This is a genomic window from Pseudochryseolinea flava, from assembly GCF_003286915.1.
In the GTDB taxonomy this organism is placed as follows: Bacteria; Bacteroidota; Bacteroidia; order Cytophagales; family Cyclobacteriaceae; genus Ohtaekwangia; species Ohtaekwangia flava.
The window spans coordinates 115,344-230,686 of the sequence record NZ_QMFY01000004.1 but is presented as its reverse complement, the minus strand read 5'-3'; the positions used below and the strand labels follow the sequence as shown (position 1 = coordinate 230,686).

The following is a 115,343-nucleotide window of genomic DNA, read 5'->3' as shown; positions in this document are numbered from 1 at the left end:
TGAGAAAGGCCCTCTGCTGCATAAGCGGCGAGGTGATATACGTAATCGAACTTGTATTTCGCAAATAACTCAGAGATCAACTGATGATCCGTTACAGAACCTTTTACAAATACAGCACCTGCGGGAATGTGGTCTTCAAAACCGCCACTAAGATCATCTAAAACGATTACGTTGTGTCCGAGCGCTAAACAATGACGCGCTACGTGTGATCCAATAAAACCAGCACCGCCGGTAACAAGAGAGTTAATTTTGCTCATGAATGATAAGTGATAAGAAGGTTGTTATAGGTTGCTATATTTTGTCTTGCTGATATTCCACAGCACGCCTTTGAAGAAATTTTTCAAATGTGTAGTCTGTCCCTTGGCGATGTATTTCAATACGCTCTTTGGAACAATCAGAAAAGTATAAAATAAACTGAAGAGGAAGAAATTGAAGCTGCTCGAGTTACGCTTCATAAATAGAATACGATTTCTGTTGTGATAATATGCTTTGATCGCGCTTTCTTTTCCCATCGTAATCGATTCCTTGTGGTAGATTACGGCCTCAGGCTGGTAGTAAATTTTGTATCCAGCACGACGGATGTGTGCAGACCAATCCAATTCCTCATAATAAATGAAAAACATTTCAGGAAGCATGCCCACTTTCTGAATGACCTCTTTCTTTACAAGCATAGCCGCGCCATGAGCGTACGCAGTGTAGCGTCCTTCATTGTACTGACCACGATCTTCTTCCTTGCCGCCAATAACAGCGTTGCGCCCAGTGATCGGATTGATCTCTGTAAAGCCAGCATACTGAATGATCGTTGGATTTGAGTGATAATAAATTTTTGGACTAACCACGCCAATAGATGAATCGCGATCGAATGGCTCAAGAAGTTTTTCTAATAAGTTCGGCGTTACTTCCGTGTCGTTATTGACGATGAAGAAATAATCACCTTTGCCGGCCACAATACCTACATTGTTACCGCCTGTAAAACCTAAATTTTTATCGTTCACAATAAGCTTTACATGCGGGTAATTTGCTTTGATGTGCTCGGTAGGGTTTTCTTTCGAGGCGTTGTCGACCATGATGATCTCGTAATTTTTGTACGTGAGCAATTTGGTAGACTCGATGAATTCGCAAGTAACTTTGAGTTGGTTATAATTCAGAATGACAATGGAGATCAGTGGCTGCTGTTGTGACATAGAGAGACTCATTTGTTAGGTTTATCAATATTGACCTCGATATTATAATGCGGAGTATGAATGAATTTTTTGTTTGCACCTTTCAACCTGAAAAGCAGCAAGAACATTCTAAAAAATATGCCAGGTACTTTCAGAAATGCTTTGAGTAAATCCAGGGTGTAATATTCGCGTGGAATAGAGATGGCAATCGATAGGAACATCAATGCAGAGAAGGTTAACCATATTTCGTAGCCGAAATAGAGATACGCTCTGACGAAGAATAAGGCAATAGTAAGAATGCCTAACAATCCGATGTTCACCAATCGCGGTAATTGGATGTTACGCAGCACGGCACTGTTAAAGAAAGTGAAGTTTCCTTCGAAGAAGGCCTTCATTCCCTTTCCAAAATATTTAGCGAGGTAGTGATATTGACTCGAGATCCAGCGCTTGCGTTGATTTTCAAACACCTGATCCTTTTGCACTTTTTCGTCAAGTACGCCTGCTGATTTTAGATACGCGACCTTTAAGCCTCGTTGGAGCAGTAGCAATTCCATTTCACGATCGAATCCACCAACGGATGTCATCCCGAGAAGGATATCCTTAAACGTATGGTAATTCACCGAAATCGCCGAGCCACTGATGGAGCAAGAGAGCCCCAATGCAACCGTCCCCTGGCGATATACATGGTTATTGATGGCTTCACTAAGGCCATCCAAAAAGGATAGTTCGTTTCCGGTATTCTTCGCGAGGCGTTGACCTTGCACAGCTTCATAGCCAAGTTGATGCGCTTCGTTTATTTTCGTCAGGAAGTCGGCGTACATCACGTTGTCCGCATCGAGAATGACAGCGTAGTCATAACCCTCACGACGCTTAAGTGCCTCTATTAACGATTTTACTTTTGTGCTGACGTCGAATTTAACTTCCTCGACTTCGATGGGAAGTTGTCTCAGTTTTTGAAGTGTTTCAGGTTGCAGAGAGTCCGCAATGACGACGACCTTGTAATGTTCTTGCGGGTAGTGCTGCTGTAGTGATTTTTCGGCTACACTTACAATAACACTATCATCCTTATACGAAGGTATAAAGACCACGAACTTGAAAAAGTTGTCGGATTTCGTGGAGCGCGGTTCTCGGTAAAAGAGGCCCGCTACAGAGAAAACAAAGGTGTACGCTACTACATAGAAGAAATAGAGAAGCAATAGCGATTCCAAAATCGTTATAAATACCACAATTTGAGGACTTTAGAGATTATACCTTTTCTTTTTGTAAAAGTGCAGGAAAGGTAGAGAACAAAATCTTAATATCCAGCCAAAAGGAGTTTTTCATCGCGTATTCCATGTCGAGTGCGATACGTTCCTCTGGGGACATTTCGCCTTTTCCTCGCTTGGTAACTTGCCAAAGACCTGTGATACCTGCAGGAGCCAAAAATCTCCAAGCAATCTGATCTTTCGTTAATTGCTCTGCTTCATATAACGGAAGCGGACGATTGCCAACAAGTGACATGTCGCCTTTGAGCACGTTAATCAATTGCGGAATTTCATCAAGGGATGTATTTCTAAGGATGTTTCCGATGCGTGTGATGCGTGGATCATTCTTGATTTTAAAGAATACGCCGTTCCCTGAGCCTTCTGCATACTGGTTGAGGTGCTCGAGTTTTTTTAATTCGGCATCTGCACCAACGCGCATGGATCTGAATTTATAAAAATCGAAGATCTTATAGCCTGCACCAGCACGTTTGCTGATGTACCAGATTGGTCCCTTCGATTCTAATTTGATCAAAATCGCGATTAAAATTAGGAGTGGAGAAAGCAATAGAAGACCGGTAGCCGACACCATGATGTCGAACGTTCTCTTGAGAGCCCAAAGCTTGATCTTAGGAACTTCATCGAGTGATTGAACGACTGCGTATGGCTTGTTGCCACGCTGATTCTTATAATTCTTAAGTTTTTTGATGAATTCAATACGCTTCAGAAAAGCATATGTAATAGAACCGTAATGATATTCGTCAGCACCAATTTTAAATGCTAGATCCTTAACGGCTTGATCAAACTTAGGCGTATAGAGAATAAAAGGAATAGCTTTCTGACGCGCTAGTTCTTTCAAACCGTAGATATCTGTCGAAAGATTGGCGGGATTGACGAGCACAGCGTCGTGCGTCATGCCTTCAACCTTGATCTCATCAATAGCTTGGCGGATTGTAGAGTTTGTAAAGAATATCTTTTCCTGTATGTATTCGTGCTCTGGAGTATAATCAGTCGAATCAATACGGATGATATGTTTGGTAAATACGGGCACTTGGGTCTTTGATTCTGAGACCAAAGATAACGGAGATTCGTGAACTTCGAATTTTACAGCTACATCCATATGAAATTAATTTGCCATTACTTTTTGTCCTTGAAATGCTAGTGCGCGGTCAACTTCAGCCACAAGCGACTGAGGTTCAAAGGGCTTTACCAAGTAGGTAAAAGCGCCCAACTCCAAGCATTGCTTACGTTTGCTAGCATCCTCATACCCCGACAGGATGATTACCGGGATATTTTTGAACAGTCCACTGTTGCTGAGATTTTCCAGAAGTTCAAGTCCGTCAAGCGATGGCATCTTTAAGTCGGAGATGATAAGATTAGGCAGGTTTCCATCGGATAACCATGACCAAGCCTCCATTCCGTCATTCATGATGACTACTTCGTAACTGTTCTTAAGAATTTTCTCTAAAAGCCAGCATAGAGGAACGTCGTCCTCAATAACCAATACCTTCTTCATGGTATTATCAATTTAAATACCTTTCAAAAATGCTGCTTTAAAGTCCAGGGATTAAAATAAGGGCAGGATCTTTAAAGCCAACTAAAAAACTAGACAAGTCAAAGCTAAATAATTTTTTTCAATCAGATGTAACCTTTTAGTTCAATTTAATTTAAAAGTCACCTCCCTTAGCACTGATTTCATCTAAAATTCATGTCTAAACACATCTTGATACCTAAATTTTAAGGCCAGCCTTTTATTTTTTAAGTGTAAACTTTTGTAAGGTTTTGTCAATATTTTGAACACTTCTCAAACGATTGATTTTGCCTGTTTGCGTCGTTTCAAATGTATCGAGCACAATGACTTCCTTCGGAATGGCGTAAGCCGGAAGTGACTTTCGTAGTTTTTCGCTTAATGTTTTTTGATCTTCGTTCGAAAAAATATGTCCCTCCACAAAAAGTACCACCTTCTCACCCAATCTTTCGTCGGGTTCTCCTGCAATGAAGTAACGTTCTGGGTAATGTAATTCACTAAAAAAGTCGCCGACTACATCTTCAACCTCTTCCGGCATGATCTTAACGCCACCACTATTGATTACATGATCGTAGCGACCCAACCATCGGAAGGTGTCTTGGTCAAGAATTTCCACGATATCATTGGTGATAATCTGTTCTGTCAAATACGGCGCATCAATGACTAAACATTGCCGGCTATCAGCCTCGATTTTTATTCCTGGTAACACGTTGAAATTTGTGCTGACGTCTTTCCCGTTCAGCTTTCTCAGGGCTATATGCGAAAGTGTTTCCGTCATTCCGTAAGTAGCATAAAACGTTGTTGATAACGGTTGTAGCGCTTTGATAGTAGCAGGATCTAAAGGCGCACCACCAACTATACATATAGCTGTTGCGGGAAAAGTATGAGGCGAAGATGCCAACACAGCGGTGACTTGGTAGGGAACAAGTGCAACAAAATCGAAGTCGGGGTGATTTTGCAACGGATTGGCTACTGGCGTCGTCGCATAAATCTCCATTTGTGTTACGAAGCATCTGACCAGCATCATTTGACCTGCGACGTAACGCGTGTCGAGACAAACGAGTGCACGGAACCCTTTACGTAATCCCAATGCCTCTTGCGTCATGGTCGCGCTGGCAATCATTTGATCACGCGTAACGGTTATCTTTTTCGGTGTCCCCGTTGATCCACTGGTTTGGAGCGTAAACGTGTTGTCGGTCGAAAACCACCGTCGGATAAAAGCAAAAGTATGATCTTCAAAACTATCATGGGCAACAGCGTCCCTTTCGAGGATGTGTTTTATTGAGACCTTCCGGCCGTTAACGGTAATGAACGTCGGGACGTGTTCCATGATCATTGTAGGGTAATTGAAGGTAGCCCTACCGTTGTGTTCAATATAATATGTTAATGACTAAGGGAATTTAGGATATTTTGACCAGTCCGGCGCACGTTTTTCAAGGAAGGCATTCTTTCCTTCTTTGGCTTCATCACTCAAGTAGTAGAGTAGTGTAGCGTTTCCAGCAAGTTCCTGGATACCTGCTTGTCCATCCAATTCGGCGTTAAAGGATGATTTCAGCATGCGAATAGCCAATGGACTTTTTGCAATGATCTTTCTAGCCCAATCAACGGTTGTTTCTTCAAGCATGTCGAGCGGAACTACTTTGTTCACTAATCCCATGTCGAGCGCGTCCTTAGCATCATACTGATCGCAGAGGTACCAAATCTCGCGCGCTTTTTTCTGTCCGACAATACGGGCCAGGTAAGATGCACCGAAACCACCGTCGAAGCTGCCGACTTTCGGACCAGTCTGACCAAAGCGAGCATTCTCTGCCGCGATGGTAAGGTCACACACAACGTGCAGCACATGTCCACCACCGATGGCCCAGCCTGCAACAGATGCAATCACAGGTTTAGGGATGGTTCGAATGATGCGTTGTAAGTCTAGTACGTTAAGACGAGGAACGGTATCTGTACCGACGTAGCCGCCGTGACCACGAACGCTTTGATCACCGCCACTGCAAAATGCATTACCTCCTTCGCCTGTGAGAATAATTACCCGAACATCAGAATCGTCACGACAGATGTTCATCGCGTCAATCATTTCTTTTACCGTGAGTGGCGTGAACGCATTGTGAACATGCGGCCTGTTGATACTGATCCGTGCAATCGAATCGAATTTTTGGAAAAGTATTTCCTGATATTCTTTTACCGGTTTCCAATCAAATTTGGCTTTCATAACTGTCCTTTATTTTCTGTTTAAAATTCTCAAATATGTTTTTGTTCGACATCAAATCGGTTTCTACCTCCAACACTTTCGTACGGCCATCGTGATAGAGAAAGTCATTCAAAAGATTTTTCAGTTTTCTTGGGTGGTCAAGTTTTAAATGGTCGAAGTCGAATTCTTCCGTTAGTTTTTTTGCCGTGAGTCTCTGACGCGTTATGAAAAATTCTTCCGCCTCTGGTTGCGCCCCTGGGCCGTCGATGATACCAAAAATAATTCCGCCATGATTATTCAGAAGCACAATGCGGAGGTTGGGTAACGCGTAGTTATGCCAGAACGCATTTCGGTCGTAAAAGAAAGCCACATCACCCGTGATCAATACGTTCATTGTCTTGTTGCAGAGCGCGTGTCCAACCGCTGTACTTGTACATCCATCAATGCCACTGGTGCCGCGGTTAGAAAATACCTGTATATCTTTTTGTTCTGCTTGAAGACCAATGAAGTTTGCATACCGCACGCTCATGCTATTGGCGAGATGTACATTGCATGATTGCGGGAGACGATACATGATCTCTTGAACTAATTCAAATTCGCCAAACTCTTTCTGTGGAAAATACTCTTGAATACTTCTTCCTGCACGACGCTCTTCGACTTCCCATAACTGCTGGTAGTTGCTTTGTTTTTGACTGTCAAAATTTTCAGTTCGGGCTAGTGTCGATGCGAAAGAAAAGAATGCACTTGGCATTGCGTCAATCCTATGTGTAAGCGTTTGATAAGTGTCCGTTGAAATGCCTGCGGGTTGAATGTGCCAATGTGCTTTTGGTTTATGCTGACGAAGAAAGACTTTAAGATTTTTTGAAATCACAGACTTGCCAAAAGTGATTAACAGGTCTGGTTTAAGTCGCTGCTTTATTTCATTCGGCGCATGCCCTAAGAAAGCATCACTATATCGCACCGTTGATGACATGCCGTGCAAGTTTGAAAGAATATCACCAACCACTGGTACGTGGTGTTGTTGAATGAATTCTTCCATTGACGTTTGCAATGAAAGGTCAAGCTCATGCTGACCCGCAACCACTAATATATTGGTAAACTGCGACCATTGATTTTGAATAAAATCTCGCTGCGCCGATGAAAGGTTGAATTGCTGCGGGATGTCTTCGATAACGCGCACATTTTCGGTAAATCCAATGCTTTCTCCTTTCGGGTAGAGCGGTTCCTGGAAGGGGGCATTGATGTGTACCGGACCTTTTGGTTCCTGCATGGCGAGATTGATCGCTTCATTGACGATACGATTGATGGCCCATAGGCTGTCATCGTGATCGTACCGCTGTGGGAGTTGGTACGAATGCTTCACATGTTGCCCGAATATTCCTGGTTGGAATATGGTTTGCCCGTCGTGCTGCGCGATCCATTCGGCGGGTCGATCTGCTGTGAAAATGACAAGGGGCGTATGGCTGAAGAATGCTTCGGCTACGGCAGGCGCGAAATTATAAGCTGCGGTCCCTGACGTGCACAGTAATGCCACCGGATGTTTCAGTTGTTGAGCAATTCCAAGTGCTACAAAGGCAGCGCTTCTTTCATCGCTGAAAGTTCGGGTTTCTACTTCTGGGTGTCTGGCAAACGCTAGCGTGAGTGGAGCACATCGAGAACCTGGACAAAGCACAACTTGCTTCACGTTCTTTTCTGCGCAAAGCGCTGCAATATCATAAATGGGTTGAAAACGATTCATGTTGATTTGCGGCCACAAGCCGGTGCGAATATGCAGAGGAGGGAAGGAAAATCAAAGGTGCGTATCGTCCAATACTACGATTGATTTTTAAGTACATTCAGCAGGGTGTTGAATTTGATCTCCGTTTCCGTCCATTCATGCTCTGGAATCGAATCCTCTGTCACACCAGCGCCAGCATAAAGCAGGGCGCCATTATCGAGCAGCTTCAAGCAACGGATATTGACAAATAGGTTTATGTCCTGATTGATATTTACGGGCCCTAAATATCCTGCGTAGAACTCTCGGTCGTAACCTTCATGATCTTTCAAGAACGCTTGAGCGGACTCTAATGGCATACCACAAACCGCAGACGTAGGGTGCAACAATTCAAGCATCACTGAGCCTAATTGAGGGAAATTGATGGCATTCATATCCACAGTAAATTCCGATTTAAGATGCATCAGATTTCCAGCAATAACAGTCTTTGGCCCGTGTTCATCGTACTCTCGTACACGGATTTTTTTGAAGCAGCTAATGACATAACGTTCTACCAGTGCTTGCTCTTCAATTTCTTTTTGTGTCCAAGCGACTGATTTAAGATTGATACCTTCTTGGAAAGGTTTAGTGCCGGCAAGTGCTACGGTACGGAAAATGCTTTTGGTTTCGACACTCACCAATGCCTCAGGAGATGCGCCTAGCCAGCTTCCCGTCTCAGGTGAACTTACAAATGATACTAACGCCGATGGGTAGGCTGTACATAGTTTTTGAAAGGTGTTGACGATGTCAAAATCTTGCGGCAAAGAAATTTCTTTTGTGCGAGAGGGCACGATTTTTTGGAGTTTGCCTTCTTCTATGTCAGCGATTCCTTTTTTAACTAATGTCGTGAAATCGGTCTGCGTAGCGGGTGAGTTATTCTTACGCGGCGTAGCGAAAGGTTTGCTTTTCGTCGTTTGTGGCGTAGCTTTTAAAAACTCCTCAAGCCAAGTGAGTGATGTAATTTCTTGCGGCGTTTGAGGAGGTTGTAATTGTCCGTCGGTAAACCTGAAAATATGATCAGCTTCGAGATAAATTCTTTCTTTTGATCGGTCGAAAGGCGCGAATAAAAAGCCAGCGGATAAGTCTTCTAATAACGCGTCGGGTTTTAGAATTTGATGCTTGCGAGAGAGTACAAGATATCTCGTTTTGTCATTGGGAAGTTTCCATACCGCAATAGCGAAATTGCTTTGGAAGGCGTGGTTGAGAAAAAGCGACAGATATTCAGTTTCAGAGCGGGTTGAAAGGGAAACCGAAAGGGTCGTATTCATTAGTGATGCTGCTATGTTTTAAAATATTATTTATCGAGCACGGCTAACGTTATTCTGCTAACGCATACGAGTTCATTTAGTTCGTTCGAAATGCGAATTTCCCAAACTTGTGTTTTTTTACCAACGTGGATAGGTTTGGTAACGCCCTTTACGTACCCATGACGTACGCCTTTCAAGTGATTTGCATTAATTTCAAGTCCAACGCAAAATTGTTTTGCTCTGTCAACACATAGCATCGCGGCAACGCTCCCCATGGTTTCGGCGAGGGCCACGGATGCGCCGCCGTGGAGTAGACCCATGGGCTGATGTGTTCGGGCGTCAACCGGCATACGTGCTTCTAAGAAGTCGTCACCGACGGCTACGAACTCAATCCCCAAATGTTCAGTAAGCGTGTTTTTAGACCAAGCGTTGAGTGCTTCTATTGTCGCTACTTCCTTAAAGATCCCCATGACACAGTTCTGTATAATCGTTTGGCCTAAGATGGTAATTTACTGGCCTTGATTAACTATTATTGCGCCCAAAATAGCGCAAAATTGAGCAGTAAAAAAATCTATTTGATCCGTCACGGCCAGACGGATTACAATCTTAAGAACATCGTGCAGGGGAGTGGGGTGGATACGGATTTAAATGACAGAGGAATGGCGCAAGCACGCGCTTTCTACGAGGCATATAAGCTTGTACCCTTCGATAAGATATACACATCGGCGCTAAAACGGAGTCAACAATCTGTTGCTTCCTTTATTGACTCAGGAATACCACACGAAGCTTTGGCCGGTCTTAATGAGATAAGCTGGGGAACAAAGGAGGGGCATAAGATCACGCCTTCGGAGGATGAATACTATCATTATATGCTCAAGCAATGGCAGTTGGGTAATACGACGTTGAAAATCGATAAGGGAGAAAGTCCTGACGACGTTGTAGCGCGAATGAAACCTGCCATGGAACACATCATGGGCAAGGAGCATGAGAACACCGTGCTGATCTGCATGCACGGCCGCGCCATCAGAATATTGCTTTGTTATTTGCTGCGTTATCCATTAAAAAGCATGGACATGTTCGAGCATGAAAATCTTTGTCTATACGTGTTGAATTACACCGGGTCCATGTTTTCGGTGGAACGTTATAACGACCGAGATCACTTGCGTTCTTTGAGGTGATCGAGCGCAAATTTAGCTTTGCTATCAATGCTGTTCTTGTACTCGTGATTTTTATAGCCAATAGCTTTCTTGAAATAGATTTTCGCGTTGGCTTTATCGTTGGCTGCGACGGCCATGTAGCCTAGTTGTAAATAGGCGTTGGGCGCATAATACCAAGGCTCTTCCTCTGCAGTGATGGCTGTTTGCAAGTAAAGTTGTTGTGCGTTTGTAAGGTCTCCCGTTTTATGGGCTAGCCTTGCCTTACGGTAAAAATATTCGACCTGATCTCGCTTTGTTTTTAATTCATCGCCTCTTATTGAGGCCATAAGATTAGTTGCATCCTCGTAGTATCCACCGTCGATGGCATATCGGATCTTTGTAAGTTTGACGTGTGGAAGGTCAGCTGTTAAAGCACGTTCGGCATAGCGATCGGCTTCGGCAGATGCTTTTCCTACTGTTTTGGCTTGCTTAAACATTGCCTTCGCATCATTTTCATTTCCGTTCAGGAGGTAGCAAAGCCCGATCTTGTAGTGAGCATCCTTGATGTAGTTTTGACCATCGTAGTGGTTGATGAACCATCGGAAAGAAGCGATCGCGTCAATATAGTCTCCCTTCTGCAGGTATACTTCTCCTTTGAGATAATCAGCATAATATATCGGCTCTTCACTATGTTGCTTTTGAAGCGTATTTAAGTATGTCAACGCGATCTCACTTTGTGCATTTTTAATTGCAAGAGAGGCGCCGATGAAAAGTGCGAGCTTGTTGTTCGGTTTTTCATTCAGCAATTCATGAATGGTATGCAAGCCCACCTCGGGATGTTGTAATATGAAGCCTTGAACGACTGCAAACAGAAGATCAGATTCGAAAGCCAGTGCGTGATCCGATTTACGGATATCTTCTAGTTCCTTGATGCCATCTTCTGTTGACGCTTCAATGTTCATCATTCCCAAAATCCAGTTGTATTTTTCTGGAATCGAGCCGATGATGATTTGCATTAACCCCGAGGTCTTATTGATGGCTGTGTATTTTGGAAACCTAGTTCTGATTTCTTGTGAGGTGTGATACGCTTGTCGCAGGTTGAGGGCCGCTTCAAACTCATGTCCATATTTTAAGTGAACGAAACTCCAGTGTAGGGCAATTTCGGCTTGGAGGAATAAATCATGTGGCGACCGGAGTTTTGTTTTCCGATCGAGCAATGCCTCGAAGTGGTTCTCATATTCCGGGTAACGTACGGCATCTTCGGTGATCAATAATTCAAGCGCTTCCGCCAAGGACGTCACGTAATGCTCTTCGACAGTCTTGGGATTTGGAATAAGGGTAAGCGCTTCTTGTGTTTGGAAGTTGAGGACTAGGTCGTACGCCTTTTGCGTATTGGCATCGAACGACCATTCTTGTGCTGCTGCAGAGAGGGAAGCACATAAAAAAAGGCAAGCGAGAAAGCCTGCCTTTCGATAAAAATGACCTGTGATGTTATTCAACTTTCTTTCTTCTTGTTGGAGCCACAACCGGAGTTTTGGCAGTTTTAGGTTTGTCGCCTTCATCGAGGGTATCCATGTCTACGTCCGCTAAGATACGACCTGAATGTTCATCAATCACAATTTTCTTTTTCTCGCGAATCTCGGCAATTTTTTGCGGCGGGATCACGATGTTACAGCCTTCAGCAGCACCGCGCACAACACGCACAACAGCTAAACCATTGGTAAGGCTGCCGCGAAGTCTTTCGTAATATTTGAGGAGTTTGTCTTCGATCTTCTTCGTTGCTTTCTCACGCTCAGCCAACAGCTTCTTCTCTTCTTCCTGGCTTTCTGCAAGGATATCGTTCAATTCTTTCTTCTTGTTGTCGAGGTGGTCACCGCGTTCCTTGATCAAGGAGTTGGTTTTTTCGATCTCGTCTTTCTTCTGCTGGATACTGTCTTTTCCTTCTTTGATCTTCTTCTCGCAAAGTTGAATTTCGAGTTCCTGAAGTTCTATTTCTTTGGTGATGGCATCGAACTCGCGATTGTTTCTAACGTTCTTTTGCTGTTCGGTGTATTTCTTGATAAGCTTTTCAGCTTCTTTGATTCCTTCTTTGTACTTCTTGTTACCTTCTTCGATATCCTTCAGCTCGGCCTCGAAACGGGTGTAGCGAACTTTGTACCCTTCAATTTCGTCTTCTAGATCTTGCACTTCATCGGGAAGGTCGCCGCGGAGTTTTTTGAGTTCGTCTAGTTTGCTGTCAATGGACTGGAGTTTTACAAGCGCTTCAAGCTTCTGAGCAACTGATTGATTTTCCATCATTTATAGGTAGCTTATTGGATTCGTGACGGTATTTGAAAAATTGATCGCAAAATTAGAAAAATTTTTCATTAAAACGTCTTTTAATAGTTCTTTGGTAAAAACCTCGCTTTCATAATGGCCAATGTCGGCGATAATGATCTTTCCATCGGCATCAAAAAACTCGTGATACTTAAAATCAGCGGTTATAAATGCTTGAGCACCAGCGCGAATGGCATCCGCCAAAAGAAAACTGCCAGCTCCTCCGCAAACCGCTACTTTGCTAATTTTTCCAGTGGTTAACGGTGTATGGCGGATTATCTGTAGGTTCATACTGTGTTTTAAACCTTTAAGAAAGTCGATTGGTTCAACTGGTTTTTCGAGTTCCCCAATCATCCCTGCGCCAACTTCTTGATTTTCATTCTCTAAAGCGCTTAAATAATAAGCAACTTCCTCATACGGATGTGACGCACGGAGTGCTGTCAAAATTTTGCCAGACAGGTGCGCTGGAAAAATAACCTCTAGGCGACTTTCTGATACAAACTCCTGCTCGCCAACGGTTCCAAGGTGTGGGTTTGCTCCAGCAACGGGTTTGAAGGTGCCCGTTCCATCTACCCGAAAGCTGCAGTTTTTGTAGTTTCCGATCTGTCCTGCTCCAGCCGCGTGAAGCGCCGCCGCAACAGCCTCTGTTTTTTCTTTCGGAACAAAAGTGACCAATTTGCTTAAAATCCCTTTTTTCGGCTGAAGTATTGTTGGATTGACTAGCCCTATTTTCTCGCATATTTTGCGATTCACACCTTGAGAAACATGGTCGAGGTTTGTATGGCACGCGTAGATCGCAATGTCGTTTCGGATAGCGGAAATAACAGTTCGCTCAACGTAAGTGGCACCCGTAAGTCGCTTAAGTCCTTTGAAAACGATGGGGTGATGAGCGACAATCAAATTACAACCCTTCTCGATAGCTTCGCGCACGACAGCCTCCGTGCAATCGAGGCTGACCAAAATGCCTTTTACCGATGCGGCCGGATCGCCTGTGATCAATCCGGAGTTGTCGTATGATTCTTGATAACTTCTTGGTGCGAGTGCTTCTAGATAATCTGTTACGTCTTTTATCCTTATACTTGTGCTCATAATTTTTTGAGGATCCAGGTCACTCGACAGCCAAAGTTAAGAGAGTAAACCTGAGATCATAAAATAGAATGAACTTTTGATGCTTCGTGTTTTACTTTTTCCATTCGCGCTCTTGTTTGATCTCATCACGAGGATTAGAAATTACGCGTACGACCGTGGCCTAAAACCAGCGGTAAGGTTCGACATACCGGTGATATGCGTTGGTAATCTGGCGGTTGGCGGCACAGGAAAGACGCCGATGATCGAGCACCTGATTAGGATGCTTAGGCCGCAACATCGCATCGCCACACTCAGTAGGGGGTATGGTCGTAACACAAAAGGTTTTCGTCTCGCGAGCAGTGCCGATAATGCGTCGACGCTTGGTGACGAGCCGTTTCAGATGTATCTCAAGTTTGGTGACCAAGTCTCTGTCGCGGTCGGTGAAGATCGCGCATTTGCTATTCCGCATATTATACAGGCACAGGAGGAGGCTCCTACGGTGGTGCTACTGGACGATGCCTTCCAACATCGCCGTGTCGTTCCGAAGTTCAGTATCATCCTCACAGATTTTACAAAACCCTTCTACAACGACTATGTGTTGCCCGCAGGAAGACTCCGTGAAGCAGCACGTGGTGCTCGTCGCGCAGACGCAATCGTGATCACGAAATGCCCGTCGGATCTAACCGAGGAAACCATGATCGAGATGGAACATGAAGTTCGCCGCTACGCAGATAAACCCGTATTCTTTACCAAAATTCATTACGGTGAGGTAGTTCCGTTTGCCGGTGGGATAGGGAAGTCCATTAATCCCGATGTCATCCTTGTGACTGGAATTGCAAATGCGCAACCGATGAAGCAATACGTTCAACAGCAATATAGGTTGATCGAGCACGTTGAGCGTCCTGATCATTATGATTACAATACAAAAGATTTTGAAGAACTTGAGTCCCTGCTTAAGAAACATCCGAAGGCAAGTATCCTGACGACGGAAAAAGATATGGTAAAATTAAGGAGTGCAAGTTTTTCGGGCAAGAATACTCAGCTGCCCATGTTTTATTTGCCGATCGAGACGGAATTCATAAAAAATGGAGAGGATTTTGATGCGATGATCATGAATGCGGTTGGTAGGGATGAGTAGATCAGTAGTAATTAGATTTCATTTATTTTTGAGCGTGCAATTTTTTAGATACATCATTTTGTTTGTTGCGCTGGTTCAGGCTGCCAGCGTTTTCGGTCAGAACCCAACGGAAGGCAGACGACGCTCGCAGATCATCAACGATAGTACGAAGCAGGTTTATGGTCCGAAAACTTCCAAATTTTTCTATGAGGAAGATGTCTTCCTGAATTTGCCAACAACACACTTCATCGATACCGCTATTCGGAATTTTCATCGTTTCAATTACGTACAGCGATTTGAAAATCGTTATCAAGATCTCGGAAATATTGGTACGGCGATGAGGCCTATCTACTACAGTGCTCCCGAAGCGATCGGCGTCACGTCAGGTTTTAATGCTTATGACTTGTATTGGGATGAGGAAAGGATCAAGTACTATGATACGAAGTCGCCATACTCAAACATGAAAGTAATTCTTGGTGGAAAAGGAAGGTCGATCACGCGTGTTACCTACAGTAGGAATATAAATCAGCAATGGAATTTTGGGTTTAACTTCCGCGGATTGTTTATCGATAAACAAATTGGCAGATCGTCCAAAGGTGATCGAAACGTGAGGAGCAATTACTACGATTTCTACACCACGTATCATACAAAACGTGATAGTACGTACATGATCTTCGTTAATTTTCAGCGTGCGAATCATCAAGCGGATGAGTCGGGCGGCGTGAACTATTTGGTGAATAACTTTGACTACGACTTAGATTACTTTGCGAAAGATGTTAGTAACCTTTTAACCGAAGCATCAAGTAATGAAAAACGGATCAATGTCCATTTGTTCCATCAATACAAAATTGGAAAGGCATTACAAGTCTATCATAAATTTGATCGCTATCGTCAAGGAGAAAGATTCAATGAGCGCCCAAGTTTAGAGGGTACCTATGAATACGACTACTATGAACTACCTACGGATACAATCTCTGATCGCACGAAGTTTAAAACAGTTCGTAATGAAGTGGGGATAAAGGGGAATTTGCTCAAGCTATTCTACAACGGTTATTATGCAATCAGGGATTATTCGATGGACTACAGCAATATTGCAGAAAGCGATTCACTGTCGTTGAAGACTCAGGGGCTTGAGCATTATCTCGGTGGTCGCATGGCGTTACGCCTGGATTCTATTGGAGAAGTGTCGGCAAGGGCTGAATTGCTGCAAACCGGTAACTACCGGCTTGAAGGGAAAATCGAAAGCAAATGGTTTGAGGCATCCATCAAACAAATGCAGTATGAACCTTCATTTGTGCAACAGGCCTATCGCGGTGGTTTTGATGTATGGTATCCGAACAGGCGAAATAATTCATTTGTATTCGACGATATTAACGTTACCGAATTTAAAGGGGCGATTCATTATCGATCTAAAGTGTTTAGCATTTCACCTGGCGCTACGTTTACACGCATTGGCAATTATGTGTTTTTCAAAGAGGATAATTATCCTCGTCAGCCGCAATCGGTTCTTCCTGTTCAAGTCTCAGGGGAACAAGTTTTCCTCTTGCCAGAGTTGCGCCTTGAGTTGGTGTTAGCAAAACATATCTTTATTCGTGGCCATGGGATCTATGGAAAAGTGCTGAAGAGCTCATCAGATGCCATTCAGATACCGGAGTTTTTTGCCAATGGACAACTGGCCTATGAGAACATTTTCTTCAATGGTAATTTGGATATGCATGCTGGCGTTGACGTTCATTTTAAATCCACCTACGCACCACTCCAGTATGACGTTCCCACGCAGCAGTTTTATGTACAGTCTACCGGAAACCAGTTCTTAGCTTACGACTATGCCGTGGTGGATGTATTCTTTAATGCGAGAATCAAACGCGGAAGAATTTTTGTAAAATACAATAACATCGTGCAGGCCATTACCCAACGTGGATACTTTCCAACGCCGAATTATCCAGGTCAACGCAGCATACTCGACTTTGGTTTTGATTGGTCGTTCTATGATTAAAGCCTTGTGGCGTCTTGAGTAACCAGTTAATCTTACTCCGTCCGGTCTAGATTTCATTGAAAGCGTTGTATATAAATCATTACCATTTCGTAGTTTATAATACTCACTGAACGACTTTTTAAAAATTCATTATGCCACAAAGTCGAAGACTAAGGTCGCCAAGAAAAGTACAGCTTTAGGAAACTTTGAGATTTCTTTGTGGCAAGAGAATCTTAAAAAAAACAGTTTGCTACCGCGCATTTCAATCCAAAGTGATTTTACCGAAGAGAGTCTTTTCACAAATCACTAATCAACAAAAAAGCCACTCGAAGTTGAGTGGCTTTTGTATGAGCAATTGATCGACGCTTTTACTCGATCACTACATTCTCTTTCACGTCTTCTTCTGATAGCTTGAATATGCAAATCCGAGGGAAACGTCCTGCGAGGTAGGTTACACCGCAGATTGCAAGTCCACCGTCAGCGGTGCGTGTCATACTTGAGAACTCGTACGGATTAGAGAATCCTAGATATCGGCTGGTATGGAACGCGCGTGTTGTCTGATCATAGAAGTAAAGTCCAATTTGTTTAGACTTCGTGCTGCTTCCGAATACGATTATTTTTTTCTCGCTAATTTCAGTAGGCAGAATTTTTATGGTCGCGTGTGGCGTTAGCTCTGGGTAAGGATTATATCCAATCTCAGTTGGGTCGATAGCACCAGGGGAGAGCGATGCATTAGGATCTAAATAGGTGTCAGTGTGGTCGAAGCGTGCAATAGCATAGCTAGCGTTGCCAAGACTCGTAACGGCACTGAAACCGACATCGTCATTTTCACCAAACATAAATGTTCCCTCATCATCTTCCGAAAGATTCGTTAACCCCATCGAGAAGTTGTAGTTGACAAATGCGTTGAAGTAGTAGATATCTTGTCCTTTAACTTTTCCTACCGAGAACGGGTATTGGCGGCCTGTATGTAAGAAATGTTCGATCATAATTTTGTCGATGATAATTTCGCCACCGCCTAATCCGGTAATGAACGTTTTTAATGGCTTGATGAGCTGTCCACTCAGATTGGCGACAGTAATCTGAGTTTGCTTGTCTTCACTGTTGTATCCGAGTAACGCAAATGCTTTGCTTTCTGGGATATAATTCGCGGCGCTCGGGTAAGTAAGGCCCTCGACCATTTTCGCAGTGATGTTTCCTAGCGATGCGTCAAAGCTTACGATGCGGGCACCGGTAGATTGGCTGTTCATACAAATGAAATGGAGTTTTTCGCCATCTAGCGTAAGACTAGAAACGGCGTGAACGAGACTATCGCCTAGCGTGATGTCGCTAACGTAGTTTCCGTTTTCATCTGCTTTCAGGAGGTGAATTCCGCTGTAGCTAAAGTTCGATTCCTCTAATGGGCGTGCGCTAAGTACAACGTAACCACCATCAGAAGTTTGAACGATATCTAGTGGTGTGTAGCTTATGTTAAAATCTCGTACATCGAAGATTGAGGTGAATTTTTCTTTGCCAATCGCTGAATCCGTTTCTTCAGCACAAGACCATAGCAATAGAACACAAATGGAGGTTGAAAATATGGTGTATAATTTTTTCACAGGTGCAGCGGTTATTTTTTGCGGTCAGAAGATTTAAAGCCCGTGCCAAGGAAACGCATCGGGAAGAGACATCCTAAAGAGACGGAGACGCTCTGTAAACTAAGATCGTCCATGACCTCGCCTGCACCAACGAGCATATCGTTTTCGTAGCGGTTCTTGTTTGATATAATACTACTCATGCCGTGGCGATATTGTATATCGAGGTTGAGTCGAACATTGCCTTGATTGTAGTACACACCAGCGCCACCGATAAGTCCCCAATGGTTTTTGGCGAAGAGGTTTGTTGCGTCGATCGCGATAGATTCTTTTTCAAATTCATTATCACCACCGCTGGCATGATCAACACCACGAATGGTGATGTCCTTATTGGCGCTAACGCGAAGACCTTGGTAGAATCCAGCTTGTAGGTAAGGGCGCAGTTTGTTTCCTGCAACCTCGTACTTTACCAATAGGGGAAAAAGTAAATGATCTACCTTGTGTTTGTGATCGTACGTCATTTCAAGACTTAATGCACCTTCTTCCGTGCCGCCCCAAAAATATTCTTTGGAGTAGGAGAAGAGTGCGTGTTGATAGGTTGGCTGAAAGCTGATAGAGAATCCCTTGAACGAGAAACTTAATTCAAGCGCGATCTGCGTGCCGAGGCCCTTGTATCGATCGTACTTTTTAGGTGTTTCAAAGCCATCAATCGGTGAGAAGATCGCATAACGGTTCTCGATGGTTACCGACGAGAGGTTTGTGCCCGCTTTTAATCCAAGCCAAAACTGCTTCTGTAAAAATTGATCGTTCTCTTTATTTTGTTTGTTATAGGCCGAGGGTTGTCGCTTCTTTTTGGACAACGACGATTGCGCAGATAACTGTAACGTCGCGAAAAGGCACAACAAAACGTAGAGGTAATGTTTTTTCATAGGGTGAGGTTCTACTTTTTAATAACCAATTTCTTGGCTTCCGTATAAAATCCGGATTTCAGTTGGTAAATATAATTTCCTGCCGGTATTCCTGTAAGGTCTACTTCTACTTTATGTGTACCTGGCGTAAAGAAACCCTTTACCATTTCTTTCACCTTGATGCCTTTCACATCGTAGAGATCAACGTTCACATCGTACGCGCTGTTGATTTTGAAATGTATCGTCGTTTTCGTTACCGCTGGATTAGGGTAGCAATCTTCCAGTGAGAAACGATCTCCAACGAATCCTTCCTTGTCGGTGATGCTTGTGGTGACGATCGGCATCTCCACAAACTTAGTTCCGTCGGCAGTTCCGCCATCCGAAGCTTGATTCATGATACCCTTCTGCTCGTTGTTAGGGTCTCTGCTATCAGGGAAGATCTTGTTCATTATTTTATCATCGGTAACGCCCATCCACGTTCTAAGAATGTTTGCATAGACGTTTCGATAATCTACCTGCATGGCAAGGTTTCCGTAAGGCGCCGTGGCGTCTGCCGTTTTAAAGGCTTCACCAACAACACCACCTGATGCACCCGCACCGAATATGAATAACGGCCCTGCAGTACCATGGTCAGTTCCATAGCTTCCGTTAGAATCGACACGACGACCAAATTCAGAAGTCGTGATCGTCAACACCTCATTCTCAAGGCCGCGACCTTTCAAGTCTTTTAAGAATGCGTTCATCGCCGTGGAGATGTGATACATCAACGCCGCGTGTCCACCCATGGTGCTGTCATACTTTTCTACTTGATCGGCATGGGTATCGAAGCCGCCGATTTTAACCAAGAACACTCTTGTCTTACAGCCACCACCAAGAAGTCGTGCTACCATCTTTAGTTGATGTGAAAGCGGATTGTGCAGACTGCCTTGCGGAGCGTTGAAAGGATAAAGCTCAGGGTACACAATGTTCGACGCTTTCCCGGCTACATAGCGCTCATATAAAATCTCTGAGTAGTCTCTTGATTTGTCCTCCAAACCGAGGATCCATTCCATTTCTTTCTGATAGGGAGATCCGTCCAATCCAACTGGTGGTACACCTCTGTTGTCAAGGATCTCCGCGATTTCATCTTCAAATCCTTCAAGATCTTTTGAGATCAGATCATAGAACCCTGGAACACTGGATAAAGAAATTGATGTTGGAATAGAATCACTTTGGTGGAATATCAACGACGTGTCGTTACCAAGTTCCAGCGCCAATGGGTCTCTCATCTGGTTGCCAGGAACCGTGGGATTTAAAAAGTCTTCAGGATACTTGTAAGGGGCATAGGTCTCGTTGAGATATCTGCCTAACCAACCTGAATCAAAATAGTCATTGAATCCACCGCCCATGAAGCTGATGTCACGTCCACGAAAATGCGAACCATTATTTTGTTTGTATGAAACACCTTGTACGACAGTCATCTTACCCGCATCGTACATGTGCTTCATCGCTTGCATGTCAGGATGGAGCCCAACTTGTGTTTCAATAGGAAGTGTACTATCTAAATTGACGTATCCACGCTTTTTGTTTGGTGTGGGGATAGCGATATTTTGTCTTACGGAAAAGTAATCCGAATAGCGTTCAACAGGAATCAAACAATTCAATCCGTCGTTACCACCATGCATTTGCAGGATCACGAGAACTTTATCGGTAGCACTTGCTTCAGCAATTTTCGCAAGCAGGCCTTGACCTAATGCTTTGAAAGGAATACCGCCCAGCGTAAAGGGAATACTCATTGCCAATGGCAACTTCTTTAAGAAATCTCTTCTTGACTTTTTCATAGCGGTAAATTATGACAATTGATATTCTGGGGTTTGAAGCATGATGTTGATGAGTGCATCGGTAAATTCGCGTGCTGCGCCGGGTTGCGTAATCCAATAATCTTCCGGCATGCCGTTTAAGAATTTTGCTTTGAAGTAAGCAGCTCTTTTTTCTGTCAGTGTAGATGATCCATCATCGGCTACAATAGCGTAAATGTATCTTGCGATATTACTGATCAACAGATCGGCATCGGGCTCTTCTCCAAAATTGTCGACAATGAAATTGTAAGTATCAATCCATAACGGACTATCAGGATTGCTTACCATTGTGCGAATGAGATTGTAACGGTTGGCCAGGTAGTTCGGTGTAATCCAGAAACGATGGTAAACCGGGTACTGGTGATACGCTTCGTAGCCAGCGACGTCATATGGTTCGTAGAACTTAAGCCCTTGTTCTTCGAACGAATCAAGAATATCTTGGGTGACGCTATAAAAATCCTCAGGAGCGGCTATCATGTCAGGCAATGAAATGTTGAAGAAACGCATCGTGCCTAGTGTGAGGTCTAAAGGCGATTTGATGAGCGCACCAATGTTGTTGTCCTCAATGATATTAGGATCCGGGTCAGCGTCTTCGCGATAAAAATGCTTGCTGCTAAGTAATTCTTTGATGACAGGAAGGATTTTGTATTCCTGCTTCATGGTTTGCACCATGCCACTAATGATATTCGTATCGATCCACTCAATGTTGTCCGTGGCTTTACTATGAGGTCCCCACACATAGAAGCGATAGATCTTCCAGCAGATATTTCGAAGTGTGGCATCGTTGCTGTAAATGAGTTCGATCAACTGCCGAATTTCGTCTAGCGCACTTTCCTCTGTAGGGTTTCCGCCGTTAAGCAAAGTAGGATCGGGTTGGATCGTAGCACCACCAAAGCGCGCGCTAAATACCTTTGGATCATTGTCGTGTGCTGAGGCATTGAGCGTGTTACCTCTCACTTTTCCTCTCGGGAGATTTGTGTCGGGATCGATATTGACGAAGTCCTCATCGAGTGTCCAGCCCGACAGAACTCTTGCTGCAGCTTCAACATCTTGCTCTGTGAAATAGAAGTAATCGCCTTCCTCAGTTGGTGTACCGGGGATAAGTCCTTCGATGCCGCGACCGATGGTATATAATTCAAGCAGTTCTCTTGCGTAGTTTTCATTCACCGCGCCTTTTACATTGAGATCACCGTCGAGCAGACGGAGCATGGCGTTGTCGACACTCACTTTTACGGTGAGCTCTTTGAAATTCATATACGCTTGTGCTGAATATTCATCACGTGCATACAGCCTGAATAGCTCATTTTGAAAATACAAAGAACGGCTATTACTGATCTTCGAAGTGATGGCGGTGAAATGTGTATGGAGGAACCAGACTGTTTTTTCGCGCGCACTCAAGGCAAGGTTGTCGGTAGCCATCTGCCCGAGGAACCATCCGTGGAAGTACGCAATAAGGTCTGCATTTTCACTGTTGGCGTCGGTAACACCTGTGGTAAACCATTCGGTTCCTGTTTTTGGGTCGATCGGAAGCTCTGGTGCAGGGAGTGTGCCGCCTGGAAAAAGTGCATTGATTGCGCCATTCATGCCTAATCCAACAAAATCGTCGATCTGAGCTTTAGTGGCACCAAAAGTTGCTCTTCTGAGGAGATGGGCAGCCTGTTTGAGGCCCCACGGTCCGCCGTAGAGAGGTAATGACATAGCGTAAGAGTTAGTAAATTCTAGGTTCTGATACCTATATATGATTGTATTTGAAATAATGAATTAAAATGAAGACGAAGCGCATTAGCCGACGACCATTGTCATAATTTTTCCGTCACCCTGAGTTACCGAAGGACAAAATGCGATCAACGTTGTAACATCGCATGATGTAAGATTAATAGCGTCGTTTTTCTTTTCTGAGTGATGCGCCTGCAACTGCAGCACAACCGGCAACGAGTGCGCCGATCAAAGCAGTAACCAGCATCAGTACTACATCGCTGTTAACCGTAAGAATTCCGGCAACGCGTGCGGCGAGACCGCTAGAAGAACTTCCGTTAATCATCCATACCGCTGCAAACCACAAAATTCCAACGCCCAAAAATCCGGCAAAAAAATTGGATCGCGATTGAAAGAACACACTCACTGCAAATGCAGCAATAGCAATCGAGTACCACGGCAAAAAAAGGTCAAGGAGATACGCCAAGATGGCAATCAATATTATCTGTGCGATGAATTTCATTTTCCGGTAGGGTTAAGCTTTAGTATCTGAAGTTTTGGATCAGGTTGTTGTAAGTAGCGCAAAGAAAAATGTTTTCCTTCAGTCCAATAATCGATCATGTCACCATAATGTTTACTGCCCGGATTTCCTGATTGCCCTCCCGGATAAACACCCCAAGCTTTAACACCCGTTTTTTCTAACGACACCACCATGCGCCACGATGGTCCGTTGGTTCTCGAATGGGCGTTCACGATGCCACTGTTTCCGCCAGCGTTCACGTGGATGTTAAGTGGCTCGATGCGCAACAGATGGCGCATGAAACTATCTTTGTAAAGTCCCCACTTTAACTCCATTGCTGGGTGATCTTTTTTCCATTTCTCGATAGACTTCACGCCGAGAGAGAATGACGTTCTAATAATATCTTGTGCATTTTCTTTTTCAGGTGTTCCCTGTCGATCGAAGAAGATAAAGTCGGGCTTTTCTTGCAGTAGTTTGATGGTGACGAAACTCGTCGGCCGTTGCAGCGATATATCACTCTTGTCCATCTCATCCCAAAGCATGGGCATAAAGTTATTCCACCATGCTTCAAAGTAGGATGCGCCGATCGAAGCCTTGTCGTTATAGTGATTCCAATCTTTTAAGGCTTTCCAAGCGACTTGTTCAGCAGCATTCAGGTTCAGCGTATCAAGTGATTTTAACATGATGGGTAATGCTTCCGCCGCCTTCAGGTTAAAGTTATCAAGTTGCATGTTCATCATGTCTTGAACAGTGATATTCTTATAGTCCGTTAGTAGTTTATTGATTCGCCGGTTGCGATATGCCTCGAAACTTTTACCAGTAACATAGTACGGATAGGTTGCGTCGACGGGATATTGGTTAGCGGAGCTCACAAAGCCGCGCGCAGGATTTTTGTATTGAACATTTTGTTCGTTGGGAATAAAAGCATTCCAGCCATTCGATGATTTGCTGCCGTCGAGAACAAAGCGTCCTTCGTTTTGTCTGCGCACAGGATATTTGCCCTGTATACGCATCGCGATATCGCCTGATACGGATGCGAACACAAAATTCTGCGCCGGTAGTCCAAAATGATTTAAGGCATCGAGATAATCGTTATGACTTTTTCCGCGATTGAGCTTGTAAAACGCAACGACTTCATCAGAACCGTCATGTGCAATCCAGCGAAAAGCATAGTCGTTGAGATTTTGTCTATCAGCTCTGAAATTTTCGTCGTACGTAATCGGTCCCCAATGTGTATATACAATTGTATCATAGAATACATTTTGATTCCTTACCTTAAATTCTTCCACAACTTTTTTTGTGTCTACATACTTACCGTCGAGTAAATATTTTGATCGCGTTTCATCTTGATAAGTAATCTTAAACCAGTCGACGAGATCACGTTGTGCATTGGTAACGCTCCAAGCAATAGAGTCATTGAACCCAATGATCACACCCGGCGCACCTGGTAGTGACGCACCCATCACGTTGATACCCGGCGCGTGCAACTGAATGGCATACCAGATAGAAGGAAGCGAAAGATCCAAATGGGGATCGCCACAAAGAATGGGAGAGCCGGTTGCCGTTTTACTTCCACTCACAGCCCAGTTGTTACTACCGTTGTTCGGATCTGCACCGGGCATCTTATCGATCTTGATATATTCTTCGGGTATCGCCAACGGGAACGAATCGATCTTAACGGGTTCGAATTTCCATTCACCCGCGTTGTCAACGATCGGGTCGCCTACGGGCTCCATGTCGGGGTAAAGTATTTCCAGCGTTTGCTTTCCAAGAAGCTTAAGCGCATTGGTCATTTCAATGTCTTTGTCGCTCATGTTCAACGTCTGCGCCATTTGCTTAAGTAGCAGTGCACACTTCAGCGTTGTCCATGACTCAGGCTTGTAAGCAAGGAGTTTGTATTCGAAGGGCAACGAGGCATAGTCAAGCGATTCGATATAAGCGTTAATTCCCTTGGTGTATTGATCGACAACCATCTTTGAAATCGGATCGGTTTGCATGGCATCCAGCGCATGTTGTGCACCGTACACCATGCCCGACCGACGCTGCATTCTGTCGAATGAAAGAATGGCTTCATTGTCGCCAGCGCCGATAATTTCCGAGACGCGTCCCGAGGCAGCATGTGTTTGAAATTCCATTTGCCACAGACGATGCATGGCCGTCACGTAACCTTGTGCCAGGTAGAGATCTTCGTCATTTTGTGCGAACACGTGAGGAATCATCAAACTGTCGTAGAAGATCGTAACGCTATCTTTCAGGCCTGGAATATCAAGCGGTTTATCGGCTAGGTATCCGTCGCGTGACTCCATGTTTTGCCAAAAGCCTTCGTATGGGGCGAGAAATTTTCCGAGCGGCGGAATAGGTTTGCCGCCAACGACCCAACGATTGTCAAGTAAATAGATCAATGCTACCGTGAGGGTCGTGAAGGCCAGGAATCTGAAAACTTTCATCCAGTCAATAGATTTAGTGCATTAAAGTAAAAAGCTTTTCCTAATTTTCGGGGATATTTTCGATTAATATCCTAAACACATTCGATTGAAACAGATCCTTAGCCGATATACAAAAGACCAGGTAAAGAAAGCCGGTGCAATCAAAGCGATTTTTTTTGACATAGACGGCGTTCTCTCTGATGGGCGAATCATTTACGATGAGACTGGTAAAGAGCTGAAAAACTTTAATGTTAAAGACGGTCAGATCATCAGCTATCTGAAACGAGAGGGAATTATTGTTGGCGCCATCTCAGGGCGTGAATCCGCCACCACCACAAAGCGTTGCGCAGAGTTGAAGATTGATTTCTGTCATCAAGGAATTGTCGACAAAGCGCAGGCTTTTGAAAAGCTGGCAAAGCATTATCAACTGAAGAATAAAGAAATTGCGTTCATCGGTGACGATATTAATGATTTGCCCGTGTTCAAATTGGCCGGCCTAAGTGCATGCCCTGCTGATACATTTGACTACATCAAAGAAAAAGCAGTGCTCGTAACGGCGGTAAAAGGTGGAAAAGGCGTGCTTCGCGAAGTCGCAGATTTGGTGTTAGCAGCGCGTGGTGCGATGGAGAAAATTATTGAAGGATAGACCGTTTAATACAGGTTGTCGCTCCCAATAACCGGTAACCGATAACAGATAACTAAATAGCATGGAGAAATTCAAAGAGATAGTCAACGTTACAGATAAGATCAAACTTGGCGCTGACAAAATGGTGTTGTTCTCAGGGCCTTGTGCAGCAGAGAGCTATGACATCTGCATGGAAACAGGAACAAAAGTGAAAGCGATTTGTGCATCACTGGGTATCGAATATGTTTTTAAGTCATCGTTCGACAAAGCGAACCGTACATCTAGTGGTTCTTACCGTGGTACAGGTATCGAAGGTGGTTTGGAAATTCTCTCACGTGTAAAGAAAGATTTGAATGTTCCGATTGTTACAGACGTGCATGAATCATATCAATGCGCGGAAGTAGCGACCGTTGTTGATGTCCTGCAGATTCCGGCATTCCTATGTCGTCAAACGGATTTATTGAGAGCGGCGGCGAAAACTGGCAAAGCCGTAAAGATTAAGAAGGGCCAATTTATGGCACCGGAAGATATGAAGTACGCCGTCGATAAAGTGAGGGGAGAGGGAAACAACAACGTGTTCTTAACAGAGCGCGGTGCTAGCTTCGGCTACCATACCCTCGTGGTTGATATGCGTTCTCTTCCTGTGATGCGTCAATATACACCGGTAATATTTGATGTTACCCACTCGGTGCAACAACCCGGCGGTAAAGGTGGCTCATCCGGAGGGCAGCGTGAGTTTGCGCCATTCTTAGCCCGTGCTGCCGCTGCTACAGGCGTTGATGGCTTCTTCATTGAAACACATCCATTTCCAGAAAAGGCTCTAAGCGACGGCCCTAACATGATTCCCCTTCACGAGATGGAAAGCTTTTTAAAAATGCTGAAAGCGCACTGGGAACTTGGCAAGAGCAGCCTGTTGCAAGGGTAAACAAGCTTGAGGCTCATGCAACGGGCTACACGCTTGCAGTAGTGTTTTTCTTGGTTCACTTTCTTGAAATGAACAGATTTTCACCGCAGCGTCGCGGTGACGCCAAGCTGCGCGGAGATGTTTAGTGGAATTCCTCGCAGATGCCAGCGACGCCGCTTAGAGCATGGTGCTCGAAGCCTCGTGAGCCAACAACTGTTCGTACTCAATCATTTTAAATTTCAGCGTGTTACGCAAATTCTTTTGGCAGATCGTACCAATCGTGATACCTTTGTGACCCTGAATATCTATGGATTTAGTGGTTATATTTTTGAAAAGCAGCGTTTCTAGTGATTTAGTCAAGGAAAACGGATTGCTTTTAGATAACCGACCTGCCCGAACCGAACTTCCGTCGTACATTGCAGACTAATTTTTACCGTGAGTTCCACCAACAATAACATATACCCGATTAAGACAAAAGTGAGCCAAGCACAACGTCAGAAGTTGCTTAACCAGCATGCGACGGTCATTTGGTTTACAGGGTTGTCAGGGTCTGGGAAATCCACGCTAGCCGTACAACTCGAGGCGCAGCTTCACGCGTTAGGATTCAAAACGTATTTGCTCGATGGCGATAACATTCGCGCCGGTCTCAACAAAGACCTGACGTTTACCGACGATGGCCGCATCGAAAACATCCGCCGCATCGGTGAGGTGTCAAAGCTGATGTTAGACGCGGGGGTAATTGTTTTATCCGCATTCATATCGCCATTCCAATCGGACCGTACGCAGGTAAAAAATATTGTAGGTGAGCATAACTACATCGAAGTGTTTGTCGATGCGCCGCTATCCGTTTGTGAAGCACGCGATGTAAAAGGATTATACAAGAAAGCACGGGCAGGAGAGGTGAAGAACTTTACAGGAATAGATTCTCCCTATGAAGCACCGGTGCGACCAGATATTCATATTCCCACACATGAGCTGTCACTTGATGAGTCGATCGCGAAGCTGATGGGATACATTCTCGAAAAAATTAAGTTGAAAGATTGATGCAAGACAAGTTGAATCAAGACGTAACCATTGAACCAGGAGTTGAAATGAGCCAATATTACTTAAGTCATTTGAAAGAGCTGGAATCGGAAGCGATTTATGTAATCCGTGAAGTTGTTGCGCAGTTCGAGAATCCGGCGCTGTTATTCTCCGGTGGTAAAGACTCGATCGTGCTTGCGTACTTATCGCGCAAAGCTTTTCACCCTGCGAAAATTCCTTTTCCATTAGTGCACATCGATACAGGACACAACTTTCCGGAGACGATGGAGTATCGCGACTGGCTCGTGAATGAACTCGGCGTTCGCTTAGTGGTAGGATCTGTTCAAGAGAGCATCGACAAAGGTCGTGCGAAAGAAGAAACAGGATGGAATGCAAGCCGAAATGCACTTCAAACCGTTACACTTTTAGATACGATCGAGAAGAACAAGTTCGACGCCGCCATGGGTGGTGCACGTCGTGATGAAGAGAAAGCGCGTGCGAAGGAACGCTTCTTCTCCCACCGCGATGAATTCGGACAATGGGATCCCAAAAACCAACGTCCCGAACTTTGGAATCTCTTCAATGGTAAGAAACATCAAGGTGAACATTTCCGCGTATTTCCAATTTCGAATTGGACCGAGATGGATGTATGGCAATACATTCACATGGAGAATATTCCAATTCCTAAACTATACTACTCACACGAGCGTGAAGTGATCGTTCGTGATGGCGCGATTTTGTCCACATCACCGTGGCTGAAGTTGAAGCCAGATGAAGTGCCGACGAAAAAGATCGTACGGTTTAGAACGTGTGGCGATATGCCGATTACAGGTGCCGTAGAATCTGATGCGGATACTATCGAAAAGATCATCGCCGAAGTTGCTGCATCACGTAAAACAGAACGGGGTACACGCGCAGATGATAAGCGTTCTGAAACAGCGATGGAGGATCGGAAGAAGTCGGGGTACTTTTAAGGACCGGGTATTGAGTACTAGGATTGCGTACTAGGTATTGGGCATTTGGGACTGGCTATGGGAGACTTTGTAATGCATTGCTATATAATAAAACAACATGTGGATAGCGTTCCAAACTTGAACACTTGAACACCTGAACACTTGAACACGACAATGACAAACCAACTATTACGATTTACAACCGCAGGAAGCGTTGACGACGGAAAAAGTACTTTGATCGGTAGATTGTTATACGATAGTAAATCTATTTTCGAAGACCAACTCGAAGCAGTAGAGGCTTCAAGTGCTAAGAAAGGCTTTGATTATGTTGACCTTTCTTTGTTAACCGATGGTTTAAAGTCTGAAAGAGAACAAGGGATCACGATCGATGTTGCGTATCGTTACTTTGCTACGCCGAAGCGCAAGTTCATCATCGCCGATACGCCTGGGCATATTCAATATACGCGTAACATGGTGACCGGTGCTTCAACGGCAAACCTCGCGTTGATTTTGATCGATGCGCGTAAAGGTCTGGTTGAGCAGACGTTTCGCCACTCGTTTATTGCTTCGTTACTGAAGATTCCTCACATTATTGTTTGTGTGAACAAGATGGATCTTGTTGACTACGACGAGGCGGTATATGAAAAAATCGTTGAGGAGTATAAAGGGTTTTCTTCGAGACTAGAAGTGTCCGACATTCAGTTCGTTCCGATCAGTGCACTTGCCGGTGACAACGTCGTGAATCGTTCTGAGAATATGACTTGGTATGAAGGTGCTACGTTGCTTCATATGTTAGAGAGTGTTCATATTGAGAGCGACCACAATCACATCGATAGTCGTTTCCCTGTACAATACGTAGTACGTCCTCACTCAAAGGAATATCATGACTTCAGGGGATATGCTGGCCGCGTTGCCGGTGGTATATTTCGTCCTGGCGATGACGTTGTGGTGATGCCTTCGGGTTTTAGTTCGAAGATTAAAACGATTGAATTTGGCAATGAGAAATTAGAAGAGGCATTCGCACCGATGTCGGTGACCATTACACTTGAAGATGAAATCGACATTAGCAGAGGTGATATTATCGCGAAGCCGAACAATCACCCAAAAGCAGATCAGGATATCGACTTGATGATTTGCTGGATGAATCAACGTCCGGTGAATCTGAATACAAAGTTCTACCTCAGACATACGACACGAGAAGTGAAGGCTGTCTTGAAAGAAATTCAATACAAGTTGGATATCAATAGTCTCGAAAAGCTTGATAATGCTGAACAACTTCAAATGAACGATATTGCGCGCATTAAACTGCGTACAGCCCAGCCGTTGCTTTTTGATTCTTATCGTAAGAATCGCATCACCGGGAGTGTAATCCTTGTGGATGAAGGCACAAACGAGACCGTCGCTGCGGGTATGATCGTCTAACGCCATGTCGACGGTTGATCTTTCTTCGCTGTTAACATTGGCCATAGAGGCTTCAAAGGCTGCGAGTGTTGAGATTATGACAGTATATGAAAGTGGAGACTTTCAAACTGAAACGAAGGGCGATCAGTCGCCGCTCACACAGGCAGATAGGCGTGCTCACCAGGCAATCACTTCTATTTTAGAAAAGGCGCAACTTCCCATTCTCAGTGAAGAAGGGAAGACAATTCCCTATGAAGAACGAAAGAACTGGCCATACTTTTGGATGGTTGACCCGCTTGATGGGACCAAGGAGTTTGTAAAGCGTAATGGAGAGTTTACGGTGAATATCGCGTTGATTCAGGATCAACATCCAGTGCTCGGTGTTGTTGCTGTGCCAGTGTCCGGCGATATTTTTTACGCGATAGCCAACAAAGATGCGTATGTCGTTAGAAACGCGGAAACCCATCTGCTTCCAAAACGAAGACGTGTTGATTTTGCGCAGCCTGCGCTTCGTGTTGTAGCATCTCGCTCACACCGTGATGAACAGACGGAAGATTTTATATCGAAGCTCGTCGATCCTACTCTATTGTCGAAAGGAAGTAGCTTGAAGTTTATGCTACTGGCCGAGGGCAGTGCAGATGTATACCCCCGATTTGCACCCACTATGGAATGGGATACAGCTGCGGCGCATGCCATTATCAATGCGGTTGGTATGCGTATTAATCAACAAGGAAAATCGGAACAACTTTCTTACAATAAGCCTTCACTGTTGAATCCGTTTTTCCTTGCGTTCTAGATATCTACTTGCTATTACTTTACTTTACTTTATAATAATCGACATACCAGTTCACGAAATTTCCGATACCCGTTTCGATCGAAGTAGAAGGCTTGAAGCCAACGGCTTGCTCGAGATCCGACACATCGGCAAAAGTTGCGGGCACATCACCGTCTTGGATGGGTAATAAATTTAAGATCGCTTTCTTACCTAGTTTTTGTTCCAATACGTTGATGTAGTCCAATAATTCCACTGGAGAATTATTCCCGATGTTAAAAATTTTGTAAGGTGCAAAACTTGTGGCAGGGTCGGGGCTCATACCGTCCCAATCTTTATTGGGTTCTGCAACCTTTGGTACAAGTCTTGAAATACTTTCGACTATATCGTCGACGTAAGTGAAGTCGCGCTTCATTTTTCCATGATTGAAAACATCCATGGGTTTACCTTCGATGATCGCTTTCGTGAAAATAAATAGCGCCATGTCCGGACGTCCATAAGGTCCGTACACAGTGAAGAAGCGTAGGCCAGTGGTTGGTAAGTTATATAGCGCAGAGTAGGTGTGCGCCATCAGCTCATTTGACTTCTTAGATGCGGCGTATAGTGACAATGGATGGTCAACATTATTGTGCACTGAGAACGGCATTTTTTTATTGGCACCGTATACCGAGCTCGACGACGCATAGATAAGGTGCTTGATCTTGTGATGACGACTAGCCTCAAGGATGTTGAGGAAACCGTGCATATTACTTTCGAGGTAGGCGTAGGGATGTGTAATCGAATAACGCACACCAGCTTGTGCAGCCAAGTTTACAACATAGTCAAAAGCATTGGCGTGAAATAAATCGTCAATCCCAGGTTTGTCAGTCAGATTCAATTCAGCAAAAGAAAAATTCTGATGTTTCTTCAGTGCCTGAAGTCTGGATAGTTTAAGATTTACATCATAGTAGTCATTGAGGTTGTCTAATCCGATGACCTCATACCCTTGACTACAAAGCTTCTCCGAAAGATGGTATCCAATAAACCCCGCTGCTCCAGTTACTAAAATCCGTTTCGATGACATTATATAATTATTGTCGTTTGTTTAAATCGAGTGCAAATCTATTATAATTTAGAATGCTTCACACCCACATCTTTGTAAATGGTCAGCTTTTCCATCGCATTGGACGACCAAATACAAAACATGGCCCGTAAAAGCCTTTAAATTCATGTTTGGCATATGATGGTAACGTGTCAGATCTATTCTATTAGTGTATATTTGTCGGCATTTTAGCGAATAAAGAAAAGTTAGCTCTCAATGAGTAAGCGTATAATGGTAACTGGAGGTGCAGGGTTTATCGGATCGAACCTTGTAGCAGCGTTGATCGATGACCCCCGTGTATCGTTGGTTCGTGTTGTTGACGATTTGTCGACAGGGCGGTATGATAACATCGCAAAATTTGAAGGACATACGAAATTCGAATTTTTCGAAAGAGATATCTGTGATTATCCAACCATGTTGGAACTTACCAAGGGTATTGACTTGATTACGCATCAAGCGGCACTAGGTTCAGTGCCGCGATCCATCAAGGATCCAATCCGTAGTAACGAGGTGAATGTGACCGGTACATTGAACGTACTTTTTGCAGCCGTTCAAAACAACGTGAACAGGATTGTACTTGCGTGCTCCTCGAGTACTTATGGCGATAGTCCAGCACTTCCGAAAAAAGAAGCCGTTATTGGACGTCCTTTAAGTCCATACGCGATTACCAAATTTGCCGTCGAATTGTATGCGGATGTATTCCAGAAGACATACAGCCTTGATTATGTGGGGCTCCGTTACTTTAACATCTTCGGGCCAAATCAAAGTCCCGACAACGCTTATGCGGCCGTGATTCCTTTATTTTGCAAGGCATTAATTGAAGATCGTGCGCCAAAGATCAACGGTGACGGCTTGACATCACGAGATTTTACGTACGTTGACAATGCAGTTCATGCGAATTTGTTGGCGTTGTTCACCGATAAGAAAGAAGCATTAAACGAAGTCTATAATGTTGCATGCGGAGAGCAAACAACATTGCTGGAGATGGTAGAGGCATTGAAGCGGATCTCCGGTAAGCAAATTGATCCGGAATTTGGTCCAGAGCGAATGGGTGATGTAAAACATTCTCGTGCCGATATTTCTAAGATTCAATCGTTACTGGGGTATCAGCCTCAGGTGCTCTTTAGCGAAGGACTCCAAGAAATTTATCATTGGTATGCTACCCGAATGCAGGTGCACGGATGATCGAATTTTTACGATTTAAACGGAATTTAATGTGGGAGACCGCTTTAATGGTTACTCCAAAGACTTCTGTATATTTGCAATCTCTCAAAAAATGAAACCTTTAAAATGACGCGTATTTTGGTTTTTTTTGGGTGTGCAGCACTCTTTCTGAGTTCCTGCGTGCCTGCCAAAAAGTTGGTGTATCTACAGAAAGACGATCTTAAAAAAAGAAACGAAATTCCAAAGGACACAATTCTCCGAAGCCATACTTTGGATATTCAAGAGTATCGGATTCAGCCATTAGATATTTTGAGCATCAATTTTGAAACGTTGAGTGAAGAAAATGATGCATTTGATTTTCTTAGCAAGTTGACACCCCAAACCCGAGCGAGTGGGGGGAGTTCTGCCGTAAATGCAGCACAGAATGGTATCCTTGTCAATACCGAGGGTGAGATCGAATATGCTGTGTTAGGTAAAATTAATTTGTCGGGGTTAACGCTTTTTCAGGCGCAGGATACGATTAAGAAACATGCGTCGCGATACTTGCCAGATGTAATCGTTCGGGTAAGAATGCTTAATTTTCGCTATACTTTACTTGGTGAAGTTAACTCAGAACAGACTGTAATCTCAGCAAATACAAGGCTAACGTTTATGGAAGCGATTGCCCAAGCGGGTGGACTAGGTGAGCTTGCCGATCGTAGTCATGTAAAGGTAGTGAGGCAGAATGGAAATCAAGCGGATATTTTTTACGTTAATCTTTTAAAAGAGGATTACATCGAGTCTAAGTACTTCTACATTCAACAAAACGATGTAATTATCGTGCCGCCATTAAAGCAACGCACGTTTCGTCGATATTTCACCGGCAACTTAGCGATGATTACATCTGCAATTTCTTTTGGAGTACTAATTTTTGCCTTGTCTAAATAGATCGCTTTGAACACAGCAATTCAACCCATACCTGAAGGAAACGAAGGATTACCTTCGAAAGAGAAGCCATCTATCTTTCAAATTAACTTTAAGCGTGTCGCTGACCGTGCTGTTAGGCTTTGGTATGTGACGGTGCTTTCGTTGGCCATCGCCATTACGCTCGCTCATTTGATCAATCGCTATAGCACGCCGATCTATCCTGTCAAGGCGTCGATCATCATTAAGGAAGGTGATGAAAATGCCGGCGCAAAATTCTTGTACGACAACGAACTCCTCAATCCTTATCGGAACTTCTATAATGAAGTTTACATCATGCGGTCTTATCCGCTTCTCCAGGGCGTGATGGAAGAGCTGGGGTTCGACGTAGCGTTATATGTCGAAGGTGATATAAAAACGTCTGAATACTACGATCCACATTTTCCTGTTAAATTTAAAGTAATCCCGACCGCGCATAAGCCAACGGGGCGATCATTCTATTTTACTGTCCAAGATTCCTCTTCGTACTCATTCCAGTACATGACTGATGACGATGATGATGGTACAGGTAAAGAATTTCCAAAGCTTGCATTTAATGATACGGTCAAGATTAACGGCTTTTCTATTTACGTTGAAAAGCGAGGTTCCGTGTCTTCGATCATGGGCAAGCGGTTCATTGTTCGATTCAAAGATTCATGGTCACTTGCAAAATCTTATTCGAGCAGACTTACAGCAAACTATGCGCAAGCAGGAGCCTCTGTGGTCAACCTCGATATCAGTGGAGAAGTCATTCAAAAAGAAATAGACTTCTTGAATAAATTCATCGAGCGGTACCAGCAATACGACGTCGAAAAGAAAAATAAAATGGCCACAATGGCGATTAAATTTTTGGATGAACAATTACTGGTGATTGGTGATTCATTGAATCGATATGAAGACGAAGTTGAATCATTTAAACATCGGAATATCATCACGAGACTTGACGAAGAAACAAGTCGGTTGTACCAGAAATATACAGATCTAGAGCAGCAGAAATTCGACTATAACTTATTGAATAATTACTTCAAGTATGTAGATGGGTTATTGAAGAATGATCAGTTTGATGGGATTTTTACACCGAATAGTGTAGGGATTCGCGACAACGTGGTGGCAGATCTTGTTCAAGAGTTGATCGAAGAGCAATCAAAAGTGACTCTTTACAAGAGAAGTATTCCTGATCAATCCGGAATGGATAGTAACCCAGCTTTACAAGGTAAGCTTCGTAAAATTGAGATTATTAAATCAGACATCCTTAAGACAATAGAAAATACGCGCAATACGAATGTGATCAACATTCGTTTTATCGATGATCAAATTGGTTTAATAAAGCGACAACTTTCTAAACTCCCTAGTACGGAGCGTGAACTTGTAAGTATTCAACGGAACTATGCGTTAAAGGAGCAGTTGTATTTATACCTCTTACAAAAGCGTACCGAAGCGGGATTGTCACGTGCTTCAACAACGTCTGACATTGTCGTCGTGAATCCACCGATCGCATCAAGCGCAATCTTTCCCAACAAGGGGCAGAACTACGGTATCGCCGCGGGTGCCGGACTATTCTTACCATTGTTAATCTTCGTGATCATTGAGATGTTCAATGGTAAAATTCAATCGAAAGATGATATCGAGAAATTAACGGCAATGCCTGTTATCGCGGGCATTGGGCATAATCCAGGCAACGATCAACTGATTGTTTATACAAAGCCACGCTCGGCAATGGCGGAATCGTTTAGGGCGCTACGCTCGAATCTAAATTACTTTACCGGAAACCGGGAACACATTGTGTTTATGGTTACATCGTCGGTGCCTGGTGAAGGAAAGTCATTTACGAGCTTGAACCTTGCGTCGGTCTTTGCGATGGCCGGGAAGCGCACCGTGATTGTTGGTGCCGATTTACGCAAACCTAAGTTATTTGAAGAACTCGGGCTTGAAAATAAAATCGGGTTAAGTCAATATTTGTCGGGAATGGTTGGTGTGGAAGAAGTGATTCAAACGACAAGCGTTGAGAATTTGTATTTGATTTCAGGTGGACCTACGCCGCCAAACCCAAGTGAATTGTTGATGCGTCCGGCAATGGAAAAGTTGATGGCCAATCTCCGCGATCAATTTGATTACATCATCGTTGATACGCCACCACTCAGTTATGTTTCAGATGCGTTCGTGCTTTCGAAATATGCCGATCATAGCTTATTCCTTGTGCGGCAGGACTTCACACCGAAAACTGCTTTGTTATCGCTAGACGATTTCTTTGTCGCAGGCAAGCTGTCTAAAATCAGTATTTTATTCAATGACTTGCGTAAGACAGGCCTCGGTTATGGCTATGGCAATTATGGCTATGGCTACGGTTATGGCTACGGTGGTGGTTATGGCTATGGTTATGGAATTAACCTTGGTAAGAAAAAGAAAGACGACGGCGAAGGATATTATAGTTAAGAGATCATGTTGCTAAAAGGTAAGCGTGTTTTAGTTACGGGCGCAGACGGTTTTATTGGAAGCCATCTAACGGAGAGGCTATTGGAAGAAGAGTGCCATGTAAGAGCATTTGTCTATTACAATTCTTTCAATTCATGGGGATGGTTGGATAGCCTGCCAAAAGAAAAGAAAAATAAGCTTGAGATCTTCTCCGGCGATATCCGTGATCCTAATGGTGTACGTACAGCCATGAAAGATATCGATGTGGTATTTCACCTGGCAGCCTTAATCGCTATTCCTTTCAGCTATCATTCGCCCGATAGCTATGTCGACACGAATGTAAAGGGTACATTAAATGTCGTGCAGGCTGCGAAAGATCTCAATGTATCGCGGGTGTTGGTAACGTCGACGTCGGAGGTGTATGGTACCGCTAACTACGTTCCGATGGACGAAAAACATCCGCGTCAGCCTCAGTCACCGTATTCGGCATCAAAGATCGGCGCCGATTGTATCGCAGAGTCATTCTATAGAAGTTTCAACCAGCCGATTACAATCGTAAGACCTTTCAATACATTTGGCCCGCGTCAATCGGCGCGTGCTGTGATTCCTACTATCATTACGCAATTGCTCAATGGCGCGAAGTTGTTAAAGCTGGGCGACGTGCGACCAACACGAGACCTCTTGTTCGTTAAGGATACCGTAAACGGATTTGTTGAGATTGCAAAAGCGGATCAACTGATCGGCCACGATGTAAATATTGCCACGCAATCCGAAATTTCTGTAAAAGAATTGGCGACCGAACTCATTCGTCAGCTCAATCCAGGCGCAGAAATCGAGCAAGATGATCAACGACTGCGCCCCGAAAAAAGCGAGGTCTTTCGTTTATATGGCAACAGCGAGAAGCTTCAATCCATGACCAACTGGAAACCACAGTATACTTTAGCGGAAGGATTGAAGGAAACGATTGCTTGGTTCAAAGAACCAAGTAATCTTGAGCGATACAAAGCAGATATCTACAATTTGTAAAATGGGAAAAGCAACCGCACTTTTTTCGGTTATTTTTCCAGCGAATGTTTTATATCTGACTTCGTTTCTAGACTCGCTTTCAAAACAGACGGATCAGGATTTCGATGTGCTTCTGGTCGTGGATGGCGTTGATGACATTGATGTACGCTTAAAAAAACATGCGTTAAGTTTTTCTGTCAAAACTTTCCATTGCACAGGATCGATCGCCGAGATCAGACGACAAGGGCTGAAGTGGCTAGGTACATTGTCCTACACGAATGTAATTTTTCAGGATGCTGACGACCTTTTGCACGACGATAGAGTATTTGTTTGTAAGAAGTATCTGGCTCAATACAATGTGGTGGTGAATGATCTTGTGCCATTTACTGATCAAGGTCTGATGGGTGGAAGTGGATTCTGGGAGAATCGATTACAACATGAAACTGAGTTTTCACAAACGGATATTCAGACCTGCAACTTTGTAGGTCTAGGGAATACAGCGGTGAGAACAAGTGTTATTAACGAAATACATATTCCCGATCAAATTAAGGTAGTCGACTGGTTTTTGTTTTACCATTGGCTCGATGAATCGCCAGGAATATTTATACACGATGGCAAAGTTTTATACCGTCAGCATGATCATAATCTAGCCGGCCTTCAGGTTGTGAGCGTAGAACGTTTAAGAAATATTGTGGATGTGAAATTGGTGCATTATGCATCATTGGTTCAAAGATTTTCTGAATTGATGCCGATGCTTCAGGAAAGTGAACACTTGAAATTAAAATTGAAAGACGCGCGTTTTGCACAAAAAAGCGTTGACTATTTAAATACAAAACGTATAAATTATTTTTGGTGGGAAGAAACAGAATATTTGCATGAGTAAAATACAATTAACACCGAAGCGCACAGTGGCGGACTTCGACAAGCCATACATCATTGCCGAACTCGGTTCAAATCACAATGGCGACATGGAGCTAGCAAGGAAACTCATCAAGGAAGCAAAAGATGCAGGTGCTGATTGCGTAAAATTTCAGAGTTGGTCCAAGGATTCGATATTTTCGAAGAAGACGTATGAAGACAATTACTTCATTGCCGATGACTACCGGAATCGTACGGACTTTACCCTAGAGTCTATTGTAGATGCCTATTCAATTTCTGAAGAGGAGTTGATACAGATGAAAAGTTATGCTGATTCATTGGGGATTGATTGTACCTCAACTCCATTTTCAAAGAAGGAAGTTGATTTTCTTGTCGATAAAATTCAGGCGCCTTTTATCAAGATTGCGTCAATGGATCTAAATAACTACCCGTTCTTAGATTATATCGCGCGTAAAGGAAAGCCAATTGTGATCTCAACTGGTCTCAGTGAGCTATATGAGATCGATAAGGCCATTCGCACGATAGAAGAGGCTGGCAATAATCAAATTGTTATTCTTCATTGCGTTTCCATTTATCCACCGAAGGACAGCCAGGTGAACTTAAATAACATCGACACGCTTCGTATTTTATATCCACAATATCCGATCGGCTTCAGCGATCATACCTTGGGTATCACCGTACCGATTGCATCAGTTGTTAAAGGTGTTTGTCTAATAGAAAAACACTTCACGCTTGATAAGAATATGGAAGGTTGGGATCACAAAGTGTCGGCGAACCCAGAGGACTTGAAATTGATTTGCAGCGAGACCAAGCGCGTATACGAAGCATTGGGAAGCACGCGCATCTCTGTTCAGGAAAAGGCAGATCGTATTGAGTCGTTCAGGCGCAGTATCGTGACTACGCGGACAATCAAAGCAGGAGATATTATTAAGCTTGAGGATTTAGATTTCAAGCGTCCAGGGACAGGTATTTCGCCTGAATATCTTAAGCAAGTTGTTGGTCGAACGGCGAAAGTGGAACTCGCATTGGACAAACCGTTTTCCTTTGGGGATCTAGTGTAATGATTACCGGAAATCTGAGAGACATAGATTACTATCGAAGTGTAATTCCCTATACGGCGGAGATCAGTGCCTTCGTTCAACGCAATGAACTCCCTGCTGTCGGAGAATGGTTGCAAATATCCGATTCACTGCGGGTGATTCGATTGCAGGATTACAATCGCACGAGTGATCTTCTAGAAACACATCGGAAGAACTATGACCTTCATGTGACGTTAAAAGGCGTTGATGTGATGCGGTCATGCCAGGGTTTTGACCGTACCACTCAGACAATGAACTACGACGCGGACAAAGATTATGCTTTGTATGCGGGAGTACCGGATGCCGTTACAAAGCTGCACGCAAATGAATTTGCATTTATTCTTCCCCATGAACCGCACCGTAATGAATTTGGAGAAGAAGGCACGGAGAAACTTGTTTTTAAAATTTTGGTATGATGGCAAAGACTGTAGCCTGTATCATAGCGCGAACGGTGTCGACAAGACTTCCACTGAAAGTACTCCGAAATATTTCAGATCAGTACACCATGCTGGAATTCATGATCCAGCGACTTAAGAAAACACGTGCTATTGATGAAGTATTTATTTGCACTTCTTACGAGCCTATGGATGAGATCATGGAAGACATTGCGAAACGTAATAATGTTAGCATTTACCGTGGATCGCCAGAAAATGTAATTGAGCGTATGTTGGCCGTGGGTGAGCTGACCAACGCTGATATATTAATGCGAATCACAGGCGATAACCCCTTTACCAGCACGGAATATATTGATAAACAAGTAGCATTGTTAAGAGAAAAGGAATTGGACTACGTTCGACTTGTCGATGTGCCAATCGGTGCGACAGCGGAGGTTATGACGCGAAAAGCCCTTATCAAGTGTTCGGAACTTATGGATCCCTCTGTGAGTGAGTACTTGATGTTATTTATGTTTGAACCGATGAATTTTAAATGCGGTGTAATCAAACCTTTTGAAGAAGATCATTCATCGATAACAATTACGGTTGATACGCCAGAAGACCTCATCAGAACGAAGCTTATCACCTCGGCTTATGAAGGTGATCCATTAGAGATCACACTTCAGCAAATAGTCAAAATTATTATTGATAAAGAATTGCCGCATTCCCGGATAAAGGGAGGCGGACAAATCAAATTGCCTTTTGGTAAAACTGTTGCTTTCGAAGATTTTTCAAATGACATGAAGCGCAGAGTATCACAGTCCGAAATGTTGACAATGTATGCGTAATACTTATATCTATGCGGAGACAGCTTTCCACCACGAGGGGGACATGTCGTTTTTATTGAAACTCATTGATAATGCTGCGCGTGCGGGTGTTCACGGTGTGAAATTTCAAGTGCTGGTTGATTTTGATGAACTCATATCGAAGCAAAATCCTGCCTACGATAAGTTAAAAGCCTATACGTTTTCGCGTGAGCAATGGGTGGATATTTTTAACTACACACTGGCGGCAAAGCTAGATATTATAGCCATGCCATTAGATCCTGGCGCGCTTAGCCTAATGGATTTCTTCCAAGGTAAAATTAGATTCGTCGAATTACATTCAGTTTCGTATTACGATACAGCCGTAAAGGAAGGTATTAAAAAATCAGGTATTGACTTGCTATTGGGGGTAGGCGGGAGAACTCAAGATGAGATGAAGGATGCGCACGCATATTTCGGGGCGCAACTAAAAGTATTGATGGTAGGATTTCAAGCCTTTCCTTCTAAGATTGAAGACATTCGTTTGCGCAAGATATCTGAGCTAAAAACTCAATTTCCCACAGTTGAAATCGGGTATGCCGACCATAGTAGCTTTGACGACGCATGGGCTGTTGAAAGCAATCTAGTTGCACGCGCATTAGGAGCAACAATTTTCGAAAAGCATTTAACACTCAACGAAGGGGAGAAACGTGTTGATTTCGAATCTGCGATTGGGGTAGAGAAATTAAAGGAGATTAAGCAGAAACTTGATGCTTTAGATGTCATTGTGAATGGTTACGATGATGCATTTCAAATGACAGCATCCGAGTTAAATTATCGCAATCGTCAGAAAATGGCCGTTGCCGTTGGCGATCTTCCTGCAGGACATACGCTTCGGGCAGACGATGTTGCTTTAAAGATGACAGGAGAATTTAATGGATTTTCAGCAAAGGAAAGTTTGATTGGCAAGGTTCTTAATAAAGGCATTCAGTCTGATTACATAATCACACAAGGAGATGTTCACAACTAAACTGGTTCTTGACGAAAGTACTACCGTAAATTCTGCGATAGAATTGCTTGATAAATCGGGCATTGGCATTTTGCCTGTGGTGGATAAGGAAAATAACCTGATTGGTATTATTACCGATGGCGATGTGCGACGCGCACTATTGGCTAACAAACTTGACTTACAAAGTATAATTAATCGCAATCCAAAGAAAGTAACTACAGGAATTTCAAAGGCGGAAACACTTGAACTTTTGAAGCAAAAACATTTGCGTCACATGCCAGTCGTTGATGGAAGTGGCAAACTAATCGATATTATTTGCCTTGAGAATTTGGTCAGTGCGCCGAAATCTAACGTCGTGATTATTATGGCAGGCGGATTGGGATCGCGATTAGGTAATCTTACGCAAGAGACGCCCAAACCGATGTTATTGGTTAGTGGTAAACCTATATTAGAACGCATCGTTGAAAATCTTAAAGCGCAGGGATTCTCCAAGTTTATTTTTTGCTTGAATTATAAATCGGAGGTCATCCAAGAATACTTTAAGGATGGCGCGCGCTTGGGCGTGAACATACATTATACAATTGAAGAAAAACGTATGGGAACAGCGGGTGCGCTGAGTCTTATTGATCGACATTTATTAACGGAACCATTTTTGGTTTTGAACGCCGACGTTATCACCAATATTGATCTAGACGAAGTGCTTAAGTTTCATCAAACAAGTTCGTCTATTGCTACGATGTGTGTAAAACAACAATCGTATGAGATACCTTTTGCGTGTGTTGAGTTTGGTGAGCAGATGGACTTATTGTCTCTGGTGGAGAAACCAAATGTGAACAATTACATTAATGCAGGCATATACGTGTTGGATCCGGAAGCCATTGATTTTGTCCCGTCAAATGAATTTTATGATATGCCGTCGTTGTTCTTAGAGATTTTGAAAAGAAGGCGCACGACGAAGGTGTTCAAATTTGATGATTATTGGATTGATATCGGAAGGCCAGTAGATTATAACAAAGCCAATACCGAGGTTAGCTGATGAAGAAAGTGTTGATTTTGGGTGACTCGCTAACGTTGCCACGATTTAAACCGGAATCGTGTAAGCATGAAGACACTTGGCCGGTCTTGTTGCAAGATTATTTCGACGTACACGCGATTTCAATTGGTGGCGGAACAATAAAGGATTTGCATCGGCAACTCGAATACCATATTGCATACAAACCTGACTATGTTATTATTCAAAGCGGCATTGTTGATTGTGCTCCGCGAGCGTTAGGGTTATTGGAATTAGAAGTGATGCAACAATTTTGGGTTACCAAAAGGCTCGTATTGCCCATTGTAAGAAAACAGAGTAAATACCTCCGTGGTTTCAGAAATAAGACCTACACCACGCCGCGCGACTTTGCGTCATATCTTCAAAAAATTAGGATGCAACTGGGCGCTGTAGAGATGTTCTCGATCGGCATTTTACCCTCTTGTCCCGAATATGAAATTATTGTACCAGGCGTAACAAAGCGTGTAAAGCAGTTTAACGAAATCCTTAAAAATCTTTTCCAAGAGAATTTTATTCCCACTGATACCATTGACAGAGCCGGGATAATGAGTGACCATATTCACTTAAATAAAGACGGGCATCAATTTATTTTTAACAGCGTACGCTCATTTTTAGGAAATAAGGCATGCTAAGGAAATTAGCAACACATACCGCCATCTATGGATTAGCTCCTCATATTTCGAAGATTGCAAGTATTTTTGTTCTGCCAATTGTAACACAGTTTCTAACTCCAGTCGACTATGGCGTCTATGGTGTTATTACAGCCACAGTCGGTTCAATCTCGGTTTTGTCTAGCCTTGGATTAAGAGTTGTTCTCGTCAATAGCTTTTATAAATCTCCTCATCGTTACAAATGGGTATGGCGGCAGATCTACGGTTTTCTAAGCATCTGGGTCATCCCTTATGCGGTCCTCTCTGGTACGCTGGTCTATTTTATAATTCCTGAAGAAGCAAAGCATCACGTATGGGAGATTATTGCGATCAATGTTCTTCCTCTTGTTTTTTTTGGACAGACAAGCACACTGGCAACTACCTACTATCAAATCAATAAAAAACCTTTTCCAATTGCTATTCGAACAGCGCTCTTCGGCACGCTTACAGTGTTGTTGAATCTTTATATGATCGCTGTTTTGAAGATGGGATATATGGGTTGGTTTTGGTCTACGTTTATTGTCAATGCGTTGAACAATATTAGTTATTGGATTCCGCTAAACTACAGTCTTGGCATTAGGCCAATCTTTAAATTTAAATGGCGGCTGATGAAAAATAGTCTTCGAATATCATTGCCAACAGTTCCACATTATTATTCAACTTACTTGCTGAATGCATCAGATAAAATGGTAATGGAATTTTTGAAAGTGCCTACTGAAAACATTGGGAAGTATAATGTTGCATATACGTTTGGAAACTACTTTAACAACTTAGGCGTGGCAGCAGGATTTGCTGTGGGACCAATATTAAATGAATGTTATAAGAGGGGAGAGGAGCTTAAGGCGCGTAATCTCATTTTTATTTTACAGGTAGTTTTCTTTGCAATGACATTCCTGATTTCGATTTGGATGCGTGAACTACTATCTTTCTTCATTCAAAATGATGCCTTAAACCAGGTTTATAATTTGTCGGTGATCATTGTTATGGGCTATAATTATAGGCCGATGTATTTCGGAAGTAATGCAAAGCTATTGTATACGGAAAAAACGAAAGTATTATGGCGAGTGAGTTTTATTGCGGGAGCTACCAATGTATTGCTAAACATAATTTTTGTGTCGTGGATTGGTTACGAAGCCGCTGCGTTTACAACTTTTGCTTCGTTAATGTATATGGGATATGCAGGATTCTTTCTGAATGATTTCAGGTCCGACAACCGTGTAAACTATTATCCAATGCTATGGTTGGCTGCCACGGTTATCCTCACGGCGATTGCTTATGTCATCGTCTATACATCAGTGTGGAACAAGGTCATCATCACAGCGATTGTATCGCCTATATTTGGATATCTATTGTTAAGAATCAGAAAGATGCTACATGAGTCGAAAAGAAATCGTTGATTTTATTCATAACCTTGAGCAAAAGTATCCAGTCGACACATGGCGAGTTGCTGACGTTGATGTATGGCCTATTCTTAAAATTCAAACTTTCTTTTTTTGGTTTGAACGGAATGAACAAGAGAAAAGGAATTCACCAAAGAAGGAAAAACAAATAAAGACATCTTCCATTCGCGCATTGGTGTCGTCATTTTTGGCTTGGATAACATTCCTTTTTGTTCAAGCAAAGCGAACGAAGTATGTTTTTTCAGGCGCGCATTCATATCGCGTTAATTTTTCGGATATGTCCATGAATAGGTATTTCGATCCCATGATGGATTATCTGGAGAGCGAATACGACGCTAGCTGTCTTCAATTCGAGCAAGATAGTCTTCGGGATCTTAACTATTATAAGCGAGATCGAATTGTGCCCCTGCGCAAGTTATTTCCATTGGCAAACGCCTGGGTAAAGGCAACTACGAGGGGGGCTGTGAGTAAACAATTTTCTAGTTTGAATCGATTTAATGACTGCCTTATCGAAATAGAACATGAGCTACCCACCTTGTCAAGACAATTTGTTAAGAAACAGGTCGTTTACATGACGCAAACAATACTCGTGTGGGCATTTGTATTTGATAGGATCTTTAAACGAACAAAGCCTGATTACGCGTTTGGTCTTTGCTATTACACTTTACAAATGCTAGGCATGAATCTAAGTGCCCGACGAAACGAAGTCGTCAGTATCGACATGCAGCATGGTACGCAGGGCGATCTTCATGTGGCGTATGCGCATTTCACAAAAATGCCTACGCATGGTTTTAGTATATTGCCGAAAGTCTTTTGGTGCTGGGACCAACCTTCGGCAAACGTTATTCAATCATGGACAAGTAAACAGTTAAACCACAACGTCATCGTAGGTGGTAATCCGTGGATTAACTTCCTTGCGGACCAACATGAGGTTCCGATTATTCGCACATCAAAAAAAATCATATTGTATACGTTACAACCGGTGGAGCCCATGCTCGATGATTACATTTTGGAGGCGATCAAAAAGACGGTGTCTTCATATGAATGGTGGATTAGGTTACACCCCCGCCAGTTGAAAGAAAAAGATAGGTTGATAGGGATCCTAAAGAAGTCAGGTATAGAACGGGCTGTTAATATAGACGATGCGTGCCAGCTCCCTTTGCCAACTATTTTGCAGCATTCGGCAGTGCATTTATCGAAATTTTCTGGTTCAATCATAGAGGCGGGGTTACTCGGTGTGAATAACATCGTAATCGATGAAATCGGTGTGGCGGCTTTTAAGCATGAGCTCTCAAACGGATCAGCGGTGGCCTACTTGGAAAAAGATGCTGATGGATTGATAGCATTGATAACAAAGCTCGCCAACATGAAAGGAAGAGGAATGGAAAATATTAAATTTGCGGACATCTTGCGCGCAAATTTCATTGCGTAAAAAATAGTCATGAGTATCGAGATCTCCGTTGTAATTCCAGTGTACAATGCAGAAAAGTTTCTGCGAAATGCTGTTGAGTCTTGCCTTCGACAGCCAGAGGTTTCTGAGGTTGTGTTGGTGGAAGATAAATCGCCTGACGGCAGTTTAGCTGTATGTGAGGCGCTTGTCAAAGAGTATTCCCGCGTGAAATTATTTCGGCATCCTGGAGGTGTTAACAAGGGCGCGGGGCCTACCCGTAATTTGGGCATGCAATCTGCCCGTTGCGAGTATATTGCGTTTCTTGATGCTGACGATTATTTCCTTGAGAACCGATTCACAAGAACGGCAGAGATTTTTGCTCAATTTCCAGATGCTGATGGCGTGTATGAAGCCGTTGGAATTTTCGGTGACGGTATTGATGGATATAAACTGTATACGATTAATCGGCATATTCCACCGCGTCAACTTTTTCACTATTTGCTTCGTGGAACTTACGGTCATTTTAGTACGAATGCACTAACCTTCCGAAAGTCGTTGCTGTCGCGTTCAGGGATGTTTGTGTCGGGGCTTCGCTTGCATCAAGATTCGGAACTGTGGTTACGCATGGCGTTTCATGGTAACTTGTACGGCGGTATACTTGATAAACCCGTTACGTATGTTCGACGCCATCAAGACAATCGTATCATTCATGCTAACCTAACATCGCGACTTGAATTTTGGCAAGTCGTAATCGATTATTTCGTGTCACAACCCATTCGAAAGCGCGACTACTTTTTGATTGTTTGGAAATATTGCAAGACGCGCGCTAGTCATTACAAGAAATCAGCCTTTTCCCAATGGGTGGCGTTGTTCAATGAAGACCGCCGAAAAATATCAAAACTTATTTTTTGAAAGTGATGGATAAAAACTTTGCTGCATTTATCATGACCTATGAGCGTCCGCAGGAAGTTCTCATCATGGTTCAAAAACTTTTTGCCCAAACATTACCACCAGAAAAAATCCTGGTTGTTGATAATAGTGCAACCCATCTCACGGAAGAAGTCGTCGCGAAGCTCGGAGATCCTCGTGTTGCTTACCACAGAGTTGGTTACAATGCAGGGCCAGCGGGTGCCGCGGCAGTGGCGTTGAAAATTTTGGCAAGCGATGGTTATCGCTGGATCTTCTGGGGAGATGATAATGACCCGCCTAAACTGATTGACGATTTCAAGACTTTACTTCCCTTGGCGGAACAGCATCAGCCAGGTATAATTGGAGCTGTTGGGCATTTATTTGATACGCGACGAGGTGTGATCAAACGATTGCCCACGAATCAACTGAAGGGACTACTGTCGGTTGATACCGTAGCCGGTGGCGATTGTATGATCATCAATGCAAAGGTCGTTCACCAAGGCGTTGTGCCGGATGAAAAACTGTTCTTTGGATTTGAAGAATTCGATTTTTGCTACCGCGTAAAGAAGGCGGGTTTCGAGATTTTAGTGAATGGAGATTTATTTTATAAGTATCGAGAGGTAAGTGGGAATCTTAATAAAAAGAGAAAAGTCGTTAATCTTACGAATTCTGCGCCAAGGTTAGCGCGCGATTATTATAGTAAGCGCAACTTGTTTTATATCTTTAAAAAGAACAGGTTGTACTTGCCGATGTTGAGTCTGTTCGTTCGTTCATTTTTGAAAGGGATTGCGGGGTTTGTTCACGGAATGACATTCGGCGCAAAGAATTTTAAAATGATCAGCAAGGCTTTTACGCATGCTGTCATGAATAAGATGGGCAAAACAATAAACCTCCGTTAACATGGGATTCAAATTCGCTCGATTGATACACTCGATTTCATTACGCATTCCGCAAGCTTATGCACTTCGTTCGGGTATGCGTGTTGTTGCCAATACCACGGCGCAGCATTCTCTTTTCTGGTCTACCTTTACGAGCAGAGAGTATATGTCTTTGATGCCTGAGATTATCAAGGCTAACCTTAAACCATCTTTGTTTATTGATTGTGGTGCGGCTACAGGATATGTCACCATGCTTTTTCATCATTTAATGAGTGCGGGTGTGTTGGAATGGGATATTAAGAAAACGTTATGTGTAGAGCCATCGACGTTTAATGCGGGCGTGCTCGAAACAAATCTTTCGACTAACGGCATTGAATCTCAATTGTTTTTTGGTGTCGCCGGGAAACGAGAGGGCAGTGTCGATTTTTTTGAAACTAGCCGGAATCCGTGGAGTTCTTCGATTAACAAAAGATTTCATCAAGGAGCTCCTGCGAAGAGAAATTATATCGATCTCGTGCCGTTTCTAGCAACACCTTGTTTTTTGAAAGTTGATATAGAGGGTTCTGAATTTGATTTCATCACAACATATAAAGATTCACTCGCGAATGTACAAGGCGTTATCATGGAATGGCATTATGAGATGGGTGACGTTGAGAAGTCAGAAAAAGAACTTCTTGATAGCGGTTTTGTGAAAGCTAAGACAAGTCTTGATAAGGATCGGAGACGAGTGAGTTTATATCTTCGAAAATAACCCAAGTTCATGCGGAAAGTAATGTATGTGATTGACTCGCTTCAAACGGGGGGCGCAGAAAAAAGTGTTTTAGATATCGCGTCGCGGCTGAAGGCGTTTGAACCAGTAGTCTGCCATATTTACAAAAATGATTTCTTAAAGCAAGATTTTGAAAAAAGCGGGATTCGAGTCATCTCACTAAATATTGACGGTCCATACAATTTCATCAAAGGCTATAGTGCGCTAAAGAAGGTTCTAAAGGATGAACGGCCCGACCTTGTTGTTGCATCACTACTTCGGTCCGAACTGATTTCGAGATTGGCCTGTCGCGTGCTCCGTATTCCAAACGTTGGAACTTTTGTGAACGACACATATTCGAAGTATGAATGGGAAGCGTTGTCATTTTCGATGAAGATCAAGATCGGATTTTTCTGGGTTCTCAACATGCTTACTGCTAAACTATGTGTCGGTTTTTTGTCAAACTCTACCAGCATAAAGGATAGCAACTGCAAAGCGTTGTTTGTGCCTAAAAATAAAGTAGCAGTCATCTACCGTGGTCGTCGTACAGATATCTTTGAATACATCCCGCGTGCCCATACCACGCCAACTACATTTCTTGCCGTTGGGAGACTTCTTTATCGCAAAGGTTTTGAGGAATTGATTGCCGCTTTTCACGGATTTCAGGCTAACCATCCTGACGTGAAGTTAACCATTGCAGGTGAAGGTCCTCATCGTAAACGCTTAGCGCAATTAATCTCGCATTACAAACTTGAGAAATCAGTAACGCTACCTGGGAATATGAAAGATATTCACAAGGTGATGGCTTCTCATGATGCGTTCGTGTTCCCTTCGCATTACGAAGGGTTCAGCGGAACGTTGGTAGAGGCGATGCTTTCTGGCATTCCGCTACTAGCCTCTGATATCAGCATGAATAAAGAAGCAGTTGTTCATCAGTCAACAGGCTGGCTGTTCAAGACTAAAGATGAGACTGCTATTAGAAATTCACTTGAATGGATGATGTCAAATTATGCGACGTCAAAAGCCTATGCTGAGAAGGCACGTGCCGTAGCCGAAAAGCGATTCGATATTGATTTGATCGCAGAACAACATGATAACTATTATCAGGAAATTGTAAACAAGACGTCGTGAAGATCATGCATGTTATCACGAAGCGACAACTGCGCGGTGCAGAGATTTTCGCTTCCCAGTTGAGTGCGGAGTTTGTTAAGCATGGTCATCAGGTGATCATTGTGGGCTTGCAACCACCCGTAGCTTTTCCAACCGTAGAAGGGGTGAAGTACATTGATCTAAAAATCGACAAATCCAATCGTATACTATCTTACGCAGGTTGGAAGGCGTTTGCTGAACTCGTAAAAAAACATGGGCCAGATATTATCCAGGCCAATGCGTCAGAGACCTTGAAGTTTACCGTTTTGTCGAAACTGTTATTCAGGTGGAAAACTCCCATTGCATACAGAAACGCGAATAAAGTGAGTGACTTTATCAAGTCTGTAGCGTCGAAAATTTTCAATACATTTTTGGCGCGCCGTGTCAATTTTGTGATTTCTGTGAGTGAAAATTGTCGCGTTGATTTCGTAAAGACGTTTGGCGTTCGGAATGAGAATACAGTCACAATTCCGATTGGTACGATTTTGTCGGAAGTAAAGCATGATCGTCCGGTAATACCATCGAATCGAGAATATTGGATTAATGTTGCAAGCCTTGTTCCTGAAAAAAATCACGCAGGACTTCTTCGTGTTTTCAAACGGTACGTGGAGCAGGGCGGTACGCGCGATTTGATAATCGTTGGTGATGGAAAATTAAAAGCGTCTTTACTTTCTGATGTAGCAGCGTTAGGACTTCAAGATCGTGCACATTTTCTTGGCTATCGTCAGGACGTTGATGCGCTTATGCAACATGCATCAGGATTGGTGTTGCCGAGTTTGATCGAGGGACTTCCTGGTGTAATTCTCGAAGCGATGGCGTCTCGGATTCCTGTCATCACGTACGATGTCGGCGGCATTCCGGAAGTAATCTTCCACGAGCGAACAGGGATGCTCATTCGCAAAGGCGAAGAGACGGAATTTGTAGCCGCAATGTACACGGTTGAAAAGGATGCAGCACTGAGGGAATCATTGATAAATGCAGCTTACCTCACTTGCATTCACAACTATGCAATAGGGCCGATAGCGGAACGGTTTCTAATACAATATAAGAAGATTGTTACGGTTTGAGCTTTTTATGCAGTAGCATTAATCCGTTGCGCTTTTTAATTTAAGTTCAGCGGCGAGCTTTTGTGAGTATACGAGCGCGCCTTTTTTATTCAAGTGCCAAAGGTCATAAAACAACGTTTTATCGTCGATGACTTCCGAAAAATCGTGAACCGCTACGTTACTTTTTTGCGCGGCTTCGAGGACGGAGCTTAGCTCAGGACGGACACATTCATACCTTGAGTAACGCGGCGAGATGGTCACAAAAAGTTCTATATTCTTTTCTTTACACAATTTGACAAAATCGTGGAAGCATGTTACTAAGACAGTATCGATTGGAAGACTGGAAGTTCCACAGTTCTTAGAAATTTTTCGCTCGTCTTTGAATGTCCCATCCAGCGGCATAAAACCTCGGATGTCTTTGTCCTTGCCGCGTTTCAGTCCTCTATATAGGGTTGCAAAAACAGAGGAGTTATAAGGCAAGAGATGGGACCATGACCAATATTTGTAGTTGGGATTGGCTCGGAGGTAGATTTCCCGAATGCCTTCATTTGTGTTACAATAAGGGAGCAAGGCACTTAATACTTCGTATTTATAGGGGCTTTTTACGAACTCATCTTCTTTAAGGTCGAGCACCACTGTTTTTGGTGGATGGCGCTCAACAATTCCCTGCAGCAACGCAAGGTGATAGATGATAGATTGATTGGATCTACCGGCGTTATAAACAGATAGGCCCAGTGAGTCGGCAATAACCTTAGAGTGGTAGTGGTAAAGCGCGCGCGAGGATCCAAAGATGACAACAGAAGAGGTGTCGCGACGGATAAAATAATTTGCACGAGCTTTTTCTCCAACATTCATTCTGTTGTAAAGTGTTCCCATGACCTTGCCCAAGCTAAAATCGATCAACAATAAAATGGTGATGGCGATTAAAAAGAAACGGAATAACTTATAGAGATGGACCTTCATAATCAGAATTGAAAATAAATAAATTGCCCGCCATCGAAAACACCTAGCAAGATGATGCAGATGATCAGAAAGATCATGTACGCATTGTTTAATACGGTATAGCGTTTTATTCTTCTTTTAGCGTAGATCATCTCGTAAAACACTTCGTTGGCAATGATCATAAACACGGCAAGAAAACAGTAGATCAGAATTTCGGGATCAGGAGGCGTGAATAATTTGCCGCGTGATGTAAAAATCTTTTTTGTGATCATCAATGCATCGCCGATGGAGTTGCTCCGAAAGAAGATCCATGCAATGCAGATTAACACAAATACATAGATGATCCGAAATACAGTAAAAAACTTGACAGAGGCCAGGAAGGTATGAACGCGGTGAATCATTTGCTCGAAGATGAGATACAAGCCGTTTAGTCCTCCCCAAATAACAAAAGTCCATGATGCGCCATGCCAAAAGCCACTGATCAAGAACGTAACCATAAGGTTGAAATATAGCTTAGACTTCGTTTTTACCCGACTTCCACCCATGGAAATAAAGACATAATCTTTGAACCATGTTGATAACGAAATATGCCAACGTCGCCAGAATTCTGACACGGTTTTAGAAAGGTAGGGTCTTCTAAAATTCGTCATCAGACTGATTCCCATGACACGAGAAGCACCGATGGCGATAGAAGAATATCCTGCGAAGTCGCAGTAAATTTGAAATGCAAAAAAGAACGTGGCGAGCGCTAAAGAAAGTCCTCCGTGTTTGTCAGCATTATTATAGACACTATCCACGTAAATCCCAAGGCGATCGGCCACAACAAGTTTCATAAAAAAGCCCACAATGATCAACCGGATGCCGCGGTGGAAATTTTGAAACTTAAAATTGTTCTCACGCTTGAACTGGTGAAGTAAGTTTTGAGGTCTTTCGATGGGACCGGCGACTAATTGAGGATAGTACATTACATACAGACTATAAATGCCGAAGTTAGTTTCCGCTTTTTGATTTCCACGGTAGACTTCGATAACATAACTCAAGCTTTGAAAAGTGTGGAAGGAAAGGCCAATCGGTAGTATGATTGCGAGTGCGTCTATTGAGTAATTCCACCCAATTAAGTTTGCAATCCCGTTGTAGTTATCGATAAAAAAATTGTAGTACTTAAAAACGAAGAGTACCAACACCGTGCTGATGATACTGATCAATAAATATTGTTTTCGTTTTTTACCCTCCGATCGCTCAATCCATATTCCTGCGAAATAGTCTATCAAGATCGTTATAAATAGGATCAAGATATAGTAGGGGACAAAGAACATGTAAAAAATACAGCTGGCAATGAGTATGTGCAACCATCGCCATTGATGGGGTAACAGAAAATAAATGATTGTTACAATGGGGAAAAACAGCAGAAAGCTTAACGAATTGAATAGCATGAAAGAGTGGTGAAATGGGTAAGCATTGTTATTTTTGCAGCTTTGTTCAAAGATAATAATACAAGTTTGAATTCTAAGATCAGTGTTTTACATGTCATAAAATCCCTTGGTCGCGGCGGCGCAGAAATGCTTTTACCCGAGACGCTGCGCCTACATGACCTGGAGCAATTTGACTTTCACTACATATACTTTCTTCCGTGGAAGGATCAAATGGTTGAAAACATAAAAGCACGTCGAGGAAAGGTAACTTGCCTTCCAGCAAATAACAATCTGCAATTGATGATGAAAGCCCGCCAAGTGGCCAACTACGTGCGGGAAAATAAAATACAACTCATTCACGCTCACTTACCTTGGGCGGGAATTCTTTGTCGGATCGTCGGGAAAATGACGGGAGTTCCTGTCGTTTACACGGAGCACAATAAACAGGAACGCTACCATTTCGCTACGCGTTTGGCAAACCTTGCCACGATGAATTTCTTAACCACCGTAGTGGCGGTGTCTAATGACGTGGCAGAATCCATCAGGAAGCATAAACCGATGCTGAAATCGCCATTAAAGACAATTTTGAATGGTGTCAATATGGATCATTTTAATCGCCAGTCATTTAGCCGTATTGACATTAGAGCGCAATTGCATATTCCTGAATCAGCTGTAGTGATTGGAACAGTAGCGGTTTTTCGTTTTCAAAAACGGTTGGATCTTTGGATGGAAATCGCTTCAAAAATTTTGGAACATCATCCAGAAACACATTTTCTTTTGCTTGGTGACGGCCCGTTGAAATCTCAGTTGTTGGAGAAGCGGAAGACCTTAGGCATGGAAGGACGAATCCATATGCCAGGTCTGCAGACTGAGGTTAGACCTTACGTTGCATCCATGGATGTTTATATGATGTCGTCGATTTTTGAAGGGCTTCCAATCGCATTGCTTGAAGCGATGTCTATGGAGTGTGCCATTATAACGACAGACGCAGGCGGAATAAAAGAAGTCATTCGACATGGAACAGATGGGTTGCTGTGTGAAGTCGATCAACCTAATCGGTTGGTGGAGTACGCATCCGAACTGATCAACGACTCATCAAAGCGCACCCTACTGAGCAGGCAAGCCCGCATTCGTATCCAGGATTGCTTCAGCATGGAGGAGATGGTTAAACAATTAGAAGATCTGTACAAAGGCTTGACTGGCAATAACGACCATTCCTTTTGATTGCCGCACATTGATCACAATTTAACAACCTCGGACAAGACAAAAATAGCTACCTTCGCAACGGTTTTAATCAGTACATGAATATTAGAAAAGCTGTTGTACAGGATGTTCCCGCGATAGTAGCATTGCTTAAGCAGAGTCTCGGCGAAAGTCTGATGCCCAAGTCAGAAGCGTATTGGAAATGGAAACATGTTGATAATCCGTTTGGCATATCACCAGTATTGGTTGCGGAGGAAAATGGCATACTTATCGGCATACGGGCATTCATGCGTTGGCAATGGCACGATAACAAGCAAATTTTCAGTACGTTAAGAGCTGTTGACACGGCGACACACCCAGGTCATCAAGGGAAGGGCATTTTTAAGAAATTGACTTTGCAGCTCGTTAAGCAATGTACAGACGAGGGGGATCATTTTGTTTTTAACACGCCGAATACGCAAAGTAGACCTGGATATTTGAAGATGGGCTGGGTTGTTGCGGGGAAGGTACCCGTGCGTATGAGTGTCAACAGACCTTTATCCATGCTCGCGAAAGGCCTGGCGAAAACCACGACAACAACGGTTTCACCTTCGTCGGATAACTTAACCTTGCTGCTTAAACATGCTGGCTTGTCTGATCTTCTCGACGTAGAAACAAACAAGGGATACGGAATTCAAACTCATTACAGCTCAACATATCTTGATTGGCGATATCGGACGGTGCCTGTCGCGTCATATTTAGCGTTCGGTGAAACACACGGGAACAGTTTGCACGGACTAGTGATCGGACGGATTAAACAAACACGCATTGGAAATGAACTACGTATCACGGACTGCTTTATCGACAATGAAAAGTCATTGAAGCATCTACAGCACCAGCTTAAGCAAGCTGTACAAGATTATCAAATTGATTACACGACGATCGCGGGTACGTCGTCCTCATCGGTCTGGCGATTACTCCCTGGCACGGGTTCGTTTTTGAAATTGCCGATTGGGCCCGTGGCGACGGTGCGTGCGCTTGCATTAGAGGATCTGAGCCAATTTCATAACTTTGCAAATTGGTCGCCTTCATTCGGCGACCTCGAATTGTTCTAAGATGGTCAGTGGTATATTCGTCATTCTGATTATATGCATGTTCGCGTTCATGGTTATTGAACGCGTAGCGGCAAAATATAAGTTTGCAGACGCGAATTTCCTTAGAAGTCTTCTCTTATACCATGCGTTGCTATCTGTCGCCTACTATGGATACGTGGCGTTCAATCCCTCAGATTCGAAATTTTACTATCGTAAAGTCTTGATGAATTTTAGGGGGCCCGAATGGATGGATTTTTACGGCACAAGCACAACGTTTATCGAATTCGTCGGCTATCCTTTCATTAAAATATTTGGTTTCTCTTATGAAGCCGTAATGGTATTGTTTTCCTTCTTTGGCTTTTTGGGATTCATATACTTCTATATTTTTTTCAAAGAGAATATAAAATATAAGCACAAGGTTTTCGGCTTCGACCTAATGACCCTTGTCTTCTTCTTACCCAACTTACATTTTTGGTCTTCGTCATTCGGAAAGGGATCGATTATCTTTCTCGGCATTGGGCTATACTTCTTCGGTATCAGTAAAATTAAATCTCGCATTCCTGCGATCATCATCGGGGGCTTTATTGTCTACCACGTTCGGCCGCACATTCTTTTGGTTATGTTGGTCTCCAGTGCCATCGGTTTCGTCTTTTCTTCGAAAGGCGTATCTGTAGCTTGGCGCGTCTTCTTCTTAATGTGCGCATCAATAGTTTTCTTTTTTATCTACAAAAATGTATTGGCGGCGGTTGGTATCGATGAGAGTGAATTGATGACGGACGGTTTGGATCTTACCCATCGTGCGAATGAACTTTCAAAGGCAGGGTCAGGTGTTAATATTTCGAATTATAGTTTAGGGATGCAGGTGTTCACGTTCTTATACCGACCGCTCTTCTTTGATGCTCCGGGGGCACTGGGCCTAATTGTGTCCGTTGAGAATGTGTTTTATCTTTTTATAACAATGAAATTGCTTGGCAGTTGGAATGGTATCAAGTTCATGTTCACGGGGAGTTTCTATACAAAAAGTGCGCTGCTAAGCTTTATTACGGTCTCTATTGCCTTGGCGCAAATCTCGGGGAACTTAGGGATTGCTATGCGACAAAAAAGTCAAATCATGATCTTGTTGATGTTTGTCGTGCTGGTATTTCTTGATGAGGAACATCAGAAAAAATTGAACAAACAGCAACTGGTCCGACGCCGAATGGCACAAACGCCGATCCAACCAATTGAACAAGCAACGCCTAACGCAATACTTTGAAAGGGATTTTTACAATATCATTAGATTTTGAATTGCATTGGGGAGGCTTTGAGAAGTGGCCCCTAAATCGCGATCCAAATGCCCCGGGAATTGATTACAAAACGTACTTCCACAATACACGAAAAGTGATTCCTGAGATGCTGGAGCTGTTTCAACAGCATGAAGTACATGTTACCTGGGCAACCGTTGGGATGCTTTTTCATCGATCGAAAAATGAGTTGTTGGCAAATGCTCCGTTGCGTAGACCGCAATACAAAGTAGAGCAACTCTCGGCGTATCACTATATCTATACAAAGGGCATTGGCGCTAACGAAAGCGATGATCCTTTTCATTTCGCGCCATCATTGATTCAAAAAATTATTAACACGCCTTATCAAGAAATAGCCACGCATACATTCGCACATTTCTATTGTAACGAAGAAGGGCAGACTGTCGAAGATTTTCGGGAAGATTTAAAAGCAGCGCAGCGCATTGCAAATACCTACGGAAAGCAATTGAAGTCGTTGGTCTTTCCGCGGAATCAATTCAACGATCAATATCTTAAAGTTTGTCTTGAAGAGGGTATAACATCAGTTCGTTCCAATCCACTGGACTGGTTTTGGATTATAAAAAGTACTGAACGTGAATCGATGTGGAAGCGTCTCAATCGCGGTCTCGATGCTTACTTTTCCATCGGTAAAAAGAATACCTATAAACTCGACGCGATAGAGGTTAGACCAGGCTATCCTGCGTGTATTCCAGCGAGCCGGCTTCTACGCCCTTATAGTCCGAAAGAACTCATCTTAAATCAATTTAAGATTGCCAGAATTAAATCTGAAATGACGCGTGCAGCTTCGAATGGCGAAGCGTATCATCTGTGGTGGCATCCTCATAATTTTGGATTGTATCCGACGCAAAGCATCGCAGCACTAAAGGATATTCTAAATCATTATGCATACTGCAAAAAAAATCTAAACATGCAGTCGTTAAGCATGGGCGAGTTAGCGACACTGGTTGGCAATGGAAAATAAAAGGAAACTACTTCGTATCACTACCGTACCAATTTCTTTGAAAGTTTTGATCAAAGGGCAAATGCGGTTTATGCAGCAACAAGGTTTCGATGTGCTCGCGGTAAGTGCTGATGGGAAAGAGCGAACAGATGTAATCCACAACGAGGGCGTGTCGCACGTAGTGGTACCGATGTCAAGAATTATTTCTCCGTTTCAGGATCTAGCTTCATTGTTCGCCCTTTGGAAATTGATGAGAAAGTATCGGCCAGACATTGTTCATACACATACACCGAAGGCAGGGCTTTTAGGAATGATGGCGGCTTTTCTGTGTCGCGTTCCCCTTCGCCTACATACGGTCGCTGGACTTCCGCTTATGGAAACACAAGGGTTCAAAAGAAAATTACTCTTGTTTACGGAATGGTTGACTTACCGTTGTGCGCACAAAGTCTATCCGAATTCGTATGGATTGAAAAAATTCATAGACGAGAATATTTCCGTTTCTGCGTTGAAATTGGAGGTGATTGGTAGGGGAAGTAGCAATGGTATAGATGTAAATTTTTTCTGTCGAAACGAGACTTTAGAATCTAAAGCGGCGATTATTCGTGAGCAGTATGGTATCGATAGTTCGTGGACGACATTTTCTTTTGTTGGTCGAATTGTCAATGATAAAGGTATTGAAGAGTTGTTGATTGCTTTCGATCGCGTGTCGAAGCAAACGAAAGCAAAGCTTATTCTGGTCGGACATTTTGAGCCAGAGCTCGATCCAATCACACAAAAAAGTCAAGAGATTTTGAAGGATAACAAAGATATAATCCACGTGGGATTCCAATCGGATGTTAGACCTTACGTTGTTGCGTCTGATATATTTGTGTTTCCCAGCTATCGCGAAGGCTTTCCAAATGTTGTGATGCAGGCATGTTGTCTCGAAGTAGCGTGCATCGTTTCGGATATCAATGGTTGTAATGAAATAATCGCGCACAACGAAACAGGTTTCATTGTTCCTGTGAAAAAACATGAACCCCTGTTTGACGCGATGAAGCAGCTATCGGATAATCCTGATGTTCGAAAGCAATTTGGAAAAAAAGCACGCGCATTTGTAAAAGAAAATTTTGACCAAAGCTATGTTTGGTCAAAGCTTTTAGAAGCATACAATCAACAGCAATAGATTCAATAGTGCCACAGTTAAAATAATATAGACGTGTATAAAACTATTGTTAAAGTCTTTTTTGATAAACTCGTTGCCATCATTGTGCTCTTGCTGAGTTTACCAGTGACATTGCCGGTAGTCATATTATTATCAATATATAATCGAGGTAAGATTTTCTTTAGACAGGCGCGTCCTGGATACCAGGGGAAAGTTTTCACGGTGTTCAAGTTTAAAACCATGAATGATAAAAAGGATTCACAAGGGAATCTTTTATCAGACGCAGAGCGTCTCACACCAGTGGGAGAATTCATTCGGAAGACATCACTTGATGAAATCCCTCAAATGTTAAATGTGTTGATGGGCGATATGTCAATTGTTGGACCCCGACCGTTGCTGGTTGAGTATCTTCCGCTTTATTCGACGGAACAAAAACGCAGGCACGATGTAAAACCGGGCATTACAGGTTGGGCTCAGGTGCATGGTAGAAATGCACTTTCGTGGCAGCAAAAGTTTGCTTACGACGTTTGGTATGTTGAGCATATATCATTTTTGATCGATATTAAAGTGTTATTTTTAACGGTGATAAAAGTGTTTAAAGCAGAAGGGATAAGCGGTGAAGGTTCTGTAACGATGAGAAAATTCGATGGCAATAACTGAAGTTATACTAGTAGGCGGTGGTGGACATGCCAAAGTTGTCGCGGACTGTTTGCAGTCACAGGGAACTATTGTGAAAGGGTTCTTCGATCCCCATCAAGGTAACTTATTGGGATTAACCTGTCTAGGAAACTATCAATCTGCATTGCATACCGACGTGCCGGTGATTATTGCAATCGGCGATAACGCAGTTCGCGAACGAATTGCACGACATGAAGTGAAACATCGCTATTTCATCGCACAACATCCTTCAGTAATCTGTTCTCAATATGCTACAATTGGTGAAGGGAGTATGCTGTTGCACGGTGCAATTGTTCAAGCGGGCGCGGTAATAGGGAAACATGTTATTCTAAATACGGGAAGTCAAGTAGATCACGACTGCGTGATCGGTGACTATGTTCACATTGCGCCATCCGCAGTACTCTGTGGGGGGGTAGAAATAGGAGAGGGAGCACTTATTGGTGCGAATGCTGTTGTACGACCCAAGATAAAAATCGGTAAGGGCGTGGTTGCAGGAGCAGGGGCTGTCGTTGTACGTGATGTACCTGACTATGCCATCATCGCTGGTAACCCTGCGCGGGTTCTTAAATTCAATGAGCCGAAATGAAAAAATCACTCATTATTTTCGGAGCCGGAGGACTTGGACGCGAAGTTAAAACCATCGTCGATGTTTTGCCAGAATGGAATGTGTCGGGATTTTGCGATGATCACGTGCCTGTCGGTACTACTGTAATGGGGGCTCCAATATTGGGTGATACGAAATATTTAGAAACGCTCAAGGCGGCGTCAGTCGTTGTTGCAATAGGAAATCCGTTAATCAAACGTGATATCGTTAATAAAATTAAACAGAATACAAACATCGAATTTGTTACCATCATTCATCCACGCGCGGTTCTTTGTGATGCAAGTACAATTGATGTTGGGCGAGGAACAATTATTACAGCAGGCAGCATTTTGACTACATCGATTCGGGTGGGCCAGCACGTCCTGATAAATTTAAATGCAACGGTTGGACACGATGCCGTCATCGGAGATTTCACTTCGGTGATGCCGGGTGTGAATATTGCCGGTCAAGTCGAAATTGCATCAGCGGTGATGATTGGAAGTGGTGCAAACATCTTGAATCGCATTCGTATTGGAGATGACGCTGTTGTCGGTTCAGGGGCGGTTGTGCTGGAAAATGTCTTGCCCGGCAAAACAGTTGTTGGTGTTCCAGCGAAAAGCATCTTGAAAAAATGAATTGATTACAAAAGGATTTCGCAATGGCCGCATTTCATTGGAAAGATTTTAAGCCGACGATTTTTTTTATAGGGAAATTCCTGGGTGTTTATCTTCTTGGCAATTTACTCTACGGGACGTTCATTACAACTTACCACCCTGCGGCAGATCCAATCACTGTGTTTGTTACAAATCAAACGACGGCGATCATTGATGTGATCGCTTCTCCCGTGTCATGCTATCCAAGTTCCACTAGCCCCTCCGTTGTGATCCGCCAGGATAGACCGATTGTAAGCGTATTTGAAGGTTGTAACGGGTTTAATGTGATGATCGTATTTCTCGCGTTCACTGTGGCTATCGGAGAATTCAATAGGAAAATGTGGTGGTTCGTACCAGGGGGCATTCTCCTAATCCATGCAATCAATTTATTTCGCATCGGTCTTTTATTCTTTATATCCAGAGACTATCCCCACAATCTTTATTTCTTTCATAAGTACTTACTTACGGCCCTCGTGTATGGTGCTATTTTTTTGCTCTGGTTTATTTGGCTACGTGTCAACAAAAAGCTAAAGCATGAACCCAACTAAATCGTTGCGCGTATTCATTGGCATTCTATGCGTAGCAGGATTGTGTTGTACGTTTCTGTTCCAACACGCCGCATTCCTGAAGATTGCGGGAGGAGGGTCAGACGTGAGAATTTTCTTAGCCAATAAAGCGATCCGCTATATTTTGAATGATCTCCTAATGATCGGATTAATCTATGCACTTTTTGTCAAAAGAAACTTTGTGATTTTCGCTTTTTATGTTCAAGTAATCGGGGTCGTTCTATTCTTACTCCCTTATTTTATTCTGAAACTGAATTTTCCAACCTACAATGGGCCACTGGTTTCGTACCTGCATCGGCTGATTGTAAATCCATTGTTAATGCTGATTCTTATTCCGGCTTTTTTTATTCAAGAGCGTCAAGCCGCTAAATAAACTCTTGGCATTGAAGCAGATTGACCTTGAGATGAATTTCCTGCCTGCACAAAGTTTTTTTTTGATAATGTGAATCCCGTACTTCGCACTCGATTATGGAAAAACCGAAGATATACCTCTCATCGCCACATTTGGGCACGCGTGAAGCAGATTTTGTAAAAGAAGCATTTGATACCAATTGGGTATCTACCGTGGGACCGAACATCACCGCTTTTGAACGCGAATTAGCGATGTATAATAAAATCGACGCATGTGCTGCGCTCGGATCCGGCACTGCCGCCATTCATTTGGCCTTGATCGTATTAGGAGTAGAAGCAGGGGATGAGGTCATTTGTTCTTCATTCACATTTTCGGCATCATGTAATCCGATCCGGTATCAGGGAGCAACACCAATTTTTGTTGACTCCGAAGCGGATACGTACAACATGGATCCAGTGCTTTTAGAGGAAGCTATAGCGGATCGAATCAAGCGCGGTAAAAAGCCGAAAGCCATCATTTTGGTTCACCTTTATGGGATGCCGTCAAAAATCAAAGAGATCTTAGAGGTAGCTCGAAAATACGAAGTTCCGGTCGTGGAGGACGCCGCGGAAGCGTTAGGTTCTAAATACTTCGGGCAGGCACTCGGTACATTTGGCGATCTTGGAATTTACTCTTTCAACGGAAATAAGATCATTACAACTTCTGGGGGCGGCGCTTTAGTATCCAGAAATACAGCTTGGATCGAAAAAGCGCGCTTTTTGGCGACACAAGCAAGAGACGCTGCTCCACACTATCAGCATTCTCATATCGGATATAATTACCGCCTAAGCAACATTCTGGCGGGCATCGGACGTGGTCAATTGCTGGTGCTGGACGAACGCGTTGCCCAGCGACGTAAAAATTATGATTTTTACAGGAATGCGTTTGCGGACCGTCGGGAAATCCAATTTTTATCTGAACCTCAAGGGTTTTATTCAAACCGTTGGCTGACCACGGCTGTAATCAAAGGAAGGATATCACGTGAAGATATGAGGCTAAAATTGGAGCGTGAAAATATCGAAAGTAGACCGCTGTGGAAGCCGATGCATCTCCAGCCAATTTTTGAAGGATGTCCGGCATACACAAATGGCACTTCAGAACGCTTATTTAATGAAGGTATATGCTTACCTTCAGGTTCGAATATGACCACGGAGGAATTGCAGCGCGTTGCGGACGTAATTCATTCACTATTATCCCATTAACGGTTACATTTTCGAATTGGGAAGCATTAAGTTTTGATTCTATTTTTTGGAGTGATTTTGAGAATATACGCATGAAGAAACTATCGCTGGCTTTAATTCTTTTTACCCTCTCTCTGCACCTACATGCCCAAGTAAATACCATCAAGGCGGGTACCTGGGATGATCCCACAGTTTGGAGCACGGGTGTGAGCCCGACTTCGACAGCAGGGGTGATTACATTAAATCATGCAGTAACCATTCCGAACGGTTACGCTGTGACAGTTGACGAGGTGATTGCTAATGCGGCCCTTACAATCGCCAACGGCGGCTCTTTGTCACTGTCCAATGGCGCTGGAACAGATTTGTTAATCAATCCGGGCAATACATTGGTCGTCAATGGCGAATTCATAATGGGGAATTTGGCAACGGTCACTCAGACGGGCGCTACTGTTACTTTTGGTGCAGCATCTACCTATCGTCATCGTTATACGGCAACGGAAGGTATTCCGCTGGTTGCCACGTGGGCGACGACCTCAAACTTTATCATTGAAGGATATACCAACCTCTCCATACTAAACTTTACATCAACAGCTTGGAGTCAGACGTATGGCAATTTTGTTTATAACTGTACCCTTCAGCGCAGCACCGTAAATTTCAATGGATTGATCACTGATGTTAACGGTGATTTTTCTGTTTTAAGCACAGGGACAAGCTTTACGCAACTCACAATCGGTCAAAGTAACGTGGCTTTTGATGTGGATGGTAATTTTTCAATTGCAGGCACGGCACGATTTAACTTTTCGACCACAAGCGCCGGGGGAGTATTGGACATTGGAGGAAATTTTAATTTCACGTCCACCAATGTAAACGGCTCTTTACTTACAAACATCGGAAGTTTTACGATTAACCTTGCCGGTGATTTTAATATGAACGCGCCTGGAGGTCGGATTTTTATGGCGGGATCGAGCGGATCTACGGGCACGTCAACATTCAACCTCAATGGCAATTTTAACCTAACATCAGGACAAATTACCGAGTCTGGTGGCAGTACAGCATCAGGTAACCTTCGATTCCTTCGCGCGGGTGCAACTACATTTGTAAATACGGGGTCTGTTATTAATAGGATAAACTACTATATCAGTGCCGCGACAATTCTTGATGTTTCGATCTATCCCTTATCAAGTTCAGGCGCAAACTTTATTCTTGATGGAACGCTCATTGTTGGGTCTACTGAACCGACAGGAGCGATCCGGAATTCGACCACGCTCGGAAATATAAGAACAACCAATACCTTGCGTGTTTTTTCTCCTGGGTCAATGATAATTTATCGGAGTGCTAGTGCTCAATTTATGGGCGATGGCCAGCCGGCAACCGCTGATGTCACCACCGTTATCGATAATCCCAACGGCGTGTCGTTGTTTCAGGGAACGACCGCACAAATGACCATTGCAGGACATTTAGAGTTGAGAAGCGGTCAGTTGTTCATTGGAAACAGACGACTTAACCTGAATGGCACCATCTCTTCTATAGGTGGCGTGCTTGGAGGCGATGGCAACTCCGTCGTGGTAGTCGGAGGCACATCAGGAGGAAATTTCGGGACACTTCCATTCGGCGTATCAAACAATGTACTAGGCGTCTTAACGCTTAATAGAACTGGCGCAGGCGCTGCGATCGGTATTAACAGCGCGGTGACCATTACATCGCAGTTAAATTTGGTGAACGGAGATGCTAACAACGCATCAGGGTTGACACTCGCTGCGGGTGCTACTGTGTCACGCTGGCCCACAGCTCAACTTTTAGGTGCGCGTGCATTACACGGTCCAACCGATGCTTTTAATGTGATATATCGAACCACAAGTGTTGCAGGAAGTCCAGCCACTTTTAGTACGGGATTAGAACTTCCTTCACCTTCTGAGCTTAATGCGTTGGGAAGTCTGACAATAAATACAAATCAATCAACGGATATACTTCAACTTTCACAAGATCTTACAATTAACGGTGTGGTAACGTTTACACGCGGTGTGTTGCAGGGATCCACGCATGCAATACGGATGCGTGGCGCAAGTTGGATCGATAATGCAGGAAATTTCATACCTGGAACGAGCACCGTGACATTTGATGGAACAACGGCCATTTCCGGGACAAGTACAGCGGTTTTTGCGAACATCGCCGCGACAAACACGGCATCGTTGTCGACCGTTGTCAATTTGAATGTTTCAGGAAATATTGCATTTGCAACTGGAAGTACTTTTGCCCCATCGACAACCACGACAATATTGAACGGTGCTGCACTCCAAACCGTGTCGGCCGGGGGATCGAATTTCTTTAATCTTACAATTTCAAAATCTGGTGGCAACGTTCAACTGACGGGACCAACTGGATTGATCGGTTATTTGAATTTTGTATCGCCTACGGCCAATTGTAATTTTCAATCAAACGGTTTCTTAACGCTCATCTCAACGAGCGACGCAGAAGGGACAGCAACGGCGCCGGGGACCTCTCAAATTTATCGCTTGGGTACAAACACTGTTACAGGAGACGTAACTGTCCAGAGGTTCATGAGTGGAGAAGGAAGGATTTATCGGTATATCAGCTCTCCAGTTACCAATGCAACGGTAGCGTCGTGGCAAGATGACTTTCCAATCACGGGGACATTTTCCAACCCAAGCAACGGCTCTGCTTCTTGTGGTTTTTCATTTATCAAAACTCAGCCATCGTTATATTACTACGATGAAACACCTCCAGGAAATGTGGATCAAGGTTATGTAGCATACCCAACGGTGGGTATTTCGGCAAGTAATCCGTTGGTTGTTGGTAGAGGCTATGCGGCATTTATACGACGTTGTGATAGTCCAACGATTATCGACGTCACAGGACCGATTAACCAAGGTACATTTACGTATTCTTTAACATATACGAACACTGGCGACGCTACGGCCGATGGTTATAACCTTATCGGAAATCCGTATCCATGTACAATCGATTGGGACATGGGCTGGGCGAAGACTAGAATTTCTCCCATCATTTCTGTGCGCGACAACGGCGCCGGGGGAATGATGCGTTATTGGGACGGAACTTCTGGCGATTTGACCAATGGTCGAATTGCTCAGGGACAAGCATTTTGGGTTAGGGCCACGGCTGCAAATCCAGTGCTTCGTATCACAGAAAATGCAAAAGTGATTACAGCGAATACTGCTGGCGAGTTTTACAGGGAAGACACGACGCCACCTACGCCAATAGTCGTGAGTACTTTGCCAATCCTGTTGAGTGACGGGGTGTTAACGGATAAAGCTTTTGTCAAGCTTAGGTCTGAATCGCAGAACACGCTCGATGATTTGGATGCTCCTAAATTGGATAATGAAGCATTTGACTTGTACACGTTAAGCGACGATAAGGTTGCAATGGCCATTAATGCCCGGCATTCGGTCGATAACGACTTGATTATTGCACTCGGAATACGTGACCTTGAAGCGCGACAATACACTTTATCGTTGGGAGAGCGGAATGGTGATTTTGATGACTACAGTTATTACCTGATAGATCAGTATACGAATACGATAGTTTCACTCGATAAACCCTATACGTTTACCATCACAAATGATCCGGCGACAGCGCGAACAGATCGATTCAAGATTCAATTGAAATCGGAATCGGAAGCAAGTGCGATTGTTGCATATCCAAATCCTGTTGAGCGATACATGTATGTAAAAGTTGCTAACTTTGAGGGAACAACGGTATCTATTACTGATAATTTAGGTCAAACCAAATCGATGAATGTTCAGCGAAACAGCGGTATGCTTATGGTTGATTTTGAGGGAATGCCTGCAGGTATCTATTTTTTGAATATGTTTGTAACCCAAACGGGTCGAAGTACGCTTAAAATCATAAAGAAGTAATGAATAACCGTTGTAACCATAAGGTCCTTTTTCATGTGCTAGTAATGGCGATCGTCATGTGTCTGCCAGTACTTGTCCAGGCACAACCTGGTGATCCAGATCCTCCAGGCGATCCGGTGCCTTTCACAGGTATTGAATGGCTCATTGCTGCGGGCGGTGCTCTCGGAGGATATAATATCTTTAGAAGGAATAGAAAACAAAAAGATTAACACTTAGTTAATCTGCGTATTACTAAATAAGAATTCTTTGGTAAAAGTGCTCAATAAGCTCACGGTGTTGCCGAGGTGGGTGGTTATTTTAATCGACCAGTTCTTAATATTTACCTCTGTCTGCCTTGCCTTCCTTCTTCGTTTCAACTTTCACATTAGTGAGGTTATTTCATATAAGCCACTGTCAGGAATAATTCTGACAATGGTAGCCGCCTTTGCATCAACGTTAATTACAAAAAGCTACGCAGGGATCGTCCGTTACACTGGCATCCAAGATGGTCTGCGTATCATCAGAACTGAGTTGCTCAGCGTGTCGATGATTGTAATTGTAAACCTCGTGTATTATTACAATACAGGGAAAAATGTCATACCCTTCTCTGTAGTTTTCATCGCGTTCTTCATTTCAAGTTTGTTGCTATACCAATATCGCATTCTGGTGAAGAATCTGTTCACACTATATAAAACGAACTCTGGGACTTCGGTTCCTGTGGTGGTTTTCGGTGCCGGCGTGGCAGGTTTTCTTACAAAGCAAGCGATTGAAGCGGATCTTCATAGCTCGTACAAACTTGTCGCATTTATGGATGATGATGTCCAAAAGAATGGGAAAGAAATCAACGGAACGAAGATCTATAATTCAGATAAACTAAATGACCTCGTCAAGAAGCATGCAGTCAAAAGACTTGTCATTGCCGTAAAGAATCTTTCCATAGACCGAAAGAATGAGATTGTGGATGAGGCATTGGCGCATGGAGTTCGTGTTAGCTATGTAACGTCTTTTGATAAGTGGCTTCGGAACGATTTCGACGTGAAGGAAATTCGTGATATTAACATTGAGGATCTGCTGGGGCGTGAGGTGATTAAACTCAATAATGGGACTATTCAGAATGCACTCCAGGGAAAGGTAATTTGTATTACCGGAGCAGCGGGATCTATTGGCTCTGAGTTAGCACGCCAAATAATCACGTTTAGACCAACAACAATGATTATCATTGATCAAGCAGAATCACCACTGTTTGATATTGAGCGTGAACTACGAAGTAAGGGGTTGCCAACAAAATTGATTGTTTGTATCGCTGATATCTGTAATAAAGAGCGGATTGATAGGATATTCAACGATTTTAAGCCAGAAATGGTGTTTCATGCCGCAGCTTATAAGCACGTTCCCATGATGGAAAGCAATCCGTCCGAGGCGGTAGCGGTTAACATATTTGGGACAAAGAATCTTGCAGATACCGCAGTGCGCCATAAGGTTAAGAAATTCGTCATGATTTCTACCGATAAGGCAGTGAATCCAACTAATGTGATGGGATGCACCAAACGAATTGCGGAAATCTACGTGCAGTCACTGAACGGATACAATAGCTCATTGGCCCTCGGGAATACGTCATTTGTAACAACTCGTTTTGGCAACGTACTTGGTTCGAATGGATCCGTCATTCCTATATTTAAAGAGCAATTAATGAAAGGTGGACCGATTACGGTTACCCACCCTGAGATCACGAGATTTTTCATGACCATTCCTGAAGCATGTGAGTTGGTAATTGAAGCCGGTGTAATGGGTAGAGGAGGTGAGATTTTCATCTTTGATATGGGCAAGCCGATCAAGATTTATGATCTCGCTAGAAAAATGGTTATGCTTTCTGGTAAGGAACTTAATAAAGACATCGAGATTGTATTTACGGGGCTTCGTGATGGAGAAAAACTTTATGAAGAGTTGCTGAACGATCAAGAGAATACGATTCCTACACACAATGAAAAGATCTTAAAGGCAAAGGTCTCCGAATATCAATATGATGAGGTATGCCGAAACTTAGACCTACTAGAGGATTTTATCAACGACAAGAATGAGCATAAGATGGTGACGCTCATGAAGGAGATTGTTCCTGAGTACAAGAGTAACTACTCTCGTTTTGAGGTTCTCGATCTGCCTCAGGGGTAATTTTTATAGACTTCTGAATTTTGTGTTTCGACTAGTCATCAGTTTCTCCGCGCGGTACTCTTTCAACGTTGTGATAATTTGATACTCTGATATCAGCAGTGTTACCTAATCTCAATCAATTCGATCTTGACTTACACACGGTTGTGTGAAATGTTTCTTTATACTATATAGGTAAAAACTAAAACACCCCGACAAATTCGTGACGGGGTGCTATTTTAATTCTATTCCTTAAAACTATTTATCGGCGTCTGTTCCAGAATTTCCGTTTTGATCGGTAAAGCTTGTGTTGTGAACTTCTGAAAATTTCTGTTGGTAGGTAGTATTGCAGCGTTATGTTCGCAATAAAATAACCATCGTTTTCATCTGGATTACCGCGTACACCAACTTCTTGGGGTCTGTCAGGTTGTGTACCGATTTCAGGTCTTCGGTCTGACAGTGCCCTCGCAAGATCACTGCTGAGTATCGCTGGATCAGGGTAGCGCTTGATGCTGACGTCATCAAGATAGTCTGTGAATGTTAGGCGGTATCCGCCTTCTACGAGTATATTAAAGAATGGATCAACCTTAACTCGCACACCTAAACCAACAGGAATGACAGGTTGGATGCGACTGTATTTTACGCCTTCAGTTTGCAATGGAGCGAGTGCTACTTTTTCGCCGTCAGGTGCGACGGTTTTTGGATTAAAGCGCAAAAGGCCAAACCCCAAAAAGCCGTAGATGTCAAGAGGCGATCTTTGATAAAATCGCGTACCCATAGGGGAGAGGTGAACCACGCCAATCACACTTAACTCGATATTACTCGACGTGAACGACAAGTTTCTTTCTCGTCTATCATCATCCGCTTTTGAATCATCTCCAGAAAATTGGAACCATGTCAGTTGAGCCCTGGAGCTGATGCGAGGTAGCCAATAATATTCAGCACTCACCGTAATATTGGGTTTAATAATCCCAAATTCACCAGGGTTGACCATCTCCCCGTAGTAGTTAGCAGTGCCTGAACCTAATCCAACAAGAAGATTTCTGTTTCTTCGTATGGCAAAGAAGCTCTGTGCATCTGCAAAGAACGGGGCAAAGGTTACAATAGTAAAAACGAGTATTTTGAAACTCCTCATCAACGGCAAATTTTTCAACAATATAAACAATTAAAAACGATACCCGCCTGATTATTAGGCCAAAACCTCTTTTACTCTTTTAGCGGCATCTTTTAATAGAATAGCTGAGAAAACTTTCAAGCCAGATTGTTCTATGATCTTCGCGCCTTCTTCAGCGTTAGTACCCTGAAGCCTTACAATGATCGGTACATGAATATTGCCAATTTTCTTGTATGCCTCAACGACACCGTTTGCAACCCGATCGCAGCGAACGATACCACCGAAGATGTTGATAAGAATCGCCTTTACGTTCGGATCTTTCAAAATGATACGGAATCCGGCTTCAACCGTTTCTGCGTTTGCGCCACCTCCTACGTCGAGGAAGTTTGCAGGCTCACCACCAGAAAGTTTGATGATGTCCATGGTAGCCATTGCTAACCCGGCGCCGTTTACCATACACCCCACGTTACCATCAAGCTTCACGTAGTTCAAGCCGGATTTGCCAGCCTCAACTTCCAATGGATCTTCTTCTGTTACATCGCGGAGTTCGGCAAGATCTTTATGACGATAGAGTGCGTTCTCATCAAGGTTTACTTTTGCATCGACAGCGATAATTTTGTTGTCAGAGGTTTTAAGCAAAGGGTTGATTTCAAACATCGACGCATCAAGACCCAGGTATGCATTATATAAGGAGTTGATAAATTTAACGCCTTCTTTAAATGCGTTGCCTTCCCATCCTAAAGCGAATGCGAGTTTTCTAGCTTGAAATGGTTGAAGTCCGACTGCGGGATCAATCCATTCTTTGATGATTTTTTCTGGATGATTTTCAGCTACCTCCTCAATATTCATTCCTCCCTCAGTCGATGCCATGATAACAGGTGACCCTGTAGCGCGATCGAGAAGGATACTCATATAATATTCTTTCGGTTCGTTCTCGCCAGGGTAGTATACGTCCTCGGCAATTAAAACCTTGTTTACTTTTTTTCCTTCAGGACCCGTTTGGATGGTGACAAGCGTTCCACCCAATACACCTTTTACTTTCTCCGGAACTTCAGCAATGCTTTTTGCAAGAACAACACCTTTAGATCCTGTTTCCTTCACGGTTCCTTTACCACGACCACCCGCGTGAATTTGTGACTTCACCACGAACCACTTGGTACCAGTTTCTGCTTGAAGCTCTTTCGCCGCGGCGATTGCACTGTCATAATTGTCGGCAACAATACCACGTTGAATGGCTACGCCGTAACGCTTAAGAATTTCCTTACCCTGGTATTCGTGAATATTCATGGATTTTTTGTTTTGGGCGAAACTAGCGTATTTCATGGTTTATTTCAAGAAAACCGAATAATTCAAAATAATGCTACAGATCAGCCAGGTCGAGAAATCTTATGGGCAGTTGAAAGTCTTAAAGGGTATCGATCTTGAGATCGCGCAAGGGGAAGTTGTTGCCATCGTTGGAGCATCTGGCGCGGGAAAGAGTACGCTTCTTCATATCATGGGAACACTTGATTCTCCGGATAAAGGAAAGGTGCTGATTAATAACGCCGATGTATTTGCGTATTCACCCAAGGCGTTATCGGCCTTCAGGAATCAAACCATTGGTTTTGTTTTTCAATTTCATAATCTGTTGCCGGAATTTACCGCACTGGAGAATGTGATGATTCCTGGGTTAATCGGAAATTCATCTAACGAGGCATCTGTTCGAAAAAAAGGTCTTGAGTTACTCGATAGGCTGGGCCTGGCTTCACGGGCGGACCATAAGCCATCAGAGATGTCTGGGGGAGAGCAACAAAGAACCGCAGTCGCAAGAGCGTTGATTAATTCACCGAAGATGATTTTAGCGGATGAACCAAGCGGAAACCTTGACTCCAAGAATGCGCTTGAACTCCATAATCTCTTCTTTAAGCTAAGGAGTGAATTGGGGCAAACCTTTGTGATCGTAACCCATAATGAAGAACTTTCGAAAATGGCAGACCGGAGAGTGGAAATTGCCGACGGAAGATTGAAAGTCTAATGTTAAAAAAAGAAAGGAGAGAACCCAGCACAGCATCAATCGCTTCATTCGTGGTTCTCTCCAGATCTTTACCCGTTAGGTTAAAGTAGGCTCCCGATATAAAAAATCTTGGTGTAAATCTTAATCAGTGATACAAAGATATTGGCAAGAAACGACGTGCACTTCTAAGAGTAACCCAATAACATAGCGATGTAAGGAGTTTGATAAAGAGTTCCATTTTCGACTCGCAGCGATTGAGATTTGCGCATTAAGAATGTTAGCGCAATTGTTTTGGATGCGCTAATAAAACATTGACTGTCAACGGTATGTTTTTGCCAAATAAGGAATTTGATTGCCGCATAATACAATCAACGAAAGCTAGCTGATATTTCTCTCCGCACGGTTAAGCGGTGAGCTTTTTTGTAAATCGTTGATCTGCCTTACAAGCGATGTTGGGGTAAGTGCTTTAATATCTCAGTGTCGGCCTCTTCGACCTCCACATGTCCAATGCTGTTCACCGATATCAGTTTCACTGCTTTAAGTTCGTTGATGAGAATGGGGTCATACTTGGCGGACACCCGAATGTAATTCTCTGTGAAGCCGTGCATCATTCCGTTTTCAACATCATTCTCGAATAAGACTGTCCCTTCCTTCCCGAGGTTATCGTCGTAGAACTTACGTCTTTTTTTGTCCGAGAGAATGTGGAGCATTTTTGATCGATCAGCGCGGTGATTTCCGGGAACAATCCCTTCCATTGTTGCGGCCAGTGTATTTTCTCTTTCTGAGTAGGTAAATACGTGGAGATAGGAGATGTCGATGTCGTTCAAAAATTGGTAGGTCTCCAGGAAATCTTCCTGTGTTTCACCCGGGAATCCTACGATCACATCCACGCCGATACAGCAGTGTGGCATGAGCGCTTTGATTTTTGTGACACGCTCAACGTAGAGTTCGCGTTGGTAGCGCCGGCGCATTAACCGTAGAATCTTGTTCGAGCCCGACTGTAACGGAATATGGAAATGCGGGACAAACTTCTTAGAAGAAGCCACGAATTCAATAATCTCGTCGGTTAGTAGGTTTGGCTCTATCGATGAAATCCGGAAGCGGTCGATGCCTTCTACTTCGTCTAGTGCCTTGATTAAATCTATAAATCGTTCAACGCGTTTTCCGTCTTGAAGTCCGAAGTCGCCGGTATTCACACCGGTAAGAACTATTTCCCTAACTTCGGTAGCTGCGATCTCGCGGGCAGTTTCGATAATATTGGCGATACTGTCACTTCTGCTGTTTCCGCGCGCTAAAGGAATGGTGCAGAAAGTGCAGGAGTAGTCGCAGCCGTCCTGGACTTTGAGGAAAGTTCTGGTGCGGTCGTTGGCGGAGTAGGAGGTGTTGAAACGTTTTGCTTCATTGATTTCGGAAGCGAATACTTGAGCATCAGGTTTTCTAACGAAGCCATCAAGAAGCTCGTGAAGTCTAAACTTTTCGGCGGCACCAAGTACGGCATCAACGCCTGGGATCTCGGAAATCTCTTTCGGCTTTAACTGTGCATAACATCCGATGATCGCCACATACCCATCGGGTGAAATTGCTCGCGCTTCGCGTACGATCTTGTGACATTTTTTATCCGCATTCTCGGTCACCGAACACGTATTAATAATAAAAATGTCAGGGGTATCGTTGAAATCGACCTTTTTATAGCCTTTTTCTTCAAACATCCTCGAGATCGTTGATGTCTCTGAGTAGTTTAACTTGCATCCTAATGTATAAAAAGCGACTTTTTTCATTTCCTTCGGCCTTCGTTAGCTGGTTTCCAAAGTGGCCTCTTACCAGTACGGGACAAAGATAGAAAATGTGATCAAGTGTTGGAACCTAGTTGCAAGCAATAGGGATAGGAGCGACACCCCGCAGTAGCGTTGGGCTGAGCTAGGGACGAGGAGTATAGCGGATAGCCCGGGCCCCGCCTCGGGGCATTGCCCTAATTTGCATGAAGCAAATACAAGCCTTGATCCTTAAGGTTACTTCACTATTCTCCGGTGATAATTGACTTGGCCTAAATGATAGTTGAGGTGGCCATACAGGTGGTTGAAAAAGAACATGTATGTCATGGGCTTTCCGAAGATTTCTTCAGGGTATATTTTTGTGAAATCTTCAATCTTGGTATCGAGGAGTACCTTTTTGACCGCAGCCCGAGCAGCTTTGATTTCTTTTACGACTTCTGAAATTGGAACATCCTTGGCGGAAAATTCGAGCGGCCGGTTTCGCTTATAGCCCGTATTTCCCAACACAGCGCCAAAGTAGTTTTGGAGATTTCCAGATAAGTGCAGGGCAAGATTTCCACCCGGGTTGGTGGTTCCCGGCACGGCTTTCCAAAGGAGTGCCTCATCCGGATAAGCCTTAATCTCGTCTTCTAATTTTTGAAGATCACGGTCGAAGAGCTCTACTAATGATTCGATGACGGGATTCATAGGCGAAGTAATTTTGATGAATAAGGGAAAGCGAACCAGAATCGTTCCGGTTCGCTCTTTGTACTCTTAAACGCTCATCAGGTATTGTTCAACACCTTTGATTTTTGCATCCAAGGTTTGATCAACAGTCTTAAATTCTTCCTTCGACGGAAGCTTTGCGTTTACGCTGATGTAAAACTTGATCTTCGGTTCCGTACCCGATGGACGGACAGATACCTTCGTGCCATCTTCCAGATAGAATTGCAAAACATCCGAATTCGGGAAGTCAAGTTTTGATTCTTTTCCTGTTGTTAAATCTTTTTGAATCAGGCTTTTATAATCAAGTAGTTGAACTACTTTAGAGCCATTAATCTGGGCAGGCGGGTTTGTTCTGAATTTCTCCATCATCGCTTTGATTTCCATCTCACCTTGCTGACCTTTCTTGGTTACGTTCAATAAACCTTCTTTGAAGAATCCATATTCAACATACATGTCAATCAACCAATCATAGAGCGACTTGCCTTGTTCCGTTGCACTGGCCGCCATCGCCGCAAAGAATGCGCACGCGGAAACTGCATCTTTGTCGCGAACAAAGTCACCGGCCATGTATCCATAGCTTTCTTCGCCAGCGGCCACAAATGTTTTCTTCCCTTCAAATTTGCCCATCAATTCGGCAATGTATTTAAAGCCGGTAAGGGTGTTGTAGCATTCGATTCCAAGTTTTGCAGCCATTGCATCTACCAACTCCGTGGTTACAATTGTCTTCGCGATATAAGTGTTCTTCGTTTCTTTCAGGTTTTTCATGATGAAGTACATCATTAAACTGAAAGCTTGGTTTCCGTTCAATAGAATGAATTCACCATCAGATTTTCGGACGCCAATACCCACGCGGTCTGTATCAGGGTCAGTGGCCATTACCATGGTGGCACCCACGGCCTTGCCCTTTGCAATAACCATTTCCATAGCGGATTGCTCTTCCGGGTTTGGTGACTTTACGGTCGGAAAGTTTCCGTCTGGCTTTGCTTGTTCATCAACAACGTGAATGTTGGTGAAGCCAATCTGTTTTAAAGTTTCCGGAACCATTGTGATCCCCGCACCGTGGATACTCGAATAAACCAACGGAATAGCGTTGTGTTTGGCGATGATTTCATGGTTCGGTATGATCTTCTTAACTTCTTCAAAATAAGCCTGTTCTACCTCTGTACCTATAGTCTTAATTAATGATGGATTCGCATTGAATTTAACCTGGCTGAATGAAGTAATGGTGTTGACTTCCTTGATGATATTCTTATCGTGCGGAGGAACAACCTGCGCTCCATCATTCCAGTAGGCTTTGTATCCATTGTATTCCTTCGGATTGTGCGATGCGGTGATGACGATACCCGATTCGCATTTCAGGTAGCGGATGGCGAATGAAAGCAGGGGGGTGGGGCGGAGTTCGGCGAACATAAAAACGTGAATTCCATTGGCGGAAAACACATCTGCCACCACTTGCGCAAAGAAACGGCTATTGTTACGGCTATCATGCGCGATCGCGACTTTGATGGTTTTGCCGGGGAAAGCTTTCAGTAGATAGTTTGCGAGACCCTGTGTAGCAATTCCAACCGTGTACTTATTCATGCAGTTTGAGCCAGCGCCCATAATACCGCGAAGGCCTCCGGTACCAAATTCCAGATCTTTATAAAAATTATCGATCAGTTCTTTTGAATCTTGGTTAGAGAGGAGGGATTTGACCTCGGCTTTTGTCGTATCGTCGATTACAGGGCTGTCGATCCATACTTGGGCTTTAGTCTGAACGTCTTTTAGAAGTTGAGTCATTGCGTAAAAATTTAACCGTTAAAAATAAGGCGCAGTAAATTTATTATAAGTTTGCAGCCGATTCGAAAAATATGATTTTGAAAGTTTTTAAAAGTATTTGGTTTGTGTCGTTGTTGGGGTTGCTCACAGCGATGATGTTGGTGTACGCTTCTTTAGGTGAAGTCGTTGTAATTCAGCAGAATGGCCTAGATCAAGTTGCACTTTCACGTGAATCATTTTTCTATATCGTGCTCATCCTGAGTGTAGTAGTCAATATGACCGTGTATTTAATCAAGCTTTTTTACTTGAAAAATGAAGATTTTCGCAGTTGGTACCATGGTTTGGTTATCACGATAAACCTCTTTCTTGTTGTAAGTTTGTTTTTGATCAATGCCTTCAACAGTGGGGAGCGTTTTGACTTCTCGAGAATAGCTTTTGTGATCTATGGTAGCGTGGGGTTGGTTGTGGCTTGGGCTATTGCCTGGCCTGTGATTAAGGTTTTTAGGCGTTTTTCAACTAAATCGACGGTTTGATTGATGATGCTTATTGAACTGTAAATCATTTATTTTAAGCTATTCAGTTAAGGAAATTTTGTAGTTATTGCACGCTAGGAACCCCTTGAAGTCATTTTAAAAATCCTTTTATTACAGGTGCAATCAGTTTAACGTCCTGTCTGATCTTTCCAGATCGCTGGATTTTATGGGCTACAAAACCACTTTTTGAACTGGAATAGGCTTATTTTTTAGTCTTGTTTCTGAAAATGTTAAATCATTGGAGTAATGGCAAAATCCGAGAAAGAGTCAATGTTTGATTATGATGAGTCCAGTATTAAGTCGCTCGATTGGCGAGAGCACATTCGCTTGCGCCCCGGTATGTATATCGGTAAACTCGGCGATGGTTCATCAAAAGACGACGGGATATATGTATTGGTGAAGGAAGTTATTGATAACTGTATCGATGAACATATGATGGGCTTCGGTAAGGTTATCGATGTGACGATCACAGAATCTAAAGTAACCGTTCGCGACTACGGCCGCGGTATTCCTTTGGGCAAGGTCGTTGACGTCGTGTCAAAGATCAATACGGGCGCGAAATACGATAGTGGCGCATTCCAGAAATCGGTAGGGTTGAACGGGGTTGGTACAAAGGCCGTTAACGCTTTGTCAAGTTATTTTAAGGTTCAAGCATATCGCGAAGGTGCTACCAAATTAGCGGAATTCAAGAAAGGTGTTCTGACCAGCGATCCTAAGCAAACCAAGACCGACGAGAAAAATGGTACCTACGTTGAGTTCGAGCCTGATAATACCATGTTCAAGCATTACCACTTCATCCCAGAATACTTGGATGATCTTATGTGGAATTATGCATTTCTTAACGCCGGACTAACGATTAATTATAACGGTCAGAAGTTCTATTCCAAAGATGGCCTTCTTGATCTATTGAAGCAGAAAACCAATCCAGAAGAATTACGCTACCCAATCATTTCATTTAAAGGAAATGACATTGAGTTTGCGCTGACCCATGGAAATCAATATGGCGAAGAGTATTACTCATTCGTTAATGGTCAGAATACAACTCAGGGGGGTACGCACTTGGCGGCTTTCCGCGAAGGTATCGTTCGTGGTGTTCGTGATTTCTTCAAGAAAGATTTTGATGCTTCCGACATCCGGGCTTCAGTTATTGGAGCTATTGCAGTTCGTGTTCAGGAGCCAGTGTTCGAATCACAGACTAAAACGAAGCTCGGATCGCTCACCATGGCACCGGAAGGAGCAGCCGTCAAAACCTTTGTTGGTGACTACGTGGCCAAAGAGCTGGAGATCTACCTCCACAAAAACCCGACGGTTGCCGATGCTATGCAGAAGCGCATCATGCAATCGGAGCGTGAGCGCAAAGAGATTGCTGGTATCAAGAAGCTTGCGAATGAGCGTGCCAAGAAAGCCAACCTCCACAATCGCAAACTTCGCGATTGCCGTTACCACTTCGACGAGAAAAATCCTAAAGGTGTAGACTCACAAATCTTCATCACAGAGGGAGACTCGGCTTCCGGATCAATCACCAAATCGCGTGATGTCGAAAGTCAGGCTGTATTCAGTTTGCGTGGTAAGCCTTTGAACTGTTTTGGTCTATCCAAAAAAGTTGTATACGAAAACGAAGAGTTTAACCTTCTTCAACACGCGTTGAATATTGAAGATGGTCTTGAAGGACTTCGTTATAATAAGGTGATCATCGCTACCGATGCCGACGTGGACGGTATGCACATTCGTCTTTTGCTGATGACATTCTTCTTGCAATTCTTCCCGGATCTTGTGAAGGCGGGGCATGTGTTTATTTTGGAGACACCTTTGTTCCGTGTTCGCAATAAGAAAGAGACGATCTATTGCTACAGCGAGGAGGAGAAACAGGCAGCGATCAAAAAGATCGGCGGCAAACCGGAGATCACCCGCTTCAAAGGTTTGGGAGAAATTTCACCGGATGAGTTCGGTGGATTCATCGGAGAAGACATCCGTCTTCAGCCGGTGTTGCTCCACAAGGACAGTCATCTTCAGCGCATCTTGGAGTTCTACATGGGTAAGAATACTCAGGATCGCCAGGAGTTCATCATCGGAAACCTCCGTGTTGAGATGGACAAGGTTGACAAGAATAATGTAGAGGATCCCGAAGTGTTGGAAGACCAGGAGGCCTGATTCATTGAGTAAATAACTAGCATTAATATCGAAGGATTTTTTAAGCCATGAGTAAAAAACCTAAATCAGAAGGCAAGGAAAAGCTACCACCATTTATTCCAACTACCGACAACGGTGGCAACGGACATGGAGAGGATGGCGTTCACTCCATTGCCCTTGATGGTCTATATCAAAATTGGTTCCTGGATTACGCGTCATATGTAATTCTTGAACGCGCTGTTCCGCGTATTGAAGACGGGTTCAAGCCTGTACAACGCAGGATCATGCACTCTCTTAAAGAAATGGATGACGGACGCTTCAACAAAGTGGCGAACGTGATTGGGAATACCATGCAGTACCACCCGCACGGTGATGCTGCAATTGGAGAAGCAATTGTGAATATTGGTCAGAAAGATCTTCTGATCGAAACACAAGGTAACTGGGGTGATGTACGTACGGGCGATAGTGCCGCAGCACCGCGTTACATCGAAGCACGTCTGTCGAAGTTTGCGCTCGATGTTACTTACAACGCTCAAACTACAGAGTGGCAGCTTTCTTATGATGGTCGTAAGAAAGAACCGGTAACCCTTCCGGTGAAATTCCCACTCTTGCTGGCACAAGGTGTTGAAGGTATCGCAGTAGGTCTATCAACAAAGATCCTCCCTCACAACTTTATCGAATTGATCAAGGCATCGATCGACATTCTGAAAGAGAAAAAGCCTAAGATCTATCCTGATTTTCCAACGGGCGGTATCGCTGATTTTTCAGAATACAACCAAGGACTTCGTGGCGGAAAAATCAAGGTGAGAGCCAAACTCGAGATCCTCGATAAAAAAACACTCGTCATAAAAGAGATTCCTTTTGCAACCACGACTACTTCTTTGATGGAGTCTATCGTGAAGGCAAGTGAAAAAGGGCAGATCAAGGTTAAGCAAGTAATCGATAACACGGCGAAGGATGTAGAAATTCAAATCGTTCTGCAACCCGGACAGTCGCCTGAAATTGCAATGGATGCATTGTATGCGTTCACGGATTGTGAGATTAGTATATCGCCAAATGCATGTGTGATCATCGATGATAAACCGGTGTTCATGCCTGTGAATGAGATTTTGAAAATCAACACTTTCCAGACGGTTGAGCTTCTCAAGAAAGAGCTTCAGATCAGAAGGGGAGAGTTGATGGAGAAAATACTCTTCTCGTCTTTGGAGAAGATCTTCATCGAGAACAAGATTTACAGAAGCATTGAAGAGGCAGAAAGCTGGGAAGAAGTTATCGAGGTTATCGACAAAGGTCTCAAGCCACACAAGAAAAAATTCTACCGCGAGATCACCCGCGACGATATCGTTCGTTTGACGGAAATCAAGATTAAGCGTATCTCGAAATACGATTCATTCCAGGCAAACGAGTTACTCAAGGATCTTGAGAAACAGTTGAAGGAAACAGAACATAATCTCAAGCACCTTACAGATTACGCTATCGCTTACTACCAGCGTTTGCTGGAGAAATACGGTAAGGGGCGTGAGCGCAGAACAGAGATGAAAAGCTTCCAATCTGTTACAGCGGTGGAAGTTATTGCGAACAACCAGAAACTTTACGTTAACCGTGCCGATGGATTTATTGGTTACGGATTGAAGAAAGATGAGTATGTATGCGACTGCTCCGACTTGGATGATATTCTTGTAATCCGTAAGGATGGCAAGTTGAAGGTGTCCAAGATTCAAGAGAAAGTTTTTATGGGCAAGGACATCCTGTATGTCGGTATCTTTAAGAAGAACGATGAACGCATGGTGTACAACGTGATCTATGCCGATGGTAAGAGTGGAAGAGCATTTGCGAAGCGCTTTAACCTGCCAGGTGTAACGCGCGAGAAAGAATATGATTTGACCAAAGGCGCAGCCAACTCTCGCATCTACTATGTGAGCGGTAATCCGAATGGCGAAGCAGAAAAAGTGGAAGTGAAACTTTCGCAGTCTAGTACAGCGCGCAAGAAGATCTTTAACTACGACTTTGCCGAGCTAGAGGTAAAGGGAAGAAGTGCCGGCGGAAATATCATTTCGAAATATCCACTCCGTAAAGTAGACTTCCTGAAAGCGGGTGGTTCAACGTTGAGTAAACTCACGTTGTGGTATGATGATGCCGCGGGGCGTCTCAATAAGGACAAGCGCGGTAAGTATCTTGGTAAGTTTGATGGTGATGACAAGATCATTGCTTTTCAGCGCAACGGTTCTTACAAGATCACAAGTTACGATCTGAATAATCGCTACGAACCAGAGAAGACTTTACATATAGAGAAATTTAATCCTGAGAAAGCTGTTTCAGCTGTCTATGTTGATGGTGAGAGTAAGCAATACATGGTGAAGCGATTCCTAATTGAAACCAGCACACTCGACAAAGAGTTTGGATTTATCTCTGAAGGGATCGGTTCTCGTCTTATTGTAGCAACGACCTCGGAAACGCCGGAAGTTGAAATGGAAGTGCAAAAGGCGAAAGACAAGCCGAAGAAAACGGAAGTTGTAAACCTGGAAGAGCTGGTAGAAATAAAAGGATGGAAGGCTTTAGGTAATCGCCTGTCAGAATACAAAGTTTCGAAGGTGAATCTAATACAAGAGGAAGAGGCGGCTCCGGAAGAAGCTGAAGCAGAAAATGCGGAAGCAGAGGTGGCTGAAGAAGATCAGTCGCCAAAAAAAAAACTCGAGACAAGTCCTCAGCCAACAGCAGTCGAGGAGGACGGACAAGTCAGCCTCTTCGGGGAGCCAAAAAAGCCGGACCCAAGACAAGCGGCAAGTCACCAGCAAAAAAGTCAGCCAGTCCAAAAAAGTCAAGTCGAGCAACAAAACCTCTTCGGACAAAGCCAAGCGGAAAAGCAAAGCCAAAGTCCAAACCAAACAAAAAGCGAAAGTGAAAAAGAAGAGGTGAGTGAGCGGGATGTTGATGATAAGTTGATTAATCCTGGCGAGACATTCGAATTCAAAATATAGACTTGTTAAACTTAGATAATGGACCCGTAGTGATGCGGGTCTTTTTTTATTTATCGGCTGCTACACAACAATGTGGTAGTACCGTCGAAATTTTCAAGTAAGGTTTTAATCTTTCTCGGTGTTTTTCCCCTGACAACTATTGCGAGACAATCGAAACCTTCCTTCGCTCAGTTCAGTATTAATGCAACAGTCACCTGAAGCTAAATCGTAACGGCACACGTAAACGATTACAGTATATACATGAAAGAAACGATTTCCGTTTTGACGCGCGACGGGGTGAAGATTGGCGCAAGTTGGTTTTTAGCAAATAATCCATCAGAAAAGGTGATCTTGATTAATTCTGCAACGGCGGTTAAACAATCCTATTATCATCAATTCGCCGACTTTCTAGCACAAAAGGGATTTCACGTTTACACCTATGACTATCGTGGTATTGGCGAATCATGTGCTCGCGACAAAGCATATCTACAGTCCAACATGAAAGATTGGTCGAAAGATATGGATGCTATGATAAGTCACATCACAACGTTACACCCACAATCTCGCCTGGTAATCATTGGTCATAGTATTGGCGGACAAATTATTGGTATGTCGCGAATGGCAGGCTATGCAGATTCGCTGATCATGGTCGGTGCGCAAACGCCGTACTGGAAAAATTATGAGGGTGCGTTGATGCGGATGAAGCTGCTATTATTTTGGAATATTTTGATCCCAGTATTGACGAGAATGTTTGGTTATTTTCCATCATCAAAGCTAGGATTGTTTGAAGATCTGCCAGCGAAAGTTGCGTTGCAGTGGGCGCGTTGGGCAAGAACACCTAAGTATGTCTTTAAGGATAATCCGGCATTAAAATCATCATTCGAAGCGTTGGATCAGCGAACCTTGTTTGTTAGTTTTTCTGATGATGCACTCGCGCCATACAAAGCCGTTCTCGACTTAAAACGATTTTATAAGCACGCGCGGATAGAACACTGGCACATTCATCCCGACGACCTCGTGGTGAAGAAGATTGGTCATTTCGGCTTTTTCAAGAAGCACATGGAAATGCTCATGTGGCACGATATGGTTCGCTGGATTGGTACGACTATTGGTATTGATAGGCCGAAAGCAGCATAGCGCTAATTCCACGTCAGCGAAGCAAAACAGTAAAGGATGAACCGTTTCACCGTTAACCGTAGTCTGTCATCGGTTAACTGTTTGCTCCGAAGGGGATGCTTTCCTAATTTCGGTATATGAAAAAACTCTTTTTAGTAACTATCGTCTCACTCGCGGCTAACCTTTGTTATGCTCAAAACGATGAGATTCTCGCGCAAGGAACAGTGAGCGATTCACGAACAGGTAAGGGAATTCGCGCTAGTATCAAATACAGTAGTATTCCAACCGGCAGTATATTCGGACGCTTCAATGATAGTACTTTTTCGTTTCCGATTTTTGGTACGGCGAAATATCAAATAACAGCGTCAGCTGATGGGTATAATCCTAAAACGGTTATCGTAGATCCGAAAGATGTAAACGCGGATAAGAAAGTGCTCCGTGATATCCGTCTCACACCGAAAGGTCAAACGGTTATTCTTGATCACTTGATATTTGCAAAAGGAAAGGCTGTTATCGATCCGGAATCGTTTGGTGAACTTGATGAAGTGGTGCAGATGATGAAGGAGAATTCAAAAATAGAAATTCAATTGGAAGGGCATACCGATAATGTTGGATCGCCAAAAGCAAATCTCGACCTGTCGCAAAAACGTGTGGATGCGGTCAAAAAATATTTGGTAGAGAAAGGCATATCGAAAGGAAGAATTCAGACTAAAGCATTTGGAGGTTCGCAGCCATTGAAGAATGAGCAGACGCCAGAGGCTAAAGCACTCAATCGTCGGGTTGAGATGCGGATTCTAAAAGATTAACAAAATAAAATGTTCGAACGAAACGCCAGGTGAATTGATTTTGCTTGGCGTTTTTTATTTTCATCCATGATGAGTAATACAAAGGCAAATAATTTCATTCGTGTATCATATCAGGAAATGTATGATACATTCAACAGGATATTAATGGCGTCGGGATTTGAGGAGCAAAAAGCAGCGATGTGTGCCGAAGTCTTTACCACGAATAGCGTTGAAGGGATTTACACGCATGGTGTGAATCGCTTTGCTAAATTTATAAAGTTTGTTGCTGAAGGCTATGTAAAGGCAGATGAAGAAGCTACACGTGTAGATGCCTTGGGAAGTTTTGAGCGCTGGGATGGCAAGTGTGGGCCAGGCCCGATCAACGCGATTCGATGTACAGAAGCGGCGATGGCTTTGGCATCAAAGAACACGATAGGCTGCGTTGCATTGGCGAACACCAACCATTGGATGCGTGCCGGATATTACGGGCAGTTCGCCGCGAAGAAGGGTTTTGCTTTGATCGCTTGGACTAACACCCTTGGTAACATGCCTGCATGGGGAGCGAAGGATAGTCGTCTGGGAAATAACCCAATGGTGTTTGCTGTTCCGTTCGCGTCATCTCCAATTGTGATGGACACAGCGATGTCGCAATACTCTTATGGTGCTATTGATCTTTATAAATTGAAAGGAGAAAAATTACCTACGATTGGTGGTCACGATAAAAATGGTGAGCTTACTGATGATCCAACGTTGATTGCAGAAACGAGGCGGGTTCTTCCGATTGGATTTTGGAAAGGGGCAGGTATGTCTTTGCTTCTGGATGTAATGGCTACTATTCTTTCTGCTGGCCTAGCGACGCATGAAATATCAAAGTTGCCTGTCGAGTATGCCATGTCACAAGTTTTTATTGCTATCGATCTTTCCAAACTGTCTAATGCTTCAGTAATTTATCAGGCGATTACTAAAATCATAGACGATTACCATCAGTCGGTATCAACAAAACAGAATGAGCGCGTTCGATTTCCTGGAGAGCGTATTGAAAAGACAAGAAATGAAAATCTCGCTGAAGGTATTCCGGTTTCTGAAAATGTCTGGAAAGAGATTGTTACGCTGTTAGCATAATTAACTTACACGTACGACATCCACCACTTCTTGTTGTGTTCTTTCAACGCCCCATACCATTTACAAGGGAAGTATAGGGCTGCAACGATAAGAAACCAAACGAGATATGTGCGCAATAGACTGGGTGAATATGCTTGCGGCCATTGATCGGGTGGTACGAATGAGAAGTTGATAAAGTGACCAAATTGAAAATACGACCATAAGTAGGCAGAGGCGCTGATCAAAAAGAGATGAAGGATAAAATAGAACAACGGTACTTTTCCATATACAATGAGTTTTTCAATAATGGGTGACTTGATTTTATCGAGCCGTCCAAGAAGTATTAACGCAATACCCAACGTGCTCGATATGAAAAGCATTGACGGTGGATACTTGTTTACGTTGATGAACGATAAAAAAGTAAATACTTCGCCCCGTGGTTGGGTACTCCATTCCAAAGGGTCCCCATAAACATTGGTAGCGCGAATGATGATAAATATTATTAGAAGGACAATGCCTGTAAAGGTTAATCGCTTCGAAAGCCCATCTTCTGTAAACCATTTGCCAACGAAAAAACCACAGAGCATAACGGCCATCCAAGGAAGGATAGGATAGGCCATCAATATCGTAACGCCTGCGTTTATCGTAAAAGGTGTATGCAGAAAAATTGCCGGTAAAAATGTAGCAGGGGTGATAGGCACGTTAGGAATTAAGTGCTGACCAATAATAATGGTGAGCGCAATGGCTAAGATTACTTTTCGAGGAAGCCGCGATAAAAAGGAAAGAAAGATCATTGACCATCCGATAGCCCAAATTACTTCGAGAATAATCAACTGATATCCATATTGAAATAAGAAACTGATTACGGCGATTTCGACGAAGATCAGCCAAAGCCCTCGTTTGATGAGGAAATGTTTTGATTCCTTCGGCGACTTATGTCGAGACGATAGGTAAGCGCTTACACCAGATAAAAATACAAAGGTCGGCGCACAGAGATGTGTGATCCATCGCGTTCCAAAAAGTAAAACGGATGTTTGGCTTACATCCTCCGGGCGAAAAGGTGTGGTACTGTAAAATTCTCGAACATGATCCAACGCCATAATTACCATGACCAAACCCCTGAGCATATCAATCGCGTTGACTCTCATTCGTTGTTTTGCTGACGTAGTGTCAAGGTTTTGTTCCGGCTGGAGTTCTGTCAGTACAGCATTCATAGTGTTGTATAAAGCGACAAGTTGATCTATCACTTGTCGATTTGGAAATTAATGTTGCTGAATGCCGTTTTTAGATAGCTGAATGCCGGAGATGTATGCCTGAAATTATTTGCCTAACCATTCTTTAAATGCCGTTAAGCGATCACCACTAACGAAAACTTCTTGACGTGTTGTAGGTATGATGTCTAGTTTTAGCTTGCCGCCGGAATAGAGATGTCCCTGTTGAACGCTTTGATGTGAAACGATGAATTGTCGATTGATTCTGAAAAACATTTTAGGGTCAAGCTGCGTCTCAAGGTCGTCAAGTCGGTAGTCTATTGGAAGATTAGCTCCCTTGTTGGTTGTTAAGAATACATTTTTGTCAGATACAAAGAAATATGCTACTTCCGACACATTGATGCTTTGTATCTTATTCGCGAACGAAATCATGAATCGGCTTCGATACGGCACCGGTTGTGGTCGTTCGAGTAATCGTAGGAGTTGTTCTTGTTGTGATGGAGAAAAATGTGATGAAAGACTATTGTACTTGTTGAGAGCATGTTCCAACTGCTCATACTCTACAGGCTTCAATAAATAGTCGATGCCACTAACCTTGAACGCCTTCAGAAAATATTCATCGTACGCTGTTGTAAAGATCGCCGGGATATGCAGGTCGATCTTCTCGAACAATACAAACACGAGTTCGTCCTCAAGCTGGATGTCCATGAAAATTAAATCTGGTGCATTGTTTTTCTTTAACCATTGTAAAGTTTTCTCTACAGATGGAAGCGTCGAAAGAATTTCAATGGTAGTGTCAAACCGGTGTAGTTGGCGCACAAGATGTTCAGCAGCCATGGGTTCATCTTCAAGAATTAATACACGAAGCATCATGGCTACAATAAAGGAATTTTTACGCAGAATGTTGACTTATCATCGTTAATGATCACAAGTCGATCAGTTAAGGCCGCATAACGTTTCTGGATATTTTTAAGCCCGAGGCCAGTCGATGCTACAGATTGCTTCTTGCGACGGATCGTGTTGCTGACGATCAAATAATTGTCTTCGGCCCGCAATATAATTGATAGTGGTTTTTCTTCGGACAGTTGATTGTGTGTAATCACATTTTCGAAAAGCAATTGCAATGTGACAGGAGGTACCTTCAATCGTGTAGCATCTTCTGGAATTTCCTGATTGACAAAAAACTTTCCCTTAAATCTAATTTGGAGAAGAAAGATGTATGAGCTTAAGAATGTAAGTTCCGTGGAAAGTTGAACGGTGTCTAAGGTTCGATTCTCAAGAATGTACCGGTACGTTTTCGACAGTTCCTGAATGAAACGTTCAGCCATGCTTGCATCTTGGTAAACAAGGTTTGATAGAATTGTAAAACTGTTGAAAAGAAAATGTGGACTCAGTTGATCTTTCAGTGCGATAAGTTGTGCTTGAATTTTTTCCTTGGCAAGTTGTTCCATTCGAATTTCCATCAGCTTGGCTTTTTGTGATGATTGTTGATAAGCCATTAAATAGAATGATGATAGCATGAGCAAAAGAAAAAAGCCGATGTTGCCACGCTGATACAGGGCGATGAATTCTTCTGATTGGTTTACCGGTAACATCCGAAACGGGAGTTGAAATAAAGATTGAGATATCCATTCTGCGAATGTTAATAAATTACCCGCAGCCCATACGAATGATATGGCCATCGTGATGGCAACAGCAAAAGTTGTAAACAGTGGAATTATTTTGAAGGAGAAGAGAAAGTCCGGTCCAAGGTATTTAGACAGGATCTTTAACATTAATTCAGATAGATGAAGCCAAACATATAACATCCCAGTCACGATTATCAAAGTGCCGAGTTGATAATAGAAAACAGCGAGGGTGTATTGGTACTTTGGACTGTAAACGGGAAAGTTTAAATATAAACCAAGCGGAAAATGGATGATGAGTAGCACGGCGACCAGTTTCCATTTATTCAGATTCAGGATGTATTCGCGCCAGAGTGTTTTCATTACGAATGAAAATATAGTGAGAAAAGTTGAGCCTGAGTGATCAAGGTTTGAACTGATAGCGTGTTTTTATATTTTTGTTCCCTACGAACCCCATTTAGTTTTGCGAATCAATCACGCCCTATTTCTTGCTGTCTTAACTTTATGTTTGTGCACTATAACTCGAGTCAGTTTTTCTCAATTCAACTATGGATTGCGTGCTGGTGGGCAGTTTGTGACTGCTCGGCATAATGATGATTCTCCATACACAGAATCAATTTCATGGCGACCATCGTATCATGCGGGTTTTTTCTTCAGCTATAAGTTCTCAAAAAGAATTTCGGCGGTAGCTGACCTTTTATATTCCGATAAAGGATATAGCACGAAATACAAGGATGGATATAATAATATTCACATAACCTATTTGAGTGTCCCTCTGATGGCACAATATCACGTCACAGACAAGTTTTCAATACTGGCCGGGGGAGAATTTGATCTCTTTTTGTCAGCCCACCGTTTTAACGGAGGCAAAAAGCATACAGGAACCTTTTATGATAACCCAACCGAGTTAAGCTTAATAGGCGGGGTCGCTTATCAATTCAATCCACGCCTGAACCTTATGCTGCGTTATGTGCATGGCGTCACTAACATCAGGGGTAACGACTTGCGATGGATTCCTGGATTCAAAATATCAAATGAAATGTTCCAGCTGTCTTTAGGATATGCTTATCGCCGTGATATCGATCATGAATACCTTCATGATCGGCGAAGCATGTTTTCCATTGGCATAAGACAGGGATTGTCTAGGTACGTGACGGTGACTTCATATGATGAAATTTCCAGGCAAGAAAGTTCTTCTGGAAGAAACGGATATCAAGCGGAAATTGATTTTCGATTCACAAGAAAAAGGTTTTACACCAATCTTGGTTTGGTTTACTCCCAAAAAGGAGGCCCCATTCAAGACGAAGAGGATGTAAAGCAAAATTTCATGGGAGTACCGGTGATTATCGGGTACTCGCCAGTGAAAACTAGACCATTCACATTTTCCCTTGAAGCAGGTTTGGTATTTAATCGGTTGATGTCGTCTTCACCATTGCCTAACGAGGATAGCCCGAAGAATAATATAACAAACGACAATATCTTTTCGGGAGTGTATGGCTTCGAGATTTCAACCGATGCATTACCACGGATTACACCATTTATTACCTACCGGAAGGAAGTCGATTTTACGAGTTACTATCTGTGGTCATCGAGTGAGTACTCTGATGGCACATACTTATATCACAAGGGGCAAGTATTAAGCTTCGGTGTGCGAATGAAAGGCGTTAGTGTAACGCGCGACAAAACAAAAGAAGAGGCCGACAGGTTTAGCTATCGTGCGCATATGGATTCCGTTGTGCTCCCATTTTCATTCGGCGTAAAAGGTGGAATTAATTTGAACGATACCAAACACGACGACCCAGTAATGGGAAAGGATGACCACAGCGATGCCATGTTCGCGGCTCATGGTGGTATGTACTTTCAAATTAGATTGTATAAACGCTTTAGCCTGATTCCAGAAGTACTCTACTTTCGGAAAGGATTTAAATTTGAATACGATGGCGAACAACTCAAGGCGATTGCGAACTACATAGAGTTTCCTGTCCTTCTTAGCTATCAGGCTACGCGACGACTTGGAATTGATGCAGGATAGGTTTACGGTATTCTGCTGAACTCGAAATTTGATCCTGACAATATTACATCGTTCTATGATAATTACGATTGGTACTATACAGGAAAAGGGATCGGGTTAGAAAAGGGGCATTGTGGCTGGCGTTCGTTACAAAGTCAATGGCCGTATTTCGGCTGGCGCTCGTTACTACCGAGGTCTTTCAGATGTTTCTTTTCAAAACTATAGCGACGTTGATGAATTCAATACAAACATTCAGGTGTTCACAACATTCAGAATTAAATAAGTCGATATAGCGCTGCGTATTTTAAGCTGTTCCTTCACACCGCAAAAACATCCATCTCTTGAATCGTAATCGACTTACGATGGGCAAGCTTTCGATACAACTCCGCGCTCGGACGTGGTAATCGACGTTTTGTTTTTAGATCACATTCGTATAAGCCAAACCTCATCGTTGGACCAAGATGCCATTCGAAGTTATCCCACGTGCTCCAAAAATAGTAGCCGCGTAGATCGACACCTTCTTGAATACATTGGTGTATGAGTTGAGCGTAATCTTGAATCGCCTGAAGTCGTAAGAAGTCACTCTCGTCGCACACACCGTTTTCCGTGATGATGATCGGCTTTTTATATTTATTCCAATAACGCTTAATGCAGTCTACAATTCCTTCGGGATGATACTCCCAGATATCGTCATGTTTTCTTCCAAGTGCTTTAATTTTATCTGGCGTTTCGAGGTAGGTGATGGGCATCGGATCATGTGGAATACGACCGTAGTAACTCATGCCGAAGAAATCTACTTTTTCGAAATGCTTCGGACAATATTCCATAAACCACCAGTCACTTAGTCGCGCAGGAAACCACCCAAGAATATTCTCTGCAGAAAAGATGGCGCAGTTGTGAGAGATACCTATTGGTTGATCTGGATATTTTGCTTTGATGTAGTCATAGATCTCATCATGTGCCTTTCCCATGTTTGAGATGACTCTACCCGCAGCAACCGGATTGACCTTATGCGGTGGGAAAAATCCAGTCATGAAGCCGAAGCTTGCATACACATTGGGCTCATTAAAAGTATTCCAGTAGGAAACGTATTGACCGAATTCATCGACTACTTTCTTAGCGAAATCAATCCATGCGGGAATGTTATCTTCTCTTTCCCAACCGCCGCGCATTGCAAACCACTTTGGGTTGGTAAAATGATGCAGCACCATCATGATTTGAACATTGCGTTGTTTCAAATCTTTGATGAATACATGGTAGTCGTTGGATGTTTCTTGATGAAGCGCTCCGAAAGGTTCGCGTTGAAGTTTACTCCATTGCAATCCCATACGATAATGTGGCGCTAGTGATGCTATAATTTCCGCATCTTCTTTAAAGCGTTGCTCGTGATCTGTAGTGACGTCAAATACATAACCATCACGGGCTTTGAAGCCTTGCCAGTCATGTTCGTATGCTGTTTCTATTTGCGCTGCGGCAGTACTTGTTCCGAAAAAAAAGTGTTCAGGAAATACAAGTTTCATTTTACTTACGTGTCACGGCAGCCTGCGCTGTTTCCCATTCCTTCCAGTATTTACGAAGGAGCTTGACGTCATCGTGCGCGCAAGGATAATGATCTTCTGAAATTATCGGAAGCATGCCGTGTGCAAGATGTACTGATGTTAAACCGCCAGTCCATTCGAAGTGACCAGGGTCGTATGGTTTTCTCCAGCGACCTCCCCAACGTAAGCCAAGCTTTTCTCCGGTCACACCGACCTTCAGCCAGAGTTGTTTATTATCCCATACAGCAACAGAATCAACGATTGGAACTAAGTCAACGGCGAGACCATATTGATGTTTTGAACGACCGGCGCCTGAGCTCGTATACTTCTTGCCCATCACTTTGTATTCGTTCTGCTTTGCATGCGTTCGATATGATTCGACAACGGCGAGTTCGATGCCCTGCTTCTTGCATTCCGCTATAAGCTTGTTGATTTTATCACGGAAGTAGGGGTGAAGTGCACGGAGGTCAGTAATCATCGGCATGGCGCCGCGATCTTTTCCGAAGTTGTAATTTTCAACATACGACCATTCCTTCCATTCATTGATCGTGTCAATCTCGATTACGATTTCGGGCGCGGCAATTACACTGTCAACTTTCGGAGGCTCAACGGCCTCTACAACATGAAAAAACTCAGCGTGCTCCCGACAATCAAATGGAGCGAACAACTGATCAAGCTGCGCCTGCGCGTCAATCGTTGAGACCAAGAGGAGTAAGGCAACAATTGCCTTGAGAGGTTTAAGCATTTGTGCAACGTTAAAATTCAGGGCACAAATATAAGTGGTTTAAGCTAAAGTCTAGATTATCAAAACGTTAAACTTATTAGGTTTTCTTACTTCGGCCGGTCCATAAAAAAACCGCTCCTGGTCTCTGGGAGCGGTTTTCGATCAACCCTAACGCGTAAAAAGTTCGGGAACTCTTACACGTGCGCTTTCACGGTAGGCGCGCCGGCCAAGATTTCATCGTTGGCATAAGAGGCAAATTTTTCAAAGTTCTTCAAAAATGCTTCAGCTAAGTAGTGCGCCTTTTGATCGTAAGCATCTTTGTCTTTCCATGTATTTCGAGGATTTAAAATTTCGCTTGGTACGTTGTTGCAAGTTTTAGGGATCGCCACACCGAAGATGTCATGTTGCTCGTAAGCCACATTGTCGAGTTCGCCGTTCAATGCTGCTGTGATCAGCGCACGTGTATGTGTCAAACTCATCCGTTTACCCACGCCGTATGCGCCACCAGACCAACCTGTATTGATCAACCAAACATTTACTTTCGCCTCTTTCATTTTACGACTTAACATCTCCGCATATTTTGTTGGATGTAAAGGCATAAATGGTGCGCCGAAGCATGCAGAGAAAGTCATTGTTGGTTCTGTAATGCCTGCTTCGGTTCCGGCAACCTTCGCCGTATATCCCGAGATGAAATGAAATGCTGCTTGACCAGGTGTAAGTTTTGCGATAGGCGGCAGTACTCCATAGGCATCGCAGGTGAGGAAAAATATGTTCTTTGGATTCTTGCCAAGCGACGGCTGCGCAATATTGCTGATGAAGTCTATCGGATAGCTCACGCGGGTATTTTCTGTACGTGTTCCATCAGCGTAATCTACTTCATTTGAATTTTTCTTGAAGCCAATGTTTTCAAGCAAAGCGCCGCGGCGGATAGCTTGATAAATTTCTGGTTCCTTTTGTTCTGACAGGTCGATCGTTTTTGCATAGCAACCACCTTCAAAATTGAAAATTGTATTGTCTTCGGTCCAACCATGTTCATCGTCACCAATCAATTTTCGATTAGGGTCTGCCGATAGGGTGGTTTTTCCTGTTCCAGAAAGTCCGAAAAAGATTGCTGTGTCACCCGCGTTGCCCATGTTTGCTGAGCAGTGCATCGCGAGTACATTTTTCTGATGCGGCAGTATAAAGTTTAAGGCAGAGAATACACCTTTCTTAATTTCTCCTGTATATCCGCTTCCACCCACTAAGATCATTTTACGTGTGAAGTCGATGATGGAGAAATTATGTTGACGTGTTCCATCCAATGTTGGATCTGCTTTAAAGCCTGGTGCGTTAATGATTGTCCACTCCGGGGAAAATGTTTGAATCGCTTCAGCAGAAGGGCGGAGGAACATGTTGTAGACAAATAAATTTGACCACGCATACTCGTTGATGACGCGAACATTCATTTGATAACGAGGATCGGCGCAGGCAATGGCATCTCGTACAAAAAACTCTTTGCCATTAAGATATGCGATCATCTTCTGATAAAGCGATTCGAATTTTGCTGAGTCGAATGGGATGTTAAAATTGTTCCACCATACGGCGTGCTCAGTGAGTGAATCTTTCACGGTGAACTTGTCTTTTGGAGATCGGCCTGTGAATTCGCCTGTATCGATGGCGATGGCACCTGTGTTGGTGAGTGTGGCATTTTCTCTTTCGAGTGCATGCGCGATGAGTTGATCAGGTGACAGGTTCCAATGCGCTTTACCTTCCATAATGCCCAAAGAGCAAACGCTCGCACTGGGCGCTTTGTATCCTAGTTCTAACATGTCAATTTGGTTAATGAGTTATGCAAAGATAGGCAATTGAAAACGTTTCAATCGTTTGCATAAAATATTTTATTTACTTTGCGCCTTCGCAACAGATTTGCGAATCTGCGTGCGAGGCGATACTTTGAATGATTATTTGGTATAAAGTGATTTTGCTTATTTATCTTTTTCGTTGATGGCTTCCAACAAAACTTTTTTTGGTCACCCGCGCGGACTGGCGACCCTTTTTTTTACCGAGATGTGGGAGCGTTTTAGCTACTACGGCATGCGGGCTCTACTGTTTCTTTTCATCGTCGCACCGATTCATGAAGGAGGACTGGGCTTCGACGATAAATCGGGAGGTGCCATTTACGGTCTTTACACGATGTTCGTTTATCTCCTTGCATTACCCGGTGGATGGATTGCCGATAATCTTTTTGGATTACGTCGTTCCATTTTTTATGGTGGATGCATTATTGCGGCAGGACATTTTTGTCTCGCGCTTCCATATCAAGAAACATTTTTTATCGGACTGCTTTTTATTGTGATGGGCACAGGTTTGTTAAAACCGAATATCAGCAGTATGGTCGGAGAACTTTATGGTCCAGAGGATCAAGTTCGTCGCGACAATGGATTCTCAATCTTCTACATGGGAATCAATATTGGTGCATTGATTGCGCCAATTATATGTGGTTATCTCGGAGAGAATGTGAATTGGCATTACGGATTTGCCGCGGCCGGTATTGGAATGGTACTCGGTGTCATACAATTTAAACTAACAGAAAAAAATCTTGGCGATGCGGGCATAACGGTAAAGTCTGCCGGAGATCAAGCAACACAAAAAATGCGCCTTCTCTGGCTGAGTATAATGCTTGTAGCGTTAGCAATTTTTGTTGTGATGATGTGGTTGAAAATAATTGTAGTTGATCCGGTATTGTTGGCCAATTCATTCAAGTGGCTTATTGGTATTTGTGTTGGGTTATATTTCACCTACACATTGATCTTTGAAAAGTTGGATGCTGACGAAAAAAAGAAAGTAGCTGCCATCGCAATCGTGTTTGTAATTACAGCAATTTTCTACACGGGATATGAAGGGCAAGGTTCAACATTAAATATTTTTGCGAAGCGTTACACAGATCTTGTTGTCGCCGGATTTGCAACGCCGGCAAGTTGGTTTCAATCGCTTCCACCGATTTATGTCGTGACGTTTGTTCCGATATTTACCGGATTGTGGATTTTTCTGGCGAGTAAAAATTCTAATCCAAGTACACCCGTAAAATTATCGTTAGGTCTGGTGTTTACCGCCCTTGCTTACGTGGCTATGATTGGTGCATCGTTTGTTGTGATCAGTGGTCAAAAGGCACTTCCAACGTGGCTGTTCCTCACGTATCTACTGCTTACTTTTGGGGAGATTTGCTTGTATCCAATTGGCTTGAGTGGCATTACAAAGTTGTCTCCAAAAAGACTGGTCGGGCGAATGATGGGAGTGTTCTTCATGGCACTTGCCCTGGGTAATTTAGTAGCGGGTTTATTTGCTGGCGATATTGATGAGAAGGTGGTCGCTAAAGACCCTCATGTTTTGGTGGACCTTTTTCAATTTATTGTCATCATGATGATGGCATCAGCCGTAGTGGTATTGTTGATCGCAAAACCGCTACGCAAATTGATGGGCGATGTTCGTTAACGACGAGCGTTGCTAAGATAAGTAGTAACTCATAAACCTAAATCTATATCATGGAAGAACCTAAATCTTTCAAACCGTATGTCGCGCCCGAAATAAACATGGCGGAGTTTACAGTTAAGTCTGTAATACTCGGATGTTTGTTCGGCATTCTATTCGGTTGCTCTACTGTATACCTAGCCCTTAAAGCAGGACTTACCGTAACAGCCTCTATTCCGATCGCCGTAATTGCAATTACGCTTGGCAGGAGATTTCTCAAAACCACAATACTCGAAAACAATATCATACAAACCACGGGTTCAGCTGGTGAATCGATAGCTGCTGGTGTGGCATTCACATTGCCTGCATTTTTATTCCTTTCGAAAGGAACAGATGGTACAAGTGTTGGCGAAGGATATTTCACCTACCTCACCATTTTTATTCTTGCTGCCTTTGGTGGAATGCTTGGAACCACCATGATGATTCCCCTGCGTCGCTCACTGATTGTGAAAGAACATGGATCACTACCATATCCAGAAGGAACAGCGTGTGCGTCTGTATTGCAAGCGGGAGAAAAAGGTGGCGTGTTAGCGAAGACAGCATTCATCGGAATGGGGGTTGCTTTCATTTATGCATTGCTCCAAAAAGTATTTCATGTCGTTGCAGAAACACCTGAGTATGTTACAAGTCAACTGAATAAGTATTGGCCATCAGCGGCCACACGCGGTGAGATTACACCGGAGTATCTTGGTGTTGGCTACATTATCGGGCCGCGTATTTCGGGGGTGCTCGTTGCAGGCTCCGTGCTCGCATGGTGGGCAGTCAATCCGTTACTTGCAACACTTGTATCTCCTGATGTTATCGCGCAGCAGTTGGTGAAAGTAGGGCAGCTCACCAGCATTGATGCCGCAGGTCGTGCTTCAAGAGGTGGTTGGGATCCTGCAACGCATACCTTCTCCAACTATGCAGATGCAATCTATTGGGCATATATCCGACTGATTGGCGCTGGCGCTGTTGCTGCCGGTGGACTTATCACGCTCATCAAAACGATACCGACAATCATTAGCTCATTTAAAAGCAGTATGGGATCGATCGGAGAGAAAGGTCAAGCGAGCGTGCTCAGAACAGAAAGAGATCTTTCATTTAAAGTTGTAATCTTTGGAAGTATCATTCTTGTGCTCCTCGTTACAATTCTTCCCAACATACCAGGCGATGGATTCTTGCAAAAACTATTGATCGGAATATTGGTAGTCGTGTTCGGATTCTTCTTTGTAACCGTATCGAGTCGTATCGTTGGATTAGTAGGAACCAGTAACAACCCAATTTCGGGGATGACCATTGCCACGTTGATGGGAACATGTTTAATTTTTGCAAGCGTGGGATGGACGGGTCAGTTCTATGAGCCGATGGCCATCGTAGTAGGCGGAATGATCTGTATTGCAGCAGCCAACGCTGGAGGAACATCACAAGATTTGAAGACTGGCTATCTTGTCGGCGCGACGCCAAAATTTCAGCAACTCGCACTTTTTATAGGCGCAATCGTTTCTTCAATTGCCATTGGCGTCGTTATGCACGTACTCGACACTCCGACTACTGAGATGTTGGCCAATAACGTTCATCACGCTATCGGTCAAGAAAAATATCCTGCACCTCAAGCAACATTAATGGCAACGTTAACCACAGGGATTCAATCAGGAAACCTTGACTGGCAATACATCATCGTCGGTGTATTCATTGCAATTACATTGGAGTTGTGTGGTATCAAGGCCCTTGCCTTTGCCATCGGATTGTATCTTCCCCTAGCCACCACGTTGCCCATTTTCGCAGGCGGGTTAGTGAAAGGTTATGTCGATTGGAGAGCCGAGAAAAAAGGCGAGGCAAAACAAGAAGATGATCTAAGTCGCGGAAGTTTATTTGCGACGGGACTCATCGCGGGTGGCGCGATCACGGGTGTTATCGTTGCTATACTTTTTGTAGTCAATGAAGAGGGCATGAAGTCATTAGGGATGGAGGAGCACATCGTCTCTGCGATCGGTCACAATGGCTATCAAATCTTAGGTACGTTATTCTTCTTTGCAATGATGTTCTGGCTCTACCGTATTGCTACCAAGAAACACCAAGACGCATAAGAAGTCATTCATTCATAAAAATAATGCTGCCTCGGATGGGGTAGCTTTTTTTATTTTCGGTGGACGTGATTGCTTAGCTTAGTTTGTATTCGATGCGATGCAATACTCTTCTTGTTCTATTGTTCACGAGCACGGTGTGTTTCCATGGGAATTTTCGGCACTCGTACGCGGTATATTCGTCCGCGGTAGCATTCCAAAAATCAAAGGCCGTTTCCATTTCTTCGGCAGTAACTTGTGTGCGTTCCAGTTCCAGGAAACGAAGGTCGATTTTATACGCGGTAGTATCAGCGACCATGGCATACTTCGAAAACGGAAGCGTTGCTAACATTGTTAAGACATCCGATTCACTTGCTTGATAGTCGAAGTAGCTCACGTAACCTACACCCGGATGCGCAATTTTTTCTCCCACAATATTGCCATTATACTTTAAGAGCTGTAGTGATTTCTCCGGAATAAAGTCACGAAGATTAGACGCAAATGAAATACTAGGGATTTCAAGAGATGCGTGCATGGGGGCTTCGTGGCGGTTACATCCAATCACGCCTGCGATAAGCATTGCCGGGAAATAAAACTGGTAAAGCTTGATCTTATTCATAAGCGCAATATAGTTCGATTTGTTACTGTTTACACCTCCGGCAACGTGTGTAGTGACCAAACAAAATTCGGTTTAAGTTTCATGGCAAGTACGTCTGAACTTACCGGTTGTGACTGTCTATCTTATTAACAATCAAATTTATAGAAGCATGTTGTGCCGCTCTTGTGCAGGTATTGTTAAGGTTCTGTATAGGTGATGTAATGGTCGTTTTTCAGGCTCCACCGCAACTTCTTTTTATCGTTGCTTACGGGCTTGATCGAAAAGGTTAAGCCGACAAAGCTCATTAACCCTAAATCCTAACCTATGATGAAGTTTCTACGGTCTCTGTCCGTGGCGTTCGTTACAGCTTGGCTAATCACCTGCGTTGTACCTGATGCTTCGGCTCAATCTCCCGCCGTCGTCAACGGCAAAGTCTTGGTGAAGTTTTCACCACAACAAGAGCCAGTGCTCCAAAAAATGAAGATGGGTCGTAAGAACGGCTACATCCAAACAGGAATGCAATCGTTCGACGCGCTCGCCTTTTCGAGCCAAGCGACGGAGATGAAGCGAGTATTTCCACACAACGCTAAGAAAGATGCTCTTCACCGTAAGCATGGTCTGCATCTCTGGTATGAATTAACCATCCCTGCTAACAAGGATGTGAATGCTGTCGTGAAATCTTTTAAAAACCTTTCTACTATTTCTTGGGCTGAGCCCGTCTATGCTAAAGCGATGATTCAGCCTGGTACGCCGAAGGTGATCAGCAAGGATCAGGTTAAATCAATCAGTGGACCTGTCAACGATCCATTCTATTACTTGCAATGGCATTACGAAAACGATGGAACGAAGGGAGGCATAGTAGAAGCTGACGTCAACCTTCCAGAGGCTTGGAAAATTGAAACAGGAAAACCTTCTGTCATTGTTTCGGTTCATGACTTGGGAATCGATGTGAAGCATGAGGATCTTGTTACGAACATGTGGGTGAACATTGCTGAAAAGAATGGACGTCCAGGTGTTGACGATGATTACAATGGTTATGTGGACGATGTCAATGGTTATGATTTTTCTGATGATCAGGGCGCTGTTCCTGCAGGAGATCATGGTACGCACGTTGGTGGTACGATTGCCGCGGTAACAAACAACGGTATAGGTGTAAGTGGCATTGCCGGTGGTGATGGCACACATCCCGGTGTGAAGCTTATCACGGCGAAAATTCTGAATGGACGTTATGATAATATCGCGGCGTCTTTTGTTTATGCTGCCGATAACGGCGCTGTAATTTCACAGAACTCTTGGGGATACACGTCCCCTAACGTTGTCAATCAGGCGGTGCTCGCGGGTATTGATTACTTCATCGAAGAGGCTGGCAATTACCCGAACAGCCCAATGAAAGGTGGTATTGTGATTTTTGCTGCAGGTAATTCTGCGAGTTCGGAAGATTATTACCCCGCACGTTATGACCGCGTACTTACGGTTGCTTCTTTAGGTCGCGATAACCTGCGTGCCTATTATTCAAATTATGGCGAATGGGTTGATATCGCGGCGCCAGGTGGAGATCAATGGACTGCCTCGGATAACGGTGTCTTAAGTACGCTACCTGGAAATCAATATGGTTTCTTTCAAGGTACATCGATGGCATGTCCACACGTGTCGGGCATTGCGGCTTTGATCGTGTCTCGCAACGGTGGGCCTACGTATACGCCGAACGATTTGTGGACTGCGTTGACAACCGGTACGCACGACATCGATCAATACAATCCAGAATTTAAAGGTTTGTTGGGTATTGGATATGTTGACGCTGCGCTTGCCTTGGAGACGAACGAGAAGATAGCTCCCGTAAAGGTTGCTGATCTCACCATTGCTGATATAACACAAGACCACTTTGGATTGACGTGGACCGCGGTTACGGATACAGATGATGGTCGTGCCGTGAAATATGAAATCGTCTATGCAAAAGATGAATCTTCCATTACATCAAGAAAGAATGTTATCACCAAAGTGATTAATGCTTCTGCCGCACCGGGAGAAGTTGTTCAGGCGAGCATTGATGATCTTTTTCCGGTTACAAAATACTACGTCGCGGTTTATGCATTAGATCGATGGAATAATAAGTCTGCAATCTCGTCAATCGTGTCGGCAACGACAGCGGATGGTCCTCATGTCGCCGTTGATAAATCAGCAATCAATTTTTCAATTGATGTAGCATCATCCAAACTTGCGACGGATGGATTCAATATTCAAAACAACGCAGCGGGAGAACTTCGTTGGAAATCTGAAGTTCGTCAGAAGGATTATTCACTCGCTTGGAATAACGTAAAATATCCAAAGGCAACGGCGAAAGTAGCGTCTGGTAAAGTTGGTATTCATCGCTCAAATGCTAGAATTCAGCGCAAGCCAAAAACGACTACATTAGGTTATCATGACGGTTACGAAGAAAGAGCGATTCGCTATGTGTTTAGCGAGTATTGGGGTGGATATATGATTGGCGATATGGACACATCTATTCCTAACTCGTCGGCTACACGCTACAAAGTTGATTATGCGGATGGGTTCAACCTTACGAACATCAACATGCTACTCAATAACAATCCTGAACGCGGTGATGATCCATTCGTGGTGGAGATTTATCGCGGCGAGCGTATTGAACGCAAAAATTTGGCGTACGTTCAATCCTATGAAGGAAATACGAATTACGACGCCATCTATGACATTCAGCTGGATCATCAGATATTCTTTGCCAGCGGTGAGACGTTTTGGGTTATTGTACACATGCCAGCAGGACATCTTTATCCACTGGGCATTAATGAAGAAACGGAACCGGAGTATTCAGAAAACTGCTTCATGAGCTTTGATGTGGGCAAAACATGGTTGCCTGTAGCCGAAGCTGTCGGTTATGATTTTTATGCTTGGGTACAAGTTCCTATTTCAAGATCCCCAGGTATCGACAAATATTTAACATTGTCTCCGGCAGAAGGAACAGTTGAAGGACAAAGTTCGTCGGCCGTCGAAGTCAGTGCTGATGGTACACACCTGATTAATGGTGAATACAATGCAGATGTTGTAATCGTGAACAACGATTTTAACAATAGCCTTGCTTCGATTCCTGTTGGTGTTAGTGTGACAGGTCAAAAAGCTGTCTTACAATCCGCAGCTATTATCGACTTCGGTAAAGTTTTTACAGGGCTAAGCAAAGAAGTGGTGATCGATGTGAAAAATATCGGCTATGGAAATTTCATGGTTTCCAATGCGACCGTTGATCATGCAGCATTCGAGATTCTTGAGTCACCTTGGAAAATTGCTGCACTTGGCCAAAGTTCCATTCGTGTGAAGTACAATGCGACCGCAGCCGAATCCATCACGGGTGTAGTGACGCTTGAGGATGACAAAGGCAATGTGTATAAAATTAATCTTGCTGCCAGTGGAATTCTTCCTTCTGAAATTACACTTGCACCAGCCACAGCGACTTTTACTGTACCAACACTCGGTGCAACAAAAACAGGTAAGTTCAAAATCACAAATGCAGGGAACTACCCGCTTCAATTCTTCATGCCGAAATATGACAATGGCGATGGTGTGGCTTACGATGCAGACAAACTCAATAAGTTCGGCTACACCTACCGCAACTCGAATGATGGTTCAGGGTTAGCCTATACATGGGAAGATATCTCCGGTACCGGAACAGAGATTGGCACGTTCTTCAAAGATGTGATTTCGAATCGCTTTTATCTTGTTAAGCTTGGGTTTGACTTCCCGATCTTCAACAAGACAACAGATCAGTTGATGATTACGCGTTACGGAATGCTTACACTCAATGACGACGTCAACCTAGTTGGCAATGCGATCGATATCGGAAGCGAGTACATGCCGTTTGGATTTATCTCGGCGCTTAATCAAACCATGAGCCTTGAGGGTGGTGGGAAAATTTACTACCAAGCCAAATCAGGTAAGTTTATCGTGCAGTATCAGAACGTTGCTTCTGCTTTCGATGAAAATCAACGTTATACATTTCAAGTCATCATCTACGACAACGGTAATGTGTTAATCAATTACAAAGACCTGTCCACTATTGATAGTTGGGGTATGGAGTACATTGAAGTAGCGATTGAGGATCCCGATAAAAAAGACGGCTATTTAATTTCGAATTATCAGAAACCACTCAATGCATCAAGTACATTTTCAGTGGAGATTACATCGCCAGGCAGGAATATTCTTTCCGATCTGTCAACGGTATCCGGAACGCTTGCAGTGGGCGCGTCAGTAGACGTTAACTACACGGTAAATACAGCCGAACTTGCCGAAGGTACGTTTGAGCAAAACCTGATGATCGTCAGTAACGATCCTGCACATCCTGCTTCTACCTTTAAGGCAAGAGTCACCGTTACAGGTGGTGGAGCAGCTGATGCAACGATCAACACGAATAGCATCAATCTTGGTGAACTGTTCGTAGGTGAAACAGAAGAAGCGACAGTTCAAATTCAAAACACGGGAACGAAAACAATCAAGGTAAATTCAATTGCCTTTGATAACAATAGGTTTCAGAAGACTCACGATGCGACACCTTTCAACATGAAACCAGGTTCTTCAGCATATATCAAAGTGCGACTGAAGGGAGTGACACCAGGATCGCTATCGGATAGTTTGAGGGTGACATTGACAGGTGCCACAGTGAAAGCTGTCGGTGTTCAAGCAGTGGTATTCAATCCACCAGCGATCACAATTGAAAACAATCCAATCAATGACATACTGGCGGCGGGTGAATCCAAGATTCACAATATTGAAATTAAGAATAATGGAGCCAGCGAACTTCAGGTTGTGCCAACGGGGCCGTCATGGGCGTATGTGACCAACGAAACAGGTCCATCATCTCCAGGTATTCAACAACCGAAGTATGATTACGTTTGGTCGAAAAGTACCTCATCGGGTGGTCCTGCTTATCAATGGGAAGAAATCATGTCGAAGCAGACTAAACTGGAATTTGATCTGATAGGCCAACACGAAGAAAAAGTAATTGACCTTCCGTTCAACTTTACTTTTTATGGAAAGGAGTACAATAAGATTTATGTTAACCCTCGTGGGTTAGTAGTGTTCTCACCTGATCAAACAACCGAGTTCTTCACATCGCCTTCAATTCCAGACGTTGCAAAACCAAACAACTTTATTGCGCCGTTCTGGACTAATGGTGCATACTACAGTTTGGATAATGATATCTACGGGGTGTATGCTAAAACGTTTGAAGATCGTGTGGTCATTGAATTTGTTTACGTGTACAACGTATTCGGTATGGGCGATCCTTGGAACTACGAGGTTATCTTGTACAAGAACGGTAGCATCAAATATCAGTATCAGGTCGAGGGTGGATTTTCATACACAACCTCGGGTGTAATTGGTGTTGAGAACGAAACAGGTGAGGAAGGTGTGCGTATTGCCGCGTACCAGCAATTGATAGAGAATAAACTTGCGATTGTGCTGACACCGGCAAATCGTATCGATGTTCCTGCTGGCGAATCAAGAAATCTTTCATTGAAAGTAGATGCAGCAAATATGATTGCCGGAGCGTACGATGGCAATTTAACGCTACACACGAACGTGCCTGGAAAAACATTGATGGATATTCCTTTGGCCTTAACCGTAATAGGAGAGGCTGTGATCGCCGCGCCTGCGTCGCTCAATTTTGGCGAGATCGTTGCGCATGAGGTGGAAGCTTCTACTGCGACTTTCAGTCAAGAATTTGAACTGTCAAACAGCGGTGCTGCCACACTTGACATCATGTCAATGAAACTGGAAAGCGGTGAAGACTTCACGCTGTGGATGGAAGTATCTGGATTTTTTGGAAAGTATTGGGATGTAGTGCCAGCTGAATTGTCCTTGTCGCTTGCGCCTAAGGCCGCACAAAAATTCAAAGTCGAGATTGCACCAGCCGTTGGAATGAACGAAGTTCTTCGTGATGAAATCGTGATCAAAAGCAATGACGCTGATGGGGACTACAGCATTTCAGTAGAAGCGACGATCGTATTACCTGCTGTAATGGGCATCGATAAGATGTCGGTTTCTTTCCAGGCGCCAGATAAAAATTTCGTTGGAACTGACGTAATCAAGATTGATAATACGGCAGGCCAGTCGACATTGAAGTATACATTATCGGTTGCTTATCAACGGGAAGGATTATCTGCATCATCGTATTTACCGAAAAATGTAAGCGGTGGTAATCCGTCGAAGTTACGAGCTATGGCTTCATCGCCGTCAACAGCGACAGGTGTTTTGGGTGTTGCGGGATATAACAGAACGCTAGCATACAGTGATGCGAACGAGGCTGATTCATACCTCGGTTTTGGTGCTGGCGCCGCTTTTGTTGGTGCCACAAAATTCACTGTGCCGAACGATGGATTTACATTAAGTGATATCCAGACATATTATGCTTCTGGTAATCTGGATGTAAGCTCGATTAAAGCTGAAGTATATATTGGCAATACATTTTCGTCGTCTTCCTTGTTAGCGTCGAAGACATTCGGAATTAATGTTGCAAAAGAAACTCAAACGGCGCAGATACTGCAACTGGATAAGCCATTGCATTTCTTTCCAGGCGAAACATTCTACGTGGTGTTGAGTTATCCATTTGGAACATACAGCCCACAAGGAACGGTTGTAACAGAAGAACCGATCAGAGGCACGTTCTTATATTACGTGGCTGACGCCGGTGTCTGGTTTGACTTAACAGATGATCCTAGTTTTAAAAAGGCAGGCTGGTTTGTGAAAGCACTTGAGAAGAACTTTGTCGATGGAAACTGGCTTGTACTTAATGACGCGGCGAACGGAGTGATTGAAGCTGGTGCCTCTTCTAACCTTACGCTTACAGCAAAAGCTGTGAACATGGATGGGGCAGATGCGCATGCCGTCATTACGGTAGCCAGTAATGCAATTGGTGAACCTATGAAAACCATCGCGGCGAATCTTCACCTCAATCAAGCGCCTCAGTTTGTAAATGGCTATGATAGCTACTGGGTAGACGAAAACGAAACGCTCACATTCACAGTTCCTGTTGTTGATGCAGAAGGTGATGAAATTTCCTACGCAGTAAACGATGCTCCTGAAGGAATGACTTGGGAAAAGAACAGCGACGGCATCGCCTTTGCATATACACCCGATTTCTTATCTGCCGGCGTAGTGAATCTCTCGATCGTTGCAAAAGATGCAGGGCAACGTAGCAATACAAAGCTTATCGCATTGGCCGTGTATAATGTCAATAGAACGCCTGTAGTGGTAAGCACCGACGATATCGAAGTCGCCTATGGCGCTACGTTGGACATTGCTACGTCATCGATCATCACAGATGCGGACAGTGACGACATACTAAGTGTGTCGGCAGTTGCGGCAGACCAAAGCGTGGTTGAGATATTCGCCTCGATGAACAAGCTTCGGTTTAAAGCACTCACGCCTGGTGAAACAAATGTGACGATCACGGTTACAGATCAAAATGGTGCAACAGCATCAGTAACGGTAAAAGTGATTATCAAAATGGTTACAGAAATTGAGACACCTATATTCGGCGGCGTGAAGGTTTATCCAGTACCGACAGCGGACAGATTGAATGTTTCGGTGTCGAGAATTCCATCCTCGGGTGCTGAAGCAAAAATAGTTGATCTCGCGGGCAAGCTGATTAGCATCACAAAGGTAAATCAAGAGTTAACGACAATTGATGTGTCCTCGCTTGCACCTGGCTTATACTTAATGAAGTTAGAAGGTGCAGACGGTGCGCATACGATCAAGTTTATCAAACATTAATTTCCCCAATTTAAACCAGCAGGTCATCTCCATAGATGGCCTGCTTCCCATTAACATAACGAGTATGAAAAGATTTTCTTCACTTTTAATAACGGTCATGATGATCGTGGTTCTATTGTCTTGTAAAGATGATGATAGCCTCTCGCCAGAAGAGAAGGCGGCGAAATCAATTCAAGGTACATGGACTGTTGGCGGTGGTGGTCACGTGATCGTAGACGATGCCAATCATACCGCTGACTATTCAAACTTCTCGATCACTTTCGATCAGACAACGGATGGTCAGTTATTGTACACAGTAAAAAACGGCGGTTACGCATTTCATAATATCAATGTCGATACATGGTCATTTGGTGATAGCCAATACAAATCTATCGTACGGGGTCAAGATCAAGTCAATATGTTGTTTTCGACCGCGGATGAAAAGCTTACACTGAATTTTTCTATCGCTGATAATGCAGGGCGCTTGAAAGGAATGTTTGGTGATTTTGAAATCGTATTGATTAAGAAAAATTGATAGGCTACTGTTGGTGTTCGCCAGAGAGGGGGCGGCACCAACACTATCAAGTAAGAAGCAAGAAGTAAGAAGTAAGAAGCAAGAAGCAAGAAGTAAGAAGAAAGAAAGAGTCTTGGGTATTAGGTCATAGGACAAGGACCCAATACCCAACCCCGAATTACCCAATACCTAATACCTAATACCTAATACCTAATACCCAATACCTAATACCTAATACCCAATACCTAATACCTAATACCCAATACCCAATACCTAATACCTAATACCTAATACCTAATACCTAATACCTAATACCCAATACCCAATTCCTTAGTATTTGGACAAGAAGTCCACGAGGCCAATTTCTGAGTTAGTAAGGTTTAGTTTCTTACGAAGGCGTGTTCTCGCAACTTCTAGACTTCGCGTGGATTGATGTGTAATCGATGAAATTTCTTTTGTGGTCATATTCAATTTAAGCAGCGCGCATAACCTCCGTTCTTTAGGTGTCAGCTCTGGGAATTGTGCTTCGAGGTGAGCATAAAAATCTTGGTGAACTTCTTTAAATCGTAGCTCAAATTCTTGCCATGATCCGTCGTTGCGTTTGGAAATACCATGAAGCTCTTTCGTGATGCGTTGCAATTTTGGCTGAACCTCTGATGGAACTTCGTCTTTCACGGATCCGATTCGCTCGGAGATTTTGTGAATAAGCTCATCTTTCTTAAGCAAGAAGAGCATCTGTGCGGCAATATCTTTTCGCTTATAGTCGAGTTCCAATTGCAGGTGTTGTTGCTCCGTCAATAGCTTTTCTTCACGAAGTTTGAGCTGCTCGTACTGCAATTTTTGATTTTTGGACCTGAACCGTTGTACCGCGAAAAAAAGTAGGAGGATAATCAGTCCAGCTACAAGCGCGCAGATAAATAATATGGTCTTTATTTCTTTAGATTCTTGTATTGCCTTTTCTTGCTGCGCTTTCTTGATCATCTCGTACTTTGCTTCAACACGTGCGATGTCTTTGAATTTATCACCGCTGTAAATGCTGTCTTTATATACCACGTGAAGCTTGTAGGAAATGAGAGCGCTGTCATATTTTTTCTCAGTAAGGTATACTTCCGACAAGATCATATACACGCCGCTCAACGGTTCAGTCATTTCACCAATCTGATTGTATAGTTTGATCGATTGTGCAATGTAGTGCTTGGCCGAGTCCGCATTCTGTTGTTTCATGAAATACAAAGCCAGGTTTCTGCAAGATGACGCAAGCCCACGATCGTCTTGATTTTGTTTTCTCAAAACTCGCCCCTGATGTAAATGCAGATATGCTTCTGCTATTTTGTTTTGTTCCAGATAAAGTTTTCCGAGATTGTTAAGAAGGTTTCCGGCATGGAAGTAGTCGTGCGCGGCCATTGCGTACTGCAGCCCTTTCTTATGACAAAGTATAGCTTTTGCTGTATCGCCCATTTTTATCAGCGTGTTCGCCATGTTATTCAATAGCGGTGCGTGTAATGGCGAGGGTGTTTTTGCATTTGCCTCGCGATCCAGTTGATCCAATAGTGCGATGGCTCTTTCGAAGTAGGGGAGTGATTTTTTTAATTCGTCCTGTCGTTCATAGATCGAGCCGAGGTTTGAATACACGCGGAGAAGTTCGTTTCGATCTACAGGGTCTTGTTCCATTAAAATGTTTTCCGCTTTCAACAGGTGATCAAGGGCATCGTCGTAGGCAGCGGTAATCAATTTTATCCTCGCCAACTGGCTATTCGCACGTGCCAGGTCGATCGGGATTTTTGATTCTTCGGCGAGGTGCATGGCACGTTCACCATATGCCATGGCGGTATCGACGTTGACATTTATGAAGTATTGTGAAAGTTGAAGAAGGATTCCAATCTTATGGCCTTCGCTAGCAATGGAGAGTTCTGTCTTTAAGCTATCGCCTTTGTTCTGTTGACCGCACACGCTTGTCACCACGCAAGCCAAGAGGATTCCAGACAGGAATATCCTTTTGCGTAGGACTAACACAAGTCGACAAGTAGGGCTCACTTAGGTTAATTAGGGAAACAATATCGGCAATTAAAGCCACGTACAAATGTCGGCGTAAGATTAACACAGTTTTGTGTTGGTATTTGTTCATCCCGGGATGCCGCTAAATTTTAGACTCATCAACATCATTTCGAGACAGACAAATGTCCTTTTGCGTTTTTCCGGTCTCGTTCCCAATAACGGCGCACGCCAACAGATATCGTTCACTTCATAGCGGTCGTCGAAAAAATCTAACAGAAATTCTAGTAGCGTTTTTTCTTGGGACCGTTCCCGAAAATTTTGCCGCGTAATAAAATGGAAAAAAGTTGAGCGTTCATCGACGGGTGTTGGAGAAATTCTTGAAAGCGTTCTTCTTGTTGGATATCAATACATTCTGAACATGGTGTAGGGGATTTACGGTGTAGTGAAGTGGCGTTGGCGAGTGCTTGTAAAAATTCTGAAGTATGAGAAGCGTAGGGCTCAGTGCCTCATTTTTTTGAAAGACCTGCATTTTTGTTTGTCTGCACAATCGATTGCGCAGAACAAATAAACCAATCAATCTTAACCCAATTTAATGGCTATGAGGAAAAACTACCAACGCAAATGGCGAGTGTTCTTTCCCGTGTTCTTGTTGCTATTGTCCACGTCGGCTTTCGCACAAGTAACGGTAAAAGGAAAGATCACTTCCTCCGAAGACGGCACGGCGATGCCCGGTGTCAACATCGTCGAAAAGGGCACATCAACAGGAACGGTTACTGACGTCGATGGAAACTACTCCATCGTCGTGTCGGAAGGCGCAGTCCTCGTTTTTAGTTTCATCGGATTCGACACACAGGAAGTGCTCGTGAAAGATCAATCTGACATTAGTGTAGCACTTGCTCCTAACGTTAAACTCCTCAGCGACGTCGTCGTTGTTGGATATGGTACGCAACGCAAGCGTGATCTGACAGGATCTGTTGTGCAAGTTGACGCTAAGCAACTCGAGAACGAAAATCCTAATAGTGTTACTGACATCCTCCGCGGAAATGTTCCCGGTGTGAACGTAGTAGGATATGGTGTTTCTGCAAAAGGAAATGCAAACCTTGAAGTTCGCGGGCAGAATTCGATCAACGCAGGTACATCTCCACTCATTGTTGTCGACGGTGTTATCTACTATGGCGACTTAGCCGACATCAATCCAAATGACATCGATAAAGTAGACGTATTGAAAGATGCGAGCTCTGCGGCTGTATTTGGCGCGAAAGCCGCCAGCGGTGTTATTCTTATTACTACCAAGAAAGGAACAACAACAAAGCCGGTGATCAATGTTAATTCTACATTCGGTTTTGTAGGCGAAGGCGTTCAAGAACACGTCTATCAAGGAGAAGCATACTTGAACTATCGCGCCGATGTTGCACGCGCGATCAAAGCGACGGACCCGGCTGAGAAATTTGCAGACCCGAGAAATCTCCCACCTAACATTACGATAGCGGATTGGCTTGCGTACGACGGCGCAACCGGCGATCCCGTTGATGTTTGGCTCGGCCGTCTAGGACTAACAGCAATCGAAATTGAAAACTTCAAAGCGGGAAAGACAATCAACTGGGAGAATGAAGTTTTTCAACGCGGTAAACGTCAAGATCACACGGTGAGCATTTCCGGAAAAGGAGAGCGCGTAAGCTACTATTGGTCATTGGGCTATACCGACAACGAAGGTATAATCGCCGGCGATAAGTTTTCAACGTTTAGAAATCGTTTTAACCTAGATGTGGAGGTCACAAATTATCTGAGCCTCGGTACGAACCTACAGTTTGCTGCACGCGACGAAAGTCAAGTACCTGCTGATTGGGGACAGATTGTTCGCGATTCTCCTTATGGATCATTCTATGACAACAACGGTGAACTTCGCTACAGTCCTCAAGATGATCCTGGTGGAAATTCCAGAAATCCTTTCTTGTCTAATCATTACAACGATAAGAAACGCGATTTTTATACGATCACGCCAACCCTCTATGCGAAAGTCACATTACCTTTTGGTTTTTCGTATCAAGCGAATTTTACACCACGTTTAGAATGGCATCGCGATTACCAATCGATATCTGCAAAGCATCCCGACTGGATTTCTCGTGGCGGAAATGCAAGCCGATACAATCATCAACTGTATTATTGGCAACTCGATAATATCATCAAATGGGAAAAGACTTTTGGTGATCACCGTTTCGACGCGACCTTCTTGGCCAACGCGGAAAAGTATCAATTCTGGTCAAGCAACAACAGCAATATCCAATTCGATCCGAATGATAATCTCGGATACCACAATTTAGGAGCAGGTTCTACACCAGTGATTAGTACTTCAGATGATTATTCAACAGGCGATGCACTCATGGCTCGCATGTTTTACTCATTCCGCGAGAAGTATATGCTTACTTATACCATTCGACGCGATGGCTATTCTGCATTCGGAACGAATAATCCACGCGCAACTTTTTCATCATTCGGTGCTGCGTGGTTATTCTCCGATGAAAACTTCTTGACAAGTGCGAGCTGGTTAGATAATGGTAAACTCCGCGTCACTTGGGGAGCAAATGGTAATCGTGATATCGGTCGCTATGATGCGTTGTCTGACCTGACCAGTGGTAAATATCTTTATGCTTCTGCAACCAACGGAAACGCTTACACCACATCTCAATTGTTTGTGAATAGAATGAGCAACAATAAATTGAAGTGGGAAGAAACTAAAGCACTTAACGTCGGACTCGATTTCTCGATCTTAAAAGGATTGGTTAGCGGTAGTATCGATGCATATAAGTCGAATACAACAAACTTGCTGATCCGCAGAAGTCTTCCCGATATCCTGGGCTTCAGCAACGTGTGGGATAATCTGGGCGAAGTTGAAAACAAAGGACTTGAGATCTCACTGACATCGAAAAATATGGTGCGCGAAAACTTCGAATGGCGAACCACGCTCAACCTGTCGATGAATCGTAACAAGATTTTACATCTTTATGGAAACATGGTCAACGTACTCGATGCTGAGGGTAATGTAATCGGTCAAAAAGAAGGCGACGACAAAGCCAACGGTTGGTTTATTGGTCACGCCATTGACGCGGTATGGAATTACAAGGTGTTGGGTGTGTGGCAGACGAATGAAGCAGATCAGGCTGCGGAGTATGGTCAAAAGCCTGGCGATTTTAAATTGCTTGATAAGAACGGCGACAAAGCGTTTAGCGATGATGATAAAGAATTCTTAGGCTACTACAAGCCACGTGTAAGATGGTCGCTCCGCAATGACTTCACGATCTTCAAAAACTTTGATGTATCCTTCATGCTATACTCACTATGGGGACATATCAATACCTACAATCAGGCGAAGAATGACTATTCATCAGGACTTCTGCTAGATCGTAATAACTCCTACGTTGTTCCTTACTGGACACCAGAAAATCCTACCAACAACTACGCCAGACTAAACTCAAACAGTGGTGGTGCAGCGTTCAACGTTTATCGGAAGAAGTCGATCATTCGCCTTGATAACATCTCCGTAGGATACACCATTCCAAAAGCTGTTCTGGATAAGGTGCGTATTCAACGCATGAAAGTATTTGCGAGTGTGCGCAACGTAGGATTCTATGCGCCTGAGTGGGAATTCTGGGATCCAGAAATTATCGATGGCAACGGCCCAACGCCACGCACGTGGACTTTCGGTGTTGATCTCTCGCTGTGATGTTTAACATGAAATTGAAGAAGTAATTATGAAAATGAAATATATTAAATCGTTGCTGGTCGTAACGGCGGTTTCGATGTCGGCGTGTAGCGAAGATTGGCTTGAGCCAAAACCGTTGTCGATTTATACACCGGAGAATACTTTTGTTAACGCGAAAGGTCTTCGAGCAGGTATTGCTGCCTGTGATGCCAATATTCGTTTCGCCTCGTTCTATGGCGATGGTGCCCCGATTATTACAGAATTGATTTTTTCTGATGTTGCCGTTGAAGGCACGACGGATAAGTCTGGTCCCGCACAGAATATGAACATTCAGATTCAGCCCGGCGCAAACTTGAACGATGTAAACACAAATCGCATTGGTCTATTTTGGTATGAAGGATATAAGGGGATCAAATATGCAAACACGGTTATTTCACGTATCGATCTCGCTACCGACTTCAAAGACGAAGCAGAAAAAAATGCAGTACTCGGAACGGCCTATTGGCATAGAGCCTTGCGTTACTATTTGCTTACACATCAATTTGGCGATGTGCCATTACTGCTGCAGGAATATACACAGCCTAAAGTAGATTTTTATTCTACGAAGCGTGAAGTGATTCTCCGCAAGATGAAAGCAGATCTTGAATTTGCTGAGCAATGGGTTCCTTCTGTTGTCGATCGCGGACAAGTTACCAAAGGCGCTGTAAGCACACTGTTGGCTAAAGTGAATTTGGCACTAGGCGAATTTGACGATGCGATCGAAGCGGCGTCTAATGCGATCAATGATCCGGCATACGCACTCATGACAACACGCTTCGGCGCGAATGCCGGTGACGTAGCGAAAGATGTTGTTTGGGATTTGCACCGTCCGGAAAACAAAGCCATTGGCGCAAACAAAGAAGCTTTATATATGACCATCGATCGCCCGAACATGATCGGTAACGTAGCGGCAGGTATTCAAAGCATGCGTCAAGCGTTGCCGTTCTTTGCGGCATCGGGTGCGAATAGAATCAATACGCCAACAGGTAAGGCTGGCTTGAATGGAAATCATACGAACGCCAGCGGTCAACAACTTGAGTTCCCATTATCGATTTACTATGGCCGTGGATTGGGAAGGTGTCGGGCAACGTGGTATGCAACACATACGATCTGGGATGACGCGAATGACCTTCGTCACAAGCCCGGCAACTGGATGCGCATGGAAGATCTTGTGTACAATGAGCCAGCACTTAAAACCGGTGGCGATCCGTGGTACGGGCAACCGCTACAGCTTTATGGTACAACCGGAAACTTGCTAACAGCGGATACCATTCGTAACTGGTTCGAATGGCCTCACTACAAATTGTTTGTCCCCGATAACATCAACAATCCGGCGCGTGGTGGTAACACCGATTGGTACGTGATGCGTTTAGCGGAAACATACCTTGTGCGTGCTGAAGCTTATTATTGGAAAGGTCAACTTGCCGAAGCGGCTGCGGATATCAATACAATTCGTGCGCGTGCTGGTGCTTCGGGAGTAGCGGAAGGCGATGTTACCATCGGCACAATTCTCGACGAGCGCGCACGTGAACTGTATTATGAAGAATATCGTAAGACAGAACTTACCCGTATTGCTTTCATTTTCGCACAGACTGGAAAAACAGCTTACAACGGTAAGAGCTACTCGTTGTCAAATTTTTCGGAAGACAACTTCTTCATCGATCGCGTCAATGAAAAAAACGAGTTTTATAATAAAGGTGTGATTACCGTTCACGGCGATGAGTATACGATGAGTGCCTACCACGTGCTGTGGCCAGTGCCTCAAGGCTCAATCAACTCAAACGTAGGAGGGAAGATCAAACAAAATAAAGGATACATCGGCTACGATGCATCTGTGACGGTGTTAGAAGACATTCAGTAGATAGGGATGTAATGGGTAAAAGGCTTCATCGAAAGGTGAAGTCCTTTTTATTTTTATCACATCAACTGATCATAAAAAGCTTTCTGCTTCAACCCTTCTACTTTAAACTTTCTACTTTAAACTTTCTGCTTTCTGCTTTTAGCTTTCTGCTTTTTAGCCAATGATTTGCCGAAGCGTATCCAATGCTTTTGCTTCTGTGGGTTCGATCTTACCATCTGCGGCAATGATATCTTGAAACGCATCGTAGATGTCTTTCGATGGTTTTTCTTTTTTAAAATGTTCTGCGGAGCGTTGCAGTACTTCATCCAGATTCGATTTGTCGAGTGCGTTGTATTCACGAATCGTTTGGTAGAGCTTTTTCTCGAAGTCTGTTGATTCAGGGAAAAGGACTCTCATTTTGTCTTTAATCGCCGCCAATTCTTTTGGATCATAGCTGCTATCGGCATTCGACAAGTGCACATAAAGGAAAAGCACGAAATCGGGGAAGGAGGAGTGGAGAACCATGGTACTGCTTGTTTTAGGTGAACGGCTAATTTAGTGAAGCTTCAAGCTTCAAGCCTCAAGTTTCAAGCCCTTTTTTCATCCGTGGGAGCTTTAGCAACTTGAAGCTTGCAACTTGCGGCTTGCCACTTGCGGCTATTAAAAGGAAAGCTCTGCCAGTTACGACAGAGCTTTTTATAAAAGCATCTAAAGGCTTGTAGCTTGTGGCTAGAAGCCTGTAGCTTTTCAGAATTACATCATTCCGCCCATTCCGCCGCCGTGTGGCATTGCAGGAGCTTCTTTTTCTTCTGGAATTTCTGAAACAACAGCTTCTGTT

General features: G+C 43.6%; 92 protein-coding genes (2 of these 92 cut by a window edge). 55 read left to right on the top strand and 37 right to left on the bottom strand.

From position 1 onward, the window contains the following. The 10 genes from DQQ10_RS10535 to DQQ10_RS10490 all read right to left on the bottom strand — a co-directional run. Nucleotides 1-257, bottom strand: partial view of an NAD-dependent epimerase/dehydratase family protein gene (locus DQQ10_RS10535; protein WP_112746822.1) — the beginning only. The gene continues 736 nt to the left of window position 1, outside the view; only the first 257 of its 993 coding nucleotides appear in the window; it begins with the start codon at nucleotides 255-257; its stop codon lies off the left edge, out of view. 24 nt (nucleotides 258-281) lie between these two features. Then, nucleotides 282-1,196: a glycosyltransferase family 2 protein gene (locus DQQ10_RS10530; protein ID WP_165823881.1), complete on the bottom strand. Its 915-nt coding sequence runs from the start codon at nucleotides 1,194-1,196 to the stop codon at nucleotides 282-284. Then, on the bottom strand, nucleotides 1,193-2,371 hold the full coding sequence (locus tag DQQ10_RS10525) for a glycosyltransferase (RefSeq protein WP_165823880.1): 1,179 nt from the start codon (nucleotides 2,369-2,371) through the stop codon (nucleotides 1,193-1,195). The genes DQQ10_RS10530 and DQQ10_RS10525 overlap by 4 nt, the downstream gene beginning before the upstream one ends. 37 nt (nucleotides 2,372-2,408) lie before the next feature. Next, nucleotides 2,409-3,524, bottom strand: coding sequence for a sugar transferase (locus DQQ10_RS10520; RefSeq protein ID WP_245970367.1), 1,116 nt, complete (start codon nucleotides 3,522-3,524; stop codon nucleotides 2,409-2,411). A 6-nt stretch (nucleotides 3,525-3,530) separates the two neighbouring features. Continuing rightward, entirely contained in the window at nucleotides 3,531-3,920 is a 390-nt protein-coding gene (locus tag DQQ10_RS10515) for a response regulator (protein WP_112746819.1), read from the bottom strand. Between the two features lie 235 nt (nucleotides 3,921-4,155). Then, the gene (locus DQQ10_RS10510; RefSeq protein ID WP_165823879.1) at nucleotides 4,156-5,262 is read right to left on the bottom strand and encodes an AMP-binding protein; all 1,107 of its coding nucleotides are present in this window, start codon (nucleotides 5,260-5,262) and stop codon (nucleotides 4,156-4,158) included. A 60-nt stretch (nucleotides 5,263-5,322) separates the two neighbouring features. Then, nucleotides 5,323-6,147, bottom strand: a complete 825-nt coding sequence (menB, locus tag DQQ10_RS10505) for a 1,4-dihydroxy-2-naphthoyl-CoA synthase (RefSeq protein ID WP_112746817.1) — start codon at nucleotides 6,145-6,147, stop codon at nucleotides 5,323-5,325. Further along, complete coding sequence (menD, locus tag DQQ10_RS10500) at nucleotides 6,131-7,864, bottom strand: 2-succinyl-5-enolpyruvyl-6-hydroxy-3-cyclohexene-1-carboxylic-acid synthase (RefSeq protein ID WP_112746816.1); 1,734 nt, start codon at nucleotides 7,862-7,864, stop codon at nucleotides 6,131-6,133. Before menD ends, menB begins: the two co-directional genes overlap by 17 nt. Before the next feature lie 74 nt (nucleotides 7,865-7,938). After that, complete coding sequence (locus tag DQQ10_RS10495) at nucleotides 7,939-9,147, bottom strand: chorismate-binding protein (RefSeq protein ID WP_112746815.1); 1,209 nt, start codon at nucleotides 9,145-9,147, stop codon at nucleotides 7,939-7,941. Between the two features lie 26 nt (nucleotides 9,148-9,173). Continuing rightward, a complete protein-coding gene (locus tag DQQ10_RS10490) occupies nucleotides 9,174-9,596 on the bottom strand; it encodes a hotdog fold thioesterase (RefSeq protein WP_112746814.1) in 423 nt (140 codons plus the stop codon). 84 nt (nucleotides 9,597-9,680) lie between these two features. On the opposite strand from DQQ10_RS10490, the gene DQQ10_RS10485 reads away from it, so the two are divergent. Further along, nucleotides 9,681-10,304, top strand: coding sequence for a histidine phosphatase family protein (locus DQQ10_RS10485; RefSeq protein WP_112746813.1), 624 nt, complete (start codon nucleotides 9,681-9,683; stop codon nucleotides 10,302-10,304). Here DQQ10_RS10485 and DQQ10_RS10480 read toward each other — a convergent pair. Genes DQQ10_RS10480 through DQQ10_RS10470 form a run of 3 tightly spaced genes read right to left on the bottom strand, consistent with a single transcriptional unit; the run spans nucleotide 10,283 to nucleotide 13,667 of the window. Continuing rightward, nucleotides 10,283-11,824, bottom strand: a complete 1,542-nt coding sequence (locus DQQ10_RS10480) for a tetratricopeptide repeat protein (protein ID WP_112746812.1) — start codon at nucleotides 11,822-11,824, stop codon at nucleotides 10,283-10,285. The two genes, DQQ10_RS10485 and DQQ10_RS10480, sit on opposite strands and share 22 nt — an antisense overlap. Continuing rightward, on the bottom strand, nucleotides 11,754-12,557 hold the full coding sequence (locus tag DQQ10_RS10475; RefSeq protein WP_112746964.1) for a zinc ribbon domain-containing protein: 804 nt from the start codon (nucleotides 12,555-12,557) through the stop codon (nucleotides 11,754-11,756). Before DQQ10_RS10475 ends, DQQ10_RS10480 begins: the two co-directional genes overlap by 71 nt. Nucleotides 12,558-12,560: 3 nt before the next feature. Further along, a complete protein-coding gene (locus DQQ10_RS10470) occupies nucleotides 12,561-13,667 on the bottom strand; it encodes a Nif3-like dinuclear metal center hexameric protein (protein WP_112746811.1) in 1,107 nt (368 codons plus the stop codon). 79 nt (nucleotides 13,668-13,746) lie between these two features. Here DQQ10_RS10470 and lpxK point away from each other — a divergent pair, with 79 nt between their 5' ends. Continuing rightward, nucleotides 13,747-14,784, top strand: a complete 1,038-nt coding sequence (gene lpxK / locus DQQ10_RS10465; protein WP_112746810.1) for a tetraacyldisaccharide 4'-kinase — start codon at nucleotides 13,747-13,749, stop codon at nucleotides 14,782-14,784. A 34-nt stretch (nucleotides 14,785-14,818) separates the two neighbouring features. Continuing rightward, a complete protein-coding gene (locus DQQ10_RS10460) occupies nucleotides 14,819-16,759 on the top strand; it encodes a putative porin (protein WP_165823878.1) in 1,941 nt (646 codons plus the stop codon). A 347-nt stretch (nucleotides 16,760-17,106) separates the two neighbouring features. On the opposite strand, the gene DQQ10_RS10455 is transcribed toward DQQ10_RS10460, so the two are convergent. From DQQ10_RS10455 to DQQ10_RS10430, 6 genes are all read right to left on the bottom strand, one after another. Then, nucleotides 17,107-18,336, bottom strand: a complete 1,230-nt coding sequence (locus tag DQQ10_RS10455) for a hypothetical protein (protein WP_133259610.1) — start codon at nucleotides 18,334-18,336, stop codon at nucleotides 17,107-17,109. An 11-nt stretch (nucleotides 18,337-18,347) separates the two neighbouring features. Next, complete coding sequence (locus DQQ10_RS10450) at nucleotides 18,348-19,241, bottom strand: porin family protein (RefSeq protein ID WP_112746807.1); 894 nt, start codon at nucleotides 19,239-19,241, stop codon at nucleotides 18,348-18,350. Nucleotides 19,242-19,252: 11 nt separating this feature from the next. After that, nucleotides 19,253-21,040 carry a DUF1501 domain-containing protein gene (locus tag DQQ10_RS10445; protein ID WP_112746806.1) on the bottom strand — a complete coding sequence of 596 codons (1,788 nt, stop codon included), beginning with the start codon at nucleotides 21,038-21,040 and terminating at the stop codon, nucleotides 19,253-19,255. A 9-nt stretch (nucleotides 21,041-21,049) separates the two neighbouring features. Continuing rightward, a complete protein-coding gene (locus DQQ10_RS10440; protein ID WP_112746805.1) occupies nucleotides 21,050-22,756 on the bottom strand; it encodes a DUF1800 domain-containing protein in 1,707 nt (568 codons plus the stop codon). A 175-nt stretch (nucleotides 22,757-22,931) separates the two neighbouring features. Continuing rightward, nucleotides 22,932-23,276 (bottom strand): hypothetical protein, encoded by a 345-nt coding sequence (locus DQQ10_RS10435; protein ID WP_112746804.1) that lies wholly within the window; start codon nucleotides 23,274-23,276, stop codon nucleotides 22,932-22,934. Next, nucleotides 23,273-25,720 carry a penicillin acylase family protein gene (locus DQQ10_RS10430; RefSeq protein WP_112746803.1) on the bottom strand — a complete coding sequence of 816 codons (2,448 nt, stop codon included), beginning with the start codon at nucleotides 25,718-25,720 and terminating at the stop codon, nucleotides 23,273-23,275. Before DQQ10_RS10430 ends, DQQ10_RS10435 begins: the two co-directional genes overlap by 4 nt. Nucleotides 25,721-25,805: 85 nt before the next feature. Between DQQ10_RS10430 and DQQ10_RS10425 the strand changes: the two genes are divergently transcribed. From DQQ10_RS10425 to cysQ, 6 genes are all read left to right on the top strand, one after another. Beyond that, a complete protein-coding gene (locus DQQ10_RS10425) occupies nucleotides 25,806-26,345 on the top strand; it encodes a KdsC family phosphatase (RefSeq protein WP_112746802.1) in 540 nt (179 codons plus the stop codon). Between the two features lie 61 nt (nucleotides 26,346-26,406). Beyond that, nucleotides 26,407-27,249 carry a 3-deoxy-8-phosphooctulonate synthase gene (gene kdsA, locus DQQ10_RS10420; protein ID WP_112746801.1) on the top strand — a complete coding sequence of 281 codons (843 nt, stop codon included), beginning with the start codon at nucleotides 26,407-26,409 and terminating at the stop codon, nucleotides 27,247-27,249. 414 nt (nucleotides 27,250-27,663) lie between these two features. Beyond that, the gene (gene cysC / locus DQQ10_RS10410) at nucleotides 27,664-28,272 is read left to right on the top strand and encodes an adenylyl-sulfate kinase (protein WP_112746799.1); all 609 of its coding nucleotides are present in this window, start codon (nucleotides 27,664-27,666) and stop codon (nucleotides 28,270-28,272) included. Nucleotides 28,273-28,319: 47 nt separating this feature from the next. After that, a complete protein-coding gene (gene cysD / locus DQQ10_RS10405) occupies nucleotides 28,320-29,225 on the top strand; it encodes a sulfate adenylyltransferase subunit CysD (RefSeq protein ID WP_112746963.1) in 906 nt (301 codons plus the stop codon). Between the two features lie 141 nt (nucleotides 29,226-29,366). Beyond that, nucleotides 29,367-30,626 (top strand): sulfate adenylyltransferase subunit CysN, encoded by a 1,260-nt coding sequence (gene cysN, locus DQQ10_RS10400; RefSeq protein WP_317047932.1) that lies wholly within the window; start codon nucleotides 29,367-29,369, stop codon nucleotides 30,624-30,626. A gap of 4 nt (nucleotides 30,627-30,630) precedes the next feature. Then, entirely contained in the window at nucleotides 30,631-31,401 is a 771-nt protein-coding gene (gene cysQ, locus DQQ10_RS10395) for a 3'(2'),5'-bisphosphate nucleotidase CysQ (protein WP_112746797.1), read from the top strand. A 19-nt stretch (nucleotides 31,402-31,420) separates the two neighbouring features. On the opposite strand, the gene DQQ10_RS10390 is transcribed toward cysQ, so the two are convergent. Next, nucleotides 31,421-32,440 carry an NAD-dependent epimerase gene (locus DQQ10_RS10390; RefSeq protein WP_112746796.1) on the bottom strand — a complete coding sequence of 340 codons (1,020 nt, stop codon included), beginning with the start codon at nucleotides 32,438-32,440 and terminating at the stop codon, nucleotides 31,421-31,423. A 234-nt stretch (nucleotides 32,441-32,674) separates the two neighbouring features. On the opposite strand from DQQ10_RS10390, the gene DQQ10_RS10385 reads away from it, so the two are divergent. The 18 genes from DQQ10_RS10385 (at nucleotide 32,675) to DQQ10_RS10300 (ending at nucleotide 51,367) form a co-directional block, all read left to right on the top strand. Next, nucleotides 32,675-33,643 carry an SDR family oxidoreductase gene (locus DQQ10_RS10385; protein ID WP_112746795.1) on the top strand — a complete coding sequence of 323 codons (969 nt, stop codon included), beginning with the start codon at nucleotides 32,675-32,677 and terminating at the stop codon, nucleotides 33,641-33,643. A 105-nt stretch (nucleotides 33,644-33,748) separates the two neighbouring features. Next, nucleotides 33,749-34,549 (top strand): polysaccharide biosynthesis/export family protein, encoded by an 801-nt coding sequence (locus DQQ10_RS10380; RefSeq protein ID WP_112746794.1) that lies wholly within the window; start codon nucleotides 33,749-33,751, stop codon nucleotides 34,547-34,549. Between the two features lie 6 nt (nucleotides 34,550-34,555). Beyond that, nucleotides 34,556-36,997, top strand: a complete 2,442-nt coding sequence (locus tag DQQ10_RS10375) for a polysaccharide biosynthesis tyrosine autokinase (RefSeq protein WP_245970365.1) — start codon at nucleotides 34,556-34,558, stop codon at nucleotides 36,995-36,997. 6 nt (nucleotides 36,998-37,003) lie between these two features. Continuing rightward, entirely contained in the window at nucleotides 37,004-38,002 is a 999-nt protein-coding gene (locus DQQ10_RS10370) for an NAD-dependent 4,6-dehydratase LegB (protein WP_112746793.1), read from the top strand. A 1-nt stretch (nucleotide 38,003) separates the two neighbouring features. Next, nucleotides 38,004-38,864 (top strand): glycosyltransferase family protein, encoded by an 861-nt coding sequence (locus tag DQQ10_RS10365; RefSeq protein WP_112746792.1) that lies wholly within the window; start codon nucleotides 38,004-38,006, stop codon nucleotides 38,862-38,864. Next, nucleotides 38,857-39,921: an N-acetylneuraminate synthase family protein gene (locus DQQ10_RS10360; RefSeq protein WP_221409706.1), complete on the top strand. Its 1,065-nt coding sequence runs from the start codon at nucleotides 38,857-38,859 to the stop codon at nucleotides 39,919-39,921. The genes DQQ10_RS10365 and DQQ10_RS10360 overlap by 8 nt, the downstream gene beginning before the upstream one ends. Then, nucleotides 39,921-40,355, top strand: a complete 435-nt coding sequence (locus tag DQQ10_RS10355) for a YhcH/YjgK/YiaL family protein (protein ID WP_112746791.1) — start codon at nucleotides 39,921-39,923, stop codon at nucleotides 40,353-40,355. The genes DQQ10_RS10360 and DQQ10_RS10355 overlap by 1 nt, the downstream gene beginning before the upstream one ends. Next, the gene (locus DQQ10_RS10350; RefSeq protein WP_112746790.1) at nucleotides 40,352-41,161 is read left to right on the top strand and encodes a cytidylyltransferase domain-containing protein; all 810 of its coding nucleotides are present in this window, start codon (nucleotides 40,352-40,354) and stop codon (nucleotides 41,159-41,161) included. Before DQQ10_RS10355 ends, DQQ10_RS10350 begins: the two co-directional genes overlap by 4 nt. Beyond that, the gene (locus DQQ10_RS10345; protein WP_112746789.1) at nucleotides 41,154-42,146 is read left to right on the top strand and encodes an N-acetylneuraminate synthase family protein; all 993 of its coding nucleotides are present in this window, start codon (nucleotides 41,154-41,156) and stop codon (nucleotides 42,144-42,146) included. The genes DQQ10_RS10350 and DQQ10_RS10345 overlap by 8 nt, the downstream gene beginning before the upstream one ends. Then, nucleotides 42,133-43,161: a nucleotidyltransferase family protein gene (locus tag DQQ10_RS10340; RefSeq protein ID WP_112746788.1), complete on the top strand. Its 1,029-nt coding sequence runs from the start codon at nucleotides 42,133-42,135 to the stop codon at nucleotides 43,159-43,161. Before DQQ10_RS10345 ends, DQQ10_RS10340 begins: the two co-directional genes overlap by 14 nt. Further along, nucleotides 43,161-43,808, top strand: a complete 648-nt coding sequence (locus tag DQQ10_RS10335; RefSeq protein WP_112746787.1) for an SGNH/GDSL hydrolase family protein — start codon at nucleotides 43,161-43,163, stop codon at nucleotides 43,806-43,808. The genes DQQ10_RS10340 and DQQ10_RS10335 overlap by 1 nt, the downstream gene beginning before the upstream one ends. Continuing rightward, nucleotides 43,802-45,223, top strand: a complete 1,422-nt coding sequence (locus DQQ10_RS10330) for a lipopolysaccharide biosynthesis protein (RefSeq protein WP_112746786.1) — start codon at nucleotides 43,802-43,804, stop codon at nucleotides 45,221-45,223. Before DQQ10_RS10335 ends, DQQ10_RS10330 begins: the two co-directional genes overlap by 7 nt. Beyond that, complete coding sequence (locus tag DQQ10_RS10325) at nucleotides 45,201-46,658, top strand: hypothetical protein (protein WP_112746785.1); 1,458 nt, start codon at nucleotides 45,201-45,203, stop codon at nucleotides 46,656-46,658. Before DQQ10_RS10330 ends, DQQ10_RS10325 begins: the two co-directional genes overlap by 23 nt. A 9-nt stretch (nucleotides 46,659-46,667) precedes the next feature. After that, nucleotides 46,668-47,528 carry a glycosyltransferase family 2 protein gene (locus tag DQQ10_RS10320; RefSeq protein WP_112746784.1) on the top strand — a complete coding sequence of 287 codons (861 nt, stop codon included), beginning with the start codon at nucleotides 46,668-46,670 and terminating at the stop codon, nucleotides 47,526-47,528. A gap of 5 nt (nucleotides 47,529-47,533) precedes the next feature. Continuing rightward, on the top strand, nucleotides 47,534-48,424 hold the full coding sequence (locus DQQ10_RS10315) for a glycosyltransferase (protein ID WP_112746783.1): 891 nt from the start codon (nucleotides 47,534-47,536) through the stop codon (nucleotides 48,422-48,424). A 1-nt stretch (nucleotide 48,425) separates the two neighbouring features. Next, on the top strand, nucleotides 48,426-49,154 hold the full coding sequence (locus tag DQQ10_RS10310) for an FkbM family methyltransferase (RefSeq protein WP_112746782.1): 729 nt from the start codon (nucleotides 48,426-48,428) through the stop codon (nucleotides 49,152-49,154). A 9-nt stretch (nucleotides 49,155-49,163) separates the two neighbouring features. Further along, complete coding sequence (locus tag DQQ10_RS10305) at nucleotides 49,164-50,282, top strand: glycosyltransferase (RefSeq protein ID WP_112746781.1); 1,119 nt, start codon at nucleotides 49,164-49,166, stop codon at nucleotides 50,280-50,282. 5 nt (nucleotides 50,283-50,287) lie between these two features. Next, nucleotides 50,288-51,367 carry a glycosyltransferase gene (locus DQQ10_RS10300; RefSeq protein ID WP_112746780.1) on the top strand — a complete coding sequence of 360 codons (1,080 nt, stop codon included), beginning with the start codon at nucleotides 50,288-50,290 and terminating at the stop codon, nucleotides 51,365-51,367. An 18-nt stretch (nucleotides 51,368-51,385) separates the two neighbouring features. Here the strand turns inward: DQQ10_RS10300 and DQQ10_RS10295 are convergent, their stop codons facing one another. Both DQQ10_RS10295 and DQQ10_RS10290 read right to left on the bottom strand, forming a co-directional pair. Next, a complete protein-coding gene (locus DQQ10_RS10295) occupies nucleotides 51,386-52,309 on the bottom strand; it encodes a hypothetical protein (protein ID WP_112746779.1) in 924 nt (307 codons plus the stop codon). A 2-nt stretch (nucleotides 52,310-52,311) separates the two neighbouring features. Further along, nucleotides 52,312-53,559 (bottom strand): MBOAT family O-acyltransferase, encoded by a 1,248-nt coding sequence (locus DQQ10_RS10290; protein ID WP_317047931.1) that lies wholly within the window; start codon nucleotides 53,557-53,559, stop codon nucleotides 52,312-52,314. 228 nt (nucleotides 53,560-53,787) lie between these two features. On the opposite strand from DQQ10_RS10290, the gene DQQ10_RS10285 reads away from it, so the two are divergent. The 14 genes from DQQ10_RS10285 to DQQ10_RS10225 all read left to right on the top strand — a co-directional run bounded on the left by DQQ10_RS10285 (nucleotide 53,788) and on the right by DQQ10_RS10225 (nucleotide 69,460). Beyond that, complete coding sequence (locus DQQ10_RS10285) at nucleotides 53,788-54,924, top strand: glycosyltransferase (protein ID WP_245970363.1); 1,137 nt, start codon at nucleotides 53,788-53,790, stop codon at nucleotides 54,922-54,924. Nucleotides 54,925-55,001: 77 nt separating this feature from the next. Further along, nucleotides 55,002-55,997 carry a GNAT family N-acetyltransferase gene (locus DQQ10_RS10280; RefSeq protein ID WP_112746777.1) on the top strand — a complete coding sequence of 332 codons (996 nt, stop codon included), beginning with the start codon at nucleotides 55,002-55,004 and terminating at the stop codon, nucleotides 55,995-55,997. A gap of 37 nt (nucleotides 55,998-56,034) precedes the next feature. Further along, nucleotides 56,035-57,231: a hypothetical protein gene (locus DQQ10_RS10275; RefSeq protein ID WP_165823877.1), complete on the top strand. Its 1,197-nt coding sequence runs from the start codon at nucleotides 56,035-56,037 to the stop codon at nucleotides 57,229-57,231. Further along, nucleotides 57,228-58,241 carry a polysaccharide deacetylase family protein gene (locus DQQ10_RS10270; protein WP_112746775.1) on the top strand — a complete coding sequence of 338 codons (1,014 nt, stop codon included), beginning with the start codon at nucleotides 57,228-57,230 and terminating at the stop codon, nucleotides 58,239-58,241. Before DQQ10_RS10275 ends, DQQ10_RS10270 begins: the two co-directional genes overlap by 4 nt. Next, nucleotides 58,231-59,385: a glycosyltransferase family 4 protein gene (locus tag DQQ10_RS10265; RefSeq protein ID WP_112746774.1), complete on the top strand. Its 1,155-nt coding sequence runs from the start codon at nucleotides 58,231-58,233 to the stop codon at nucleotides 59,383-59,385. The genes DQQ10_RS10270 and DQQ10_RS10265 overlap by 11 nt, the downstream gene beginning before the upstream one ends. A gap of 33 nt (nucleotides 59,386-59,418) precedes the next feature. Beyond that, nucleotides 59,419-60,024 carry a sugar transferase gene (locus tag DQQ10_RS10260; RefSeq protein ID WP_112746773.1) on the top strand — a complete coding sequence of 202 codons (606 nt, stop codon included), beginning with the start codon at nucleotides 59,419-59,421 and terminating at the stop codon, nucleotides 60,022-60,024. Next, nucleotides 60,011-60,628 carry an acetyltransferase gene (locus DQQ10_RS10255; protein WP_112746772.1) on the top strand — a complete coding sequence of 206 codons (618 nt, stop codon included), beginning with the start codon at nucleotides 60,011-60,013 and terminating at the stop codon, nucleotides 60,626-60,628. The genes DQQ10_RS10260 and DQQ10_RS10255 overlap by 14 nt, the downstream gene beginning before the upstream one ends. Continuing rightward, complete coding sequence (locus tag DQQ10_RS10250) at nucleotides 60,625-61,260, top strand: acetyltransferase (protein WP_112746771.1); 636 nt, start codon at nucleotides 60,625-60,627, stop codon at nucleotides 61,258-61,260. The genes DQQ10_RS10255 and DQQ10_RS10250 overlap by 4 nt, the downstream gene beginning before the upstream one ends. Nucleotides 61,261-61,283: 23 nt before the next feature. Then, nucleotides 61,284-61,826, top strand: coding sequence for an exosortase family protein XrtF (gene xrtF, locus DQQ10_RS10245; protein ID WP_112746770.1), 543 nt, complete (start codon nucleotides 61,284-61,286; stop codon nucleotides 61,824-61,826). Continuing rightward, nucleotides 61,813-62,217 (top strand): exosortase F system-associated membrane protein, encoded by a 405-nt coding sequence (locus DQQ10_RS10240; protein WP_112746769.1) that lies wholly within the window; start codon nucleotides 61,813-61,815, stop codon nucleotides 62,215-62,217. The genes xrtF and DQQ10_RS10240 overlap by 14 nt, the downstream gene beginning before the upstream one ends. 95 nt (nucleotides 62,218-62,312) lie before the next feature. Then, nucleotides 62,313-63,437, top strand: coding sequence for a DegT/DnrJ/EryC1/StrS family aminotransferase (locus DQQ10_RS10235; protein WP_112746768.1), 1,125 nt, complete (start codon nucleotides 62,313-62,315; stop codon nucleotides 63,435-63,437). Then, a complete protein-coding gene (locus DQQ10_RS10230; protein ID WP_112746767.1) occupies nucleotides 63,356-67,312 on the top strand; it encodes a T9SS type A sorting domain-containing protein in 3,957 nt (1,318 codons plus the stop codon). The genes DQQ10_RS10235 and DQQ10_RS10230 overlap by 82 nt, the downstream gene beginning before the upstream one ends. Further along, nucleotides 67,312-67,521 carry a hypothetical protein gene (locus tag DQQ10_RS27755; RefSeq protein ID WP_133259607.1) on the top strand — a complete coding sequence of 70 codons (210 nt, stop codon included), beginning with the start codon at nucleotides 67,312-67,314 and terminating at the stop codon, nucleotides 67,519-67,521. Before DQQ10_RS10230 ends, DQQ10_RS27755 begins: the two co-directional genes overlap by 1 nt. A gap of 202 nt (nucleotides 67,522-67,723) precedes the next feature. Next, complete coding sequence (locus DQQ10_RS10225; RefSeq protein WP_245970361.1) at nucleotides 67,724-69,460, top strand: polysaccharide biosynthesis protein; 1,737 nt, start codon at nucleotides 67,724-67,726, stop codon at nucleotides 69,458-69,460. 238 nt (nucleotides 69,461-69,698) lie between these two features. Here DQQ10_RS10225 and DQQ10_RS10220 read toward each other — a convergent pair whose 3' ends face one another. After that, complete coding sequence (locus DQQ10_RS10220; protein ID WP_112746765.1) at nucleotides 69,699-70,571, bottom strand: hypothetical protein; 873 nt, start codon at nucleotides 70,569-70,571, stop codon at nucleotides 69,699-69,701. 54 nt (nucleotides 70,572-70,625) lie between these two features. Then, nucleotides 70,626-71,837, bottom strand: a complete 1,212-nt coding sequence (sucC, locus tag DQQ10_RS10215) for an ADP-forming succinate--CoA ligase subunit beta (protein ID WP_112746959.1) — start codon at nucleotides 71,835-71,837, stop codon at nucleotides 70,626-70,628. Between the two features lie 70 nt (nucleotides 71,838-71,907). Between sucC and DQQ10_RS10210 the strand changes: the two genes are divergently transcribed. After that, nucleotides 71,908-72,564 carry an ABC transporter ATP-binding protein gene (locus DQQ10_RS10210; RefSeq protein WP_112746764.1) on the top strand — a complete coding sequence of 219 codons (657 nt, stop codon included), beginning with the start codon at nucleotides 71,908-71,910 and terminating at the stop codon, nucleotides 72,562-72,564. A gap of 419 nt (nucleotides 72,565-72,983) precedes the next feature. Here the strand turns inward: DQQ10_RS10210 and mtaB are convergent, their stop codons facing one another. From mtaB to DQQ10_RS10195, 3 genes are all read right to left on the bottom strand, one after another. Further along, a complete protein-coding gene (gene mtaB, locus DQQ10_RS10205) occupies nucleotides 72,984-74,321 on the bottom strand; it encodes a tRNA (N(6)-L-threonylcarbamoyladenosine(37)-C(2))-methylthiotransferase MtaB (protein ID WP_112746763.1) in 1,338 nt (445 codons plus the stop codon). Nucleotides 74,322-74,552: 231 nt separating this feature from the next. After that, complete coding sequence (locus DQQ10_RS10200) at nucleotides 74,553-75,002, bottom strand: DinB family protein (protein WP_112746762.1); 450 nt, start codon at nucleotides 75,000-75,002, stop codon at nucleotides 74,553-74,555. 66 nt (nucleotides 75,003-75,068) lie between these two features. Continuing rightward, on the bottom strand, nucleotides 75,069-76,799 hold the full coding sequence (locus DQQ10_RS10195; RefSeq protein WP_112746761.1) for a phospho-sugar mutase: 1,731 nt from the start codon (nucleotides 76,797-76,799) through the stop codon (nucleotides 75,069-75,071). Between the two features lie 71 nt (nucleotides 76,800-76,870). Between DQQ10_RS10195 and DQQ10_RS10190 the strand changes: the two genes are divergently transcribed. The 6 genes from DQQ10_RS10190 to yiaK all read left to right on the top strand — a co-directional run bounded on the left by DQQ10_RS10190 (nucleotide 76,871) and on the right by yiaK (nucleotide 85,421). Next, complete coding sequence (locus tag DQQ10_RS10190) at nucleotides 76,871-77,311, top strand: hypothetical protein (protein ID WP_112746760.1); 441 nt, start codon at nucleotides 76,871-76,873, stop codon at nucleotides 77,309-77,311. Between the two features lie 246 nt (nucleotides 77,312-77,557). Further along, complete coding sequence (locus DQQ10_RS10185; RefSeq protein ID WP_112746759.1) at nucleotides 77,558-79,462, top strand: DNA topoisomerase IV subunit B; 1,905 nt, start codon at nucleotides 77,558-77,560, stop codon at nucleotides 79,460-79,462. A 47-nt stretch (nucleotides 79,463-79,509) separates the two neighbouring features. Continuing rightward, nucleotides 79,510-82,419 carry a DNA gyrase/topoisomerase IV subunit A gene (locus tag DQQ10_RS10180; protein WP_112746758.1) on the top strand — a complete coding sequence of 970 codons (2,910 nt, stop codon included), beginning with the start codon at nucleotides 79,510-79,512 and terminating at the stop codon, nucleotides 82,417-82,419. A gap of 240 nt (nucleotides 82,420-82,659) precedes the next feature. Next, nucleotides 82,660-83,535: an alpha/beta hydrolase family protein gene (locus DQQ10_RS10175; protein WP_112746757.1), complete on the top strand. Its 876-nt coding sequence runs from the start codon at nucleotides 82,660-82,662 to the stop codon at nucleotides 83,533-83,535. Between the two features lie 116 nt (nucleotides 83,536-83,651). After that, nucleotides 83,652-84,320: an OmpA family protein gene (locus DQQ10_RS10170; protein WP_112746756.1), complete on the top strand. Its 669-nt coding sequence runs from the start codon at nucleotides 83,652-83,654 to the stop codon at nucleotides 84,318-84,320. A 66-nt stretch (nucleotides 84,321-84,386) separates the two neighbouring features. After that, nucleotides 84,387-85,421 carry a 3-dehydro-L-gulonate 2-dehydrogenase gene (gene yiaK / locus DQQ10_RS10165; RefSeq protein ID WP_112746755.1) on the top strand — a complete coding sequence of 345 codons (1,035 nt, stop codon included), beginning with the start codon at nucleotides 84,387-84,389 and terminating at the stop codon, nucleotides 85,419-85,421. Between the two features lie 5 nt (nucleotides 85,422-85,426). Here yiaK and DQQ10_RS10160 read toward each other — a convergent pair whose 3' ends face one another. From DQQ10_RS10160 to DQQ10_RS10150, 3 genes are all read right to left on the bottom strand, one after another. Further along, nucleotides 85,427-86,614 carry a DUF1624 domain-containing protein gene (locus DQQ10_RS10160; protein ID WP_112746754.1) on the bottom strand — a complete coding sequence of 396 codons (1,188 nt, stop codon included), beginning with the start codon at nucleotides 86,612-86,614 and terminating at the stop codon, nucleotides 85,427-85,429. A gap of 105 nt (nucleotides 86,615-86,719) precedes the next feature. Next, complete coding sequence (locus DQQ10_RS10155; protein WP_245970359.1) at nucleotides 86,720-87,484, bottom strand: LytR/AlgR family response regulator transcription factor; 765 nt, start codon at nucleotides 87,482-87,484, stop codon at nucleotides 86,720-86,722. Between the two features lie 2 nt (nucleotides 87,485-87,486). Continuing rightward, a complete protein-coding gene (locus tag DQQ10_RS10150; protein ID WP_112746753.1) occupies nucleotides 87,487-88,599 on the bottom strand; it encodes a sensor histidine kinase in 1,113 nt (370 codons plus the stop codon). 100 nt (nucleotides 88,600-88,699) lie between these two features. Here DQQ10_RS10150 and DQQ10_RS10145 point away from each other — a divergent pair, with 100 nt between their 5' ends. Then, nucleotides 88,700-90,268, top strand: a complete 1,569-nt coding sequence (locus DQQ10_RS10145) for an outer membrane beta-barrel protein (protein WP_112746752.1) — start codon at nucleotides 88,700-88,702, stop codon at nucleotides 90,266-90,268. A 296-nt stretch (nucleotides 90,269-90,564) separates the two neighbouring features. On the opposite strand, the gene DQQ10_RS10140 is transcribed toward DQQ10_RS10145, so the two are convergent. The 3 genes from DQQ10_RS10140 to pckA all read right to left on the bottom strand — a co-directional run bounded on the left by DQQ10_RS10140 (nucleotide 90,565) and on the right by pckA (nucleotide 94,317). Then, nucleotides 90,565-91,767 carry a family 1 glycosylhydrolase gene (locus DQQ10_RS10140; RefSeq protein ID WP_112746751.1) on the bottom strand — a complete coding sequence of 401 codons (1,203 nt, stop codon included), beginning with the start codon at nucleotides 91,765-91,767 and terminating at the stop codon, nucleotides 90,565-90,567. Between the two features lies 1 nt (nucleotide 91,768). Next, complete coding sequence (locus tag DQQ10_RS10135) at nucleotides 91,769-92,530, bottom strand: M15 family metallopeptidase (protein ID WP_112746750.1); 762 nt, start codon at nucleotides 92,528-92,530, stop codon at nucleotides 91,769-91,771. A gap of 173 nt (nucleotides 92,531-92,703) precedes the next feature. After that, the gene (gene pckA, locus DQQ10_RS10130; protein WP_112746749.1) at nucleotides 92,704-94,317 is read right to left on the bottom strand and encodes a phosphoenolpyruvate carboxykinase (ATP); all 1,614 of its coding nucleotides are present in this window, start codon (nucleotides 94,315-94,317) and stop codon (nucleotides 92,704-92,706) included. Nucleotides 94,318-94,492: 175 nt separating this feature from the next. Between pckA and DQQ10_RS10125 the strand changes: the two genes are divergently transcribed. Together DQQ10_RS10125 and DQQ10_RS10120 are read left to right on the top strand one after the other, a co-directional pair. Then, the gene (locus DQQ10_RS10125; protein WP_112746748.1) at nucleotides 94,493-95,980 is read left to right on the top strand and encodes a peptide MFS transporter; all 1,488 of its coding nucleotides are present in this window, start codon (nucleotides 94,493-94,495) and stop codon (nucleotides 95,978-95,980) included. 50 nt (nucleotides 95,981-96,030) lie between these two features. Then, a complete protein-coding gene (locus DQQ10_RS10120; protein ID WP_112746747.1) occupies nucleotides 96,031-98,085 on the top strand; it encodes an OPT family oligopeptide transporter in 2,055 nt (684 codons plus the stop codon). 73 nt (nucleotides 98,086-98,158) lie between these two features. On the opposite strand, the gene DQQ10_RS10115 is transcribed toward DQQ10_RS10120, so the two are convergent. Then, nucleotides 98,159-98,680: a hypothetical protein gene (locus tag DQQ10_RS10115; RefSeq protein WP_133259605.1), complete on the bottom strand. Its 522-nt coding sequence runs from the start codon at nucleotides 98,678-98,680 to the stop codon at nucleotides 98,159-98,161. 303 nt (nucleotides 98,681-98,983) lie between these two features. Here DQQ10_RS10115 and DQQ10_RS10110 point away from each other — a divergent pair, with 303 nt between their 5' ends. Together DQQ10_RS10110 and DQQ10_RS10105 are read left to right on the top strand one after the other, a co-directional pair. Next, nucleotides 98,984-106,438, top strand: coding sequence for a S8 family serine peptidase (locus DQQ10_RS10110; RefSeq protein WP_112746745.1), 7,455 nt, complete (start codon nucleotides 98,984-98,986; stop codon nucleotides 106,436-106,438). Between the two features lie 64 nt (nucleotides 106,439-106,502). Continuing rightward, on the top strand, nucleotides 106,503-106,952 hold the full coding sequence (locus tag DQQ10_RS10105) for a hypothetical protein (protein ID WP_133259604.1): 450 nt from the start codon (nucleotides 106,503-106,505) through the stop codon (nucleotides 106,950-106,952). Nucleotides 106,953-107,261: 309 nt separating this feature from the next. Here the strand turns inward: DQQ10_RS10105 and DQQ10_RS10100 are convergent, their stop codons facing one another. Then, nucleotides 107,262-108,944: a tetratricopeptide repeat protein gene (locus DQQ10_RS10100; RefSeq protein ID WP_133259603.1), complete on the bottom strand. Its 1,683-nt coding sequence runs from the start codon at nucleotides 108,942-108,944 to the stop codon at nucleotides 107,262-107,264. Between the two features lie 580 nt (nucleotides 108,945-109,524). Between DQQ10_RS10100 and DQQ10_RS10095 the strand changes: the two genes are divergently transcribed. Both DQQ10_RS10095 and DQQ10_RS10090 read left to right on the top strand, forming a co-directional pair. Continuing rightward, on the top strand, nucleotides 109,525-112,647 hold the full coding sequence (locus tag DQQ10_RS10095) for a SusC/RagA family TonB-linked outer membrane protein (protein ID WP_112746742.1): 3,123 nt from the start codon (nucleotides 109,525-109,527) through the stop codon (nucleotides 112,645-112,647). A gap of 28 nt (nucleotides 112,648-112,675) precedes the next feature. Continuing rightward, entirely contained in the window at nucleotides 112,676-114,526 is a 1,851-nt protein-coding gene (locus tag DQQ10_RS10090; protein ID WP_112746741.1) for a RagB/SusD family nutrient uptake outer membrane protein, read from the top strand. A 153-nt stretch (nucleotides 114,527-114,679) separates the two neighbouring features. Here the strand turns inward: DQQ10_RS10090 and DQQ10_RS10085 are convergent, their stop codons facing one another. After that, the gene (locus DQQ10_RS10085; RefSeq protein WP_112746740.1) at nucleotides 114,680-115,030 is read right to left on the bottom strand and encodes a TerB family tellurite resistance protein; all 351 of its coding nucleotides are present in this window, start codon (nucleotides 115,028-115,030) and stop codon (nucleotides 114,680-114,682) included. A gap of 228 nt (nucleotides 115,031-115,258) precedes the next feature. Beyond that, on the bottom strand, nucleotides 115,259-115,343 hold the end of the coding sequence (gene groL / locus DQQ10_RS10080; RefSeq protein ID WP_112746739.1) for a chaperonin GroEL. The gene runs 1,544 nt beyond the window's last position; the window shows 85 of its 1,629 coding nt (coding positions 1,545-1,629); its start codon lies off the right edge, out of view — the gene reads right to left on this strand; it ends in the stop codon at nucleotides 115,259-115,261.

Excerpts from the sequence above, each read along its gene's own strand:
- cysD (WP_112746963.1), top strand. The coding sequence starts at position 28,320 with ATGAGCCAATATTACTTAAGTCATTTGAAAGAGCTGGAATCGGAAGCG.
- DQQ10_RS10370 (WP_112746793.1), top strand. The coding sequence starts at position 37,004 with ATGTTGCTAAAAGGTAAGCGTGTTTTAGTTACGGGCGCAGACGGTTTT.
- DQQ10_RS10355 (WP_112746791.1), top strand. The coding sequence starts at position 39,921 with ATGATTACCGGAAATCTGAGAGACATAGATTACTATCGAAGTGTAATT.
- DQQ10_RS10180 (WP_112746758.1), top strand. The coding sequence starts at position 79,510 with ATGAGTAAAAAACCTAAATCAGAAGGCAAGGAAAAGCTACCACCATTT.
- DQQ10_RS10510 (WP_165823879.1), bottom strand. The coding sequence starts at position 5,262 with ATGGAACACGTCCCGACGTTCATTACCGTTAACGGCCGGAAGGTCTCA.
- DQQ10_RS10335 (WP_112746787.1), top strand. The coding sequence starts at position 43,161 with ATGAAGAAAGTGTTGATTTTGGGTGACTCGCTAACGTTGCCACGATTT.
- DQQ10_RS10475 (WP_112746964.1), bottom strand. The coding sequence starts at position 12,557 with ATGGAAAATCAATCAGTTGCTCAGAAGCTTGAAGCGCTTGTAAAACTC.
- DQQ10_RS10120 (WP_112746747.1), top strand. The coding sequence starts at position 96,031 with ATGGAAGAACCTAAATCTTTCAAACCGTATGTCGCGCCCGAAATAAAC.
- DQQ10_RS10515 (WP_112746819.1), bottom strand. The coding sequence starts at position 3,920 with ATGAAGAAGGTATTGGTTATTGAGGACGACGTTCCTCTATGCTGGCTT.
- DQQ10_RS10085 (WP_112746740.1), bottom strand. The coding sequence starts at position 115,030 with ATGGTTCTCCACTCCTCCTTCCCCGATTTCGTGCTTTTCCTTTATGTG.
- DQQ10_RS27755 (WP_133259607.1), top strand. The coding sequence starts at position 67,312 with ATGAATAACCGTTGTAACCATAAGGTCCTTTTTCATGTGCTAGTAATG.
- DQQ10_RS10090 (WP_112746741.1), top strand. The coding sequence starts at position 112,676 with ATGAAAATGAAATATATTAAATCGTTGCTGGTCGTAACGGCGGTTTCG.
- DQQ10_RS10280 (WP_112746777.1), top strand. The coding sequence starts at position 55,002 with ATGAATATTAGAAAAGCTGTTGTACAGGATGTTCCCGCGATAGTAGCA.
- DQQ10_RS10265 (WP_112746774.1), top strand. The coding sequence starts at position 58,231 with ATGGAAAATAAAAGGAAACTACTTCGTATCACTACCGTACCAATTTCT.
- xrtF (WP_112746770.1), top strand. The coding sequence starts at position 61,284 with ATGGCCGCATTTCATTGGAAAGATTTTAAGCCGACGATTTTTTTTATA.
- DQQ10_RS10135 (WP_112746750.1), bottom strand. The coding sequence starts at position 92,530 with ATGCTTAAACCTCTCAAGGCAATTGTTGCCTTACTCCTCTTGGTCTCA.
- menB (WP_112746817.1), bottom strand. The coding sequence starts at position 6,147 with ATGAAAGCCAAATTTGATTGGAAACCGGTAAAAGAATATCAGGAAATA.
- DQQ10_RS10385 (WP_112746795.1), top strand. The coding sequence starts at position 32,675 with ATGAGTAAGCGTATAATGGTAACTGGAGGTGCAGGGTTTATCGGATCG.
- lpxK (WP_112746810.1), top strand. The coding sequence starts at position 13,747 with ATGCTTCGTGTTTTACTTTTTCCATTCGCGCTCTTGTTTGATCTCATC.
- DQQ10_RS10350 (WP_112746790.1), top strand. The coding sequence starts at position 40,352 with ATGATGGCAAAGACTGTAGCCTGTATCATAGCGCGAACGGTGTCGACA.
- DQQ10_RS10235 (WP_112746768.1), top strand. The coding sequence starts at position 62,313 with ATGGAAAAACCGAAGATATACCTCTCATCGCCACATTTGGGCACGCGT.
- pckA (WP_112746749.1), bottom strand. The coding sequence starts at position 94,317 with ATGTTAGAACTAGGATACAAAGCGCCCAGTGCGAGCGTTTGCTCTTTG.
- DQQ10_RS10305 (WP_112746781.1), top strand. The coding sequence starts at position 49,164 with ATGCGGAAAGTAATGTATGTGATTGACTCGCTTCAAACGGGGGGCGCA.
- sucC (WP_112746959.1), bottom strand. The coding sequence starts at position 71,837 with ATGAATATTCACGAATACCAGGGTAAGGAAATTCTTAAGCGTTACGGC.
- DQQ10_RS10160 (WP_112746754.1), bottom strand. The coding sequence starts at position 86,614 with ATGAATGCTGTACTGACAGAACTCCAGCCGGAACAAAACCTTGACACT.
- DQQ10_RS10470 (WP_112746811.1), bottom strand. The coding sequence starts at position 13,667 with ATGAGCACAAGTATAAGGATAAAAGACGTAACAGATTATCTAGAAGCA.
- DQQ10_RS10330 (WP_112746786.1), top strand. The coding sequence starts at position 43,802 with ATGCTAAGGAAATTAGCAACACATACCGCCATCTATGGATTAGCTCCT.
- DQQ10_RS10115 (WP_133259605.1), bottom strand. The coding sequence starts at position 98,680 with ATGAATAAGATCAAGCTTTACCAGTTTTATTTCCCGGCAATGCTTATC.
- DQQ10_RS10125 (WP_112746748.1), top strand. The coding sequence starts at position 94,493 with ATGGCTTCCAACAAAACTTTTTTTGGTCACCCGCGCGGACTGGCGACC.
- DQQ10_RS10150 (WP_112746753.1), bottom strand. The coding sequence starts at position 88,599 with ATGAAAACACTCTGGCGCGAATACATCCTGAATCTGAATAAATGGAAA.
- DQQ10_RS10530 (WP_165823881.1), bottom strand. The coding sequence starts at position 1,196 with ATGAGTCTCTCTATGTCACAACAGCAGCCACTGATCTCCATTGTCATT.
- yiaK (WP_112746755.1), top strand. The coding sequence starts at position 84,387 with ATGATGAGTAATACAAAGGCAAATAATTTCATTCGTGTATCATATCAG.
- DQQ10_RS10230 (WP_112746767.1), top strand. The coding sequence starts at position 63,356 with ATGCTTACCTTCAGGTTCGAATATGACCACGGAGGAATTGCAGCGCGT.
- mtaB (WP_112746763.1), bottom strand. The coding sequence starts at position 74,321 with ATGAAAAAAGTCGCTTTTTATACATTAGGATGCAAGTTAAACTACTCA.
- DQQ10_RS10430 (WP_112746803.1), bottom strand. The coding sequence starts at position 25,720 with ATGAAAGTTTTCAGATTCCTGGCCTTCACGACCCTCACGGTAGCATTG.
- DQQ10_RS10445 (WP_112746806.1), bottom strand. The coding sequence starts at position 21,040 with ATGAAAAAGTCAAGAAGAGATTTCTTAAAGAAGTTGCCATTGGCAATG.
- DQQ10_RS10450 (WP_112746807.1), bottom strand. The coding sequence starts at position 19,241 with ATGAAAAAACATTACCTCTACGTTTTGTTGTGCCTTTTCGCGACGTTA.
- DQQ10_RS10175 (WP_112746757.1), top strand. The coding sequence starts at position 82,660 with ATGAAAGAAACGATTTCCGTTTTGACGCGCGACGGGGTGAAGATTGGC.
- DQQ10_RS10390 (WP_112746796.1), bottom strand. The coding sequence starts at position 32,440 with ATGTCATCGAAACGGATTTTAGTAACTGGAGCAGCGGGGTTTATTGGA.
- DQQ10_RS10095 (WP_112746742.1), top strand. The coding sequence starts at position 109,525 with ATGAGGAAAAACTACCAACGCAAATGGCGAGTGTTCTTTCCCGTGTTC.
- DQQ10_RS10275 (WP_165823877.1), top strand. The coding sequence starts at position 56,035 with ATGTTCGCGTTCATGGTTATTGAACGCGTAGCGGCAAAATATAAGTTT.
- DQQ10_RS10210 (WP_112746764.1), top strand. The coding sequence starts at position 71,908 with ATGCTACAGATCAGCCAGGTCGAGAAATCTTATGGGCAGTTGAAAGTC.
- DQQ10_RS10340 (WP_112746788.1), top strand. The coding sequence starts at position 42,133 with ATGTTCACAACTAAACTGGTTCTTGACGAAAGTACTACCGTAAATTCT.
- DQQ10_RS10520 (WP_245970367.1), bottom strand. The coding sequence starts at position 3,524 with ATGGATGTAGCTGTAAAATTCGAAGTTCACGAATCTCCGTTATCTTTG.
- DQQ10_RS10365 (WP_112746792.1), top strand. The coding sequence starts at position 38,004 with ATGGGAAAAGCAACCGCACTTTTTTCGGTTATTTTTCCAGCGAATGTT.
- DQQ10_RS10310 (WP_112746782.1), top strand. The coding sequence starts at position 48,426 with ATGGGATTCAAATTCGCTCGATTGATACACTCGATTTCATTACGCATT.
- DQQ10_RS10240 (WP_112746769.1), top strand. The coding sequence starts at position 61,813 with ATGAACCCAACTAAATCGTTGCGCGTATTCATTGGCATTCTATGCGTA.
- DQQ10_RS10495 (WP_112746815.1), bottom strand. The coding sequence starts at position 9,147 with ATGAATACGACCCTTTCGGTTTCCCTTTCAACCCGCTCTGAAACTGAA.
- DQQ10_RS10345 (WP_112746789.1), top strand. The coding sequence starts at position 41,154 with ATGCGTAATACTTATATCTATGCGGAGACAGCTTTCCACCACGAGGGG.
- DQQ10_RS10490 (WP_112746814.1), bottom strand. The coding sequence starts at position 9,596 with ATGGGGATCTTTAAGGAAGTAGCGACAATAGAAGCACTCAACGCTTGG.
- DQQ10_RS10110 (WP_112746745.1), top strand. The coding sequence starts at position 98,984 with ATGATGAAGTTTCTACGGTCTCTGTCCGTGGCGTTCGTTACAGCTTGG.
- DQQ10_RS10140 (WP_112746751.1), bottom strand. The coding sequence starts at position 91,767 with ATGAAACTTGTATTTCCTGAACACTTTTTTTTCGGAACAAGTACTGCC.
- DQQ10_RS10295 (WP_112746779.1), bottom strand. The coding sequence starts at position 52,309 with ATGAAGGTCCATCTCTATAAGTTATTCCGTTTCTTTTTAATCGCCATC.
- DQQ10_RS10255 (WP_112746772.1), top strand. The coding sequence starts at position 60,011 with ATGGCAATAACTGAAGTTATACTAGTAGGCGGTGGTGGACATGCCAAA.
- DQQ10_RS10480 (WP_112746812.1), bottom strand. The coding sequence starts at position 11,824 with ATGAAGGCGACAAACCTAAAACTGCCAAAACTCCGGTTGTGGCTCCAA.
- DQQ10_RS10225 (WP_245970361.1), top strand. The coding sequence starts at position 67,724 with ATGGTAGCCGCCTTTGCATCAACGTTAATTACAAAAAGCTACGCAGGG.
- DQQ10_RS10360 (WP_221409706.1), top strand. The coding sequence starts at position 38,857 with ATGAGTAAAATACAATTAACACCGAAGCGCACAGTGGCGGACTTCGAC.
- menD (WP_112746816.1), bottom strand. The coding sequence starts at position 7,864 with ATGAATCGTTTTCAACCCATTTATGATATTGCAGCGCTTTGCGCAGAA.
- DQQ10_RS10320 (WP_112746784.1), top strand. The coding sequence starts at position 46,668 with ATGAGTATCGAGATCTCCGTTGTAATTCCAGTGTACAATGCAGAAAAG.
- DQQ10_RS10190 (WP_112746760.1), top strand. The coding sequence starts at position 76,871 with ATGATTTTGAAAGTTTTTAAAAGTATTTGGTTTGTGTCGTTGTTGGGG.
- DQQ10_RS10250 (WP_112746771.1), top strand. The coding sequence starts at position 60,625 with ATGAAAAAATCACTCATTATTTTCGGAGCCGGAGGACTTGGACGCGAA.
- DQQ10_RS10105 (WP_133259604.1), top strand. The coding sequence starts at position 106,503 with ATGAAAAGATTTTCTTCACTTTTAATAACGGTCATGATGATCGTGGTT.
- DQQ10_RS10380 (WP_112746794.1), top strand. The coding sequence starts at position 33,749 with ATGACGCGTATTTTGGTTTTTTTTGGGTGTGCAGCACTCTTTCTGAGT.
- cysQ (WP_112746797.1), top strand. The coding sequence starts at position 30,631 with ATGTCGACGGTTGATCTTTCTTCGCTGTTAACATTGGCCATAGAGGCT.
- DQQ10_RS10440 (WP_112746805.1), bottom strand. The coding sequence starts at position 22,756 with ATGTCATTACCTCTCTACGGCGGACCGTGGGGCCTCAAACAGGCTGCC.
- DQQ10_RS10220 (WP_112746765.1), bottom strand. The coding sequence starts at position 70,571 with ATGAGGAGTTTCAAAATACTCGTTTTTACTATTGTAACCTTTGCCCCG.
- DQQ10_RS10325 (WP_112746785.1), top strand. The coding sequence starts at position 45,201 with ATGAGTCGAAAAGAAATCGTTGATTTTATTCATAACCTTGAGCAAAAG.
- DQQ10_RS10435 (WP_112746804.1), bottom strand. The coding sequence starts at position 23,276 with ATGAAATTCATCGCACAGATAATATTGATTGCCATCTTGGCGTATCTC.
- DQQ10_RS10155 (WP_245970359.1), bottom strand. The coding sequence starts at position 87,484 with ATGATGCTTCGTGTATTAATTCTTGAAGATGAACCCATGGCTGCTGAA.
- DQQ10_RS10185 (WP_112746759.1), top strand. The coding sequence starts at position 77,558 with ATGGCAAAATCCGAGAAAGAGTCAATGTTTGATTATGATGAGTCCAGT.
- DQQ10_RS10170 (WP_112746756.1), top strand. The coding sequence starts at position 83,652 with ATGAAAAAACTCTTTTTAGTAACTATCGTCTCACTCGCGGCTAACCTT.
- DQQ10_RS10200 (WP_112746762.1), bottom strand. The coding sequence starts at position 75,002 with ATGAATCCCGTCATCGAATCATTAGTAGAGCTCTTCGACCGTGATCTT.
- DQQ10_RS10300 (WP_112746780.1), top strand. The coding sequence starts at position 50,288 with ATGCATGTTATCACGAAGCGACAACTGCGCGGTGCAGAGATTTTCGCT.
- DQQ10_RS10195 (WP_112746761.1), bottom strand. The coding sequence starts at position 76,799 with ATGACTCAACTTCTAAAAGACGTTCAGACTAAAGCCCAAGTATGGATC.
- DQQ10_RS10315 (WP_112746783.1), top strand. The coding sequence starts at position 47,534 with ATGGATAAAAACTTTGCTGCATTTATCATGACCTATGAGCGTCCGCAG.
- kdsA (WP_112746801.1), top strand. The coding sequence starts at position 26,407 with ATGGAGAAATTCAAAGAGATAGTCAACGTTACAGATAAGATCAAACTT.